This window comes from Aeromonas enterica (assembly GCF_054052465.1).
This window is the reverse complement of sequence record NZ_JBSTYL010000001.1, coordinates 1-115,343: the sequence shown is the minus strand read 5'-3', so window position 1 is coordinate 115,343 and position 115,343 is coordinate 1. Positions and strand designations below refer to the sequence as shown.

Genomic DNA, 115,343 nt, shown 5'->3' with positions numbered 1-115,343 from the left:
TCAGGTGCTGGTGAGCCAGAAGCAGATCGGCGGCCTCAAAGCCGTGCGCGTCCCCTTCTTCCCGGATGACGCCATGCTCATCACCACGCTGGAAAACCTGTCCATCTACTGGCAGGAAGGCGCCCGCCGCCGCCATATCGAGGAAGAGCCCAAGCGCGACCGCATCGTCAACTACGAAAGCTCAAACGATGCCTACGTGGTAGAGGATTACGACTGCGTCGCCCTGATCGAAAACATCGTCATCGGGCCGAAACCGGCCGCTGGCGGTTAAGGGGGCGACATGACACCTGCCCGTCGCAACCGCGAACGCAAACTGGCCGCCCTGCAAGGGGCGGCCAATCCTCAGTTCGACCAACAACGCGCCAACGCCTACGAGCTGCAGTTGATGCAGCTAGCCGAACACCGTCGCACCCTCAAGGGCATCCAGAGCATCGAGCGCAAGATCGACGCCAAGCGCCCCATGCTGGCCGTCTACAAACCCTGGATTGATGGCCTGCTGGCCGCCGACCGGGGCGGACAAGATGACGTCCTGGTGACCGTCATGCTCTGGCACCTCGACACCGGCGATCTCGAAGGGGCTTTCACCATGGCCGACTACGTGATCCGCCACGGCCTGAGCACCCCGGACCGTTACGAGCGCACCGCCGCCACCATGATCGCCGAAGAAGTAGCCGACACAGCCATCAAGCAGCAAGAGGCTGGCACCGGCCCCAGCTGCGGGCTGCTTTATGCCTACCTCGGCCTGCTTGAACCCTGCGACATCTTCGACCAGGTACGCGCCAAGCTGCACAAGGCCGTGGGCCGCGCCTGCTACGCCGAAGGACTCAAGCCGCAAGCCGCCGAGCACTACCGCCGGGCCATCGAACTGCACGACAAGGTCGGCATCAAGAAAGAGCTCGAAGTGCTCGAACGTGAACTGAAAAAAGAACAGCAGCCCGACGCCAAAGGCGGCGGCAGCTAACCGAGCGAACCCCGCACCCTGGGCGGCTCGGGCCTGACGAATGCCAGCGGCATACCAGACGGCCCGACCACCGCCCAACCAGCGGACCGACCCACACAGGAGCACCATGAGCACCGGATTAATTGCCACAGCACCGACCGCGCCAGATGAAGGGGAGATAACCAGCAACCACTTCTGGCCCGCGATCTCGCTGCCTGACCTGCGTGAAACAGTCCGGCTTGATGGCACCGTCACCACCGCCCGCCTGACCCATGCCGTGGTCGACGCCATCACCAGCGTCAACCGGGATCTGGTGGATTGGCGCACCGCCCGTCAGGCAGAAGGCCACGCCACCCTGGCCGCCGTCCCGAGCGAAGTCATCAACAACGAATCGGTGCACCTGCACAGCTACCGGCGCGCCGTTTATGCCATGACCCGCGCCAACCTGCTGGAACGTTACACCGACTACAGCGCCACCGGTGACGGCGTAAAAGGGGCTGATGCCAAGATCGTGAGCTCGGATGACCTCTACCGGGATGCCCGCTTTGCCATTCGCGACATCCTCGGCACCACCCACAACACAGTGGAGCTGATCTGATGCAACTGCGCAGCCAACAGGGCGACACCCTCGATCTCATCCTGTTCCGGCATTACGGCTACACCGCAGGCATCACCGAGCAAGTGCTCAACCTCAACCCCGGTTTGGCCGCGCTCGGCCCCATCATCCCGACCGGAACCCTTATCACAATGCCAGCGGCCCCCACCCAGGCCGAGCAGCCGCTGATCCAGCTATGGAACTGACCATGAGCCGCCTCGACGACGAACTCGAAAGACTGGCCGACATCAGCGATCAGCAAATCGCTGCTCGCATCCATGCCGCCCGCATCAGCGGCACCGGCCCGCACTACTGCATCGACTGCGAAAACCCCATCCCGCAGGCACGCCGTGAAGCGATCCGGGGCTGCGAACGCTGCGCCGAGTGCCAGACCATCACCGAATTCCAAACCGCTCGCCACTACGGCAGCAAACGATAACAACAGGAGAGCACGATGCCAGAACCGATCTCATCCAGTGCAGCAACCAGCACCCTCACCGGTCTGGCGCTGCTATCACTGTTCCCCGGCCTTGATATCGAAGTGGTGCTGGCAGCATTCGCCGGGGCCATGGTGTTCATCGCCACCACCACAGAACTCGGCAACCTGCGCAAAGCAGGGCTGTTTGTCGCGGCTTTCATCATCGGGATCCTCTTTGCCGATCAGGTGGCAGCCATCATGACAACGGTTTTGCCTGTCAAGGCTGCCGGCAGCCCGCGCGCTATCGGTGCCTTGCTGGCATCGGCAATGGCCGTCCATTTGTTGCAATGGGCCTTGCGCAAAGCGCCGGAAGACCTGTTCAAACTCCGTAAAGGGGGCTGACATGCTGACCATCCTCTACGCCATGATCTGCGCCGCCATCGCCCTGCGACTGGCTACCTTCAACCGCAACGGGGGCGACTACCGCCCCCTGCCTGCTCTGTTGGCTTGGGTCATCACAGTGGCCGCCGGCTCCGTGCCACTGCGCGCCATGCTGGGTGTCTTGCCATCACCAGACCCCGCCGCCGTCCTACTAGCAGCCGTGGTGCTGACCGCCCTGCTCGGGTCGCGGGGATCCGTCATGCGCCTGATGCCGCGCCGCCGCCAGCAGCCAACCACCGCCCGCCACCTGAACGGGAGATTTCAGCCATGAGCCTTAAAAAAGGGGATACCGGCACCGCCGTGGCCGATCTGCAACGCCGCCTCACCAAAGCCGGTTATCCGGTGGATCCTGATGGCTGGTTTGGCGATGCCACCGAACAAGCCCTACTCGCCTTCCAGCGAGACTACATGATCGCCGCCATCGGTCAGGCTGGCCCCCGCACCATGGCCGCCTTGCTCGGCAGCGAACGCGGCAACCAGCTGACCATCAACCACATGCAGAGTGGGGCTGACCTGCTGGGCCTGCCGCTCGCCACCATGGCCACCGTCGCCCAGGTTGAGAGCATTGGCGAGGGCTTCACCGACGCTACTCGTCCGGTGGTGCTGTTCGAGCGGCATGTGTTCTACAAGCAGCTCACCAAGCACCTGGGCAAGGCCACCGCCGACCAGATGGCCGCCAATTACCCCAACCTGGTCAACCCCAAGCGCGGCGGCTATGCCGGCGGCGCGGCAGAGTGGGAACGGCTGCAACTGGCCATCAGCCTGCATCGGAATGCCGCCATCGAGTCGGCCAGTTGGGGCATGTTCCAGATCATGGGCTACCACTGGCAGGCGCTGGACTTTGCCTCGGCCAGCGAATGGCAGGCGGCCATGCAGCGCAGCGAGGTCAACCACCTCACCGCCCTGTGCCGCTTCATCCAGCAAGACGCTGCCATGCACAAAGCCCTGCAGGGCCGCAAGTGGGCCGACTTCGCCCGCCGCTACAACGGCCCCGCCTACAAAGAAAACGACTACGACACCAAGCTGGCCAAGGCATACGACCACTTTGCCAAGGTCTACCAGGTACAGGAGGTAGCAGATGCCTAGGCCTAAGTGCGGTCACTTGGCAGGGAAAACCTGTATCAAGCTGGATGCGAAGTGTCTGGAATTGCGCTGGCTTGGTGGCTGCGTGGTCTGCCCGTTCAGAGGATGTAGCCAGAATAAGCCGCAGCCCACACCACCACCGAGGAAACCGTAATGGCATTACTACGATCCCCCCTCACCTGGTTGCTGATCGCCTTGGCCATCGCCTTGGGTGGCTGGGGCTGGTCTGCCACCTCGGCGGCGACCGCCAAGGGTAAGGTCACCACCCTGCAAAGTGACCTCAAGGCCGCCGACGACAAGGCCAAAGAGGCCGAGCGGCGGGAACGGCTCAAAGACACCACCATCACCACCCTCACCGGCGAACTGACCGCCCAGGCAGAAGCCGCCGCACAACTGCAAAGCCAGCTCGGCGAACTGTCGATGACCGCCGCCACCCGTGCCGACACCATCAAGAGGCTCAAACGTGAAAATGCTGAACTTCGGACTTGGGCTGATAGCCCTTTGCCTGTTCCTGTTGTCAGGCTGCTCAAGCGCCCCGCCATCACCGGCGCCGCAGATTATCAGGCTCACCTGTCAGGGCCTGACCCCTTGCCAACTGCCACCGGCCAGCCCGGTCAATAACGGCGACCTGCTCGACCAACTGACCCAGACCGAGGCCGCCTGGGCCAGCTGCGCCGCCAAGGTCGACAGCCTCATCACCTGCCAGCAACGGCAGCAACAACAAGGGAGTGGGGATGGAAAAGCCAAAACAGATCCGTGAGGTGCTGCAGCAGTGCGTCCCGCTGCTGCGCCAGAACCCGGATCACATGATGATATTCGTCGACAAGGGCAAGCTGGTTGCCACCGGCGCCGCCAGCCTGTCGTTTGAATACCAGTACGAACTGACCATCATCGTGGCCGACTTTGCCCAGAATGTGAACACCGTCATGGTGCCACTGCTGGCATGGATTAGGCAGTACCAGCCAGAACTGATGATGAACAGCGACAAGCGCGAAAACGCCATGCGGTTCGAAGTCGAGATCCAGAACAACGAAACCTGCGACATCGAAATCAAACTGCCGCTGACCGAGCGGGTCAAGGTCTGGAAGGATGAGCAGGGCCTGCACTTCGAACACCTGCCAGAACCGCCAGAAGACCCCTACGATGGCATCACCTGGGAACTGTTTATCAACGGGGAATATCAGCCATGGCCGCCGATCTCGACCGACTGACCCACTTTGCCGCTAGGGTAGAACTGATCCGGGCCAACCTGTCACAACGGGAACTGGCCCGCTTTGCCGATCAGATGGCAAAAGAGATGCGCGAGAGCAACGCCAAGCGCATCAAGGCCAACGTCACCCCGGAAGGCGACCAGATGGACCCGCGCAAGCCGCAGCGTGGCAACCGCGAAATAAAATTCATCTACACCACCAGTGACAAGGAAGTACGCCACCTGAAAAGCTGGCGCGGTACCCGCAGCTACATCATCGGCTTTGATATCATGCGGGGCGGGATCCGCACCTTCAAACGCTCCCGCATCAAACGATTCATCAAGGTCGATGCCAGCAAGGGCGACGCCATCAACAAGAGCAAGATCAAGCGCAAGATGTTCTCCCGCCTGATCAAGTCGAAATGGCTCAAGTCCAAGGGCTACAGCGATCGCGCCGAGGTCTACTTTGCCAGCACCGCCGAAAAGGTGGCTCATATCCACCACTACGGCCTGAAAGACAAAGGCAGCAAGGGGCAAGACATCCAATACCCGGAACGGCCCTTGCTGGGCATGGATGCCAAAGACGTCGACAAGGTCGAAGACCTGCTGCTTGCCCAACTCACCAAGGGGCTGTAATCATCGCGGCCAGTGTATCTACCGTGGATACACTGGCCGCCGCTCGCCTTGCCTGCCATTGCCCAAAACAATGGCCCCATGCAACCGACCCTGACCGAACTCCAACGCCTGATCGACAACCTGATCCGCATCGGCACCGTGACCGAAGTGCGATCCAAGGAATGTCGCGTCAAAACCGGCGACATCATCACCAACTGGCGGCCCTACACCACAGAAAGGGCCGGGGCTAACCGCACCCGTCACCGCCTGAGTATCGGCGAACAGGTCATCTTGTTGTCAGTCAGTGGCGATCTGCGCAATGCGTACATCCTCGGCTCGCTCAACGCCACCGCCGCAGACGAGCCACTGGCTGACGATGACAATCCAGATCTCGACCGTACCGAATACAGTGACGGCGCCGTCATTGAATACGACCCGGCCACCGGCGCGCTCAATGCCACCGGCATCAAGTCAGCCAACATCGAGGCATCCGTCACCGTCAAACTGATCACCCCCCTGGTGGAATGCACCCAGGCGCTCAAGGTGGGCACCACCATCACCGCTGGCGGCAAGATCACCGCACTCAGTGCCAAGATTGGCGGCATTGAGGTCACCACCCACAAACACAGCGGCGTCAGCACCGGCAGCGGACAAACAGGGGGCCCGGCATGAACTGGCTCGGCATGAATGCAGCCAATGGCCGCACCATCAGCGCCACCGACCACATCATCCAGTCGGTGCGTGACATCCTCGGCACCCCGGTGGGTACGCGCGTCATGCGCCGCAACTACGGCAGCGAGCATTTTTACCTCATCGACCAACCCCAGCATCCGGCCACCCGCCTGCGCCTGATGGCTGCCACCGTGCAAGCCCTCATCAACTGGGAACCGCGCATCACCATTACCCGAGTTGATGTGCAGGGCGGCGGCATGAATGGCGCCCTCACCGTCGAACTCACCTGGCAGCGCAAAGACGGCGGTGCGCCGGAATCTGCCTCTATTGCCATCCCCACAGGAGCCGCCAATTGAGCAACGTGGATTTAACCCAGCTCCCGCCGCCCTCGGTGGAGGAAACCATCGACTTCGAAATGATCCTGGCCGAACGCAAGGCCACCCTGATCAGCTACTACCCGGCAGACCAGCAAGCAGCCATCGCCGCCACCCTCGAACTCGAATCAGAACCGCTCAACAAGCTGTTGCAAGAGAACGCCTATCGCGAAGTGATCCTGCGGGCTCGCATGAACGATGCCGCCAAGCAAACCCTGCTCGCCTTTGCCAGCGGCACCACCCTCGACCATGCGGTCGGTGAATACAACATCGCCCGCCTGCTGGTCACTCCGGGCGATCCCAGCGCGACACCGCCTATTGAGCCGGTTTACGAATCAGATGATCGCCTGCGCATGCGTGGTCAGATGGCCTTTGAGGGGCTGTCCACTGCCGGCCCCATCAATGCCTACAAGTTTCACGCCTTCTCGGCCAGTGCCGAGGTGGCCGATGTCGCCGTCGACAGCCCCACGCCGGGCACCGTCAGGGTGACCCTGCTGTCACCTGCGGGCCAACCGAGTGCCGACACCATCAATCGGGTCAGTCAGGCCCTCTCGGCAGAAGATGTGCGCCCCCTCTGCGATCTGGTGGCCGTCGAACCGGCCCAGATCAAGCCCTATGCCGTCGACGCCACCCTCAACGCCATCGGCCTGGGCAAAGAGCAAGCCCTTGCCGCCGCCAACGAAGCAATGACCAACACCGCCGCCGCTTACTACCGGGTCGGGGCCACCGTTCCGCTCTCGGCCATCTATGCCGCCTTGCATCAGCCCGGGATCGACAGCGTCACCCTGCGATCACCGCTGGCTGATGTGGCCTGCAGCCCACAACAGGCCGCCAAACTCACCACCCTCAACCTCAATTAAGGAACCAGCCCATGGCAAACGCCCTCTACGACAAAGGCCGCGAGAAGTTTCTCACCGGTGCCATCAATGCCAGTGCCGATACCCTCAAGTGCGCCCTGCTCAAAAACACCTATGCTCCCACCCTGGCCAGCGACGAGTTTTTCAGCACGCTGTCGGCCCACGTGGTCGGCACACCGCAAACCCTGACTGGCAAGACCGTCACCGGTGGCGTGTTCGATGCCGCCGACGTCACCTTCCTCGCCGTCCCCACCGCCACCGTCACGTATTGCGCCATCTACAAAGACACCGGCACAGCCGCGACCAGCCCGCTGATCGCCCTGTTCGACACGGCGGCCGGTCTGCCGGTCAGCACCAATGGCGGCGACATCATCATCGCCTGGGATAGCGGCGCCAATAAGATCTTCAAACTCTGATGGCAACCCTCTATCCCATCTGGCGCGGGTCACTGACCTACCACGACGGCACTCTGTCATTCGACGGGGCGGCTATCTATCGGGGCACCCAGCAGGGTGAAGATGATCCCGCGCCAGATGCCATTGCCGGGGTCAGTGTCGGCCTGACAGTGGCCGGGATAGAAGAAGGTCAAGCAGGGCAGGCGTCGCTCACTCAGCGCGCGAAGCCAACCGGGATCAGCCAGTTTGCAGCCGGGGCCAACAAGCTGACCAGCCGCGCCAAGGCCATCGCTATCAGCGATGGCGCCCAGGGTGATCCAGCAACAACCATCCAGGCCACTGTTGCAACAATGGGCGACCTGCTCGCCATGGGGGCGGCTGACATGTCTACACAGATCACCCTTGCCGGGCTTGATGCGGGGATTGTCGGCACGGCAGGGGTAAGAACCCGGCTAGGTACCGGCGGGTTACAGCCTGACGCCATCGAGGCGCCGACGGTTCAACAACTTCTGGCACCTGCAGGGTTCGATCTCGGTGCCCTGGGCAGCCACAAGGCCAAGGTGCGCCAGACCATCGGCGATCTGTCTGACGGTCAACAAGGTGACCCACGTCTCAAGACCAAACTGGCACAGACTGCCACGGCCTTCACCGGCGCCATGGGGTCGCCGATCGCCAAGTATGCCCAGATCATCTACCCGGCGGCGCCGGCATTGCCAGCCGAAACCTTGCCAGCCCTGACCATCACCCTGGCGCACAGTGCGCTGGCGGCGCCGCTGCTATCTCCGATCTCCGCCCGCGCTTGCCTGGGTGTTCGTGGTATTGACGCGGGGGCATTTGGCTCGACAAAGGTGCATCGCCTGCCCCTGCCATCACCCGCCACTCGCGACCTGCTGCCCCCCTCTGTCACCCGGCTTGAACACTTGGCCGCCGCGACACTGGCCTGCAACCTGACGCCAGAGGTGATCACCTCCACCCGCTTTGCTGATACCTGCCCGGCACCATTGCTGCCATGGCTGGCATGGGCGCGCTCGGTGGACTGGTGGGAACTGGCCGAGTCAGAAGACCAGCAGCGCGCGCTGATCCGTGCCTCGTTCAAGCTGCACCAGCACAAGGGCACCCCGTGGGCCATCAAAGAAGCACTCAACGTGCTGGGATTTGGTGACAGCACCATCATCGAGCGCGCCACCGGTCGCCGCTATGACGGCACCCTCAACTACAACGGCAATGAAACCCACGGCGACCCGACCCGCTGGGCGGTGTATCGGGTCATTCTTGCCCGCCCGGTCACCACCGATCAGGCCAACCGCATCAAACTCCTGCTGGCAGAAATGGCCCCGGCCCGCTGCCACCTTTCAGCACTCGATTACACCAGGGCGCCCGTCACCTACAACGGCGTCGCAACCTACAACGGCAACTACAACCACGGAGCCTCGTGATATGGCGAATTTACAAGAGGTAGTCAGCTGGGATGCTGGCGTCTACCAGCTCGAAACCGGTGACTCGGTGCTTGGCGGCCCCGGCGGAACGTCCAACAAGCAGGCCCAAGCCCTGGCCAACCGCACCGCCTACCTGAAACAACATATGGATGACCTTGAGGACGGCGATACCGCAGCCGGCAAGGCCAACAAACTCGCCACCGCCCGTAACGTGGCGATCGCGGGTGATATCACCGGCCAAGCCTCGTTCGATGGCAGCGCCAACATCACCATCACAGCGACCTATAAAAACTCAGGGGTAGTAGCGGGCACCTATCGATCCGTCACCGTCGATGCCAAGGGCAACATCACTGCCGGTACCAACCCCACCACCCTGGCGGGCTACGGCATCACCGATGCATTACCAGCAACCGGAACGGCAGCCGCAGCCCAGAAGCTGGCTACCGCCCGCGCTATCGCCCTGGCTGGCGATGTGACCGGTCAGGCCAACTTTGATGGCAGCGGCAATATTAGCATCACCACCACCTATAAAAATTCCGGGGTGACCGCTGGCACCTATCGCTCAGTCACGGTCGATGCCAAGGGCAATATCACTGCCGGCACCAACCCAACCAGCTTGGCTGGCTATGGCATCACCGATGCAGCAACCAAAACCGAGTTAGGAACCGTACAAACGGGGCTCAATAACTTGGGGGATGGCACAACCGCGGCTGGGAAAGCCGATAAACTCAGCACCGTCCGCCTGATTGCGCTGGCTGGCGATGTGACAGGTCAAGCGTCATTTGACGGCAGTGGCAATATCAGCATCACCGCCACCTATAAAAACTCGGGGGTTGTGGCGGGCACCTATCGCTCGGTCACTGTCGACGCCAAGGGCAACATCACCGCTGGTTCCAACCCCACCACCTTGGCTGGCTATGGCATCACCGATGCGGCAACCAAGAGCGAGCTGGCCAGCTCGGAATATCCGGTAGGTGCCCCCATTCCCTGGCCACTCGCTGCTCCACCTGTTGGATATTTAATGTTGATGGGACAGTCATTTAACAAAGCAACCTATCCAAAACTGGCCGCAGCATACCCGAGTGGAGTCCTTCCAGACCTGAGAGGAGAGTTTATTCGCGGATGGGATAACAACAGAGGTGTTGATATATCAAGGCCACTTCTTTCATATCAGTCTGATGAAGTAAAAGAACACAAACATTACATCCCATCGAAATATGCAGGTGGCTCAGAAACATCATCATTGAACAGCCTACAAGCAGGGTACGAAACATCACTAGATACGAATTATTCATACGGGACAACAGGTGTTGAAAATCTCGACGGCAGCCCGGCAGGTGGTGGTGAAACCAGAGTAAGAAACGTAGCGTTTAACTACATCGTGAGGGCTGCATAATGGCAACAATAACGTGGGATGAACAAGGTTTTGCTGAACAAGATGGCACTGTTACCGCTTATAAAGCAGACCCAATCAGTAGGGAATGTCTGGGGGCTACAACAGTGTGGGTATCAATGGGTACAGGATTGCCAGCAGATATCTACATGGATGCTCCAACGAGCGAAACCAAAGCAGGATTTGCCATTGTACGCGCATCAACAGGCGATAGATGGCAGCAAGTGGAAGATCATCGCGGCACCACCGTTTACGACACGGTAACAAAGGCAGGCAGTGATATCACGGTGCTAGGGCCCATCCCTGACGGGAAAACTGACCAGCAACCGACCTCTCAATATGACAAATGGAGCGGCTCCGCATGGGTAACGGACGAGGGCGCTGAACAGCAAGCCACTCTGGAGGCTTCAATGGGTGAACAGGCCAAGCGCATAGCCATGGCCACCCAACAAATCGCCATCATCAATCCGGCAGTCGATGGCGGCTACGCCAAGCCGGAGCACACCCAACTACTGGCAGACTGGCAGCGCTACCGTTACGAGCTGACGTCGGTACCGGAGCAACCCGGCTGGCCGGAATCACCGCAATGGCCAGACCAGCCTGAAACAATCATCTAGCCCAACACCCCGCCCTGTGCGGGGTGTCTCGTTACTGCCGCACATCAACCCATTGTCACCGCCGTTCCAGTGTATCCACGCCGGATACACTGGCCGCCGCTCGCCTGTCATCCCCTGCCCCTGCATCCTGACCCTGCTCGCATCACATGCACCAAGCTCCGTCCGGACAACAGGAGAACCTATGGCACTGGACCAATTTCACCACGGCGTGCGCGTCGTGGAAATCAACGAGGGCACCCGCACCATCCGCACCGTCGCCACGGCGGTGATCGGCATGGTCTGCACCAGCGAAGACGCGGACGCCACCTACTTCCCCCTCGACAAACCCGTGCTGATCGCCAACCTGCCGGTGGCCATCGCCAAAGCGGGCAGCGAGGGCAACCTCAAGAAGTCGCTGCAAACCATCTATGACACCGTCAACACCATCGTCATCGTCGTGCGCGTGGCCAAAGGGGCCGATGCCGCAGCCCTGACCAGCAACATCATTGGCACCATCAAGCCAGATGGCAGCTATACCGGCCTCAAGGCGCTGGAACGGGCCGCCCCGGTCACCACCGTCAAGCCGCGCATCCTCTGCGTGCCGGACAACTGCACCCTGCCGGTGGCCACCGCCCTGGCTGGCATGGCCAAGAAGCTACGCGCCTTTGTCTACGTGCCGACCATCGCCGAGACCGTCGAAGCCGCCTTGGCCTATCGTGAAAACTTCGCCAGCCGCGAGCTGATGCTGATCCATGGTGACTGGACGGCGTGGGACGTGGCCGCCAATGCCAGCGTCAAGCTCGATGCCTGCCTCAAGGCCGCAGCCCTGCGGGCGCTCATCGACAAAGAGATCGGCTGGCACAAAACCATCTCGAACGTCGGCGTGACCGGGGTAGACGGCATGACCAAGGCCCTGTTCTGGGATCTGCAAGACCCAGACACCGAGGTCGGCCTGCTCAACGCCAACGAGATCACCGGCCTGATCCAGGCCAATGGTTTCCGCAACTGGGGAAACCGTACCTGTTCGGACGATCCCCTGTTCTGCTTCGAAAACTACACCCGCACCGCCCAGATCCTGGCCGACACCATGGCCGACGCGCACATGTGGGCCAACGACAAGCCCATGACCCCCACCCTGGTGAAAGACATCGTCGAAGGGATCAAGGCCAAGGGGCGCGAACTGGTGACCGGCGGTTATCTGCTCGGCTTTGACTGCTGGTACAACGAGGAGCTCAACGACAAAGACACCCTCAAGGCCGGCAAGCTGCGCATCGATTACAACTACACCCCGGTGCCGCCGCTGGAGGACCTCGGCTTACAACAACGCATCACCGACCACTACCTCATCGACTTCGGCGCCCGCGTCGCGGCTGCAGCATAAGGAGCCACCATGGCACTGCCAAGAAAAGTAAAACAGCTGAACGTGTTCACGGACGGCACCAACTGGATTGGCGAAGTGGAAGACTTCACCTTTGCCAAGCTCTCCCGCAAGTTTGAAGCCTATCGCGGCGGCGGCATGGGCGGCGCCGTCAACATCGACATGGGGCTCGATGACAGCGCCCTCGATACCTCTTTCACCATGGGCGGCTACAGCGCCGAGATCCTGGGCAAGATGGGCAACAGCAAGATCGACGGGATCGCTCTTCGCTTTGCCGGCTCCATCCAGCGTGATGACGTCGTCGGCGTGGAGGCCATAGAAGTGTTCACCCGAGGACGCTTCAAAGAGATCGACTGGGGCACTGCCAAGCTTGGCGACAACAGTCAGGCCAAGGTCAGCATGGTCAACACCTACTACAAGGTGACCATTAACGGGGCAGTCATCCACGAAATCGACCTGCTCAACATGATCGAGATCGGACCAGATGGCGTCGACCGCATGGCCGAACACCGCAAAGCCATCGGCCTCTAATCCACCCAACAACCCAACGGGCGGCCAACAGCCGCCCTCACCACATCAACATCAGGAACAAGCACCATGGAAAACAAGACCGTAACCCTCGACCAGCCAATCCAGCGCGGCGACACCACCATCACCGAGGTGCAACTGCGCAAGCCCAAGGCGGGCGAAATGCGCGGCCTCAACATGGCCGACGTCCTGCAGATGGACGTCAACGCCCTCACCAAACTGCTGCCACGCATCACTACCCCGATCCTGACCGAAGCCGAGATCGGCAACATGGACCCGGCTGACCTGCTGCAGCTGGGCAGTGAGGTGGCCGGTTTTTTGATGCCGAAGAAAATGGGTTACCTGGCTGCGTAGATGACCTGATGGCAGATCTTGCCATCATCGCCCACTGGCCGCCGTCCGACATGGCGGCCATGGAAATCAGCGAGCTGATGGGCTGGCACCAACGCCTCGTTGAGACTCACAACCGCATCAACGGGGCAGAAGAACAATGAACCCTCTCAAACTTCAAATCTTACTCGGGGCGGTCGACAAGCTAACCGCCCCCCTCAAAGCCGTCAGCGGCCAGAGCCGCACCACCGCTCAAGACCTGCTCGCTACCAAAAAGCGCATCAAGGAGCTGGAAACCCAGAGCGGCCAGATTGACGGCTATCGCACCCTGGGCCGCCAGATTGGCGCCACCCGTGCCCAACTCACAGCCGCCCAGCGTGACGCCCAACAGATGGCCCAGCAGTTCGCCAAAGTCGAACAGCCGACCAAAGCCATGACCCGTGCCATGGAGCAGGCCAAGCAGAAGGTGCGCGACCTCTCCCAGCAAGAGCGTGAAATGGTCGCCCGCCACGGCAGCCTGAAACGGGCCATGAACGAAGCCGGCATCAACACCAAACAGCTCGGCGATCACCAGCGCCGCCTCAAGACTGACTTGGCTGCCGCCAACGGCCAGCTCGACCAGCAGCGCGCCAAGCTGGGCCAACTGGCTGACCAGCAAAAGCGCCTCAACCAGGTCAAAGCCAGCTACCGCCAGACCCAGGAGCTGCGTGGCCAGATAGCGGGCCACGGCGCCACCGCCATCGCTGCGGGTACCGCCATAGGCATGCCGGTTTACAGCGCCATCAAAGAGTATTCCGGCTTTGAAGATGCCATGAAGGGGGTAGCCAAGCAGGTGGATGGTGCCAGAACCGATTCCGGCGAGCTGACATCCGTTTACTATGACATGGCCAAAGAGATAAAGGCCATTTCAGAAGAGATCCCACAGCTCAACGGCGCGATCGACATCGCCGCCCTGGTTGAAGGGGGCGCCCGCATGGGCGTGCAGGGCAAAGACAACCTGCTCAACTTCGCCAAAACCACCGCCAAGGCGGCAACCGCCTTTGAGCTGCCGGCCGGTCAGCTCGCCGAAGACATGGGCAAGATTGCCAACCTCTACAAGATCCCCATCAGCAACATCGAACAGCTCGGCGATGCCATCAACTACCTCGACGACAACGCCCAATCCAAGGGGGCAGACATCATCGACGTGCTGCAACGTCTGGGGGGCGTGGCCGACAAGCTCGATTACAAGAAAGCGGCCGCACTGGGCTCCACCTTCCTCAGTCTGGGGGCCGCACCGGAGATCGCCGCCAGCGCATCAAACGCCATGGTGCGTGAGCTGTCCATCGCGACCATGCAAAGCAAGCGCTTCCAGGCTGGGATGCAGGCGGTCGGCCTGAAATCGGCTGACGTCGAAAAAGCCATGGCTACCGATGCCATGGGCACCATCACCAAAGTGCTGGAGAAAATCAAAAAGCTCAAAGCAGAAGACCAGCTCAGGGTCACCACCCAGATATTCGGCAAGGAATACGGCAAAGATGCGGCCAAGCTCTCCAACAACCTGGATGAACTCTATCGCCAGTTGAAACTGGTGAACGCCGAGAAGTCGAGGGGGTCGATGCAACGTGAGTCAGACATCGACAAAGACTCGCTCTCATCCCAATGGCTGATCCTGCAGGCTGGGATAACAAACGTGAAGGCAGACCTTGGCGAACTGCTTCGCGGATCCCTGATGGACATCATCACATTCACCAAAGAGATCGTTGCCGGTACCCGCAACTGGGTTGAAGCAAATCCAGAACTGGCCAACACCCTGGTCAGGATTGCGGCCGTGACATCCATCATCGCCATTGCACTGGGCGGGCTGTCGTTGACAGTTGCCGCCCTGCTCGGCCCCTTGGCCATCATGAAGCTCATCTTCGGGGTGCTGGGGGTCACCTTTGGCGGCATGCTGGGTGCGATAGGGGCACTCCTTGCCCCATTGGCTGCCCTTGTCGCTCTCGGCATTGCCATCATCAAGTTTTGGCAGCCCATCAGTGCATTTTTCAGCGGGCTATGGCAGGGCATCATGACCGGGCTTGCTCCCGTCTTTGAGGCCTTCAAGCCGTTCGCCCCACTGATTGATGGCCTCGGCACCGGGGTTAAAGCGCTATCGGGCTGGTTTGGCGACCTGCTCGAACCACTCAAGTTCTCCAAGGAAACGCTGGAAGGGTTCGGCAGCGCTGGCCAGTTCGTCGGCCGCATCCTGGGAGAAGCCTTCAATCTGGCACTGACCCCGCTCAAGGCCTTCCTGAAAGGGATCGAATGGCTGCTCGAATCGCTGGGGATTTTAGAAGCCAAGAAGCTGCCGAGCTTCCAGATGCCAGCACCGACACCATCAACACCGGGTTACCTGAATGGAAACTTCGGCACACCAGCACTATCTGGCGGGTACAGCTACGGCCCTCGCATCGTGCAGACCGCCAAGCCAGTTGCAGCCAGAGGAGCATCGTCAACCACCCAGATCAACGCCCCGATCAACATTGTTCAGCAACCGGGGCAATCCGCCACTGAGGTGGCTCAAGAAATAAGCCGCGAGCTGGACAAGCGCGAACGGCAGGCCGCCGCCCGTGGCCGTGCCACTCTGGGCGATCGCAACTAAGGAGCAATCACCATGATGATGACCCTGGGCTGGTTCGTGTTTATGCGCTCGACCGTCGCCCCACAATCCCAGCAAGACGAATGGGCATGGCGCCACCCCGGCAATAACCGGATCGGTGCCCGCCCTGCCTATCAGTTCCTCGGCCCTGACGATGAAACCAGCACCCTGAGCGGGGTGCTGTTACCCGAACTGACCGGTGGCGTCCTCTCCCTCGACATGCTGCGCCAGATGGGTGACAGCGGTGAAGCCTTCCCCCTGATCCAGGGCGATGGCGTGATGCGCGGGTCATTCGTGATAGAAGGTATCAGCACCACCCGCACCGAGTTTTTCGATGATGGTGCAGCCCGCAAGATTGAATTCAGCATCAAGCTCAAGCGGGTCGATGACAACGACACCACCTTCGGCAATACCCTGCTCAATCGCACCGCGGGCAACCTGTTTGGCCGCCTCGGTGTGGGCAAGCTGATCGGCAGTATCGGCAACAAACTCGGGGGGATCCTCTGATGGGTGCCTTCGACCAATTCGGTAGTCGCCTGGCCGAGAACCTAGGCATCACCAACCCGCTCGATGCCCTGCGCCAAGGTCACCCGGTACCGGCTTACCAGGTGCTGGTCGATGGCAGTGACATCTCGGCCGCCATCCGCCCACGCCTGATGTCGATGACCATCACCGACAACCGGGGATTCACCGCCGACACCATCGAAATAACCCTCGATGACAGCGACGGTCAGCTCGACATGCCACGCCGTGGGGCTACCCTGCGATCCCTCATCGGCTGGCAGGGCAGCGCCCTGGTTGACAAAGGAACCTTCAAAATTGACGAAGTGGAACACAACGGGGCCCCCGATGTGCTCACCATCCGGGGCAAGTCGGCAGACTTGCGCGGCGGCATGAACAAACTGCGCGAACGCAGCTGGCACTATCAAACCATCAGCGCCATCGTCGAACAGGTCGCCGCCCCCTACCAGCTCACCCCCTGCGTGGGTGACTCACTCAAGGGCCAGATGATCGACCACATCGACCAGACCAACGAAAGCGATCTGGCCTTCCTCACCCGCTTGGCGGGTCAGTGTGATGCCATCGCTACCGTCAAGTCTAGCCGCCTGATGTTCATCAAGGCGGGCCAGGGTACCACCGCCAGTGGCCAGCCCCTGCCGGCCATCACCATCACCCGCCAAGATGGCGACCAGCACCGCTTCTCCGTGGCAGACCGCGACGCCTACACCGGCGTGACGGCCTACTGGCAAGACAACAAGGCCGCCGAGAAAAAGAAAATCGAGGTGAAGCGCAAGAAGAAGACCAAGCCGAAACAGGAACGGCCCCTACCGCCTGGTGTCGTCGTCAACAAGAAGGAACATGAACTGCTGGTCGGCGACAGCGAGAACGTCAAAGAGCTGCGCCATGTTTACGCCAACCAGGCCAACGCCATGCGGGCCGCCCGTGCAGAGTGGGAACGGATCCAGCGCGGGGTGGCCGAGTTCGACATCACCCTGGCCAAGGGCCGCCCCGAGCTCTACCCGGAACAACCAACCACCGTCAGGGGATTCAAACCCGATATCGACGCCGCCCCATGGCTGCTCACCCAGGTAGTGCACGACCTCACCAATCAGGGTTACACCAACCGCGTACAACTCGAAGTGAAGCTGGAAGAACTGCCAGAATGAAAAATGGCGGCAGAGCCTAAGCCCTGCCGCCACTATCGATCATCAAATCCCCTGCCGCCACTTTGCCGCCACAACCGCTTAACCAACCAGCGAACATGAAACCAAGGCATTGTTTTTAAATGACTTTTTCTATGTTAAAAAATCAACACTAAAGAGCGTAGAATTTTTTCGGCATGTTATCGATCTCGAAGAGTTATATAAAACAATTACTTAAAAAATAATCACCTCGCGTTCTCACGCGCGGCTGAGTCAATGCTGGCGCCTCTGCTTCCCGAATTCGGCTTGCATTTTGGCTGCCTCAGGGCGGGTACCTCGGCAGCAAAAACAGATTCAATGAAAGCAGGATGGGCATAGCTGGCGGCCATGTCGTTCGGAGGAAAGACCGCGGACAGGCTGTTGGGCCGGCATGATAGCATCGTTTGCGGATAAATTGACTGGCAAACGTATGCGAAATGCAGGAAAAAGCGGCCCTGCTCCCTGTCATCCCGCCCGGCGTCAGGCATACAGCCCCCTTCACCACATCCGTTTCCGCCCGTAGCAGATAAAAAAATAGCAGGGGGAGGATGGTATCCTCACTCACCTGCTGCTTCACATCTTGCTGCTTGTCCCCGGCGGGGCGCCCCTGGCTTAGCGGTAAGCGAAGGGATTCGGGTAGCTATAGCCCTGGGTGTAGAGCGATTGGGCAAACCAATAGGTTGAATTGCTGCCTGACATAGTAAAACTCCTGATTGCTTAACAAGTTACGTACCTTTATGCGGGCTCAGATCCTTGAACAGACACTCGGTTCCATGGAGGCGCACTTGCTTTGCTTCGGTTCCCTGGAGGCATTCATCGTCATCCTGACGGGTGGCTAACCACGGCCACCAATTTACCAGCCGGCGCCATAAATACAATATTTTTGTGACATGCATCACATAATTTCTTTTGTGCTGGGCATTGTCACCTCAACCTCGGCTGTACGCTGTGAACAATCCGATTACCAGCACAAGCCGCGCGCAATTTGCGCTGATCGCTCACATTTTTGTGTGATTGACTGTATTATCGTTATCCTCTTCCTCGGCCCTCTGGGCCCGGTCAATTTCCGTGCTGGTAAGGAGCCCCGACGTGGCACAGCTTAGCTCTCTCTCTCCCAAACTGATTTGGCACTTCTTCGAACAGATCTGCTCCATCCCCCACCCTTCCAAGCACGAAGCCCGCTTAAGCGCCTGGATAGTCGAGTGGGCCCAGGGGGAAGGCCTGGCGGTCAAGCAAGACGCCGTGGGCAACATCATCATCAAGAAACCGGCCACGCCGGGGATGGAAAACCGCAAGGGTGTGGTACTGCAGGCCCATATCGACATGGTGCCCCAGGCCAATGCCGATACCCACCACGACTTCACCCAGGATCCCATCGATGCCTATATAGACGGTGACTGGGTGACTGCCCGCGGCACCACCCTGGGCGCCGACAACGGCATGGGCATGGCTGGTTGCCTGGCCGTGCTGGCCGACAAGAACCTCAAGCACGGTCCGCTGGAAGTGCTGCTGACCACCGACGAAGAGACCGGCATGACCGGCGCGTTCGGGCTGGAAGCGGGCTGGCTGGAAGGCGAGATCCTGCTCAACACCGACTCCGAAGAGGATGGCGAGGTCTACATGGGCTGCGCCGGTGGGGTGGATGCCAATATCCGCTTCCCGCTGGAGCAGGTCGCCGCCACCGAGGGCGAAGGGTTCGAGCTGCAGGTCAAGGGGCTGCGTGGCGGTCACTCCGGCGTCGACATCCACCGCGGTCGTGGCAATGCCAACAAGCTGCTGGTGCGCCTGCTCAAGGCGGCCGAACCGCTGGGTCTGCGTCTGGCCGAAATCCACGGCGGCACCCTGCGCAACGCCATCCCCCGCGAGGCCCGTGCCAAGCTGCTGGTGCCCGCCGCCAGCGTCAACGAATTCAAGGCTCTGGTCGACCGCTATGCCGGCATCTACCAGAGCGAGCTGGCGGCCACCGAAGCCAACCTGACCGTGCTGCTCACGGCTCAGGAGAAACCCGCCAAGCTGATGAGCGAAACCTTGCAGGCTCGCCTGCTGGACGCCCTGATGGCCTGCCCGAACGGGGTCATGCGCATGAGCGATGCCATTCCGGGCGTCACCGAGACCTCCACCAACCTGGGGGTCATCAAGACCCAGGATGGCGAAGTCTATGTACAGTGCCTGATCCGCTCCCTCATCGACTCCGGTCGCGAGAGCGTCGAGCAGATGACCCGCTCCCTGTTCAATCTGGCCGGTGCCAGCTGCGAATTTACCGGAGCCTATCCTGGTTGGGCGCCGGACGTGGACTCCCCCGTGATGGCGCTGGTACGCAACAGCTACCAGACCCTGTTCGGCGAGATGCCGAACGTCATGGTGATCCACGCAGGTCTCGAGTGCGGCCTGTTCAAAAATGCCTATCCTGACTGGGACATGGTCTCCTTCGGCCCGACCATACGCGGTGCCCACTCGCCGGACGAGAAGGTACACATCCCGGCCGTCGAGCGCTTCTGGCAACTGCTGGTGCACGTGCTGGAGCAGATCCCGGCCAAATAAGGCGCCAGTTCCTCTGTACCCGCAGTCGACCTGATGCATACCCCGCCCAGTGCGGGGTATTTTTTTGCACGCATGTGCCCGTCACCGCCATCCACGCCAGGCTCCTGAGGGTCGCCTTTCTTTCAATACCCCGGCCCTTCATCTGCCCATCAGGGGCTCACTTTCGGCCCGCCATGGTGCCCTGAGTTGCTCTGAAACCGTCTCCATGAACAGAACTGGGTTTGAAAACCCTTTCCATGATTTATGTAAATTTACCACGCAAAAAATTGATCCAGCTCACATAAGACCATAGGATCAAATTGTGACTCATGTCACACACTACAACTAGATAACAGAGCGATGAGGTGAATATATGTTTGAGAACCTGGCAGTACTGTTCCACCTTAAGGGTGCAACCAGCAAGAAAGGCGCCGTAGAGAAAGACACCTACGCCCCGTCAACCCGTGAGTATTACTTCCGTTACGGTGCCTGATGCATCGGAGAAAAAGATCTAACGTAGTAAAATTACACACATCATAATCATTGCAACAGCCATCCCCTCTCGGGGCCGCGGTCCTGCCCTGGCCAGACTTTCCACGGCCAAACCTGAACTCCAACCATGAAGATGGGGCCCACAGGCCCCATTTTTTTATTGCTTGTCTCCCGTGCCACTCTGGTGCGATGCGGGCACCGGCATCATATCGCCTTTCCCAGGGGCACAGTCTCCACCGACGCCAGGGGGAAGTGACAGGCTACCTGATGGGCCGCCCCATCACAGATCCGCAGGCTCGGCGCCGTACGGCGGCACAGGTCCGTGGCATAGGGGCAACGCTGGTGAAAGTGGCAGCCACTCGGCGGCGAGATGGGGGACGGCACATCGCCGGTCAGCAGGATGCGCTGGTTGCGACGACGCGGATCCGGCACCGGAATGGCCGAGATGAGCGCCTGGGTATAGGGGTGGCGCGGCGCCAGATAGAGCGCTTGAGCCTCTGCCAGCTCGACAATCCTTCCCAGGTACATGACCGCAATCCGGTCCGAGATGTGTTTCACCACCGACAGGTCGTGGGCGATGAAGATGATGGCTAGGTTCATCTCCCGCTGCAGGCTGAGCAGCAGGTTGATAATCTGGGACTGCACCGAGACATCGAGGGCCGACACAGCTTCGTCGCACACCAGCAGCTTGGGCTTGAGGGCGATGGCCCGGGCGATGCCGATGCGCTGACGCTGACCGCCGGAAAATTCGTGGGGGTAGCGATCCACCGCACTCTTCGGCAGGCCCACCTTGTCCAGCAGCTCCAGCACCCAGGCTCGCCGCTGTTCTGCATTGCCCTGGCCGTGGATGATGAAGGGCTCCTCCAGGATCTGGCCGACCGTGTGGCGGCTGTTGAGGGATTCTGCAGGATCCTGAAACACGATCTGCATCTCCTGGCGCAGAGAGCGCATCTCCCGGGGCGAGAGATGGGTGATGTCCCGCCCCTCGAAGCTTATCTGGCCTGCGGTCGGCTCGAACAGCTTGAGCAGGGTACGGCCCAGGGTGGACTTGCCACAACCTGACTCCCCTACCAGCCCCAGCGTCTCCCCCTGTTTGAGGTCGAAGCTGATGCCATCCACCGCATAGACACGATACTTCTTGCGCAGAAAACCACCGCCAAGCTGGAAGTGCTGTTTCAAATCCCGCACGGACAACAACGCCGTCATATCGTCAACTCCTTCCAGTGATGGCAGGCCACCCCATGCCGGGCACCGAGCTGCTCGGTCGCCGGAATGACCCTTATGCAGAGGTCGGTGGCGTGGGGGCAGCGATTGGAGAAGCGGCAACCCGCCGGCATCTCGTGCAGAGCCGGCACCTGACCCTTGATGGTCTTGAGCAGGCTCTTGGGCACGTCTTCCAGTCGCGGGATCGAGCTCATCAAACCATGAGTATATGGATGGCGCGGGTGGTCAAACAGCTCGAACACGTCGGCCTGTTCTACCGCCCGGCCGGCATACATCACCACCACCTCGTCGCACAACTCCGCGACTACCCCGAGATCGTGGGTGATGAAGATGATGGCCATGCCGGTCTGGGCCTGCAGCTCCTTCATCAGCTCCAGGATCTGGGCCTGAATGGTGACATCCAGCGCCGTGGTCGGCTCGTCGCAGATGAGCAAATCCGGCTCGCAGGAGAGCGCCATGGCGATCATCACCCGCTGGCGCATGCCGCCGGATAGGTTGTGAGGATAGACGGCAAAGCGCTGGGCAGGCTCCGGGATCCCCACCTTCTGCAGCATGGCGATGGCCGCGGCTTTGCGCTGGGCCCGGTTGTAATCGGGTCTGTGCAGGCCAAACACCTCCATCAACTGCTCGCCCACCGTCTGCACCGGATTGAGGGCCGTCATCGGCTCCTGAAAGATCATGGAGATGCGGTTGCCGCGCACCTTGTACATCTGATCCGGCGCCAGGGTGAGCAGGTCTTCCCCCTGAAAGCGGATAGATCCCGCCACCACCTGACCATGGGGCTTGGGCAACAGCCCCATGATGGCCAGCGAGGTGACGCTCTTGCCGCAGCCGGACTCGCCGACGATGCCCAGCGTCTGGCCTGGGGCGACCTTGAAGCTGACCCCGTCGAGCACCTTGATCTTGCCGTCGTCGACGGCAAACTCCACCTCGAGATCGCTTACCTCGAGGATGGGAGCCTGTATGTTGGGCATAACGGCCGCTCCCTTATCAATGGCATCAATGACGTGCATAGGTCTTGTCGAGCAGGTTGATGGGCGTCAGCGCCTCCCCTGCCTCCTTGGCCTTCAGGGTCTCTTCCTTCACCTTGGGATCGAGCCAGAGCAGGCCGCCGCTGCTGTGAGGGTAGCCATCCATGGGCCAGTAGAGCAGATCCGGCGTGTTCTTGGTGGCGGGCACCTCGGGCAGCATCACGTAGCGCCAGCTGCTGGCCCGCACGTAGTTGAGCTGTACCCCGGGCACGAAGATGGCCAGATCATAGATGCGCTGCTGGATCTGGCGAGAGAGCTCGGCCCGCTTGGTCATGTCGAACTCGACGTTGTAGGCGTCGATCAGCGCGTCGAGCTCTTTGTCGGCCACGTTGAACAGGTTGTTGGTCTGCGGTTTGTTGGCGTTGGCGGAGTGGAACGACTCCCAATATTGCGGGTAGAGACCGCCGCCAGCCCAACCCATCCAGGCTGCTTCGTGTTTCTTCTCCAGCATCACTTTGAAGCCGGTAGCGCCATCCACCAGATTGAGCTCCAGATCCAGACCGGCCTTCTTGGCCTCTTCCTTCAGCACGGTCAGCCGCTTGGAGTGCTCCTGGCTGGTGTAGGTGAGCGCCAGCGTCAGCCGCTCGCCCTTGTCATTTTGCAGGATACCGTCCGGCCCCGGCTTGGCGTAGCCACCCTTGGCAAAGTACTCCCGCGCCTTGCCGATGTCATAGGCCCGCTCCGGCAGCTTGACGTTGGTGAACTCGCCAAAGCCCGAGCCGAAGGTGGTGGCTCTGTCGTAGTCGCCGCGCAGCACGGTTTCGATCATCTTGTCGATGTTGAAGGCGTGCTGGATGCCCATGCGCACGTTGATGTCCGCCAGTTTGGGGTTGGCCACATTGAGGTGAACGCCCTGACCGCCCTGCTTGGTGTCGGTCATGGCCATCACCTTTTGCACGTACCCCTTTTTGTACTCCGGGGTGACCGCTTTTTCATGCCACCAGTTGGGCAGGATCATCTCGAAGGTATCGAGCTCCCCCTTCAGGAAGTGACGGAAGGCGATGTTGTGATCGCGGATCACCTGCACCTTGATGGTGTCGATGTTGAATCTGTGCTGGTTGTAGCGATAGCTCTGGGCCCACCACTCCTTCTGCTTGCTGAAGGTGATGGACTTGCCTTTCTTCACGTCGCTCATCACGTAGGGACCAGTGGTGGGCGCTATAGCCCAGTTGTACTGCTTCACCCAGTTGGGAGTGAGCTTGTAGTAGTGCTTGGGCTGAGGGTACAGCTCGGTGGTGTTGAGCAGGTCCAGCTTGGCCTTGCGGTTGCCCGTCTTGACCAGAATGGTGTGATCGTCAACCTTCTCCACCGCCACCACTTCGGTGGTGTAGTAGTTGTTGTACCAGGGGGCACGGATGTCCTTGGAGCGCATCATCTCGTAGCCAAAGGTGTAGTCATCGGCGACGACAGGCTTGCCGTCGGACCACTTGGCCTGCGGATCCAGCTTGAAGTAGACGGTCTGATTGTCTGGCGCGATGGCCCAGTGGGTCGCCAGCGACGGGATGGGGTTGCCGGTATTGGGATGGAAGCTGATGAGCCGCAGCTGGTTGTCCTGGATGAAGGAGCGGAACGCGCCGTTGGAGTCGGGGCCCACGGTACGAAACGTCAGCGGAAAGCTGTCGATGAAGAGGTTGAGAGTACCACCGGGCAGCGCCTTGGGAGAAGCGAACACAGGGTCGGTATCGTTGGTCTCCCACTTGAGATCCGCAGGCAGGCTGGCCGCCCACCCCCAGGATCCGTTCACCAGCAGAAAGAGAGCACCTATCCATTTGATTTTATTGTTCATGCTTGACTTCCATGTCTAGCCCCTGCACTGGGGGCATCTCAATTAAGGGTTGGATACCCACGACGATGAAGCACGCCGTGAGTCACTGATAACGGGTAAATTTGCGCGGGTCGAATGCCTCGCGGATCGCCTCGCCGATGAAGGAGACCATGATCAGCACCAGACTCACCGCCGCGACGACCGAGCTGACGATCCAGATGGCATCCAGATTGTTGATACCTTGGGAGAGCAGCTCGCCCCAGCTCGGGGTTGGTGGCGCCAGCCCGAAGCCCAGATAGTCCAGCGCCGTCAGGGTCGAGATATTGCCCACCACGGCGAACGGCGCCAGGGTGACGATCATCATCAGGGTGTTGGGCAGTATGTGGTTGAAGATGATCCGTTTGGTGCTCGCCCCTTGCGCCCGCGCCGCCATCACATAGTCCCGCGCCCGCTCCTTGTAGGTGAGAGTGCGCATGTACCAGGTGATCCCCATCCAGCCAAACAGCACGTTGATACCGACAAACAGGCCGAAGTTGGGCTTGGCCAGCGACACCAGGATCATGATGACGTAGAGAAATGGCACCTGGGACCAGATCTCGATAAAGCGCTGCAACACAAGGTCAAACCGCCCGCCGAGAAAACCCATCATGCAGCCGATGCTGACCCCGATGGCATAGCTGGCTGCCAGGGCGATGAAGGCAAAGCCGATGGCGATGCGAAAGCCATACACCAGCCGTGCCAGTACGTCGCGACCGCTGGTGTCGGTGCCGAGGAAATGGCGCTCCTCGGCGCTGGGGGCATAGGGCGGATAGGCATCCTGCTTGAAATCTTGCTCATAGGGGTTCCAGGGCACAGGCGGCAGCAGCACCCAGTCGCCCTTGCCTTCCTCTGCGAATTTGGCCTTGAGCTGGCGGTAGTTGGTCTCGTACTCGTAATCGAGTCCGAAGTAATTGCCCGGGATCACGTCACCATAGGTGGGGAAGTGGAGCTGACCCTGATAGCTCACCATCAGCGCCCGGCTGTTGACCAGCAGCTCTGCCAACAGGGAGAGCAGCACCAGGGTGGTGAAGATAATAAACGAGTAGTAACCACGCTTTATCGACTTGAAACGCTTGAGTTTTTTCAAGGTAACCGGATTGAGCTTCATGCTTGTTCTCCAAACCGCACACGAGGGTCAACGAGGGGGGCACAGATGTCGGAGACGATATGGCGTGATATCAGCATCGGCATGACAAGAGAGATCAAGTTCATATTCACTCTCCAAACCGCACGCGAGGGTCAACGAGGGCAACGCAGATATCGGAGACAATATTGCCCACCAGCATCAACATGGAGGTGATGGCCAGAATGCCCATGACGGTGGGGTAGTCCCGCTCGACGATCGCCTCGTAACCGAGCAGGCCGATGCCGTCGATGTTGAAGATGGTTTCGATGAGGAAGGAGCCGCCGAAGAAGACGGTGAGCACAGATCCCAAGTGACTGGCGATGGGGATCAGACTGTTGCGCATGGCGTGGTCGGTGACCGCCTTGCGAAACGGCAGCCCCTTGGCCACGGCGGTGCGCACATAATCCGCCGACAGGTTCTCCATCAGGCTGTTCTTCATGGTCATGGTGAGGATGGCAAAATCGCCGATGGCGTAGGCGATGAGCGGCAACAGGGCGTGGGCGAAGACGGTACGGATCTGATCCCAGCTGCTCTCCATGGAATCGAAATCGTCCCCCGGGGGGCCTCCCATGGGCAGCCATTCCAGATGGAAGGCGAAGACGGTGATGAGGAAGATCCCCACCACGTAGGCGGGCAGCGCATAGGCCATGTAGATGAGCATGGAACTGAGCGAATCGAAGCGGCTGTTGTGCCTGAGGGCCTTGGCCACCCCGAGTGGAATAGAGACGGCGTAGCTCAGCAGAAAAGTGGCCAGCCCGAAGAACGCGGTCACTGGCAACCTGTCTTTGATGAGGCCCCATACCGGCTCGTAATAGCGGGTCGATTCCCCCAGATCCAGCACGGCCAGCTTCTGCAGCCACTCCCAATAGGCGACCAGCATGGGCTTGTCCAGCCCGTAGAATGCTTTCAACTCCTCGATCTGCTCATCGGAGAGGGCCTGCGCCCCCTTGCTGCCACTGGAGCGCCCGGTCTCGTTTTGTGACACCTGCGCCTGCAACAACATGCGTTCGACCGGGCCGCCCGGCACGAAACGGGTAATGGTGAAGACGAGCAGGGTGATACCGAGAAACGTCGGGATGATCAAAAACATCCGGCGTAAGAAATACGACAGCATGGTGAAACCTCGTCCTTGTTGTTCTTGTGTGGCTAGTCAATTCCTATGACCGGCCTGTCCTTCCTGGCATTACTCACTGGATAGGCTGTTATTGGCAGACAATCCGCTGGGTCACTGTAAAAGCTCTGCAACAAAAATCAAGTAGAACGAAGGGAGTAATATCTACCTTTGGCAAATAGCAGAATTTACTGTGATTTTTTTATGAAAAACCCAACTTCAAGATAAAAAACTACCCACGGACCAACTCAACCATTGTTTAACTTTTAAATTAAAATAATAAAAAAACAACATAAAAACAATAATTCATTACAAAACAAATAGTTAAAATCAAATCAAATCAAATTACCCTATCTATATACACATGTCTTAATTCTGCCAAACGCCAAGACTGAACAGAAATATAACCCACCATAAAAACAGCCGGTAATTCTATAAAAACCATCTTTCACGAGATAAATATCAGTGCGACATACCCGTTATCAATAAGTTCAAAATTAATCAATAAAATGGAAACAAATCGATTTAACACCGATTTCACATCGTGAATGAATGACAAGACAGAATAAAAATCTGGTAATGGCGAACTAATAAAACATAGTCATCTTATTGTCTCCCCCTACCCCATCCGTACCGCCTCAATTGACGTCCACCTCGAAAGCTTGATAAGCCTTACGCATCGCTCCAACGAGGGCGGTATGGAAGCAAACAAAAAAACAACCAGGAAGGATATAAGCGATGCTTAGGAAAAGCAGACTCTCTGCTGCCGTTGCGTTTGCCTTGGCGAGCGCGGCAGTGGTAGTTACCCCCGCTATGGCCGAAGAAGGCCAAAACGTCGAAAAACTGCAGAAAATCAAGGTTACCGGTTCCCGCATCTCTCGTGTCGATGTGGAGGGTGCCACCCCGGTCGTCTCCGTCACCAAGGCCAAGATCGAGCAATCCGGTCAGCAGACAGTGGCTGACTACCTGAAACAAGCCTCATACAACTCCTTCGGCGGCGTCTCCCCTGCCTCCGGCAGCTCCTTCCAGTCCCAATCCACTGTCGGCCTGCGTGGCCTGGGTTCAGAACGTACCCTGGTTCTGCTGAACGGCAAGCGGGTGGCGGGTTCCCCCACCATGGGCGGTACCTCTATCAACCTGAACACCATCCCCATGGCGGCCGTTGAACGGGTCGAAGTCAACCTGGACGGCGGCTCCGCCATCTACGGCTCCGACGCCATCGGTGGTGTCATCAACGTGGTGCTCAAAGAGGGCTACGAAGGGTTGGACTTCCAGGGCCGCATCGGCTCCCCGAGCGAAGAGGGCGGCGACGAAAAGAGCGGCTCCATCGTGGCAGGCGTTGCCGGCGAGAAGGGCTCCCTGATGGCGGTCTACGAGCACGACAAGAAGGACGTCATCTACAGCCGCGATCGGGGCTATCTGGCCAAGCAGGGCAATGATGCCCCCAGCGCCTACGGCCGTAACGTGGAAGGGATCACCGGCCTTGACGCCAACGGCGATCCCATCTGGAAATACGGCCCCCTGGCCGGCGCCACCAATGCGGATGGCACCTGCAAGGAACCCTTCGTCGGATTCGAGGACGGCTGTAACTTCAACTACGGCCAGGTCGCGGCCACCACCGCTTCCCGCAGCCGTGACACCCTGTACGTGAACGGTCGCTACCACATCAACGACAACGTGGACTTCGTGCCGCAGATCATCGGCTCCCGAGTTGAGAGTTTCGGTCGCTTCGCACCGGCCGCCGGTGCCTTCACCATAGACCCGGCCAACCCGAAAAATGCCCAGTTTTTCACCGACAACGGCTTGAACGCTGCCGCCACTCAGGGTCTGGGTGAAGCCGCCTACGCCTACTATCGCTTCAGCAACGTAGGTCCCCGTGATAACTATGTGACCGACGTGACCGGCAGCATGAACCTCGGCTTCGAAGGCACCATCGCCACCGAAAGCGTCGGCGACATGCAGTGGAACGCCGGCTACATGTACTCCAAGACCGACAACAAGGAGAACGGCACCGGTTACGTGCTGAAATCCGCTGCCCAGCAGGCAGTCGCCGACGGCAAGTTCGTCGGGGGCGAGTTCGATTCCAAGAGCACTGCCGCCATGGCCGCTGATACCAGCCGCCGCGCCACCATGGACTTCTACCAGTGGTACGCTGGTGTCCAGTGGGACATGGGCGAACTACCGGCCGGTCCGGTCAGCTGGTACGCGGGGGCCGAGTACAACGACTGGGTCTATAGCGACAAGTACGATGCCCAATCCGAAGCCGGCAACATCATCGGCTCCGCCGGTAACTCCTCCGGCGGTGTTCGGGACGTTACAGCTGCCTACATCGAGTCCCTGGTACCCATCACCGAACAGATCGAACTGAACGTGGCTGGCCGCTTCGACAAGTACAGCGACTTCGGCAGCGCCTTCTCGCCCAAGGCGAGCCTGCGCTACCAGCCGCTGGACAACCTGATGCTGCGCACCTCCTGGTCCCGTTCGTTCCGCGCCCCCAGCCTGAGCGACCTCTATTCGGCAGATTCTGAGTCCGCCGACTGGGCCAAGGACTATGTCTACTGCGAGGCCAACGGCATCTCGGCCGCCGACTGCCCGAACCGCCAGTACACTACCACCCGCACCGCCAACGAAAATCTGAAGGAAGAGACCGCGGATACCTGGAACTTCGGGGTGGCCTACAGCCCGCTGGACGACCTGAACCTCTCCCTGGACTACTACACCATCAAGATCGAGGACGTGATCCAGCTGAACACCCTGCAGTCCGTCATCTATGACGAACTGAACAGCGGCGGCTCCAGCAGCATCACCCGCAACAGCCAGGGCAAGATCAGCAGCGCTATCGCGCCCATGGTCAACCGGGGCACCCTGAACACCAGCGGTCTGGATCTGAAGCTGGATTACCGCTACGACCTGAACGCCGCCACCATCCGCTATGACCTGGGCGGCACCTACATCCTGGATTACAAGGAAGGCCTGTACGCTGGCGGTCCTGTCATCGACAAGATCGGCCAGAACGGCAAGCCACAGATGCGCTTCAGTTCCGGCGTGGGTGTCAACGTTCCCCAATGGTGGAATATGGATACCTACCTGAGCGCCAGCTACATCGACTCCCAGAGCCAGGACTACATCGCCGACACCGGTGAGGAAGTGGGCCACATCGCGTCCCAGACCACCTGGAACCTGAACGTCGGCGTGGATGCCCCCTGGAACGGCAAGATCCAGGTCGGAGTGAAGAACATGTTCAACGTGAGCCCGTCCCTCGAGAGCGATGGCTTCACCTACGACGACGAGCTCTACAGCATCGACGGGCGCATCTACTACCTCGACTACACCCAGAAGTTCTAATCAAGCTCGTTGATATACAACCCAAGCCGGCCCGGTCGGGCCGGCTTTGCCCAAGGTTCCAAGGAAGTTACGGAGATAGGGTAATCCTATGAAGACAAGGACCATTACAATGAAGAAAGCGCTCCTCGGCAGCCTGGTTTCTGCTGCCTTGCTGACCAGCTTCAATCTGAGTGCCGCCTCTGCCGGTCAGGCAGTGGACGCTCAAGCCGCCACCGACAATACATCCAAAGTTTCCCAGCAGAAGATCGACAACTATGCCGAGTCTGCCGAGTCTGCCCTGGCGCAGTACAAGGCCGCCCTGCGCCAGGTCGACAGTTTGCGCACCTACAACGAGCAAGTGGGCAAGATGGTCGACTCCCAGACCACAGAGCTGGCCTCGATGCAGCGCCAGATCGCCCAGATCGACCAGACCAGCACCGAAGTGGTGCCGCTGATGCTCAAGATGATCGACTCCCTCGATCAGTTCGTCTCCCTGGATCTGCCGTTCCAGAAGGTCGAGCGCGAGGACCGCGTGGCGGCCCTGACCGACCTGATGAACCGTGCCGATGTCACCATCTCCGAGAAGTACCGCAAGATCCTGGAGGCCTACCAGATCGAGGAGGGCTTCAGCCGTACCATCGAGTCCTACAAGGCCAGTCTGGACAAGAACGGCACCGAGAAGACCTACGAGTTCCTGCGCGTCGGCCGCATCGCCCTGCTCTACCAATCCCCGGATGGCAATGAGACCGGCATGTGGAACAAGAAGACCCGTCAATGGGAAGAGTTGCCCCAGGAATATCGCAGTGCAGTCGAACAGGGCTTGCGTATCGCCAAGAAGCAGGCGCCCCCCGCGCTCATCAAGCTGCCGGTTCAAACTGCGGAGAAAGCATCATGAAAGGAATCAAACTTGCCATTGCCTCCCTGATTGCGGGAGCCACGCTGATCACCCTGCCGGTGACCGCCGCCGAGAAACCGGTGGATTTGAACGCCTTGCTGAGCCAGGTCAAAGCCTCCAGCCTGAGCGAGTCCCAGCTCAACAAGGAACGGGAAGCCCGCTTCCTGGCCGACAAGAACGAGCAAGGCGCCCTGCTGGCCAAAGCCAAGGCCGAGCTTGCCGCCGAAACCGCCAAGGGGGAGCAGCTCAAGGCCACCTTCGATGCCAACGACAAACAGCTGACCGAGCTGACCGACACCCTGCGCCAGCGTTCCGGCAACATGGGCGAGATGTTTGGCGTGCTGCGCCAGTTTGCCGGTGAGTTCAAGGGGATCTTCAACGCCTCCGCCCGCCGGGTCGAGCACCCGGAGCAGGCGGTGCTGCTGACCCGCCTGGCAGAGAGCAAGGAACTCCCCTCCAGCGATGACCTGACCGCCTTCTGGACCACCACCCTCAGCCGCATGGTCGATGGTGGCAAGGTGAGCCAGATGCCGGCGACCGTGGTGTACGGCGAGGGCAACCAGGCCGAGAAGACAGTCACCCAGATCGGTGAGTTCAATACCGTCTCCGAGGGCAAGTACCTGACCTTCGTACCGGAAACCGGCAAGTTCGAGCAGTTGCCCCGTCAGCCCGACAAAGGGGTGCTGGAGCCCATCGCCGAGTTTGAACAGGGTGGTGGCGGCGTCAAGCCCATCTTCGTCGACCCGTCCCGCGGCGTGATCCTCTCCCTGCTGGTACAGTCGCCCACCTTCAAGGAGCGGGTCGATCAGGGCGGTGAAGTGGGTTACGTCATCATGGTGCTCGGCGTACTCGGTACCCTGCTGGCCCTGTTCTGCGGCGCCCGTCTCTCCCTCATCGGCGGATCCATGCGCAAGCAGCTGAAATCCGATCAGATCATCAAGGGCAACCCCATCGGCGACATGCTGGGGGCTTACCAGAGCCATCGCGGTGACAACATCGAGGATCTGGAATCCAAGCTCGACGAGATCATCCTGCGCAACGTGCCCAAGTTCGAAAAGGGCATCAGCATCATCAAGCTGATCGCCTCGGTCGCACCGCTGCTGGGTCTGCTGGGTACCGTAGTCGGCATGATCGCCACCTTCCAGGCCATTACCCTGTTTGGTACCGGCGATCCCAAGCTGATGGCAGGCGGTATCTCGGAGGCCCTGGTCACCACCATGCAGGGTCTGGTCGTGGCCGTGCCCATGCTGTTCCTCTACACCATAGTGCAGACCCAGAGCCGTCGTCTCATCCAGGTGCTGGAAGAGCAGAGCGCCGGTTTCGTCGCCCGTTATCAGGAACGTCTGCACGCCTCCAAAGCCGCAGCGTAAGGAGTCACCCATGTGGTTCTGGTTGATTGAAGAAGTCGAGTCGGTCCGCCGGTTTCTGGGATTGGGGGGCGACGTACTGGTCGCCCTGTTCTTCCTGACCCTGATGATGTGGGCCCTGCTGCTGGAGCGCTGGTTCTACTTCATGGCGGTCTACCCCAAGCAGGTGAAGCAGACCAAGGCGACCTGGCTGGCCCGCAGCGATCACCTCTCCTGGTCTGCCAAGCAGATCCGCCGCGAGCTGGTCTCCCGGGTGGCCATGGCGGTAGACAAGGGAATGCCGGTCATCAAGGTGCTGATCGCGCTCTGTCCGCTGATGGGGCTGCTGGGAACCGTGGTCGGCATGGTGCAGGTATTTGACACCCTGGCCATCACCGGTACCGGCTCCCCCAGAGCGATGGCCTCGGGTATCTCCAAGGCGACGGTACCGACCATGGCGGGCATGATTGCCGCCCTTTCCGGCCTGTTTTTTGTCAACCAGCTCGATCACAAGGCCAAGCTGGCGGTCGAGAAGCTGGAAGACAACCTGAAACACGGTTGATGCAGGATGCACTCCCCCGCCGGGCGCGAGTCTGGCGGGGGCACAGAACAAGCAAGGAGTTTTTGCCATGAGAAAACGTCACAGCGACAGCAGTGCTGATGAGGCGGCCATCGATTTGACCCCCATGCTGGACATAGTGTTCATCATGCTGATCTTCTTCATCGTCACCACCTCGTTCGTCAAGGAGTCCGGCGTGGAGATCAACCGCCCGAGCGCCAGCACGGCCGAAACGGTGAAGAAGGGGAACATCATGGTCGCGGTTCGCGAAAATGGTCAGGTCTGGGTCGACAAGCGCATCGTCGAAGTGGGTGCCGTGCGCGCCAACATCGAGCGGCTGCGGGCCGAGAACCCGGAGAGCGCAGTGGTGATCCAGGCCGATACAGAATCCCGTTCCGGTCTGGTGGTCCAGGTCATGGATCAGATCCGCATGGCCGGTGTCCAAAGCATCTCCATCGCGGCAGACAAGAGCAGCTGATGCCGGAGCGAGCGCTATGAGATACCTGATATCGTTGGCTGTCTCCTGTGTGGTGGTGTTCTTCCTGTTTCTGGGAATGAACAAGCTCATCACACCGGATCACCGGGAGTTGGTGGAATCCGAAGACGTCAGCATGACCGACTTCATCCGCCTCAAGCCCCAGGAGACGCTGCAAGAGAAACAACGCGAGCTGCCCAAGCCGCCGCCGCCGAACCGGCCGCCTCCCCCTCCCGAGATGGAAGTGGCCAGCACGGAGCGGCCGCAGATGGAGAGCTCGCCGATGGACATGCCCAAACTCGACATTCCGGTCAACATAGGCGGCGGCAACGCCCTCGGAGCCTACAGCACAGGCGGCGGTGGTGGTGGCATGGGTGGCAACAACGGTGCCATTCCGATGGCGACCTTCGAGCCCATGATGCCCCGCAAGGCGGCGCTGGCCGGCCTCGCCTCCGGCAAGGTACTGGTGGAGTTCACCGTCACCGAACGCGGCACCGTCAGCAACGTGCGGATCGTGAAAGAAGAGCCCCGCAGCTATGACCTCGGCAAGGAGGCCCGCAAGACCATCGCCAAATGGACGTTCAAACCGGCCATGGTCGATGGCAAGGCGCAGGCTACCCGCATGCAGCAAGAAATCGAGTTTGCGGTCAACTAAGGAAGGTGGCGATGAAAAAGTTACACACCCTGATCCTCGCCCCGGTTGCCATGGCGGTGCTGCTCAGCACTGCCAGCTGGGCCGCCGAGCAGCCGGCCCTCTCCGACCGCGCCTATCGCGCGGTCAACAAGGCACAGGCACTGATCACCGAGAAGAAATACGGCGAGGCCAATGCCAAGCTGCAGGAGGCGCTGTCCGGCGCCGGCGAGCGGGTCTACGACAAGGGGGTGATACTGCAGACCCTCGGCTTCGTGGCGGCGCAGCAGGAGAAGTACGGTCAGGCGACCAAGTACTTTGCCGATGCCATCGCCACCGGCGGCCTGCCGCAACCGGTGGCCCAGCAGGTACGCTACAACCTGGCCCAGCTCTATATGGCGGAGGGCAACTTCAAGGCCTCCATCAGTACTATGAACCAGTGGTTCGCGAGCCAGGGCAAGGACGAGAAGCCGACCCCGCATGCCTACATCACGCTGGCCAACGCCCACGTACAACTCAAGCAGTATCGGGAGGCCATCCCGGCGGTGGACAACGCGATCAAGCTCTCTGCGGGCAAGGCGCCGGAATCCTGGTATCTGCTGAAAATGGCGGCCCACTACGAGCTGAAACAGTACAAACCTGCCACCGAAGTACTGACGACCCTGGTCGACATGTACCCGGCCAAGAAGAAGTACTGGACCCAGCTCTCAGCCATGCACATGCAGGCGGGCAACGATGCCAAGGCGCTGGCGGCGCTGGAATCGGCCTACAACCTCGGCATGCTCACCGAGGCGGCCGAGTTGCAGCGCCTAGCCAACTACCTGGCCTTCGCCGGCATTCCTCATCGCGCGGCACGCGTGATGGAGAAGGCAATGAAGGAGGGCACCATTGAGAGCAGCGCGACCAACTACAAGGCACTGGCCAACTACTGGCATCAGGCCAAGGAGCTGGATCCCGCCATCGATACCCTGGCGAGATCCTACCAGCTGGCTCCGGATGCCGAACTGCAGCTGAAGATGGCGCGCATGATGATCCAGAGCAAACGCTATCAGGATCTGGTGGCCCTGGCCGCCAAGCCTGCGGCCAATGCCAATGGTGAACAACGCGCCGATCTGAAGTTCCTGACCGGGGTCGCCTATTTTGAGCAGCAAAAACCGAAGGAAGCGCTGAGTGCCTTCACCCAGGCCGCCCAGCATGGCAACGTCAGTGGCCGCGCCTCCCCCTGGATCAACTTCCTCAAGGAGCAACAGGGCGGCGCCGTCACTCAATAAACAAGGTGCGACTTGGCCCCGGCCCCGCACTGCAGCGCGGGGCCCCTCCCCGCCCGCTGCATATGACAAGGGGTTCACCCGCAGGTTGCCTTGGTGGCAATTGGCCGCTCTTCGGAGCGGTCTTTTTTATTCCCCTCTTTATATACTCCGCCATAAAAAATCCGGAGCCTGAGCTCCGGATTGATCATGCTGCTTGCTGGTGCTGCCTTGCCACGAATGGCGTCGGCAGCCCAGACCCCATGCAGGGGTTATCAGTAACTACATACCTGCTTCCAGCTGCCATCGGTAGCCTTGGGTTCACTGCTGGTCCACCAGTTCGCCTGCCACACCACCTTGTTGTTGGTCACGCGATCGCCGCCGTTGGCGTGATCCCCTTGCGGCCAGGTCGGATAGGCCTTGTAGGCCGCCGGATTGACGTTCTGGCTGCTGCAGGTGGCGCCGCCCGGATTCTCGCCGCCACCCGAGCCCAGTACGGCCTCCGGCAGGGTCGGGAACTCGGCCTTGAGCCCTATGGTCTGGCTGCCGCTGATGATGCGCATCCCGCTCGGCACGCCGGCGGCGGGCAGGTAGTAGGTCATGGCGACTTCAACCTCGGCACCCGGTGCCAGGGTCTGCCAGCTCGGCAGGGTCATGGCGACCTTGTGGAAGTCCTTCTCGTTGGCAATGCCTTCCGAGTTGTCGTTGCCACCGCTCTCCACCACTTTCAGCCCCATGCCACTCTGATCCGTGATGGTGTCAGAGGTGGAGGTGGGCACCAGGAACTCGATCTTGGCGCCGCCCGGAATGGTCTGGGTCGACTTGTTGACCAGCTTGAGTTTCGGGTTGATCGGGTAGTTGGAGTCCCCTTCCTTGAAGCCGGAGAGGCTCACCGCGATGTCGAGCTGGGCGCTCGGCGCAGCCAGCTCGTTCTGCTTGGCGTTGTACGGGGTCGCCTTGGCGAACTTCTCGTAGGCAAGAGTAGTCAGAGTGCTGCCCATGCCGTACTCGTTCTTGGCCGGATCGAAGGCGTAGTCGCCCGCCATCTCCCAGAACATGACCCCGCCCAGGCCCCGCTTGATGATGTAGTCCAGCTTGTGACCCATGGACTCTTCATCTTCGGTGGAGAGGAACACCTTCTTCTCTTCGTTCCACAGCCAAGGGGCCTGCGCCTTGTCATCATAGTAACGAACGTACTTGCCCTGCATCACGTGGGCCGGATTGTTGGGATCCAGACCCCAGGCCGTGCCATAGCTTGGCAGAGTCGTGATGCCCAGGCTGGCCGCGTTCTCCAGGTTTTTGGCATGCCACATGGGCACGGCGCCGCCGCCTATCTCCTTGCCGTTCTTGTCCACATCGTGCCAGATGTTGTCGATGCCGACCGCCCCGTTGCCGCACGGAATCGTGCTGCCACCGGTGCCCGGCTGACAATCGCTCTGGCTCGGCAGGGCTGCCTTGCCGCCCAGCCCGTTGCTGCCGCCGCTCACTCCTTGCCAGCCGCGGGTGTAATAGGGCACACCCACGTTGATCTTGCCGGCCGCCAGTGCGCCGCGGAAGTAGTGGGCAGACCAGGCCGCGTTCAGATAGCCGATGCCACCAAACTGGGCCTGGCTATAGACGCCCCAGTGGGAGAGCTCGGGATCGGCATTGTTGTCGAACAGGGCCGCGTTGTGACCGACGAAGTGGTTCCAGGCACCGTGGAAGTCATAGGTCATCAGGTTGACGTAATCCAGGTACTGAGTGACCTGGAAGTTCTCCATGCCGCGCAGCAGGTAGGCCGACGCCGGCGAGGCAATGGTCAGCATGTACTTGCGACCGTCCTCGGTGCCGGCATTGTCGAGCCGCGCCCGCAGGGTCTTCATCAGCACCTCGTAGTTGGCGAACAACTTGGCACGGCACTGGTTGGAGAGCGGGAAGTCGTTGGGGTTGCCCGCATCCTTCATGGAGGTGGGGTACTCGTAGTCCACGTCCACCCCATCGAAACCGTACTGGCGAATGAAGCTCACCGCCGAGTCGGCAAAGGCGCTGATGCCGGCGGTATTGACCGAGCAGTCGCCCTTGGTGGTGGCGGTGTAGAAGCCGCGGGTATCGGCCCAGCCACCCACCGAGATCAGGGTCTTCACGTCCGGATACTGTTTCTTGTACTTCGACAGCAGGTTGAAGTGGCCCTGATAGGCGAATTCGGGATCCATTTCGGCGCCCGGCACCCCGTTCCAGGTCATCTTGGTGGCGGCATCGTCCACCTTGATCAGGTGGCTCTGCTCATCCACCGCCGCGAAGGCGTAGTTGATGTGGGTGATCTTGTCCCAGGGGATGTCGCTCACCAGGTAGGAAGGCAGACCGTTCTTGCCGGTACGCCAGGAGGTGAAGTAGCCGATGACGCGACGGGCGTGGTCATCCCCCATGCACTCGTAACCGTCCGGACGATAGATCTGGCGGATGTCGCAGGAGAGGTTGCCCCCTGTGGGCGGCAGGGCCGCTTCTTCCACCTGCACATCGACCTGGCTCGATTCGCCGATCTGGTTCTCCTTGTCGGTCGCCACCAGCTTGAGGCCGGCAGCCCCCTTGCTCTGGGGCGTCCAGCTCACCTGCCAGGGGGCGCTGACGTCTTCGCCCACCTTCTTGCCATCGACGAACAGCTCGACCTTGGCGACGTCGTTGTTGGCATCGGTGACATTGCCACTGACCGCCACGCTGCGACCCAGGGTCACCTTGGCACCGCTGGCCGGGCTGCTGATGCTCACCCTGGGTGCTTCTGGCGCGACCACGGCGTTGACACTGAAGCTGGCATCCGCCTCGCTCAGCAGCTTGCCATCCTTGTCCAGCCCACGAGATTTGAGTTGATGGGGGCCGACACCGGTAGCAACCCAGCTGGCCGACCAGGGGGATGCACTGCTCAAGGCGACCTGCTTGCCATCGACCAGATACTCGACCTTGACCAGGGCGCTGCTGTTGCCGCTCAGGGTCACAGCGAGCGCCACCGATGCGCCCTCGTTGAAAGCGCTACCAACGGTGGGCGAACTGATTGCCAGTCCGAGCGCCGGTGGTGGTACCTCGCCGCCATAGAGCTTCCAGGCATCGGCCCAGACCGCCCCCACGCCAGGCTCATAGTGATAGGGCGAGGCCCCGCACCAGCCGGAGTAGGGAAACTCTTTGCATTCGTAGAGGTTACCGACATTGCTGACGACATCGCCAGCCTTGTAGGCGGTGCCGGCCTGATAGGCGGGATAAGCGGCTTGTGCCCAGGCGGGCATGGCAGCCAGGGCCACCAGCATGGCAAGCCTGCTGGGCCTAAAGGTCTGTTGCATATTGTTATCTTCCTTGTTTTGTCTTGGCATTGGTCACTAGGACAAAGAACAATCGCAACCTGCGTGATGGGGGGCAGACAACTGGCAATGGACCTGCCACAGACTCCACCATCACCCCGGGAAGCCCCGCTATCTGGATCGACTGATCTGAAGACCGGAAGCATTGCGTCCCGGCCTCTCGGCCGGTTTGCCCTTTACCTGGGTTCCGTGAGGAACAAGCCGAGTATAGGAATCAACCAGCCGAGTCTCAATCTTCATTCTCGAAGAAAAATATGTGGATGCCAGCCAGATCACAGTTTCCCGTCTTGGTTGAATTAATGATTTTGTCATTAATTTCATACTGTTAGCCAAGTCAAAAAAACCGAGATTGCCCTCATTTGCATCCCCGTAATGTGCGTTGGCTCACTGGTATGACATGCCAGAAATGTGACAATGCGCGCCCTTGGCCGATGCGCCAAGGCTATGGAAACACTGGCAAAAAATAAAAAAGGAACCGTTATGAAAGGAACACGTACCCTGCTGTCGCTGGCCGTGGGGCTTGCGCTCGCGTCCCCGTCTCTCCATGCCGCCAGCTTCAGCTGCCCGGCTGACAGTGCCCTCACCCCCATCCCCGTCATTCAGGGCAGTGGCGACAAGAGTCCGCTCATTCCCAGCGACAAGTTCGAGAGCCCCCAGAGCGTCATGGTCAAGGCGGTGGTTTCCGCGCTTGGCGAGAGCCTCAACAAGGGCTTCTACCTGCAGGATGTGCAGGGCGATGGCAACCCCCAGACTTCGGACGGCATCTTCGTCTACCTCAACGACAAGAACTTCGCCAGCAAGTACCCGGACATCAAGCCGGGCGCCGAAGTCTGTCTGGAGGCCAAGGTCGAGGAGTACTACAACCACACCCAGCTCAAGCCGGTCGTTGACAGCGGCACCCCGCGCCTGCAAGTCCTCGCCCAGGGGACGGCCCCTGCCGCCGTGCCGCTGCGGGTACTGGAAAACGAGACCCTGGCCCGGGCACTGGAGCGTCACGAAGGGATGCGGGTACGACTGGATGCCGACAGCGCGCTCAAGATAAGCCGCAACTTCAGCTATGACTACGCCGCCAAACGCAACAACCTGGTGATCTCCCACCAGGCGCCGCTGATGAAGCCAACCCAGCTGCACAATGCAGGCAGCAAAGAGTCCAAGGCACTGGCCAAGGCCAATGCCAACAACCGGGTGTTCCTCGAATCCGACTTCAAGGCCGCCGACGGCAAGCTGCCCTGGCTGCCGGGCTGGGAGCCGGAACAGGGTTACCTGCGCATCGGCGATGCCCCGGTCAATCTGGATGCGCTGGTGAGTTACAGCTACAACGAATACCGGCTGATCGTGCCGCAGGATCAGGTGATCACCGCCGGCGATCTGCTGCGCACCAGCGACAACGATCGCCAGAGCGCCCCGGCCCGTGCCGATGGCACCGACCTGCGCATCGGCAGCTTCAACGTGCTCAACTACTTCACCAGCCACTCCAGCGTGGGCGGAGCACTAAACGTGCTGTGCAAGGATCAGGCAGATGCGGACAGCGCCAAGGGCTGCAACCGCGGAGCCAAGAATCTGGAGGACTTCCAGCTGCAGCGCACCAAGATAGTCAACGCCATCACGGAGATGGATGCCGACCTGCTCGGCCTGATGGAGATGGAGAACAACGGCTTCGACAGCCACTCCGCCATCAGTGATCTGGTGCAAAGCCTCAACGCCCAGCAGAAGGACGCCAGCAAGCAGTACGCCCTCGTGGCCCTGCCCAAGGCGCTGCTTGGCAACGAGCGCTTCTTCGGTGGCGACGCCATCATGGTGGCCATGATCTACCGACCCGCCAAGCTGACGCCACAGGGGGATGCCGGCGTCATCACGCTGCCGGTGCAGAAATACCAGGATGCGAAAGGGGTCGAGAAACAGGCCTCCCAGCGTGACTCTCTGGTGCAGAGCTTCACCATCGAGGGCAGCAAGGAGCCGCTGACCCTGGTGGTCAACCACCTCAAATCCAAGGGATCAGGCTGCCTCGAAAACCTGGACGGCAAGGAGCCCGCCGATCTGCAGGGCAAGTGCACCGAGTTCCGGGTCAGCGCCGCCAAGGTGCTGGGCGAGGCGGTGAACTCGCTGCCGGGCCAGGTGCTGCTGGTGGGGGATTTCAACTCCTACGCCAGGGAAGATGCTATCCGGGTACTGACCGACTATGTGCCGACCGAGGGTCAGCGCAAGATAGTCTCCGCCTCCCAGACCTTCCTCGGCGCTCAGGTCTATGAGCAGACCGGCAGCGAGGTGAGCAAGAGCTACGGCCTGGTGGACATGAACGTCAAGTTCAACAAGGAGAAGGCCATCTCCTACAGCTACGAGGCCGAGCTCGGCACCCTGGACTATGCCCTCGCCAACCCGGCGCTGGCCAGCAAGGTAGTGGCGGTCGCCGACTGGCACATCAACTCGTTCGAGAGCAGCCTGTTCGAGTACGGCCGTGACTTCAGCGGCGACATGATCAAGTCCGGCAACCCGTTCAGCGCCTCCGACCATGATCCCATCATCGTCGATCTCAAGCTGAAGGAAGAGAGCAGCGGCGGTGGCGGAGCCATGGGCGCCCTGCTGCTGGCCCTGCTGCCGCTGGCCTGGCGCCGTCGCCGCAGCTGATGCGGCTTTGCCATCACGCCAAAAGCCCGCTGCGATGCGGGCTTTTTTACGGGCAAGCGATGGGCATGAGCCAAAACAAAAAGGCCACCGCGATAACGGTGGCCTTTCGGCTTCTTGTAACAAGAATTTGGTGGAGCTACGCGGGATCGAACCGCGGACCTCTTGCATGCCATGCAAGCGCTCTCCCAGCTGAGCTATAACCCCAAATTTCGTACTCAACAAATGGTTCTGGCGGCCATCTGTCGCAAATAGTGGTGGAGCTACGCGGGATCGAACCGCGGACCTCTTGCATGCCATGCAAGCGCTCTCCCAGCTGAGCTATAACCCCAAACTTCGTACTCAACAAATGGTTCTGGCGGCCATTTGTCGCAAATAGTGGTGGAGCTACGCGGGATCGAACCGCGGACCTCTTGCATGCCATGCAAGCGCTCTCCCAGCTGAGCTATAACCCCACAAAGGTCGGCCTGGGTGATACACACCGCACTGCCCTGGGTACTGCATTTTACAATCGGAACCTGGTGGAGCTACGCGGGATCGAACCGCGGACCTCTTGCATGCCATGCAAGCGCTCTCCCAGCTGAGCTATAACCCCTTTGATTCCAGATTGTTCGAGGAGAATTTGGTGGAGCTACGCGGGATCGAACCGCGGACCTCTTGCATGCCATGCAAGCGCTCTCCCAGCTGAGCTATAACCCCAACTCACCTCGGCGCTACCAAAGTTATCTCCGGCAACGGAGGCGCATGATAGGCATCACCCGCTTTGCTGTCAACCCAAAAATAACATCGATTCGCGCGTTTAGTCAAAATTCAATCAGTTAGCTGTTTTTACCGGCAACCTTGCCGCTATCTCGCTGTTTTATGTCACAAATCTGGTTAGCCAACAAAAACAAAGGGCCCCCTCGCGGGAGCCCTTTCGCATGCCATAACAGGCGCTTATTCAGCGGCCATGCGCGCTTCGATATACGCCAAAGCGCGGTCGATGCGGGCAAGTACCCGCTCCTTGCCCACCAGCGCCATCACGGCGTCGATGCCGGGGGAGAGATTACCCCAGACCGGTGACGGCAATGTCGACGGCAAGCTTACTCGGCAGCCATACGCGCTTCGATATACGCCAGGGCGCGATCGATGCGGGCGAGTACCCGCTCCTTGCCCACCAGCGCCATCACAGCGTCGATACCTGGGGATTGACCCAGACCTGTCACGGCCACACGCAGCGGCATACCGACCTTGCCCATGCCCTGACCCAACTCGGCGGCGGTCGCTTCGATCAGCTCGTGCAGCGCTTCGGTGGTCCAGGTCTCCAGTGCAGCCAGCTTGGCCTTGGCCAGTGTCAGCGGCTCGGCAGCGACGCCGCGCAGGTGCTTCTTGGCAGCCGCTTCGTCAATCGCTTCGTACTCTTCGAACAGGTAACGGCTCTGGGCGGCCATCTCTACCAGGGTGTTGCAGCGCTCGGCCAGCAGAGTGACAACCTCTGGCAGGGCCGGGCCCTTGCTGGTGTCGATCTGCTGATTTGCCATGTGCCAGACCAGGTGCTTGGCCACATAGGCCGGATCCAGGCTGCGCATGTAGTGGTTGTTCAGCCACAGCAGCTTGTCGGTATTGAAGGCGGAGGCGGACTTGGAGATGGCATCCAGGCTGAACAGCTTGATCATCTCTTCCAGGCTGAAGATCTCCTGATCGCCGTGGGACCAGCCCAGACGCACCAGATAGTTCAGCAGCGCTTCCGGCAGGTAGCCATCGTCGCGATACTGCATCACGGAGACGGCGCCGTGGCGCTTGGAGAGCTTGGCACCGTCGTCGCCCAGGATCATGGAGACGTGGGCAAACTCAGGCACAGGCGCGTTCAGGGCCTTGTAGATGTTGATCTGGCGCGGGGTGTTGTTGATGTGGTCTTCGCCACGCACCACGTGGGTGATCTCCATGTCCCAGTCATCGACCACCACGCAGAAGTTGTAGGTCGGCGCACCATCGGTACGACGGATGATCAGATCGTCGAGCTCGGTGTTGGCGAACTCGATGCGGCCACGCACGTGGTCATCGAATACCACGGCGCCTTCGGTGGGGTTGCGGAAGCGAATGACGTGGGGCGCATCGGCCGGGTGATCGTGGGCCGCATCACGGCACTTGCCGTCATAGCGGGGCTTCTCGCCGCTGGCCATCTGGCCTTCGCGCAGCGCGTCCAGTCGCTCACGGGAGCAGTAGCACTTGTAGGCACGGCCATCGGCCAGCATCTCGTCGATGATGCCGTTGTAGCGATCGAAACGCTTGGTCTGGTAGTAGGGGCCCTCATCCCAGTTCAGCTCCAGCCATTCCATGCCCTCAATGATGGCGTCGATCGCCTCCTGAGTGGAACGTTCCAGGTCGGTATCCTCAATACGCAGCACGAACTCACCGCCCTGGCTCTTTGCAAACAACCAGGAATAGAGTGCGGTACGGGCACCGCCGACATGCAAAAAGCCGGTCGGGCTGGGAGCAAAACGGGTTTTGACTTTCATCTTTAAGCCTTGTGTAGAGGGCCTTGGGCCAATTCGTTAGAAAAAACCGTCGCATTTTAGCACTCAGAATCCCGGATGGGAAAACCATGAGGCGGCGGCGCGCTAAAGTAGGGGGTTAAATTGGCCGGGCGACCGCTTGACACCTGATATTTGAGGGGGATCGCAAAACCGAAGCGCCATTTCCGATTTGCTATGGGAAGTGTTGGAGAGCTGCCTCCTCCGGCCGATATTCAAATAACTCTCACACTACTTCTCACGAACAAGGAAGAGACGATGCAGTTCCGTTCTATCCAGAATCGTATTCTGGTGATGGCCGGGATCGCCATGACCACAGCCCTGGTCATATTGATCCTGCTCAACCAGTATTCCGGTCAACAGACCCAACAACTGACCATCAGTTCCAGCCGTGCCGCCCTGCAGCAGGAGGCCTGGCAGAAGGTCAGTGCCAACGCGCGCGCCGAGGCCGCCACCATCACCCAACTGCTGCAAAAAGGGCTCTCCTATACCCAGCAGATGGCCAGTACCCTCGCACTGCAACAGGAGGGCAAGCTGCAGCTGGATCGCCAGCAGGCCACGGATCTGCTCAAGGCACAGCTCAACCTGGAACCGCAACTGTATGGCGCCTTCGCCGGCTTCGAGCCGAACGGCTTCGACGGCCAGGACGCCGCCTTCGCCGGTCAGACGGCACTGGGCAGTGACAGCCAGGGCCGCTTCGTCCCCTACTTCTACCGTGACAAGGATCAGATAGGCACAGACCTGCTGCTCTCCATCGAGAAGAGCGATACCGACGAATTTGGCAATCCGGCCAACGACTACTACGCCTGCCCGAAACGGGAGGGACGCTCCTGTCTCATAGATCCCTTCAAGGTGGACATCAACGGCCAGCAGGTGCTGGTGAGCACCATCACCACCCCCATCATGGTGGCGGGTCAGTTCAAGGGCGTCGCCGCGCTGGATCTGGCGGTGGACTCCATCAGCCGGCAGGCCCAGTCCCTCAACAGCAACATCTATGACGGCAAGGGCGAGACCCTGATCGTCAGCGCCGCCGGCGTCATCACCGGCACCAGCGGCGACGCCAGCCTGCTGGGCAGCCGGGCCGACAAGCTGCTCGGCAACCAGTGGCAGCAATATCTGAAACCGGAAGTGCAGCGCCAGGAGCTGGACGAGTCGTTTCGTATCTCTGTGCCCATTGCTGTGCCGGGCATGAGCCGCAACTGGGCCATCATAGTCACCCTGCCTTACAAGGTGGTGCTGGCGGGTGCCGACCAGCTGGAGAGCCAGCTGAGCGACATGAACCGGGCCGCCATGACCCAGCAACTGGTGGGCGCCCTCATAGTGCTGGTGCTGGCGCTGGCCACCATGCTGGTGATAGCCCGCAGCATCACGGGCCCCATCCGCCAGATGGTCAGCCTGGTGGATGACATCGCCGATGGCGAGGGAGATCTCACCAAGCGCCTCACCACCCGCTCAGTCGACGAGCTGGGGGATCTCGCCAAGGGCATCAACCGCTTCATCGACAAGTTGCAGGTGCTGCTGGGGGATGTGCTGAAAACCGCCAGCGAGGTGAACCGCCATGCCGGCGATACCGACCGCATCGCCGGCCAGACCGACACCAACCTGCAGCATCACCAGGCGGAGATGGAGCAGATGCTGACCGCGGTGCAGGAGATGTCCTATGTCAGCCAGGAGGTGGCCACCCACGCCAACAACACCGCCGACTCGGCCAAGCAGGCCCAGGGCGCGGCGGATCAGGGCAAGGTACGCTTCCAGCAAGTGATCCAGTCGATGCACAAGGTGGCGGCCGAGGCCGGCAAGGGGGCAGAAGTGGTCGAGGGGCTGGCCCACGACAGCGAGCAGATCACCAGCATACTGACGGTGATCCAGGGCATAGCCGATCAGACCAACCTGCTGGCGCTCAACGCCGCCATCGAGGCGGCCCGCGCCGGTGAGCAGGGCCGCGGCTTTGCGGTGGTGGCCGACGAGGTGCGCAAGCTGGCGGGCAACACCCAGCAGGCGGTGCAGAATACCCAGGAGCTGATCGAGAAGATTCGTCACAGCTCGACCAATGCGGTCAACGCCATCCAGCAGAGCCAGCAGCTGACCCACCAGGCGGTGGGCGAGGCGGACTTGGCGGAAGAGGCGCTGGGCAGCATCTACAAGGCCATCTCCACCATCAACGACATGACCTACCAGATAGCCTCCGCCGCCGAGGAGCAGAGCTCGGTTTCCGAGACTGTCTCGGGCAACCTGTCAAAAACCAACGCACTGGCCAACGACATCGCGCTGGATGCGACCGAAACGGCCAAAGCCAGCCAGGCATTGCGTCAGGCGGCCGAGCGTTTACAGCAATTACTGGGACAATTTCGTCTCAGCTGATAATTTTCCACGTCAGGACTCTCCCCCTCGGGGGCGAGTCCGTTTACCATAGGCACGAATTTGCCTGATGGCAGGCAATGTAGTGAGAGGTAAATGCCGTGCCCACCCCGGACCGTCGCCCACGTGGCCATAACAGACGAGCCCAGCAGCGTCGACAAGACGAATCACAAGGATCCCTGCTCCATCGTATCAATGCCGCTACCCTGCCCCTGCGCCAGCGCATAGGCCAGGGGATGCGTGGCCTTGGCCAGCGCGGCCAGGAGGCCAAAGCAGGCAAATTCAAGCTGACCAGCCCGCTGCCCCGCAAACACACCATAGGCCTGCTGGTCCTGGTGCCCATCTGGCTGCTGTTGCTGGCCTGGGAACCCGCGCCTGCCGCCCCGAAAGTCGCCCCGTCCGGCTCGCTCGAGGTCCCCCTCGCCGTGCCCGCCCAGGCCCTGACGGCCGGCAATGGCAACTCGGCCGCCGCCAAGCCGGTTGAAGAGAAAGTCAACGGCACCTGGCTGCAGCACGACGTGCAGGCCGGCGAGACCCTCTACTCCATCTGGCGCAAGTTCGAGCTGCCGGGGGCCGAGCTCAGCCGCCTGATCGCCATCGAAGGGCCGGATCGCCCGCTGACCCGGCTGCAATCGGGCAAGTCTCTGTTCATCCTGATCGATGACAACCGCCGCATCCAGCGGGTCGAGATCCGCTCCTACGGTCAAGCCATCTATCGCTATGACCGGCAGGGCGAAGGGTTCGCCCTCAAGGAGTAATGAAACGGGAGGCCATGGGCCTCCCTTTTTGACGCTGTCCCAAATACGTTGAAAGGCTGGCCTTGAAACAGGCCATCACACCGAGGGGCGGCAATCGCGAATATTCAGGCTTTCATCTCTCCTTCCCCATTGCTCGCGCCATATTGCCCAGCAGGCTTTCGTGATTGCAGTCGGCATCGCTACCACCGCAGTAAACCGCCTTTGTACCTCATTCAGACTTCACCCAGGCCCCATGTGATAGCCGATCGGAAAGAGTGATCCCCAAGAGCGGTATGCCAAGCTGAGAATGGGGACATATCGCATGCAGATACCCCAAGAGCACTACCACCGTGGGGGATGCAAGGCGTGGCAATCCGTTAATGAAGAATTATCTCGGTTGGCGAAGAGTACTGGATAGCTTGACGGGAAGGGCGCGGATATCAGGCGAGGTTTGCATGAGACGCCGGGGCGCCCCATGCAGCAGGTAAGCGGGATATAACTTCTTTAGGCTGACAGCGGATTGCCGCCCTCAGCGAATGCCACGAGCTTCCCGGATCCACTCCCAGGCCTGCTGGATCTCCTGAGTCTTCTCCTTGGCCATTTCCATCATCTCGGGCGGCAATCCCTTGGCGGCCAGTTTGTCCGGATGATGCTTGCTCATCTCCTTGCGATAGGCACGCTTGATCTCCTGATCGCTGTCGCTCTCGCTTACCCCGAGCAACTGATAGGCATCCTTGAGACGATCCTTGGAGGGCGCCTCCTGTCGATACTGTTGCCCGCCGTGCCCATCGTCCTGGTACTGGCCACCATGAGCCCGGTTGAAGAAATTCATCTGCGCTTCGGCCATCGCCAGGATGCGAGCCAGCTCGATACGGCTGAAGCCCAGCTCATCTGCGATGGTATGCAAAATGGCACGCTCGTTGGCTTCGACCTTGCCGTCGGCAAAAGCAGCCTGCAGTTGCACCTCCAGGAAGAAGCGCAATATGTCGCGCTGCCCCAAGCTGGCACGGCGGAATTCGGCCAGGGTTTCCCGCAGCGGGAAATCAGCCTCCTTGCCCTGCCGGAACGACTCCTGGGCACGGGCACGTTGATCGCCCACCAGTCTCATCCGGTCCATCAGGTTGGAGGCAACCCGGATCTCCTGCTCTGTGACCTGGCCGCTCGCTTTGGCGATATGACCCATGACGGCGAAGGTAGCGTGAAAAAATATCGCCTGTTGTTGCTGGCTGGGGGCACGACGAAAGCTCATACCCATGCCCCGATCGAAACGATGGCCGATCCAGAGGCCAAGCAGGGCACCAACGATATTGCCGAGCAGAAAACCGAAGAAGGCGCCAAGCACCTTACCCCAAATACGCATGGTTCAAGACCTCGTGATGTTAATGAGTGCATCCCTGCGGTTGATCATTCTGCTCGTGCAGAGCATGACGGCTTGCAGGGTATTAAGCGCCATTTGATGTCAATCTTGACGACGATCGGTGCGGGCGCACAACTGATCATCCAGTTCGTGCAGCCGCGCGACTGTGCCGATGTCATGCCACTCGCCGGCCAGCAGGCTGCCGCCCACCCGACCTTGTGCCATCCAGTCGCGCAACAGGGGAGCCAACTTGCGCGCCCCCGGCGTGAGCCCGGCAAAGGCGGCCGGGTGATAAAGCCCGACACCACTGAAAGTGAGAGCCGGCGCATCCAGTACCCGACCAGCCTCCAGAGCGAAGTCTCCGTGCGGATGCTGGGGCGGGTTGGGCACCAACCAGAGATAGGCCAGATCCTCCCCCAACGGCAGGGTCACCAGGGAGCGATAGTCCAGATCGAGCCAGGTATCACCGTTGATCACCAGAAAAGGCGCAGGGCCAAGCAGTGGCAGTGCCTGCACTATGCCACCGGCGGTTTCCAGCGCGATCGCCTCTGCCGACCAGTGAATGTGGACGCCGAGCTGACTGCCGTCACCGAGCGCCTCCACCAGCTTGTGGCCGAGCCAGGCGTGGTTGATGACCAGTTCGGTCACCCCGGCCGCCTTGAGTTTTTCGATATGGTGCACGATAAGCGGCTTGCCCCCCACCGCCAACAGCGGTTTGGGCAGGCTGTCGGTGAGCGGGCGCATGCGCTCGCCACGGCCGGCGGCCAGGATCATCGCTTTCATGGCGTCACCTGCGCGATGCGGCTCATCCCGGGCAGCACCACCTGCTCAAGCCACAGGCCGAAGCGAGCCAGCACCGGATACGCGGCGCCATGCTGGTGGCACGTGTCCACCACATAGCCCAGGGTACGAGGAATGTCCTTGAGATAACCTGATTTTCCGTCGCGATGGTAGAGACGGGTAAAGATGCCCGCCGCCTTCAGGTGACGCTGCATGCCCGTCAGATCGGCATGGCGACGAAACGCGGCGTATTCGAGCCCGTCGAGCAACCCGGCCTGGCTCAGAATGTCGAAACCCTGCCGCATGCCCTGTTCGATCACAGCATCAGGCCAGCGCACGTAACAATCTTTCAGCAGCGAGACCAAGTCATAGCTCAAGGGGCCGATGACCATGTCCTGGAAATCGATGATGGCAAGCTGGCTGCCATCCGGCGTGTCACCACCACAGACCATCAGGTTGCGACTGTGGAAATCCCGGTGCATCACCCCTTGCGGTTGGGCCAGGTTGTTGGTGGTGAGACAGGCAAAGGTCTCATCCAGCAGCCGTTGCTCTTCGGCACTCAGGGTCAGTTGTAGATGGTGACCCAGCAGCCACTCGGGGAATATGCTGTTTTCACGGGCCATGAAGGCGGCATCAAAGGGTTCCAGATCCAGTGTAACCGCCCCCAGAGCCGGCAGCAGCGCGATGGCCTTGCCGTACCAGGCCAGCACGTTGTCTGCGTTCAGGCAACCAATAAGCTGGGTGTCCCCCAGATCCGTCACCACCAGCAGGCCCTGCTCGTAGTCCACCGCCCGTACCTCGGGGGCCAGCAGGCCACCTGCATGCAGGGCCGAGGCATTGCGGACAAACTCATGATTTTTTTCAGTTTTCGGATTGGCGTCCACCCACACCAGGCCGGCGCCACGGTGGTAGCGGCGAAAACTGGCGTCACCGGAAATCAGGGTCAACTGAAGGTTGGCATCACCGGAGATCCGGCGCGCCCATTGCAATAGCAGGGAATCGCGATCGTGCATAAGTCGGGGACCAAATTGGAAAGCAGCACTTGGCTGTTAGCCCTGGCCGCAATAATGCTTTATCATTGCCGGCTAACATAAAGCAATGACATGCAATGTCAACTCGATGAATCCTGTCGTAAAATGCATGTTTTGAATCAGCCGTAGCTACCACGGATTGCGCGAGTCTTTCACATGACAAAATGGACACTGGGGTACGCTTATCCCATCGCCCTGACCATCAGCCTTGTTCCAGCCTTGACCCCTGCCATCGTGCAGGCGGCGGCGCTGACGCCGCCCCCCGCCACCGGGATCCTGGACGGGCTCTGCTATGACTATGTTCCCAAAATAGAGAAGCTGGCCCCCGGCAAAGACGCCAACGCCCAACCGGTCGAGGTGGATGCAGATCGGCTTGAGGCCAAGCAGGGCGGCACTGCCGTCTATCAGGGCGATGTCAAGGTTCGTCAGGGGGTGCGCAAATTTGACTCAGACTATGCTGAACTCGACCAGAAGAGCCGCGATGTCATCGCCATCGGCAACATCTATTACAACGATGGCCAGATCACCGTCACCAGTGACAAAACCCTGAAATCCAACCTGGATACCAAAAATTCCGAGCTGGAAGACGGCAAGTATCAGGTGCATGGTTCGCCGGTACGTGGCTCCGCCGACCGGGTCACCATGACCAACAACAACCAGAACATCACCCTGGAAGGGGCTCAGTACACCACCTGCCCACCGGGGCAGGAAGTGTGGACCTTGAAAGCGGGCAGCATCGACATCGATCAGACCGAGGTGTTCGGGGAGGCCTGGAACGCCAGTCTCTGGCTCTATGACTATCCGGTGTTCTACTTCCCGTACATCAACTTCCCCATCAAGGATGAACGCAAGACCGGCCTGCTCTACCCGGGTTACACCCAGAGCTCCAAGAACGGCATGGACATCACACAGCCGTTCTACTGGAACATAGCCCCCAACTACGACGCCACCATTACCTCCCGTTTCATGGACAGACGGGGCCTGATGGAGCAGGTCGAGTTCCGCTACATGCCGGATCCGGCCCACGTCGGCAGCCTCTATTTCGAGAACCTGGCCAACGACAAGCAGTACGACGAGACCCCGAGCCTCAACGATTACCTCTCCGATGGCCATCGTTATCTGCTGAATGCCCGTCACACATCCATGTTCATGGACAACGCCATGCGGGTATCGGTGGACTACACCAAGGTACGGGACCGGGATTACAACTATTTCAACGACTTCTCCCCCAAGGTGGGCACCCAGGTCGACAACCAGTTGCAGCAATCCCTGATGGCCGGTTACTTCCAGCCCAACTGGAACATCAATACCGAGGTACGGACCTACCAGATCCTGCTGGCCAGCGCCCAGCAGCCCCACGAGCTGATGCCGCGCATCGATCACAACTACTACCAGCAGGGCAGCTGGTACGATCTGGCCTGGAATACCGAGATCACCAAGTTCGGCTACAACAACGCCCAGGCCATCGCCCAGAATCAGGGCAGCGCCTACACCGGCACCCGGGTCTACACAGCCCCCACCCTGACCATACCGCTGATCGATGAGGCAGGTTACTACCTCGACAGCCAGTACAAGCTGATGTACACCCGCTACGATCAGGAAGTGCCGGACGACATGAGTCAGACCTTCGTCAGCCGCTTCACTCCTGCAGGAGCCAACGGGGTCACGCTGGATGAAGGGATCATCACTCGGACTCTGCCATCCTTCCGTCTCAAGGGCGGCATGACTTTCGAGCGCAACCAGAACTGGTTCGGGGGCGATGCCAACCAGACTCTGGAGCCTGAGTTCCAGTACCTCTATGTGCCCTACACGGATCAGGACAACATTGGTGTCTATGACTCCACCACCATGCGCCAGGATTACTACAGCCTGTTCAGCGACCGCCGCTACGCGGGTCTGGATCGCATCAGTGACTCCAACCGTCTCTCGGTTGGTGTCACCAGCCGGGTATATGATGAGGCCGGTGATGAACGAATTCGGTTGGCCGTTGCCCAAGCTTTCGATTTTGTTGCGCCCAGGGTCAAGCTCTACCCCAGCGACTCCCTGACCACCAACACCCGCTCCCCACTCTCCTTCGAGGGGGATGCCAAGATCAACGAACAGTGGTTTGCCCATGCCGGCGCGCAATATGATGTAGACCAAAGCCAGTTCAGCTCCGCCAACAGCGCCATTGAGTATCGCCATGAGAAGCTGGTCAGCCAGCTGAACCATCGTTTCGTACGCGATGCCAACATTGTGCCGAACACCAATAACGAGGTCACCGATCTCAACCAGATCGGCTTGCTGCTGACCACGCCGCTCAATGATCAGTGGCACCTCTACGGGGGTTACTACCAGGAGCTCGATCAGAGTGTGAAATCTGATCGCAAGGTTGGCCTGAAGTACGACTCCTGCTGCTGGAGCATCAACTTCAACCTGGAGTGGGTCAATACGCCCAACAACGTGAACAATACTTCCACAGCCGAACGCAGCTTCGGCATTCAGTTTGAAATGAAAGGATTGGGTAGCGTGGGCACCGGCTCCAAGGGAACCTCCCTGGATACCGAAGCACTGCCCTACATTCGTCCGTTTAACCTGCGAGACCAATAAGCGGTCTGGCAAACGCCTTGAGAGATGGATATGAAGAAGACGTTGATTTCCCTGCTGACTGCAGGTCTGTTCGGAGCCATGAGTCAGGGAGCCTTCGCCGCTCCCGAGCTGATGGACAAGGTGCTTGCCGTGGTCAACAAGGACGTGGTGCTGGCCAGCCAGCAGGAAGCCTTGGTCCAGAAAGTGAAAATGTCTGCCCAGGAGAGCGGTCAGTCCCTGCCCGATGACGCCACCCTGCGCAAACAGGCGCTGGATCGCCTGATCCAGGAGAGCCTGCAGTTGCAGTTGGCGGATCGTCAGGGCCTCAAGATCAGCGACACCCAGCTGGAACAAGCCATTCAGAGCATCGCTGCCGACAACAAGATGACGGTGGAGCAACTGCGTGCCCAGCTGGCCCGCGAAGGCATGACCTACGCTCAGTATCGGGAAGAGGTGCGCCGCGAGATACTGATGAACGAGGTACGCCGCAACCAGGTGCGCCGCCGCATCAATATCTCGGAACAAGAGGTCAAGCAGGTGGTGGATATCCTCGCCAAGCAGGGCCAGCAGCAACAACAATACCATGTCGGCCATATCCAGATTGCCCTGCCTGACAACCCGAGCGCCGAACAGCTCAATGCTGCCAAGAGCAAGATTGAACGCATCCTGGCCGAGCTCAAGAAGGGGGCCGACTTCCGCGAGCTGGCCATTGCCGAGAGCAGTGGACCCAAGGCACTGGAAGGGGGCGACTGGGGCTGGATGAGCCCGCAGGAGATGCCGACCCTGATGGCCGAAGCAGTACAGGGTGCCAAGAAGGGTGACATTGTGGGTCCGCTGCGCTCGGGCGCCGGCCTGCACATCATCAAGGTATTCGATGCCAAGGGCCAGCAGCAGGTCGTGCAGACCGAAGTGCGCGCCCGCCACATCCTGATCAAGCCCTCCATCATCTTGAGTGAAGAGAAGGCCAAGGGCATGCTGGACGGCATACTGCACGACATCAAGAGTGGCAAGGCCAGCTTCGCCAGTCTGGCGGAGAAATATTCCGAAGATCCGGGCTCCGCAGTACAGGGCGGCGAACTGGGTTGGTCCGATCCCAACGTCTATGTGCCGGAATTCCGCGACATGGTCAACCGCCTGCAACCGGGTCAGATCAGCGAGCCCTTCCGTACCACCCACGGCTGGCATATTGTCCAGCTGGAAGAGCGTCGCAGCCAGGATGCCACCAACAAGGCCCAGGAGCAGCGCGCCTATCAGCTGATCTACAACCGTCGCTTCACCGAAGAGTCCCAGGCCTGGCTGGACGAGCTGCGTGACGAGGCCTACATCCAGATTGAAGGCGCCGGCAGCTGATGAGTTGCCGTCGTCTCGCCGTCACGCCGGGTGAACCGGCAGGAATAGGCCCGGATCTGGTGCTGCAGATAGCCCAGCAGGATTGGCCCCACCAGCTGGTGGTGATCGCCGATCCCGCCCTGATGCTCGAACGGGCCGCCCTGCTGGGGCTGCCCATCGAGCTGGAACCCTATGATGCCAAGGCCCCTGCCCAACCGCAGCGGGCGGGCACCCTGACCCTCTGTTCTGTGCCCCTGGGTACCCCCGTGGTGCCGGGTGAACTCGATGAAGGCAATGGCGCCTATGTGCTGGCAACCCTGCAGCGCGCCTGCGACGGCAACCTCAGCGGCGAGTTTGCCGCCGTGGTGACCGGCCCGGTGCACAAGGGGATCATCAACCAGGCGGGTGTCTCGTTCAGTGGTCACACCGAATTCTTCGCCCAGCAGTCGGGCACCGCCGATGTGGTGATGCTGCTGGCGACGGAAGGCTTGCGGGTGGCGCTGGCGACCACTCACATCCCGCTGGCCTACGTGGCGATGGCGATCACCGAAGATCGTCTCGGCAAGGTGATCCGCATCCTGGATGCGGATCTCAAAACCAAGTTTGGCATCGCCAAGCCCCGAATTTACGTCTGCGGCCTCAATCCCCACGCAGGGGAAGGGGGTCATCTCGGCCGTGAAGAGATTGACGTGATCGAACCTGCCCTGGCCGGCTTGCGCCAGGAGGGGATCGATCTGGTCGGCCCGCTGCCGGCCGACACCCTGTTCCAGGACAAATACCTCAAGGATGCGGATGCGGTACTCGCCATGTACCACGACCAGGGGCTGCCCGTGCTCAAATACAAGGGCTTCGGCAGTTCGGTCAATATCACCCTTGGACTTCCTTTCATCCGCACTTCGGTGGATCACGGCACCGCGCTGGATCTCGCAGGCAAAGGCCTGGCGGATCCGGGCAGTCTGATCACCGCGATTAACCACGCCATCAAGATGGTAGAGAAAAAAAGATATGAGCAGTAAGGTGCAGAGCAACAAGGTGCACATGGGCCACACCGCCCGTAAGCGTTTCGGTCAGAACTTTTTGCACGACCGCTATGTAATCGATCAGATAGTGGCCGCCATCAACCCGCAGCCGGGCCAGAACCTGGTGGAGATAGGCCCGGGGCTGGCCGCGCTGACCGAACCGGTCGCCTCCCAGATGGACAAGATGACAGTGGTCGAGCTTGACCGGGATCTGGCCGCGCGCCTGCGTGAGCATCCGACCCTCAAGGACAAGCTGACCGTGATCGAGGCCGACGCCATGCGCTTCGACTTCGGCACCCTGATGGGGGAAGGCAAGGGGCCGCTGCGCATCTTCGGCAACCTGCCCTACAACATCTCCACCCCGCTTATCTTCCACCTGTGCGATTTCGCCGACCGGGTCGAAGACATGCACTTCATGCTGCAAAAGGAAGTGGTCCTGCGGATGTCCGCCGGTCCGGGCAGCAAGGCCTATGGCCGCCTGAGCGTCATGGTTCAATACTACTGTCAGGTGATCCCGGTACTGGAAGTGGGCCCCGGTGCCTTCAAGCCGGCACCGAAAGTGGATTCGGCCGTGGTCCGTCTGGTGCCGCACAAGAATCCGACCATAGTCGCCAAAGACATCCGCTGCCTGAGCCGCGTCTGCACCGAAGGCTTTGGCCAGCGCCGCAAGACCATCCGCAACAGCTTCGCCAATTTCATCACGGACGCCCAGCTGACCGAGCTTGGGATCGATGGCAACCTGCGCCCGGAGAATCTCTCCCTGGAGCAGTTCGTCATGATCGCCAACTGGCTGGCGGATCAGCAACAGGCCTGATCCCGTGGCGCACCCGTACATCGTGATCCGCCCATACCCCCGTTATGTGGCGGATACACAAGACCCTTACCAGTTCCACTATCTGATCGAAATTGAGAATCTGGGACCCGGCCCGGCGCAACTGCTGCACCGGCGCTGGCTCATCACGGATGCCAATGGCAAGATGCTGGAAGTCGAGGGACCCGGCGTGGTCGGGGAACAGCCGGTGATCGCCGAAGGAGAAACCTTCCGCTATCAGAGTGGCGTCCCCCTCGCCACCCCGCTGGGGGTGATGGAAGGAAGCTACACCCTGCAAGATGCGTCAGGACAGCAATTCGAGGCGCCCATAGCGCCTTTTACGCTGGCCATCCCCCACATTATTAATTGAGGTTTCATGGCGAACTGTTTTGTTGGCGATATCCAGGGCTGTTATGACGACTTGCGCCGTCTGCTGGATCTGGCCAAGTTCGATCCCGCTAACGACATGCTCTGGCTCTGTGGTGACCTGGTCGCCCGCGGCCCGGACTCACTCAACACACTGCGCTTCGTCAAATCGCTGGGTCAACGGGCCATCACAGTGCTCGGCAACCACGACCTGCATTTGCTGGCGGTCGCCGATGGCGTCGCGCCGCTCAAGAAGAAAGACAAGCTGCAGGCCCTGATGGAAGCCCCTGATCGGAACGAGTTGCTGGAGTGGCTGCGTCATCGTCCCCTGCTGGCGGAGCACCCCGAACTGCCCATCATGATGGTGCATGCCGGTATATCTCCCGCCTGGGATGCCCGCACGGCACGCAACTGCGCCCGCGAGGTGGAAAGCCTGCTCCGTGGCGACCAGTACCAGTGGCTGCTGCACAACATGTATGGTGATCAGCCCGATGGCTGGCAGGACGATCTGGTGGGCATCGAGCGCTACCGCTATATCATCAACACCTTCACCCGCATGCGTTTCTGCTATTTCGATGGTCGACTTGACTTCAAATGCAAGAAGGGCCCCAAGGAGTCGACCCCCGGCCTGCGCCCCTGGTTCGAGCAGCGCGAGCACCACGTGGATGACCCCATTCTGGTGTTCGGCCACTGGGCAGCTCTGATGGGCAACACCGGCAAACAGGATATCAAGGCGCTGGACACCGGCTGCGTCTGGGGCAACAGCCTCACCCTGTGGCGCTACGAAGATGATGCCCTGATCGCCACCCCCTGTCCGGTTCACGCCAGCTAGAAGCTGCGCAGCAATCAGGCGGTCGCTACCGTACGGATTGCCAAGACCCTCATCAATAACAAAGCCCGGCAACCTACCGGGCTTTATGTCTTTTATATTGATAACGGATGAGTGTCATCAATTAAATAAAGACTCATTTTTCGTACAATGAAATATTTTAAATTATCAAATACCAACCGATAAAAATGACCACGATTATTACACTAAGGTACTTAACTAGGGCATCCGCATGAGTTTTTTGAGCAACAAAGCGTTGTGTGTGACCAAACATCACATAATTATAACTACAGATTTAATCATCTAAAAACGCTTATACCGCAGACCATATTGCTCAATAAACGCCTACCACCTTGTCCTGCTGTGAACCACACCGGGGTGGCCAATCTGGGCCCGCAGGGTAAATCTCCGATCATTGCTTATGTGGAACTGGATTATTCACGACTTGCAGAATATTCTTCGCTGGTTGTGGATAATATAATTCATCTCTTCTAACGTAGGCGTGTATGAACTCCTAATTAACCTTTCAGATGAATTTTCTTGTTACATATAACGTTGCCGGAAGTAGCGCAGGAGACGAGAGTTTGATAGCCTTGCGAGAAATTTCATTTATATGCTCTTTTTTCCAACTCACGAATGAGACCTTTCATTTCATCAACTGCATGACGATTCCAAATAATCTTAGTACCCGTCGCAAATGCTATAATTTGACTAATGCGATTGGAAAATATAATTAGAATCTCCAAACCTAGTTTGGATCCTTTTTCACCCCTTGAAAATGAAAATGTAACATCCGTCCGATTTGTCGTATGAATAATGCCAAGTACTCTCACCTTACTTTTCAGTGAAACCAAATAAATTTTATCGCCAGGGATCAACTCTTTGAGCGCGTAGTGGTGAACTACATCCTGAAAGCCTGCGCTTTCCTTGATCCTTATAAGTCCGCCTTCTTCCCAATTTTTGTCAAGAACGCAAAATTCTTTATGTGCTTTACTTAAGCTAGTATAGAACTCCGGAATTCCAAGATATGCAGCATAAGCTGTTTCCTTATCGAGCGAGCATTGGGCTTCACAATAAATTCTGATACTTGTTCCATTCTCTCGATATGCTGCGATAGCCGATATCAGAAACCAAAAAAAGCAAACATATAGAATCACCATATTTTTTCTCCACATTCAGAACTTACAGTCATAATAGTGACTAGATGGAAGGCTGTACTAATCATATAGTCTAGCCTTCTATATAACGAGGCAGTTTAGGATAGTAGTTAACCGCATGAATTGGCTTGTCGATAGGTAAAATATAAATTCAACGTACGCCCCCAAAGCACACCGCTAATCAGACCACTTAAAACACCAAAATAAATATTGAACCACAATGAAAATTTCAACTCAGGCTCTATATTCAAAAAAACATTTAATGTGTACTTTGTAAAAAAAGTAATTATCACGAAAATGATAACCCACGGAGTTCCTGGCCAGATAATTAAATGAGAGCCCTCTTTGCTCTTCAACTGACGCCCGCCCCTCGAGAGAGACCAACCAGCCCCATAACCAAGCAGCAACCCCACCGACATCGCAGCCAAGCCCCAGAATAAGAAAGCCAGTTCTTCAATCACCGTGATGCCACCCCACAAGAGAAAAAACAGTGGCATGATGAATAATCCTCTAAGATTCATCTCTCTATCACTTAATGCATTTACCCCTATAAGGACGAGAAAGGAAAACAAAATCCAGACCCATAGAGGGGTCTCTGCTAAAATATTTAACAGCAACATATTGCCATCCTTAATAGAAAACAAAATAATGTTATCTAATGATAATTGTCATATATAATTTCGTTCACGAAATGAACCCCCTGCCAGCCAAAACTATCTTGTAGCGCCCATCTCAAAATAAATTTCAGCCATATCGTGGGAATGCCCATATTCAGGGGGGTAGATATGATGCGGTAATATAAATATGGGTAAAGGTATGATCGTGTTGAAATTACAACTTGCGCCCCAGCCGCTTCTCGATCTGGCGCCGCTCCCACTCCGGGCCAAACAGCTTGAAGGGTTGGTACACACTGATACCATGGGATGCCAATCCTAACCCCCACCCCAGCGCAGGCCACCAGACCCAGATATACTCCGGATTGCTCAGGTAGTTAATAACGAACAACCCGCACATAACTAAAAAATAGCTAACAGCATGGTAATAGAAACCTTTGAGCGCCTCCACATACTTCATCGCGGCCTGCTCTTCCATCGATACTTGCAATACATTTTTATCCATCGTGCCACTCCCTCTCATCTCGCGCTCCTGTTGCGCTGACCCATCCAGTTGAGCCACATCGAGTTCAAAGACAGAGGCCAGGGCCTTGAGAGATTCCAGTCCGGGTTGCTGCCCCTGCTCGATCCGCTGGATAGTGCGAACACTTAAACCAGTCATCGTCGCCAACTGATCCTGGGACCAACCCCGTTGCAATCTCAACTTCCTGACGATCATCTCGAACTCCTTGTGGTAATTGACAGGGCCAGCTTACGGGCTCAGATGTGACAAGCGACACGACAGATGCCTGACATAAACCTGACTTTCCTTTTAAATCAATACATTAAGCTCATCATATCTGCCTTTTTCAAGCACAACCGGTGAGCACTGCAGACAGGTGTCGGTCACCCGACAGCAACCCGGTAAACGCTATCTATTCAAGATAGCGTTTACCGAGGCTCAAACCATGGATTAGAGACTCTGCATCAGCTCGGCAGCGATCTCGAAAGAACGCAACCGGGCCTGATGGTCGACGATGGGGCCATTGAACATCAGCTCATCGGCACGGGTCTCGGCCAGCAGCGCCTTGAGGCCGTGACGCACCCGATCCGGATCGCCGACCAGAGAGCGGGCAAGGGTCTGCTCCATCGCCATCAGTTCGCGGGGTGACCACTCTTCCCCCAGCTCGATCACGGGCGCGGGCAGCTTGCCTGCGTCACCGCGGTAGAGACGCAGGAACTGCTGCTGCACAGTGGTGAACTGGAAGCGGGCCTCCCGCTCGCTGTCGGCGGCGATCATGTTGATGCAGACCACGGCATAAGGCTTGGGCCAGCGCGCCGAAGGGCGGTACTGGGTACGGTAGATCTCCAGCGCCTGCAACAGCAGGGCGGGGGCGAAGTGGGAGGCAAAGCCGAATGGCAGCCCCATGGCCGCCGCCAGCTGGGCGCTGTAGAGGCTGGAGCCCAGCAGCCAGATGGGCAGGTGCAACCCCTGACCCGGCACCGCCTGTACCGCTCCCGCCTCGTCCCCAAAGTAGCTCATCAGCTCGCGCACATCCGCCGGGAACTCGTCCACCTCGCCGCTGCGCTGGCGCCGCAGCGCCTGCATGGTGCGCTGGTCTGTGCCGGGCGCCCGACCCAGCCCCAGATCGATGCGATCCGGATAGAGGGAGGCCAAGGTGCCGAATTGCTCGGCGATCACCAGCGGCGAATGGTTAGGCAGCATGATGCCACCGGCGCCGATCCGCAAGGTGTTGGTGGCACCCGCCAGGTGGCCGATCAGCACAGAGGTGGCGGCGCTGGCGATGCCCGGCATGTTGTGGTGTTCGGCCAGCCAATAACGCAGGTAGCCCCAGCGCTCGGCATGTTGCGCCAACTCGCGCGAACGACGAAACGACTCGGCCGGCTGGGATCCTTCGGGGACGGGCACCAGATCGAGCACGGAATAGGGGATGGCAGACATGGGTCACTCCATTGATTTACAGGCCAGTAACAAGGAGGGCAATGTAGCACGAGATACCTGAATGAATCACGCGACAGGGCATCAAGTGACAAGTTACTCTCTCGTCGCAAGGGCCTTTCCCCGGTCATATCCTGATATTTCTGAGTGGGTTATTGTGTTTTTTGTCATCCTGTTGGCACACTGCAGACTGATCGTCTCTGCAATCGCCCGTGTGACAAGGATGCGTCCATGACAACTGCCAGGCCAGGTCGTAAACCCTTTTATGTGCATATCGCCACCCTCTTCATCCTGCTGTTTACCCTGCTGGGCAGCGCCCTTATCGCCTTGCAGTTCCAGCAAGGGGCGCGCCAGGGGCTGGAGCATGAGCGACAGAACTTTCTGCAATACCGGGAACAGTTGTCCCTCGCGCTCCAGCTGAATGAGCGGCCGGCCCGCATGTCGCTCAGCCTGTTGCGCAGCGGCCAGCTGGCGGCCATGACCAGCCTGGATGATCGCCTGGGCTACCTGCCGCAACTGACGGAGGTGCTGGCCAACAGCCCCAGCTATGGCGCCGTCTACGCCGGCTATGAGGATGGCGACTTCTTTCTGGTGCGCAAGCTGACCGAGCGGGCCAAGACCCAACTGGGCGGCGTGCCGGCCACCAGTACCCTGCTGGTGCAAAGCATCAGTCAGGGCAAGGGGGAGTTTCTCTATTTCGATCAGCGGCTGACCCTGATCGAGCGCAGGGCCATGCCCCACTACCGTTACGATCCCCGCAGCCGCGACTGGTACAAGCAGGCACGCTGGCGCGCGGGGATCGCCACCACCAGCCCCTATCTCTTCTTCACCACCAAGGAGCCGGGTATGACGCTGGCGGTGGAGAGTGATGACAGACGGGCGGTGATCGGGCTCGATACCAGTGTCGAGGGGCTGTCAGCCCTGATCGGCAAGTTGCAGCTACCCGCCCAGAGCCAGGTGATCCTGTTCGACGAATACGCCACCCTGCTGGCCGCAGATCCCAGGCATCTCCCCAGCTTCGAGCAGCTGAGCCAGCTGCCCACGCTGGCCAGCCTGCCCCACCCGGCCCTGCCCGACCTGCAACGGCGGATCATCAGCCAGCCCGCCTTGCTGAGCGACCCGGCGGAGCTCAACCTGACCGCCGCCGATGGCAGTGACTGGCTGATCAACCTCTCCCCCCTTGGGACCGATTCCCCCTTCCATATCGCCCTGCTGGTATCGACCGACCTGCTCTATCAACAGGCTCGTGACGAGGCGCTGGTCAATCTCGGCTGGGCACTGACGGGCCTGCTGTTGCTGCTGCCGGTGATCTGGCTGGTCTCCCGCCGTACCGCCACCCCGCTGCTGGCCCTGACCCAGGAGGCGGAGCGGATCCAGCACTTCGACTTTGGGAAGAGTCAAGTGCCGGAGTCTGCCATTCGCGAGATCGACGATCTGGCCCGTACCATGTCCGGCATGCGACTGACTCTGGGCAATTTCATGAACATGGGCCGCGCGCTGGCGGCCGAGCACCGCTTCGACTCTCTGCTCAACCGCATCCTGCATGAGACCATAGCCGCAGTGCAGGCTGAAGGGGGCTGTCTCTACCTGGCTCAGGAGCAGGGCATGGTGGCGGTAGAGGCGAGCTGGCGACAACAAGCCATGCCTGCCGGGCAAGTCCCCTGGCAGGAAGCGCTGCTCGGCAAGCTGGCCCGGAGCGAGCGACTCACCCTTCCCGTCGACGATCATGTCTGGCGGCAGCATCTGGCGAGCTGGGGCCCCTTCCCCGGCCCGTGCCAGCTGGTGGTCGAGCCTCTGCGCAACCATCGCCAGGAGTTGATCGGCTGCCTGTTGCTGATCCTGCCTGACTGTTCGGCGCGCGAGCTGGCCTCGCGCATCAGCCTGATCGAGGCGCTGGCTGGCACCTCGGCTTCTGCCATCGAGAACCAGCGCCTGCTGGAGGAGCAGAAACAGCTGCTGGAGTCCTTCATCGAGCTGATGGCCGGCGCGATCGACGCCAAGAGCCCCTACACCGGCGGGCACTGCCAGCGGGTGCCGGAGCTGACCCGGATGCTGACCGAGGCGGCCTGTGCACAACAGCAAGGTCCGTTTGCCGATTTTCGGCTCAATGAGGAGGAGTGGGAAGCCATCCATATCGCCAGCTGGCTGCACGACTGCGGCAAGGTCACCACGCCGGAATTCGTGGTCGACAAGGCTACCAAGCTGGAGACCCTCTACGATCGGATCCACGAGATCCGCACCCGTTTCGAGGTGCTCAAGCGCGACGGCTACATTGAAGCGCTGGCGGCGCGCCTGCCGGCATCGGAGCGGGAAGCGGCCAGGAACGAGGTGGCACCGCTCTGGAGCACCCTGGACCAGGAGTTTGCCTTCGTCGCCGAGTGCAACCTGGGAGGTGAGTGGATGGCACCGGAGAAGCTGACACGGCTGAATGCCATCGCCGACCGCACCTGGTTGCGCACCCTGGACGATCGGCTCGGCATCAGCCGGGAGGAGCTCAAGCTGCGCCAGAGCGAGCCGGCCACACCGCTGCCATGCGTCGAGCCCCTGCTGGCGGACAAGCCAGCCCACCTCATTCCCCGTCCCGCCCACGATCAGCTGGACGAACGCAACCCCTGGGGTTTCAAGGTCAAGGTGCCTACTCATCTCTACAACCGGGGGGAGCGCTACAACCTAGCCATCGGCCGCGGCACCCTCACCGAAGAGGAGCGCTACAAGATCAACGAACACATCATTCAGACCATCCGCATGCTGGAGCGGCTCCCCTTCCCACGCCATTTGCGCAGCGTGCCCGAGATTGCCGGCGGCCACCACGAGCGGATGGACGGCAAGGGCTATCCACGCCAGCTGCTGGGCAGCCAGATGAGCATCCCGGCCCGCATCATGGCCATCGCCGACATCTTCGAGGCGCTGACTGCGAGCGATCGCCCCTACAAATCGGGCAAGACGGTGTCCGAGTCGCTGGCCATCATGCAGAGCATGGTACGTGAGCAGCACATCGATCCCGCCCTGTTTGCCCTGTTTGTCAGCAGCGGCATCTGGCGCGACTACGCCGTGCGCTTCCTCGCCCCCGAGCAGCTGGACCAGGTGGATGAAACAGCCCTGCTGGCCACACTGGCATAGGGGCGGGTCATATTTTCTTACATTTGCGGACTGGCCTGAGCACACCGCGCTGGTTATAACAGTGCCCCTATAGCGAAGGGGGAGCAATAGACTCCCCCTCACTCTTTGTCACACCACACTGTTCAGGTTATCTATGTCAAAACATCTCATCCTGCTGGGCACACTGACGCTGTCCGGCTGCTCACTGTTGTTGCCTCCCCCACCCACCGTCACCCCGGTACACCTGGCCGACACCAACCAGCGCGGCTTCTACATTGAGTGCGGCAGCATGACGGCCTGCTTCCAGCAGGCCAACCAGACCTGCCCGCAGGGCTACAAGGAGACGGATCGCCGTCAGCAGACGCTCTACTCCACCCAGTACACGGCGGGTAGCTACGACGACGAGAAGAAGGTCTACAAGGCCGGCAAGCCCTATCGCATGACCAACACAGTCCATTCGCTGACCATTCAGTGTCCTACGGACTTGAATATCGCGCCTCGCTAGCAAGAGCCGGCAACGAAAAAGGGGCCTCGGGTCCCTCTTCAATTGCGGCTAAACCGTCTCAACGCGCCGCCTTGGCATACTGGCGGGCAAGCTCGCGGCTCATGGCTTCTCGCATCTTGAACTTCTGCAACTTGCCGGTCACCGTCATGGGGTACTCCTCCACGAAGCGGATGTATCTTGGCACCTTGAAGTAGGCGATACGGGCCGAGAGGAAGTGCTTGATCTCCTCCTCGCTGACCTCATGCTGCGGCCTGAGCTTGACCCAGGCGCATACCTCCTCGCCGTAGCGCTCGCTGTCGACCCCGAACACGGCCGCATCCTGCACCGCCGGATGGTCGTAGAGCAGCTCCTCTATCTCGCGCGGGTAGATGTTCTCGCCACCACGAATGATCAACTCCTTGCTGCGCCCGACGATCTGCACATAGCCCTCTTCGTCCATGATGCCGATATCTCCCGAGTGCAGCCAACCCTCCTGATCTATCGTCTCTGCCGTCTTGGCAGGATCCTGCCAGTAACCCTGCATCACGCCGTTGCTGCGACAACAGATCTCGCCACGTTCACCGATAGCGACAGTCTCACCACTCAGATCGACCAGCTTGATCTCGGTATGATCGAGGGCCCTGCCGACCGTGGTGACCCGCTTGTCCAGCGGCGCATCAATGGCGGTCATATGGTTGATGGGGCTGCACTCGGTCTGGCCGTAAGCGATGGTTACCTCGGTCATGTGCATCAGAGTCTGCACCTTGCGCATCAAGGGCTCGGGGCAGATGGCCCCCGCCATGATGCCGGTACGCAGGGAGGAGAGATCGAACTCACCAAAGCCGGGCAGCTCCAGCTCGGCAATGAACATGGTCGGTACGCCATGCAGGGCTGTGCAACGCTCCTCGCTCACCATCTGCAGGGTCGCCACAGGATCGAATGCCTCCGATGGAAACAGAGCGCAGGCCCCCACACTGATGCAGACCAGATTGCCGAGCACCATGCCGAAACAGTGATAAAGCGGAACCGGAATACAGAGCCTGTCCTGCTCGCAGAACGCCATGCCCCGCGCCACCTGACGGCCGTTGTTGAGTATGTTGCTATGGCTTAACGTTGCCCCCTTGGGATTGCCCGTGGTGCCCGAGGTAAATTGAATGTTGATGGCGTCATCGGGTTTGAGGGTGGCCGCGATCTGCACAAGCCGGGCCGGATCCTGCTGGTCCCCCAACGCCAGCACCTCGGGGAAGTTGAGCATGCCCGGGGTGGTCTCCTCACCAAGCCGGATCACCATTTCCAGACTCGGCAAGCGGGCGCTGACCAGCTGCCCGGGCGATGAACTGAGCAATTCCGGGGCCAGCTCATTAAGCATCGCCAGGTAGTCGCTGCCCTTGAAGACACTGGCACAGATGAGGGCACGACAACCCACATTGTTGATGGAAAATGCCAGCTCATGACTACGGTAGGCAGGGTTGATGCAGACCATGATGGCGCCGATGCGAGCGGTGGCAAACTGCACCAGACACCATTCTATGTTGTTCGGTGACCAGATGCCGACCCTGTCACCCGGTCGAATGCCGAGTGCCAGCAAGCCCAGCGCCAACCTGTCTATCTGGGTCAGGTATTCACGGTAGTTCCAGCGGATCTGCTGGTGACGCACCACAACAGCGGGCCGATCGGGAAAGCGTTCGGCTATCTCTTGCAGATATTCGCCTATGGTCTGATGGAGCAGGGGCTGATCGCAGGGACCGGCCCGGTAGCTGAGCAGTGAGGTCATGGGGTAACTCCTGGTCGCGTTTGATTGGAATTGCCTACTGCTCGGCTGGCACACTTTTCAGATTGTTAAGTTAATGTAAAAACACGTCATTAAAAAGACTCCCTTTGGTCTAATATCCACCATGACAAACGGTCAACCGAGGTTGACCGTTTTTCATCCAAGGCAACAGCCCTAGAACAACAGATGCGCTACACCGGCGATGACCGGCAGAGTGACAAGGGTACGCAGCAGGAAGATCACGAACAGCTCCCACAGCTTGACCGGTATCTTGCTGCCCAGCAGCAAAGCGCCAACTTCTGACATATAGATGAGCTGAGTGACTGACATGGCGGCGATCACGAAACGCGTGATATCGCTCTCTATGGTCGATGCCAGCACAGCAGGGATGAACATGTCGGCAAAGCCCACCATGATCGTCTTGGACGCCGCCTCGGCTTCCGGCAGTTGCAGCAGCTCCAGCAAGGGCACAAATGGCGCCCCCAGCCAGTTGAAGAGGGAGGTGTGCTCGGCCAGCATCAGGGCGCAAGTCCCGATGGCCATCACCACCGGCAACACGCCGAACACCATGTCGAGTGCGTTCTTCACTCCTTCTCGCGCCACTGCGCCCATGTCCGTCATGCTCTCGGCCTTGGTCAGGGCCCGCTCATAGCCATAGCTCAGCACGCTGTGCTGATGAGGAACTGACTCCTGCTGGCGGCATAGGGGGGTTCCATCGGCATAGACGTCCTTCTTCCAGGAGAGCGGCGGCAGGCGCGGCACGACTATGGCAGCCACCACACCCGCCAGGCAGACCGTCAGGTAGAAGGGCACGAACATGTGCTCCAGCCTCACCTGCGAGATCACCACCAGACAGAAGGTGATGGAAACCGCCGAGAAGGTGGTGCCGATGACGGCGGCTTCGCGTTGGGTGTAGAACTTGCCTTCATACTGTTTACTGGTGAGCAGGATGCCGACACTACCATCCCCCAGCCAGGAAGCGAAGCAATCCACCGCGGAGCGACCCGGCAACCGAAACACGGGGCGCATGATGCGAGTCATCATGGTGCCGACGAATTCCAGCAGGCCGAAATCCAGCAACAGAGGCAACAACAGGCCGGCGAAGATGAATACCGAGAACAGCACAGGCAGCAGATCGTGCAGCACCAAGCCGCCGGTCGCATCTGAACGCAGGGCCGCCGGGCCCGCCTCGAAGAAGGTCAGCAACACGAACACGCCACCCAGCACCCGCACGCAGGCCCAGAAGGGAGAGACATTGAACAGGCTGTTGAGGAAGGGGCGTCGCACCAGAATGGCCGGCTTGAACAACCAGGTGATCAGCGTCATCAACATGGTGGTGGTGATGATGGCACTGACCATGGCCACCAGATAATCGGCAAATACCGTCTGCACCAGCTTCGCCAGCACAGCAACAGGTATGGTGACATTACCGTCATAGATGACGGGGGTCATGAACAGCAGGATCCCGACGAGTGACGGGACCAGGAACATCAGCACGTTGCGACGGGTATTGAGCGCAGGTGCTTGCAGAGTCTTTTCCAGCATGGTCTACAGCCTTAATGTTACTTTTCCTTAGCCAGGCCACCTTGCATATTCATGCTCTCGCCCGGCAAAACGGGCGCAAGAATACTCCAATAAAATGCACAAACAAGCCTTTAACGGATCATTTAAAGCATAAATATTTTAACAGGCAAACCTTCCATAAGAATGACCCAAAACAGATATGCATATCAATTCATCAAGAATGGTTAGCATATTGTTTCAATTAGGTTGCATTCAGGTGCGCAGTATAATCAGTTGCGGTTGGCAGGCAATAAGTGACATAAGAAATATATCTATAGGGTGATCAGGCTAGTCTGGATGACCCTCATAGAAAAACCGGAGTCTGTTGCCAGACTCCGGTTTTTCTCATCGATGGGCAGATATGCCACACCGATCAGGCAGGACCGCGTGATCAGTCACGAACATAGATGACTTCAACGCCATCATCTTCGTCATCATCCCAGTCGTCGTCATCGTCGAGGGTCTCATCGAAGGCCAGGGAAGCCGCTGCGGCCTCCGCTTCGGCCTGGGCCAGCTGATTCTTGTGGTAATCATCCCACTTGAACTCCACCTTCTCGATGGCCTCTTTGGCATCTTCGACCAGCGTGCGCGGCATGGTATCCAGCAGATCCAGGATGTCGTAGCACACCTTCTTGGTGCCTTCCTTGCTGATGGCAGTGATCTGGTAGACAGGGCCTTCGTATGCCAGCGCAGCCTTGACGCGCTCCATCACCTCGACCGCTTCTTCTTCCAGGATCAGATCCATCTTGTTGAATACCAGCCAGCGCGGCTTGCTCGCCAGCTCGGGGCTGTATTTTTCCAGCTCCTTGACGATAGTCACGGCATTCACGGCCGGATCGGAGCCATCTACCGGGCAGATATCCACCAGGTGGAGCAGCACGCGGCAACGCTCCAGGTGCTTGAGGAAGCGGATCCCCAGACCTGCGCCTTCGGCGGCACCCTCGATCAGACCCGGAATGTCAGCAATCACGAAGGAGCGGGAGTTCTCGCCACGCACCACGCCCAGGTTAGGTACCAGGGTGGTGAAGGGGTAGTCAGCCACTTTCGGACGGGCCGCAGAGACGGCGCGGATAAAGGTGGACTTGCCCGCGTTGGGCAGACCCAGCATGCCGACGTCGGCCAGCAGCAACAGTTCCAGCTTCAGGGTACGTACTTCACCCGGCGTACCGCTGCTCTTCTGGCGCGGCGCCCGGTTGACGGAGCTCTTGAAGCGGGTGTTGCCCAGACCGTGGAAACCACCCTTGGCAACCATCAACTTCTGACCATGAGTGGTCAAGTCGCCCAGTCGCTCACCGGTATCTTCATCACTGGCGCGAGTTCCGACCGGAACACGCAGCACTTTGTCTTTGCCACGATGACCGGTACAGTTGGCACTGCGGCCGTTCTCACCGCGCTCGGCCGCATGGAAGCGTTCGAAGCGGTAATCGATCAGGGTGTTCAGGTTTTCATCGGCAATCAGATAGACATCGCCGCCATCGCCACCGTCTCCGCCATCCGGACCACCGTTGGGAATATACAACTCCCGGCGAAAACTGACACAACCGTTACCACCGTCACCGGCATCGACTCGAATCTGGACTTCATCAACAAACTTCATAGGTAACCGTCACCTTAATTCGAAAAACCGATACGCAATTATAGTGGTACAGGCCCCTGCGGGCGATACGCATCTTAGCGATGAATGCCTCGCGCAACACCAGGCACATCTGCGTTCCGTTTTTTCGTAAACTGCGTCAGAAAAACAAAAGCCCCGCCTGTTGGCGGGGCTTCGGATCCTTGCGGTCCGTAATTACTCAGCAACGATGCTAACGTACTTACGGTTCAGCGGACCTTTAACTTCGAACAGGATCTTGCCGGTCGCTTTCGCGTACAGGGTGTGATCGGTGCCCAGACCAACGTTGGTGCCAGCGTGGAACTTGGTACCACGTTGACGAACGATGATGCTGCCTGCCAGAACTGTTTCGCCACCGAAACGCTTAACGCCAAGGCGTTTAGCTTCAGAATCGCGACCGTTGCGGGATGAACCGCCAGCTTTTTTGTGTGCCATCTATCGGACTCCTCTAATTAAGCGCTGATGCCAGTGATTTTGACTTCAGTGAACCACTGACGGTGGCCCGCTTGCTTACGATGGTGCTTACGACGACGGAACTTGACGATAGTCACTTTCTCGCCACGGCCGTGAGCCACAACTTCAGCTACAACCTTGCCACCTTCAACGAAAGGAGCACCTACTTTAAAAGTGTCGCCTGCAGCAACCATCAGAACTTCGTTGAAGTCGATGGTAGCGCCAGTCTCAACGTTCAGCTTTTCCAGACGAACGATTTGACCTTCGGCCACACGGTGTTGTTTTCCGCCGCTTTGGAATACCGCGTACATTTGATTAACTCCGTAAAGGCGTGTCATTTGCTCAAGGCCAGACACGCGCAAAAACCTATAACAATGGGCCGGCATTCTACGCAAATCGATTTGCTCAGGCAAGGCCAATTTAGCAAAAAGTTTATTTTGTGCGCATATCTGCCGCCGTGAATAAACGCTTAACTGTAACCCATTGTGAAATCGTGTAGAATCCCCGCCATTGCTAAAACCGCAGTTATTGCTGCCGTCACGTTACGAGACTTATGGACCAACAGACTATCCGTGCGCTCTGTGCCGCCGACATGACGGCGGTCAATGAACTGATCCTGGCGAGACTCCAGTCCGATGTCAGCCTGATCAACCAGCTGGGTTTCTATATTGTCAGTGCAGGCGGGAAACGGATGCGCCCCATGCTGACAGTGATGGCCGCCCGCGCACTGGGATACGAAGGTCAGGATCATCTCAAGCTCGCCGCCATCATAGAATTCATTCACACCTCTACCCTGCTGCACGACGACGTGGTCGACGAATCCGACCTGCGCCGCGGCCGGGAGACAGCCAACGCCCTGTTTGGCAATGCTGCCAGCGTGCTGGTGGGTGACTATCTCTACAGCCGCTCCTTCCAGATGATGAGCGAGCTCTCCAACCTCAAGGTGATGGAGATACTGTCGGATGCCACCAACACCATCGCCGAAGGCGAAGTGTTGCAGCTGATGAACTGCAACGATCCGGACACCACGGAACAGAGCTACATGACGGTCATCTATTGCAAGACCGCCAAGCTGTTCGAGGCCGCGACTCGCCTCGCTGCCGTGCTGACCCATCAGCCTGAACCCGTTGAGCAGGCCATGACCGACTATGGCAAGTATCTGGGTACCGCCTTCCAGATCATCGACGACGTGATGGACTACTGCTCCCAGAGCGATGAGATGGGCAAGAACGTCGGTGACGATCTGGCCGAAGGCAAGCCAACCCTGCCGCTGCTGCGGGCCATGGAAGTGGGTTCGCCCGAAGAGCGTCAGCTGGTGCGCGATGCCATCGAGCACCGCAACGGCATGGAGCATCTCGACCGGATCCTGGCCATTCTGGATCGCACCGGTGCGCTGGAGTACGCCCGCATGCGGGCCCGGGAAGAGGCCGACAAGGCCATCGCTGCGCTCGCCGTCCTGCCGGACTCCCAGCACAAGCAGGCGCTGGAAACCCTGGCCCAGATGGCAGTACAGCGCAACGCCTGAGCCAACGGCTCCTGCTGGATGAAAAAGAGGCCCTTTGGCCTCTTTTTTATTGTCTGCGCTTTAGTGCCAGCAAAATGGCTCAATGGCTCAGCATCCAGAGGATCACTGCGCCCGCCACCACCAGCGAGCCACCGATACGGCGCAACTGCTCGGGTGGCTGATCGCTGAGCAGCCGCAACATCTGCTGCCAGGCCTTCGGCATCAGCAGGGGGCCAAGCCCTTCAAACAGCAATAGCAGCCCCAATCCCATCAACATGGATGTCAGCATTCCAGCTCCTTGCACAAAAAAGCCGCCCGTATCGGCGGGGTCTGGCGCCATAAAGCAAAAGGGCCTGAATCATCAGGCCCTTTGGTCTTATTGCTTGTCTCTTACTGCTTGGTGCCGTGAGGAGACTTGAGGTAGCGGAAGAACTCGCTGTCTGGTTTGAGCACCATCAGGTCGTTGCCACCGGCAAAACTCTTGCGATAGGCCTCCATGCTACGCACGAAGCTGAAAAACTCGGGGTCTTTCTTGTAGCTGTCGGCATAGATCTTGGCGGCTTCGGCATCCCCTTCACCACGCAACTGACGCGCATTACTCTCTGCGTCGGCGATCATGACGGTCACCTTGCGGTCGATATCGGCACGCAGGATTTCTGCCTGCTCGCGACCCTGAGAGCGATGCTCACGAGCTACTGCAGTCCGCTCGGCACGCATCCGCTGATAGATGGAGCTGGAGACTTCCACCGGCAGGTTGATCTGCTTGATCCGCACATCCACCACCTTGATGCCGAGCTCGGAGGAGCGCGCCATCTTCATCAGGGCATCTTCCATCACGGTACTGCGCTCACCAGAGACGATGTCCTTGATGGTGCGGTTACCGATCTCGGAGCGCAGACCGTTGTTGATCTTGCGCTTGAGCAGGTCTTCGGCCTGGATCTTGTTGCCACCACCGGTTGCCAGGTAGTACTTGGAGAAGTCCTCGATCTTCCACTTCACGTAGGAGTCGATGATGAGGTCTTTCTTCTCCGAGGTGACGAAGCGATCCGCCTGGCCTTCCAGGGTCTGGATGCGGGCATCCATCTTACGAACCTGATCGATGAGCGGCACCTTGAAGTGCAGGCCCGGCTCATAGAGCCGTGGCTCGCCGGATTCAATCCGCTTCACCTTGCCAAATTGCACCACTATCCCCTTCTGACCTTCATCAACGATAAAGACAGAAGAGAAGCAGACCATTGCGGCTACAGCGATGACACCAATAGCTATTTTTTTCATCTATTAGTTTCTCCCTGAGCTGAAACGGTCACCGCTACGCAGCGGAGTCGGTGTGGAGTTGGCACCTTCATTGGACGGCGGAGTCTGCTCCACCACAGGTGTACCAGCCGGACGAGCCGGTTGCACCGCATTCGCCTTGCCAGACAGCTTGTCGAGCGGCAGATAGATCATGCTGTTGTTACCAGCCGGCATGTCCACCACTACCTTGTTAGCCTGTTGATAGAGCTCTTCCATGGTTTCCAGGTAGATACGCTCACGAGTCAACTCGGGCGCAGCCTGATACTGGGGCAGCAACTCATTGAAGCGAGCCACTTCACCCTTGGCCTTCAGTACGATCTGGGACTTGTAACCTTCGGCTTCCTGTTCCAGACGCTTGACTTGACCACGGGCCTTTGGCTCCACTTCACGGGCATAGGCTTCCGCTTCACGAATGAAGCGCTGTTCATCTTCCTGAGCGGAGATGGCGTCATCGAAGGCGTCTTTCACCTCTTCCGGCGGACGTGCCGGCAGGAAGTTGACGTCAACGATTTGCAAACCCATCTGATAGGGTTCGATGATGCCATCGATCACCTGCCAGGTTTCCTGACGAACCTTTTCCCGACCCGTGGTCAGGACATCATCCATCTTGGTGTGGCCTACAACATAACGCAGGGCACTGTCGGTGGCCTGACTCAGGCTCTCATCAGCATTGGTGACGCTGAACAGGTACTGCTCGGGATCGACCACGCGATACTGCACGTCCATCTCAACCCGCACCACGTTCTCGTCCTGGGTCAACATGAAGCCGGAGGCCGGCAGGGAACGTACAGATTCGACGTCCACCGGGATAACCCGGTCGATGAAAGTCGGTTTCCAGCGCAGACCCGGATCCACGTTATGGGAATACTCCCCAAAACGCAGCACCACGCCCCGCTCGGCTTCGCGAATGGTATAGAAGCCGCTGACGACCCATACCACCACGGCCACGACCAGCGCGATAGAGAGACCAAAACGGCCCATCTCGCCACCTGACTTGCCACCACCCAGCAAACCACCAAAACGGCGGCTTACCTTGCGCAACATCTCGTCCAGATCAGGGGGTCCCTGATTCTTGCCGTTGTTCCCCCAAGGGTCACGGTCTTTGCCGTTGTTTCCAGGCTCATTCCAAGCCATCAGCATCTCCATTAATACAAGCGGATGGATATCAACTCTATCTGGTCATCAATCGTTGATGAAGTCTAATAAGCATTCATCTTCATCGACGAATCAATGCCTGATAAAGCGTTGTAAATTCTCGCCTTCCTGTTTCACGAGGCGGTTCCAGTCGGCCAGTTGCAGGCGAACTTGCAACACAAAATCCCCCTCCTCGCTGAAACCTTCCTGCTCAATGCCTTTCAGACGATAGAGCGCACTGCGCAATCTGGCGGCCGAAGGGGGCAACTGCAGGGTGTGATGCACCATGGAGCCGGCCAGCAACTCGGTCAGAGCCGCAAACAGGTATTCACAGCCTTCACCTGTCTGGGCAGACAACCAGAGCCGCACCGGGCGTCCCTCATCATCCCGCTCCAGACCCGCCGGACGATCGGCCAGCTTGTCGATCTTGTTGCAGATCATTAGCTGGGGTCGGTCGTCGGCCTCAATCTCGGCCAATACCTGCTGCACCGAATCGATATTTTCCTGCATCTGCTCATCGGCACAATCCACCAGGTGCAGCAGCAAGTCCGCTTCACGGGTCTCTTGCAGCGTCGCCTTGAAGGCCGCGACCAGATCATGGGGCAAGTGTCGAATAAATCCAACTGTATCCGCCAGGATCACATCACCCACATCCCGAATCACCAATTTACGCAGGGTGGGATCCAGTGTTGCGAACAATTGGTCGGCAGCATACACGCTGGCAGCTGTAAGTTGGTTGAACAAAGTAGACTTTCCGGCGTTGGTGTAACCCACCAATGAAACGGTCGGTATCTCATTGCGGTTACGGGCGCGACGACCCTGTTCCCGCTGTTTGGCCACTTTGTCGAGCCTGCGCAAAATCGCCTTGATGCGTTCACGCAACAGGCGGCGGTCGGTTTCCAGCTGAGTTTCACCCGGGCCGCGCAGCCCGATCCCGCCCTTCTGACGTTCAAGGTGGGTCCAGCCTCGCACCAAGCGAGTAGAAAGATGGCGTAACTGGGCCAGTTCGACCTGCAACTTGCCTTCGTGAGTACGGGCGCGCTGGGCAAAGATATCGAGGATAAGGCCGGTTCTGTCCACAACCCGACACTGGAACAGGCGTTCCAGGTTGCGCTCCTGGGCAGGGGTCAGGGCATGGTTGAAGATCACCACGTCTGCGCCCAGCATCTGCACCTGGGACGCGATCTCTTCAGCCTTGCCGCTGCCGACAAAAAATTTGGCGCTGGGTGCACTGCGGTTGGTGGTGACCACCCCCAACGCATAGACCCCAGCCGAGCTCACCAACATTTTGAGCTCTTCCAGATCCTCTCGCTCACCCTCATCGCTGAAGTTGACATGTACCAGAACGGCCTGTTCGCCGGCTTCATAACGGTCAAACAAGCGCTTGCTCCTCGACAGGAATCATGATGAATCTGGGCTGGCGAGTCGTCTCGCCTCGGGATATCACGCCTCGGCTTCACCCTGTTCTTCGCCAGCTGCGCCAGGAACGTGCTGGTGATGGTTGACGGCACGAGCCGGCACCACGGTGGAAATGGCGTGCTTGTAGACCATCTGGCTCACGGTGTTCTTCAGCAAAATGACAAACTGGTCAAACGATTCGATCTGACCCTGCAGTTTGATGCCGTTCACCAAATAGATAGAAACAGGAATCCGCTCACGGCGCAGCGCATTCAAAAACGGGTCTTGGAGAGATTGCCCCTTAGCCATCTTCTTTTCCTTATAGTTTGTTGTTTTTAAACACCGGATATCAATATAACAACCTGATTATACAGGAGTGTCAAGCCACTCCGGCACGGGCCATGACCCTTGCCAGATTGCCAGACTCACCAGATTCCAACCAAGTGACTTCGGGCCAACCGCGCAACCAGGTCATTTGACGCTTGGCCAACTGGCGGGTGGCAACAATTCCGCGATAGCGCATCTCATCATACTCCACTTCCCCTGCCAGGTAGTCCCACATTTGGCGGTAGCCAACGCAGCGAATAGCGGGCAGGTCGGGGGTGAGATCGCCCCGCTCGTAGAGCGCCCTGACCTCTTGTTCGAACCCGCTTTGCAACATCTTGTCAAAGCGCTGTTCGATGCGCTGGTGCAACAGGGCGCGATCGCTCGGGGCGATGGCAAATTGATGCACGCGATAGGGTAATCCTTCCCCCTGTACCTGGGTCAGCTCGGTGAGCGTCTTGCCACTGATGCGATAGACCTCGAGTGCCCGACTCAGACGCTGCGGATCGTTGGGGTGAATGCGCGCACCGGCGACTGGGTCTATGCGCACCAGATCCTCGTGCAACGCCTGCCAGCCGAGGCGAGCCGCCTCTTCCTCAATCCCGGCACGAATGACGGGGTCGGCGGATGGCAGCGGCGAAAGTCCCTCCAGCAGCGCCTTGAAATAAAGCATTGTGCCCCCCACCAGCAGCGGAATGCGGCCACGAGCGACTATGTCGTCCATCTCCCGCAGGGCATCACGGCAAAAATCCGCCGCCGAATAGCTCAAGGCAGGATCGAGTATGTCAATCAGCTTATGGGGTGCCAGGGCCAGCTCGTCGGCACTCGGCTTGGCGGTGCCGATATCCATGCCGCGATAGATGAGCGCAGAATCCACGCTGATGATGTCGCAGGGCAGCGCCTGGCACAGTTCGATGGCGAGATCCGTCTTGCCGGAGGCCGTCGGCCCCATCAGAAAAATTGCAGTCGGCAAGTCAGCCACGTGAAAAACTCCCCTTGCATGGTCGCCACCGGAGCGGGCGCACCTGCAAAAACTTAGCTATTGGTCGAAGAAGCGGTCATCCCGCCCCTCAGTTGCCATCGGCAAACTCGGCCAGCACGCTCGTCAACGACACGGGGCGCACCATGCGCGTGTCTGCCAGTTGGTCACTGAAATCGGTCACAAGTTCCGCCAGCAAACGACTGGCAGTTGAAAAATCATATACTTTTTCGCGGCTTATCCCCTGCTCTACCAGCCATTGGCATAATACTTCAGCCAGCTGGCTCGCATCACTGTCAGATCCGCTCTCGATAATTTGCAACAATTCGGGTAATAACCGCACCAGATCGGTCTGGCGCAGCAAGGCTGGCACCCGAGTCAGGATCATGGTGTCGCGCCCCCCGTTTTTCAACTCCAGCCCCATGCGTTTGAGCAAACGTTCCTGCTCTTCAACCAGCGCTATCAAGTTCTTGGGCAACTTGAAGGAGACCGGCAGCAGCAGCGGTTGCGCCGCCAATCCCTGCCCCCAGGCCTCCAGCAGCCAGTTGCGCAGCAGCAGGCGCTCGGCCCGCACCAGAGAGAGCAGTCCCAGCTGACAGTCTCGCGCCAGCAGCAGATAGGCCTGCTCCACCAGGGTGAGCGCCCGCCAGACGCCGGGCGCGGCCTGAACGACTGCGTTGGTCGCCACCGCCGAGGTCGCGGGTACGACAGATGCGGGCCCCGCACCGGGCAAAGTAGTGAGCAGCGTGCCCATGCCACGCATCGCATCCCGGCTGGGGGGCTCGGGCGGCTGATAGTTGCCGGCGCGAGCCGCTCCCCCTTCTCGCACTTCACCCATCGAAGCCAGTGCCCGATAGTTGTGCTCGGCACCGTACCACTCGGGACGGGGCGCCTGGTCCGGGTATTCAAGCTGTCCGCTGGCCGGCAGTTCGACCAGGGTCTCGGCCAGCGGCTCGCCCTGTTCGGCTCTGGCGGCCGCCTCCCGGTGCAGGGCGGTGAACAGCGCCTGGAAGATGAAATCGTGGATGAGGCGTGCCTGATGGAAGCGCACTTCGTGCTTGGCCGGATGGACATTCACATCAACCTGATGGGGATCCAGCTCGATATAGAGCACATAGGCGGCGAAGCGGTCGGCGGGCAGCAGCTCGTCATAGGCCTGGCGGATGGCGTGATTGATGAGCTTGTCGCGCATCATGCGGCCGTTGACGTAGGTGTATTGCAGATCGTTCTGCGGTCTGGCCCCCTCCGGGGTCGCCAGCCAGCCCCACAGCCGTACGTCGCTGTGCTCGCTTTCCACCGCCAGCGCATGGTGCATGAAGGGGGTGCCACAGACTGCGGCCAGGCGGCGCTCCTGCTCGGGCACCGTATTGGCGGCCTTGTACTGGCGCATCACCTTGCCGTTGTGGCGCAGGATCAGGGTGACATCGAAACGGGAGAGCGCGATGCGGCGCACCAGCTCGTCGATATGGGCAAACTCGGTCTTTTCGCTGCGCATGAACTTGCGTCGCGCGGGGGTATTGAAGAAGAGATCCACCACCTCCACCGTGGTGCCCACCGGATGAGCTGCCGGCTTGACGGTGACCTGCATCTCGCGCCCTTCCGCCTGGGCTTGCCAGGCTTCGGACTGTTCCAGGGTGCGGGAGGTGAAGGTGAGGCGGGAGACAGAGCTGATGGAGGCGAGCGCCTCGCCGCGAAACCCCAGGCTGCAGATCCCTTCCAGATCATCCAGGGTCGCCACCTTGGAGGTGGCATGGCGCGACAACGCCAGCACCAGCTCGTCTTTGGCGACGCCGCAGCCGTTGTCACGGATGCGGATCAGCTTGGCGCCGCCCTTGTCGATGTCGATCTCGACCCGGTCGGCCCCCGCGTCCAGGCTGTTTTCCACCAGCTCCTTGACGACCGAAGAGGGCCGCTCCACCACCTCGCCTGCGGCAATCTGGTTGGCCAGAATGGGCGGTAAAATACGGATCGGCATGGCTTGCTCCTGACCTTTAGTCTTGCGGGATCCAGACATAGTCACCACTGAGCAAGACCGCCCCCCCCTTTTCCTGCGGCAATCTGGCCAGCCAGGAAAGGCGGTAAAACAGGGAGCGGCATGGCTGCCCACGGTCTCTATTGTTGGGGGATATAGAGCACCTGCCCTATCTGGATATCCCGTGATTTGAGTTTGTTGATCTCCACCAGTCGCGCCTGGCTCACCCCGAACTTCTCGGCGAGGCGAGAGAGGCTCTGACCGCGGGTGACCACGTGGCGGATCATCCTGGCTTTGTCGCTGCTCGGCACGCTGGAGACAGGCACGCTCGGCTCCTTGGCGGCCACCACATAGGGCTTGATCACACCGGCGCCGGACGAGCTGCTGACGCTGCTGACCGGGGCGCCGCCATCGCTGCTGCGGTTTGGCTCCGTGGCCGGCATCCGGTTGGTCACCACGGGCTGCGACTGCACCTGCGCCGGTTTGCTCACGACGGCAGGCTTGCTCACCGCCACGGGTCTGCTGACCGCGGCGGGTTTGCTGGCCTGCCCCTTGCCGGTCAACATGGCCCCCTTGGTCGGGTGGGCACGGTAGTAGTTGCGGATGCCTTCGAAGATGGCGCGAGCCAGCTGATCCTGATAGCTGGAGGTAGCCAGCAGTTTCTCTTCGGCGTGGTTGGAGATGAAGCCTGTTTCCACCAGTACCGAGGGGATGTCCGGTGCCTTGAGCACTGCCAGACTGGCATGCTCCGGCGCCTTCTTGTGCAACCTGGCCACCTTGCCCATGGAGCGCAGGATCTGGCGACTGACGTCGTATCCCTCGGCGCGGGACTTGTCCATGGAAAGATCGAGGAAGGTCTGCGCCAGATAGGGATTGGGATCGGACTCGGCCAATACCTTGCCGACGCCGCCCAGCAATTCGCCCTGTTTCTCCTGCTTCTCCAGCCAGCTGCCCATCTCGCGGTTGGCGCGGTTGGTCGACAGCACCCAGACAGAGGCACCGCGTGGGGTGGAGTTGTGGAAGCTGTCCGCATGCACCGACACCAGCAGATCCGCCTTGGCCTTGCGGGCTATTTCGGAGCGCTTGTTCAGGTCGACGAAGTAGTCGCCACGACGGGTCAGCACGGCGCGCATGCCGGGTTCCCTGTCGATGAGTGCCGCCAGCTTCTGGGAAACCGCCAGAGTGACTCGCTTCTCATAAGTACGGCGCGGGCCTATGGAGCCCGGATCTTCCCCACCATGACCCGGGTCTATGGCGATCACCACCCCCCTGCCCTTGCCGCCCACCGGCGTAGCCTGCACGGCGGCGGAGGCTTTTTCTTCATAAGGCAGGTCGATCACCAGCCGGTGACCATAGGGGCCAGCCGGCGCCAGCGGGAACACCACTGGCTTGATGGTGGAGCTCAAGTCCAGCACCAATCGCAGGCCGCCCTTCTCCAGCGGCGAGCTTTCGCGGATCTTGCGCACCAGCTCGCTCTTGTTCTCGATGCGGGCCAGATTGGTGACGTTGTTCGCCCCTTTGAGATCGATCACCAGCCGATCCGGGCCGGTCAGGGTGAAGTAGTTGTAATTGGGGGCGCTGCTCATGTCGAGCACCACCCGGGTGTTATCCGGCGATGGCCACACCCGCACACTCTTGAGCTGATTCGCCCAGGAAGGTAAGGCCATCAAAGAGAGGGCAATAACAAGGATCAAGCGCACGTAGATGACAACCGTTCCAGAATGGCTTCGCCAATCGCAGTGCGAGCCTCTATCAGAGCCTCACGCTGCTCGTTCACATAAGTCAGGGTAATGTCCAGATCGGGAGCCGGCAGCCAGCCGTCACCCTTTTCGGGCCACTCCACCAGACAGAGGGTATTGGCGGCAAAGTAGTCCCGAATGCCCATGAACTCCAGCTCTTCCGGATCGGCCAGGCGGTAGAGATCGAAGTGGTAAACCTGCCACTCGGCCAGTTCATAGGGCTCGACCAGGGTGTAGGTCGGGCTCTTGACCTTGCCCTGATGGCCCAGCCCCTGCACCCAGCCACGGGTCAGGGTGGTTTTTCCGGCCCCGAGGGAGCCGTGCAAGAACACCGTGGTCGCCTGCTGGCAGGCGTGTGCCAGACGGCCACCCAGTGCCACTGTTGCTGCCTCGTCCGGCAGTGTCATCATCAACTGTTTTGCCATGTTCTTCTTTAACTTGTTATGGTGTCGGGATTAACCAGTCGACGGATAAAAGGCAGCAGGTCTGATGCCAGCATGCCCCGCTCTCCGTCTGCGGCGGCCAGATCGGCCGCTTCCCCGTGGATCACTGCGCCCAGCCGGGTTGCCTCGACGGCAGACCAGCCCTGGGCCAAAAGGGCGGCGATTATACCAGATAACAGATCGCCCATGCCGCCACTGGCCATGCCGGGATTGCCCTCGTCGCAGAGCGCTATCCCCTGGCCGTCGCAGATGAGCGTGCCCGCCCCCTTGAGCAGCACGACGCCGCCAAAAGCTTGCTGCAAGCGCTGCACGGCGGCAAAACGATCTGCTGCAATCTCGGCAATGGAGCAGCCCAGCAGGCGGGCCGCCTCACCCGGGTGAGGCGTCAGCACCCAATTATCCTGATGACGGGGACATAGCGCCAGCCAATTCAATCCATCGGCGTCCAATACCAGCTGTGCCCCCTCAATGACCAAGGACTCAAAATGGCGGCGACCCCATTCGTCCTGACCGAGTCCCGGCCCCACCAGCCGTACCGAGGCCCAGCACTCATCCGCATCTGCCTGCGTATTCATCAACTCGGCTTGATAAAGGCTGACGGAACCATGACTCGGGTGCTGACATACCCGTACCAGACCGGCCCCTGCCCGCAGGCAGGCAAGACCCGCCAGCACTATGGCCCCCTGCATGCCCACATTGCCCCCCACCAACAGCACCTTGCCGTGGGAACCCTTGTGGGCCGAGCGCTGGCGCGGTGTCAGCAGGTGTTTGAGGCCGGGGTAATCGATCCGTTCGGCAGCCGCTTGCAGACCAGCCTCCGGCGTGATGCCAAGGGGATCGCAATCGAGCCGGCCGACACCATCCACCCCCTCGCCAGTGAGCATGCCCTGCTTGATACCGATGAAGGTGAGGGTGCGGCTGGCTCGGACCAGGGCCCCCATGGCACGACCCGTGTCGGCATCGAGGCCGGAAGGGAGATCCACCGCCAACACAGGGGCGCCCAAGCCATTGATTGTTGCGACGATCTTTGTCAGAAGCGGCGAGAGAGGGGTATGGACACCCGTACCGAGCAGTGCATCTATCACCAGATCCGGCGGCGGCAATGAATCCAGCTCGCTCGCGCCGGCCATCAGCACACTCCCCCCCAGCGCCAGCCACTCATCCGCGGCCCGCCTGGCATCCCCTTTCAGCTCGGCAGGCTCCCTGGCAGCGATCACCAAAGGCTCGAGACCGATCTGCCTGGCGAGGCGCGCCAGCACATAACCGTCCCCGCCGTTGTTGCCGGGGCCGACGAAGATCCACCAGTTGCAACTCTGCGGCCAATGGTGGGTGGCATAGATGCGCAGCGCCGCACCGGCACGCTCCATCAGGGCGTAGAGCTCCTGCCCTTCGCGCTCGGCCCAGCGCTGCTCCAGCGCGCGGATCTGTTCAGTCCGCCACAGGGATTGTGGTAAACTGCGCACCTCTTTCCCGCTGATAACATCCCCGATGACCTGTACCATGATGGCTCCTGACTTTCATCCATTGGCTCTGGCTGACACACTCCGGGTACCCGATGCGGCATGAGCACGCCTGATTTTCAGCAGTTGGCCCACGATATCAAGCTATGGGCGAGCGAGCTAGGATTTGACCAGGTCGGCATCACGGACACGGATCTCAGCCTCGAAGAGCCCAGGTTGCAGGCCTGGCTGGATGCCGGCCATCACGGCAGCATGGACTACATGGCCCGCCACGGCATGATGCGGGCCAGGCCTCACGAGCTGCTGCCGGGCACCCTGCGGGTGCTGTCAGTGCGGATGAACTACCTCCCCTTCGAAGCCGGTTTCGCCGCCACCCTGCGCGACCCGACCCTCGGCTACATCAGCCGCTACGCCCTCGGCCGCGACTACCACAAGGTGCTGCGCAACCGCCTCAAACAGTTGGGCGATCGCATAGAACAACGCTGCCGGGAACTCTGTCAGGCCACGGGAGAGTGGCGCCCCTTCGTCGACTCGGCCCCCATTCTGGAGCGGCCGCTGGCCGCCAAGGCGGGACTGGGCTGGATCGGCAAGCACTCGCTGCTGCTCAACGAGTCGGCAGGTTCCTTCTTCTTTCTGGGAGAGCTGCTGATCAGCCTGCCGCTACCCCTGGATGCCCCTGTGGAAAAAGAGCAGTGCGGCAAGTGCGTGGCCTGCATCAATATCTGCCCGACCGGCGCCATCATCGCGCCCTATGTGGTGGATGGGCGCCGCTGTATCTCCTATCTCACCATCGAGAACGACGGCCCCATCCCGGAAGAGTTCAGACCGCTGATGGGCAATCGCATCTATGGTTGTGACGACTGCCAGCTCATCTGCCCCTGGAATCGCTATGCGGATGTGAGCCCCGAGTCCGACTTCAGCCCGCGCCCCAACCTGCATCGCCCGCCCCTGCTGACACTGTGGCGCTGGAGCGAAGCCGAGTTCCTCAAACATACCGAGGGAAGCCCGATCCGGCGTATCGGCTATCAGCGCTGGCGCCGCAACCTGGCGGTGGCGCTCGGCAACGGCCCGGCCACCCCGGACGTCATAACCGCGTTGCAGCTGGCGCAGGATGAGGCGGAGCCCATGGTGGCCGAGCACATAGCGTGGGCGCTGGCGACCCTGGCCCGGCGCCAGCAGGATGACAGCAAAAAAACCCGCTTGTTGATCCGTTGCATCGAAAAAGGTCTGCCGGATCACGCATAAGCGATCTGCCCCTTGCCGGATACAAGCCATTTTTTCATGCTCTGCCGACGGTTAACCGTCGGCACTATAAAAGGAACAATCTGATGCAGATGTTGGGAGTGGATATCGGTGGCTCGGGGATCAAGGGATGCCTGGTCGACACTGCTACGGGCGAGCTGATTGGCGAACGCCATCGTCTGGTGACGCCGCAACCGGCCACCCCGGCTGCCGTTGCACATACCCTCAAGGCACTGGTGGAACATTTCCAATGGAAGGGCCCGGTGGGCTGCGGCTTTCCTGCCACCATCCACAACGGCATCGCCAAGAGTGCGGCCAACATCGACAAGAGCTGGATTGAAACCGATGCCGCTCACCTGTTTGCCGATGTGACCGGCCTGCCCTGCCATGTGCTCAACGATGCCGATGCGGCTGGCCTGGCCGAGATGCGCTTCGGTACCGGCAAGGATCGCAGCAAGGGAGTCATCATACTGGTCACGGTCGGCACCGGCATCGGCACAGCCGTGTTCGTCAATGGCCAACTGCTGCCCAACACCGAGCTGGGCCACCTGATGCTGGAGGGCATGGTTGCCGAGCACTACTGTTCGGATGCGGTGCGCAAGCGCGAGGATCTATCCTGGGGGCGCTGGGGTAAACGCTTCAACAAGTACCTGGCCAGACTGGAGTTTCTGTTCTCCCCCGATCTCTTCATTCTGGGGGGCGGCAGCTCCTCCAAGCTCGACAAGTTCATCGACAAGATTGAGACTCGGGCTCCCCTGATAGCGGCCGCCAACCTCAATCAGGCCGGCATCATAGGCGCAGCCCTCCATGCCGCCGAGCTCAGCCTGGAGCAAGCCCCCCGCTGAGCCGGACGCTTGGCAGATGATGAAAGAAGCCCGGTATCTGCCGGGCCTTTTGATTGCCCCGTGTGCTAGATATCATCGAGCCTGTGTACTCCGTGCACCAGCCGGGTCAGGCGGGTCTGCTCCAGCGATGACAGCGCACTCAGCAGTGCGGCCGTCTCTTCCGTCGGACACTCGCGGGCCAGGTGACTGAGCTCACCGATGAGTTTCTCCTCCTGACGGCACACTTGCTGCACTATGTCCTGGGTCTGCGCCATGGCAGGCAGTGACAGCCGCTGGATGTCAGGCAACAGATCCTCGCTGAACCCTCGCTCAAGCCAGGTCTCCCTGATCCCGTCCCCCAGCTGGCCCAGATAGTCGTTTAGATGGACCCTGGCCGCCTCCTCCCGCTCTTGCAGATAGGCCAGCAGCAACCGACTGCGCTCGCCATCCACCTCGGCCATCAGTCGCCCGTAGCAGAGTCCGAGCTGGTGATGAACCTGTTCCAGATACAGCAGCAAGTCCTTGATCTGTTGAAATCGCATTGCTCCGCCCTCCTGCATATCATGCTATTTCAGTATAAAAAACAGGCAATTGCAATCCAAGCCCAAGCGCTGCCCTTGTTGCGCTGCATCAAGACGCAGGCCAAGAAAGCAACGATCAGAACAAAGTGGAATGATTTGTGCCGATCCGGTAGCGATTGCAGCATGACCGGGCAAACCCGAATCGAGACTAATAAAGAAGTAGATAAGAACACATTTACCATTTGATATTCGGCGATATGGCTACACTGCCAAATACAATATTGATGTGAGCCAGATCACCGTCCGCGTTAGTTGGCAAACGGGAATCCTTATCACTTTTTTAGACGTCTAGAAGTATAAACACGCGTTGACACAGCCATCCAGACATCTTAGCATCATCCTCCATGATGACAGAGCAACCCAGTGGAACCTCTGCCCAATTCACCCGCCTGTAGCGCCCTGTGCTTTAAGGCTGTTAGCACGGAAGAATCCATGATTAAGTTGAACGGTCTCAACAAAGTCTACGGTAAAGGCAGTGATGCCGTGCACGCGCTGCGTGACGTGAGCCTGCATGTGCCACAAGGCAAGATTTTCGGGGTGATCGGCGCCTCGGGGGCCGGCAAGAGTACCCTCATTCGCTGTGTCAACCTGCTGGAGCGCCCGACAGAAGGCCAGGTCATCGTCGATGGTCAGGACCTGGTCGCCCTGCCGGAGCGCGAGCTGACCCAGGCCCGCCGCCAGATCGGCATGATTTTTCAGCACTTCAACCTGCTCTCCTCCCGTACCGTGTTCGCCAATATCGCGTTCCCGCTGGAACTGGCAGGCTGGAGCAAGGCCCAAATCCAGGCACGGGTCGATGAATTGCTGGCCCTGGTCGGGCTGGAAGCCCGTGCCCATGCCTATCCGTCCGAGCTGTCAGGCGGTCAGAAGCAGCGTGTCGCCATCGCCCGGGCGCTGGCACCGGCCCCCAAGGTACTGCTGTGTGACGAGGCCACCTCGGCTCTGGATCCGCAGACCACCCGCTCGATCCTGACCCTGCTCAAGGAGATCAACGTCAAGCTGGGGCTCACCATCCTGCTCATCACCCACGAGATGGACGTGGTGAAGGGGATCTGCGACGAAGTGGCCATCATCAGCGACGGCAGCCTGATCGAACAGGGCGAGGTTGCCTGGTTCTTCAGCAACGCCAAGACCCAGCTGGCACGGGACTTCATCCACTCCACCATCCATCTGGAGGTGCCGCAGGAGTATCAGGACAGGATGAGTGCAGAGCGGGTAGCCAACAGTTATCCGCTGGTAAAGCTCGGCTTTACCGGCAGCACGGTCGATACGCCACTGATTTCCGAGGCGAGCCGTCGCTTCAATATCGACATCAGCATCTTGAGCGCCGATATCGAGTATGCCGGGGGCGTCAAGTTCGGCTTCCTGCTGGCAGAGCTGTTCGGGGATGAGGCCCAGTGCGAGGCGACCCAGCAGTTCCTGATAGACAACCATATTCAGCTGGAGGTGATGGGCTATGTCCGAAGCAATGATTAATCTGCTGGTCACAGCGCTCGGCGACACCCTGCTGATGGTGTTTGCCTCCGCCCTGTTTGGCTGTCTGCTCGGCCTGCCGCTGGGTGTGGCACTGCACGTGACCAAGGCGGGCCAGATCCTGACCAACCCGGCCCTGAACAAGTTGCTCGGCATTCTGGTCAACATTGGCCGCTCGGTGCCCTTCATCATTCTGCTGGTTGCCATTATTCCGCTGACCCGGCTTATCGTCGGTACCAGCATAGGCACCATAGCCGCCATAGTGCCGCTGACCATAGGTGCCGTGCCCTTCATCGCCCGTCTGGTGGAAGGGGCCCTGATGGAGGTGCCGGACGGCTTGCTGGAAGCGGCCAAGGCCATGGGTGCCAAACCCCTGCAAATCATTACCAAGGTGCTGCTGCCCGAGGCCCTGCCCGGCATCGTCAACAGCGTCACCATCACCCTGGTCACGCTGGTGAACTACTCCGCCATGGCCGGTGCCATCGGAGGCGGTGGTCTGGGTGATGTGGGTATTCGCTACGGCTATCAGCGCTTTGACCCCACCGTCATGCTGGCAACCGTCGTCATTCTGGTTTTATTGGTTCAACTCATCCAGAGCGCAGGTGAGCGCCTGGTCAACACATGTGATCATCGTTAATCGTCGATTTCTGACAGGAGGTTTTTATGAAATTTGGCATTAAATCCGTTGCGGCTGCCCTGCTGGCTGGCCTGGTTCTGGCCGGTTGTGGCCAGAAAGAAGAGAACAAGACCCTGAAAGTAGGCGCCATCGCCGGGGCGGAATCCCAGCTGGTGGAAGCCGCGGCCAAGGTCGCCAAGGACAAGTTCGGTCTGAACGTCGAAGTCGTTACCTTCTCCGACTTCGCCACCCCGAACGTGGCCCTGAATGATGGCAGCATCGATCTGAACGCCTTCCAGCACAAACCGTATCTGGATAGCCAGGTCAAGGATCGCGGCTTCGATCTGGTGCCGGTCGGCAACACCTTCGTCTACCCCATCGCCGGCTACTCCAAGAAAATCAAGGCTCTGGCCGATCTGAAAGAGGGCGCGCAGATTGCCGTGCCGAACGATCCGACCAACCTGGGTCGCTCCCTGATCCTGTTGCAAAAGCAGGGTCTGCTGACCCTGAAAGAGGGTACCGGTCTGGAAGCAACCGTGCTCGACATCGCCAGCAACCCGAAGAAGCTGAAGATTGTTGAACTGGAAGCGGCCCAGCTGCCCCGTTCCCTGGAAGACGTGGATCTGGCCATCATCAATACCGTCTACGCCTCCCAGATCGATCTGCTGCCAAGCCGTGACGGCCTGTTCGTGGAAGACAAGGACTCCCCCTACGTCAACCTGATCGTCTCCCGTGGCAACAACAAGGATGACGAGAAGGTCAAACAGTTCGTCCAGGCCTTCCAGAGCGACGAAGTGTACAAAACTGCTGACGAACTGTTCAAAGGCGGCATCGTCAAAGGTTGGTGATCACTCACTCTGCAAAAAAGGCCACGCCAAGCGTGGCCTTTTTTATTGCCGCGGTTATCATAACCGGGAGCACGGCAACACGAACGTAACAGAACATGAAAAAATGGTATCTGGCCTACTGCAAGCCAAAGGAAGAGGCCCGCGCCCGCGCCCATCTTGAAGCCCAGGGGATTGAATCCTATTACCCCATGGTAGAAATCGAGAAACTGCGGCGGGGCAAGCGTGTCCCGGTGCGGGAACCCATGTTTCCCAACTATCTGTTTATCTATGTGGATCTGGAAGAGGTCACCCCTGTCACTCTGAAGTCGACCCGTGGCATCAGCCGCATCATTCACTTCGGCAAGGAGTGGACCTCCATCAGCAGTCAGCTGGTCTATCAATTGATGAGCCGCGATGACAGCGACGAGGCGCGAGCCAGCTACGCCAACCTGCCGACCCAGGGTGACAAGGTGTTGATCGAATCTGGCCCGTTGGCCGGATTCGAGGCCATCTATCTGGAACCGGATGGGGAGAAACGCGCCATCCTGCTGGTCAGTCTGCTCAATCAGGAGACCTCCAGCAGTTTCGACAACCAGGCCTTCCGCCGTCTGGACTGACCCTCATCTGGCGTCCATGGCGAGCAACGCCTTACTCTTTCTGGTCAATCTGCTCAATCAGGAGACCTCCAGCAGTGTCGACAACCAGGCCTTCCGCCGTCTGGATTAAAAAAACGGGGCAGGCCCATCAGCCTGCCCCGTTTTTATGCCGCCTCGCTCCGCCTCAGGCCTCCCGTTCAAAGCGGCTGATGACGGACGTCAGCCGTCCCGTGTCCTGCGCCAGTCTGGCCACTATCTCCTCCCCCTGCCGGCTGCGCTGGCTCGACTGTCGGCTCAACCCGGCAATCTCCTCCACCGTACCCGCCACCTCCTGGGCAACCCGGGACTGTTGCTCTGTGGCGGTGGCGATCGCCCCCAGCTGACCGGACAGATCCTGCACCAGCTGCAGCATGGCACTGAGCGTCTCCGTCACCGACGCAACCGCATCCCGGCCCTGCTCCACCAGCTGGGTTCCGCTGCCGACCGTGCTCACCGTCTGGCGAGTCTGTTGCTGGATGCTGGCGATGGTCTGGCTGATCTCGGTCGTCGACTGGCTGGTACGGCTGGCGAGCAGACGCACCTCATCGGCCACCACGGCAAAACCGCGCCCCTGCTCTCCCGCCCGCGCCGCCTCGATGGCAGCATTGAGCGCCAGCAGATTGGTCTGCTCGGCTATGGTGGCGATAACCTCGGTGACGCGTCCTACCTGTTCACTCTGGGTGCTGAGCAGCCCCATGGCCTGATTGGCCTGGGCAATCATGGTCGCTATTTCCTGCATGGTGGCGGTCATGCGGCCGAGGGCGTTGCTCCCTTGCCGCGTCTGCACCTCGGCCTGCTGGGCTGCCCGGGCCGCATCGGCTATGTTGCCTGCCACATCCCGGGTGCTGACCGACATCTGTTCGATCGCCGCCGCCACCGTATCGACCCGCTGATTCTGGCTCGCCAGATCGGTGACGATGGCCCGGGTGGTGTCGCCGACCTCGACGCATGCCCCCTCCACCTGCCCCACAGCTCCCTGGATCTCGCCGACCAGCTGGCGCAGCTGCTGCGACATCTGGTTGATGGAGCCCGTCAGCCCACCCAGTTCATCCTGGCTCTGCACCGGCAGGGGGCGGGATGGCAGCCGGCCGTTGGCTACCAGATCGGCGCGCACCACCAGGCTGGCGATGTCCCGGGTCAAGCGGCGACTGAACAGCAGCGCGACCAGGGTGCCCAGCACTATGACGGTCAAGGTGGCCAGCAGCAGGGTGCGGTTGATGGTTTGTCCGGCGCTGGCCATCTTGTGGCCCATGCTGTCCACCTCGGCACTGGTCTGGGTGACCTGGGCCGCCAGCTGGCCTGCCAGCTGGGTCAGCGCAGGTTCGATATCGGTCGCCATCAGGTAGTTGGCCTGATCCCAGTCCGGGGCCTGACGTTTGCTGATCACCTGCCCCACCAGCTCGGCGAAGGGAGCGGACATCTCTTCAAACAGCGACCAGATCCCCTTCTGCGCCTCGGTAAAGTTGGCCTGCTGCTGTTTCACCTCGGCGACACGCTGCTGGTGGAACTGATAGTAGTCCTGATACTTGGTTCGATACTCGGGATCACCCGAAATGAGGAAGTCACGCAAGGCGGAGAGCGCATTGGAGAGGCCATTGTAGGCATCCCCCACCTGCTTGAGCAGCAATCGGCGATCCCCCGGCAGCTGATCCTGCGGCGTGGCCACCTCTTCATTGGCAAAAGATTGCAGCTGATCGAGAGCGGATTCCGCCAGCGGGCCCGCTTCCAGCAGCATGAGCGTGTGGGCGGGCAGGTTCTCCTCGGTATGGGCGATGGCCCACACCTTCTCCTGATTGCCCTTGAACGCCTTGAGAGATTGCGCGAGGGCCGGCGTGAACGGCTGCTGCTCGATGGCCTGCCAGGCGCCTTCCCACTCCTGTTTGAGGCGGGCGGCCTGGGCCGGGTCCTTGCCGAGGATGAGGTAACCGCGCAAGGAGGAGACGGTCGCCACCAACGCCTTCTGGCGTGCTTCATCCCGCTGCAGGGCAGGCAGTGCCTGCTCCAGCAGATTGGATGCGGCCTGCCCGATCCGACCGAGCTGGTGATAGACCAGAATGGAGGAGAGGATCACCAACAGGTTGATAAAACAGAAGCTTAGCAACAACTTGCTTGAAATTTTCATGAACGTCCTTGTTCGACTGTGGGTATGTTGCCCGACACTCAGTCCCCGATCAGACCCGGTAACCGTTCGCGCCAGGAGTCATGCCACCCCATCAATTCATCGCGCGGCATGGGCCGGGCTGAGAAGAAGCCTTGACACACGTCGCACCCCAATCTGGCCAGCAGTCGCCAGGTCAGTTCATCCTCAACCCCCTCGGCGACCGACTTGAGTCCCAGTTTACGGGCCAGTTCGATACTGGACTCTATTATGGCCAAACGTGAGGGGTCCTCATAGCAGCGATCGACGAAGGAGCGATCCAGCTTGAGCTCGGTGAAGGGCAGCAGGGCCAGCTGCTGCATGGAGGAGTAGCCGGTCCCGAAGTCATCGATGGAGAGCCCGAAGCCGTGCATGCGCAGGCGGGTCAGCACCTCCAGCGACTTGCCCAGATCCTTCACGAACGAGCTCTCCGTCACCTCCAGGGTGATGAGCTCGGGGTTGATGCTCCAGCGCTGGCACTGGTTGATCAGGGTGTTGCAGAGATCCCCCTCGATGAGGGAGGTGGTGGAGAGGTTCATCGACAAGTTGAGGGATAGACCCGTCTGCTCCCACAGGTGGCCATCGCGCAGGGACTTGCTGATGATCACCTCGGTCAGCTGGTCGATGAGCCCGTTGTGCTCCGCCAGCGGAATGAAGCGAGCCGGTGAGATGAGGCCATAGTCCGGGTGCTGCCAGCGGGCGAGCGCCTCCATGCCGACCCACTTCCCCGAGCCAAAGCTCACCTTGGGCTGATACCAGGGCAGTAGCTGATCCTGCTCCAGCGCCTGACTCAGCTCATCCAGGGTCAGACTATGGCCGTCCTCCTCCAGGGCCCGTTCCTGCTGTGGCCGCCAGGCACCGATCAGCTGGCTGATCTGCTGCTGGCTGGAGGGCTTCTCAATGCGCCCCAGCACCTGCAGGCCATAGGCGGCGCTCATTCGCAGCACGGCTTCAACCACGTCATCTTCCAGCGCGCTGGAGAGGATGATGCCGCCACGAAAGCCGCCGAGGGAGAGGCGGCGCAGCAATGCCATGCCATCCATGCCGGGCATGCGCAGATCGCAAAACAGGATGTCTACTTGGTGGCTCTGACACATGGCCAGCGCCTCCAGCCCGTCCTGAGCCTCCAGCAGGGAGGGATAACCGAGCCCACGGATCTGGTGCATCAGAGCCTTGCGTTGGAATGCGTGGTCTTCCACCACCATGATCACCAACTCATGCTGTGTCTTGTTCATCGAGCCATAGTCCAATTTCGCGTGTAATAGAATTCATCAGCGCCTGTACTGTCTGGCTCAACTCGGTGAGTTCTTCCAGCTGCTTCAGACGGGCCGCCGCTTCGAGCCGAGCCGCTTCCTCTGCCAATGCCAACTGCCCCACCATGCGGGCAGCTCCCTTGATGCGGTGCGCCGTCTCCACCAGGGCATGGGTATCCTGGCGAGCCACCGCCAGCATCATGTCATCGCCATCCTGGCGGTTGGAGTCCAGGTATTCCCGCGCCATGCTGCGGGCCACCTCCTCATCTCCAAACAGCGAGATCCAGCGTTCCCCCTGCTTCCTGGCCGATTCAGGAGGTTGTGGAACCGCCTCTTCCACCGGCACGACCACCGGCAGCCAGCGGGCCAGCATCTGGCGAAGGGTATCCAGGGTGTAGGGCTTGAACAGCATGTCGTTCATGCCGGCCTGCTGCATCTGCAGGCCGGCCCCTTCCGACGTATCGGCCGTGACGCCGATAATCGGAACCATTTCACCCTGCGCCCGCAGTGCCCGGGTCAAGGTGTAGCCATCCATCACCGGCATGTGGCAATCGGTCAGCAGCAGGGAAAAGTCCTGCCCCTGCCAGGTACGCAGCGCTTTTTCGCCATCGTCCACCACCTCGGCATCCACCCCGAGAATGGCAAGCTGGCGCGCCAGCAGGGCGCGATTAATGGGATGATCGTCGGCCACCAGCACCCGCCCCTGCAATTGAGCGGCATGGGCCTGCACCGGATGGATCGCTTTTTCCCCCAGCAACTGGTGGCAGGTTTCCAGCAACAGATCGGGGTAAAGCGGCGATTGACCCAAACGCCACCAGGCATCCGAACTCATTCGTCCGCGCAGCGCCTCCAGCGGGGAGAGCACTATGCCCTTGAGGGGGGATTGCTGCAAACGCGTCAACCACTCGCTGCCCAGAGCCTGCTCGAGCCAACCCTCCTCGGCTAATAACAAACCACTCACCGGCTGCTGCCACTGCTGTGGATCCAGACGATGCAATCTGGCCCCCAATCGCTGCATGGCAGACTGCAGGGCGGCATCCTCGCCAAACAGCCACCATTGCTGGCCTGCCAGCGGCGGCGCATCCCATTGGCACTCCGTCAACGGGAAACTGAACGTCAACCGGGTTCCCTGACCCGGTTTGCTCTCGAGAGTCAGGCTGCCCCCCATTTTCTGGGTCAGCTGATGACAGATGGCCAGCCCCAGCCCTGTGCCACCGAAGCGTCGGGTTATGTCGGACTCCACCTGTTCGAATGGGGTAAACAGGCGATTCTGCTTCTCTTCGGCAATGCCGATACCGGTATCGCTGACGGTAATGAGCAGTTGCTCGGCACGATAGCTGACCTGGATGCGGATCTCTCCCCGCTCGGTGAACTTGATCGCATTGTTGAGCAGATTGGAGAGCACCTGCCCTACCCGCACGGCATCGATACGGGCCCGATCTGGCACTTCTGGCGCCCACTCCAGCGTCACCTTCAACCCCTTGCCATGGGCCAGGGTGGCATGGCCGCGGATCACATCGCAGATGACGGAGGCGAGGCGACCATCCTGATAATGCAGTTGCAGCTGGCCCGCCTCTATCTTGGAGAAGTCGAGCACGTCGTTGACCAGATAGAGCAGGTTGTTGGTGGACGTCATGACGTTGCGCAACATGTAGCGCTGATCTTCGTTCAGCTCACTCATCTGCAACAATTCCAGCATGCCGTGCATGCCGGAGATGGGAGTCCTGAGCTCGTGGCTCATGGTGGCCAGGAAGCGGCTGCGCACCTGCATCGCCTGTTCCGCATAGGCGCGCGCCTCTCGCAGCTCGTGCTCCTGGCGCTTGAGCGCCGTGATGTCCTGGATCACCCCGTTGAGGATCAGGTCCCCCTCTTCCTGCGGCACAAAACTGCCGCGCACTTGCAAATAGCGATCCCCTTCGGGACGCGCAACCTTGACTTCCAGATCGAGCCGCGCCAGCGTCTCGGCATGATTGGCCACCTTGCTGACAAAGTCCTGCAGCGCCTCTTCGGTAAAGCCGAACACCTCGCCACCCGATTCGGCCGACAGGATCTCCTGCTGGCTGGTACCCAGAATCTCGCTCGCCCCCTGCGAGGCATACAAGAAACGGCCCTTGCCAGGCCCCTGCCACAGGTATTGATAAACGATGCCCGGCATGCTGTCGGTGATCTGGGTGAGCCGGGTCTCCGCATGACGGGCCCGCGCCTCGGCCTCCTTGATACGGGTCACGTCGGTGAGCACAGTCAGTACGCCGAGCATGTCCCCGTTCGGGGAGCGGTAGGGGCGCTTGACATAGATGACGTGAAACATGGAGCCATCCTGACGACGACTGTAACCCGCCCCTTCCAGTTGTTCGCCGCTCTGCCACACCTCCAGCTCCTCCCTGAGTACCCGTTCCCGCTCCTCGGGCGGCATGCCGTCGAGATCGTAGCAATCATCGTCGACCTTGGCGCCGATGAAGGCATCCCGGTATGCCTGATTGCACAGGCTGATGGATTGCTCCCGGTCACGCAGCGCCACCATGTTGGGCAGGGAATTGAGCAGGGTCTGCACGAAGGTCAGCTGCTCGTTCAACTTGTGCTCGGCCACTTGGCGCTGGGCGATCTGGCGGCGCAAGGTGCGGTTCCAGCCGATGAACAGCAAGGCGCTGAGCAGGAAGGCGCCGATCCCGAAAGAGGACCAGAGCAGCACGGTAGTCGGATTGATACCGGTCTGGATGCTCAAGGAGAGCCATTTGTGTTCCAGCTTCTCCAGTTCCTCCGGCCGGATGGAGAGCAGCACCTTGGTCAGGATCTGCTGCAGCATGGGATCCTGCTGGTGTACAGCCATGGCGATAGGCACCCGCAACTCGTTGCCGGAGAACACCACCTGATAGCGATGGTTGAATCCCTTCTGCAGCGCCTGCTCCAGGGTCGTCATGCTCATCAGCACATAGTCGACCTCATGCTGATCGAGCAGGGGCAGCAGCTTGGTATCGCTGCTGACCGTTACCGGATTGGCCCCTACTTCCTGAAGTATCAGCTCCTCGACCGAACCACCGACTATGCCCACCTTGTGGCCCTTGAGTTCACTGAGATTGTCCAACTGCTCTCCCCCCTGCCTGGCGGCAATCACCCGATGGATGAAGGCGTAATCCGGGGTAAACAGGCTGTACTGACGCCGAACGGCTGTGGGGGTAATGGCCGGAATGAGGTCCAGCTTGCGCGACTTGAACAGCGCCTGAGTCTCGACCCAGCTGCTGGTCGGTACCAGCGTAAATTTGAGGCCGGAGCGCATGCTGAGCAGTTTGAGCAGGTCGGCGAGAAATCCCTTGAGCTGGCCGCTGCCGTCGATCTCGCTCACCGCCGGCCAGTCGGGGGCGACGCCGAATCTCAGGGTCGGGTGCTGGGCCAGCCACTCCAGTTCGCTCTGGTTGAACACGATCTGGCGGGGGCCATTGGCCAGTTCGTAGTCGACTATGCCACCGGTCTCCAGAATGCGGCGTCGCTCATCAAGGGGAATATCGTTGAGTGCCAGTTCCAGCAGGCCCAGCAGGCCCTGATTGTTGGGACCCACCGCCATGGCCAGCGAGGTATCCGTCACCCAGTCAGGGGTGATCACCTTCAGACTCGCCTGCTGTTGCAGGCGCTGCAAGCGAACCAGCGCAGGCAGATCGGACAAGTAGGCATCCGCCAAGCCCTTCTTCACCATGAAAACGGCCTCATCGCTGCTGTCAGCCTCTACCAGTTGCGCCATGCCCAGCTGCTTCAGCTCCTCACAGGAGCTGAAGCCATGTTCACACACCCAACGCAGTTGACGTGCTGCCGGCAGGGTCAGCAGGTCATTCCCCTTCGCCAGCAAAATGCCACGGGGCAGCCCCATGAGATCCGACGTGAAACGCATTTTCTGTTGACGCGTGTGGCTGGGAGTTACCCCGATCAGCATGTCAACTTCACCGTCAAGCAAAGCTTGCTGGGCGCCTGCATAGTAGGGATAGGTCTTGTAGCGCAGAGTCAGCCCCAGCCGAGCGGCAATCTGGGAGGCAAAATCATCCAGCGGGCCACTGAACCCCCCCTGGCTATTGGCATAAACATAGGGAGGCCAGGCTACCGAAGGCATACCGACCACCAAATCGCTGCGCGAAGCGAGCCACAGGCGCTCGGACAGCCCCAGTCTATCCTTGTCCAGGCCAGTTTCTGCCGCTGCGGCAAGGCTCCAACAGGCAAGCCAGAACAGCAAAAAGGCACGATAGCAACGATGAAGCATGGACAACTCCTGAACAGACCGGAGAGCGATCATAGGGATTTTGGCAAAATGTGCGACCAGAAATTCGTAACTAAACTCAACCGGATACGAAAAATGGCAGGCCTAAGCCTGCCATTTTTCTGCAAGAAGGGGGCCAGTCCCCTTCTTGTCAGGTTATTCGATTCCCAAGCCGGAAGCCGGTTTGATACTCCTGCTCACGGATGTGGGCTATCTGCACATTCTGCCCTTCCAGACCTATGTCTTTCAGCAAGGCGGGCGAGAGGTGCAGATAACTGGTGCGGCGCTCCAGCCGGGTGATCCGTTTCTGAACCAGGGATTCGACGGTGCGCAGCAGGGTCAGTTCGATAGACATGATATTCTCCAGTTGAACGTGCGGTTCTCCCGGAGAGAGGTGATCACCCTGCGGGACAACCGCGGGTGATGAAAAAGCAGGTGTTACCTGTTTTCTCCACGCGGTAGAAAAAGAGCACGAGTCTTCGCGCTGCCAATGCAGCGATCGAACGCAACGTTTAGCATTGAATGTTGCATATTCGTCTCCTTACCGAGTGAAAGTTGAACAGGTTGCCACAGTCTAAAAAAAGACCGAATTTTATACAAGAACCTCACCCCCATATGGGGGAGTGAGACATCTATCAATATCCAGACGAGACAGCGCTTTCTCACCCGTCTGCCGCACACACCCGCCCCGGAAGCTACGCACAGGATTTGCCTGTCGCGTGTCAGATCCCGGACAAGAGGCGGAACTCTTCCAGCGCATAGGTATCCGTCATGCCGCTCACATAGTCGAGCAGCAGCCTTACCCGGTAGTACCACTCCTGTTCGGCACCCTTGTCGAAACGGGGATCCCGGCTGGCCACCGCCAGCCGGTATGCCTTGAGATGACGGGCCGACAGGCGGTGAAACAGGCGGCGAGCGAAGAACAGCTCGCTGCCCCCCTGCCCGGCCAGCAGCCGCTCGAACTGGCTGACGGGCAGCGCCAGCAGGCAGGCATAGGTGGAGAGCACGCCACGCAAGGCGGCATAGCCTTCCAGCTCAAGCGCCTCGACCTCGGGACGCATGAACACCTGCTCGCGGGCCACCTGCTTGAGGGTATCGAGCACCATGGCTGCCGGTGCCTGACCATGCAGCAATGCCTGGGGATAGGTGCCACTCAGTATGGTGTCGTGCTCGCTCACATAGGTGTGAGCGGCCAGCGCGATCAAGTCTTGAGTCAGATGCTGACGAAAATGGGGGAAGAAGCCTCTGTCAGAGGCGGTGGCATCCGCCAGCAACCCGGCCATGTAGACGCCCTCATCGGCCAGGCGCAGTGCCTGTTGCAGCTCGCTCAGGTTGAGAATGCGCCGATCCACCGCATCTTCCAGATCGGCGATGCAGTAGGAGATGTCGTCGGCCGCCTCCATGATGTAAACCAGCGGGTGACGGCAACCGGGCGCCAGTCCCAGGCTCTGACTCAGGGAACGGTAGAGGGGTTGTTCACTGAAGAAGATGCCGCGCTTGCTGGCCCAGCCATGATGCTGACCGTCGTGCAGGGGCTGCTGTGGATATTTGCACAAGGCGGCCAGCTGCCCCAGAGTCAGGTTCAGCTCGTGCAGGCTGTGCACCAGCCGCAGGCTCTGGGCGTTGCCATCGAACACCAGCAGATCTTGGCGCAGTTCGGCCCACTGCGGGCTGGGCGCTGTCCCCTGCGCGGCGGCAAACAGCGTATCCAGCTCTTGTGCCAGCCACTGGCTCATCACCTGCTCGCCAAAGTGACCAAACGGCGGGTTACCGACATCGTGCAGCAGGCAGGACATCTCCACCAGATTGATGAAGGCCCCCCCGCACACCGAGCCCGCAGGCAGCGCCGCCAGAATGCGGCGGCTGATCTGGCGACCCGTCTCCTGCACCTCCAGCGAATGGGTGAGACGACTGCGCACCGAGGCCTTCACATCCAGCGGGAAGACCTGGGTCTTCTGCTGCAACCGGCGCACCGGCGCAGCCTGCACGATGCGGGCGCGATCCAGCTCGGTCGCCTCCAGCAGATCTTCCTCACCCCAGGGGTGGCTGCGCAGTGACGGGATCAGACGCTGATACATGTTGTTCATCTCCTTCGGTGCGTAAAGAGGCGGCCACCTGCCTCAGGAGAGCAACCAGCGCTTCAAGCGGGCGATGTCACCCGGGCACTCGTGGCGCAGCGACTCTATCCAGTCTTCAACGTTCTCCCACCAGGCGGGATGATCCGGGCTCTGGATCAGCTGGGCCAGCTGCTGCAGCCGGCGCAGGCCGATGGAGCCGGCCGCCCCCTTGATCTTGTGCGCCTCCTCCACCACGCCGGCCTGATCCCTGGCGATCATGTTGGAGTCGAGCACCGCCATGTAGTCAGGCATCATCTTCTCGAACAGCTCGACGCTGGAAAGCAGCACCGGCTTGCCCACCGTATCGGCGTAGTCAGTGAGGAAGGGCAGATCGAGCAACTCATCCTGGCTGCCCGCATCGGCCTGCTCGTCCGCCTCATCGTCGGCCAGATCTGCGAACAGGTGGCCAATCACCTCCCGCACAGCTCTGGAGCCCAGCGGCTTGTTGATCACATCCTGCATACCGTGATCCCGATAGTACTGGCGATCGCCGGTGGCGTTGGCAGTGAGCGCGACCATGGGCGGCAAACTGTCGCCGTAGCGCTCAAGCAGCTGGGCCGCCACATCAAATCCGGTCATGTCCGGCAGCTGAATGTCCAGCAGGATCAGGTCAAAGTCATCGGGATTGGCCATGGCCAGCGCCTGGGCACCGTCCCGCGCCACCTGCACCTGATGACCGAGCTTGTTGAGCAGGGCGCAAGCGACCGTCACGTTCAGCTCCACGTCCTCCACCAGCAGGATATCGAGGGAGGGCATCTCGGGCTCGGCTTCGGCGGCCTGAGGCTCGACGCAGTCCACCTCCAGCTCGGCGGTGAAGCAGGAACCCTCACCCGGGTCGCTGTCCACGTAGAGCTGGCCGCCCATGGCCTGCACCAGCTGACGGGAGACGGCCAGCCCTATGCCAGTGCCGGTGGCGTGCTTCTTGCCCTGCACCTGATAGTACATGGCGAAGATCTTCTCCTGCTGGACGCGAGGAATGCCGACGCCGGTATCCTCTACCTCGAAGTGCAGGGCCAGCTTGCCCGGCTTATCGGCCGCGTGGGAGAGGCAGCGTACCGTCACCCCGCCCTCATCGGTAAACTTGACCGCATTGCCCACCAGATTCCACAACACTTGGCGCAGCCGGGTGCCATCGGCCATCACGAACTGCGGCATGTCACCATCCCGATCGAAATGCAGATAGAGCCCCTTCTGCTCCGCCTGGATACGCGACAGCGTCTCCAGCTCGTCGAGGAAAGCGGGCAGGTCGATGGGGGTCGGCGCGATTTCCAGCCGACGTCGATCGAGTTTGTCCAGATCGATGATGTCATTGAAGATGTTGCCGAGCGTCACCGCACTCAGGTGGATGGTCTTGAGCTGCTGATGCTGCTTGGGATCGAGGGGAGTATCCATCAGCATGCGACTGAGCCCCACTATGCCGTTGAGCGGGGTACGCAGCTCGTGGCTGATGGTGGAGATGAAGGTAGTCTTGTCGCGGCTCGCCTTCTCCAGCTTGTCCTGATACTGCTTGCGATCCGTGATGTCGCGGCCAAAGCCGAGCAGGCCAAGCCGCTTGCCGAAGCGATCGAAGAAAGGCACCTTGCGCAGCTCGAAGTAGGCCTTGCGGCCATCGGGGTACTCCAGCCACTGCTCATAAGTGAGCGGCTCGTTGCTGGTAAAGACCTGCTTGTCGGTCTCCACCACCTTGCTGGCGATGTCCTGCTTGTAGACGTCGAACGGGGTCAGCCCGATGAGCTCGGCCTCCACCTTGCCGGTGAGCTCCTCCATGGCGCGGTTGCAGCCGGAGAACTGCTCGTCTTCGTTGCGGTAGTAGACCAGGTCGGGGGAGCAGTCGATGAATGAGCGCAGCAGGGCGGTGCGCTCACCCAGATGCAGCTGGGCCTTCTCGCGCTGGAACACTTCGTTCTCCAGATCCTCGATCGCCTGCTGGCGCAGCGTCTCGGCCCGGTTGGTCTCGGCGATCTGGGCGTTGAGGCGGCTGATGTTTTCCTGCAGCTGGCTGTTGAGCTCCAGATCCCGCTCGCGCATGTCTTGCAGCTTGCGCACCATGCGAGTCAGGCGCTGGCGTGAGTCCTCCAGCTGATCCACCACGATGGAGAGAAAATAGACGGCCCAGGGTGTCACCAGCAGGCCGAAGAAGACTGAGCGCACCAGGTCAACTATGTCCACTGTGCCGCGCAGAAACAGGGTCACCCCCATCTGGATGGAGACGGCCAGCACTATGATGCCCGTCGCCAGGAACATGCTGAAGCGCACCAGTCCCAGCTTGGTCATCAGGTCGACGTAGTATTGCGCCCAGGATTTGATTTGTTTCATCTTATTGTTTTCTCCCCCATATTCGCCAAACAGAATACCAGCACGGCGCGCCGAACTCTTGTGCTGTTGCGCGATTAATTATCGATTAACATAGTCACCACGGCGGGAGTGCATGCCGGGGTAAACTCGGTCAGTCAGGGTCAAGCCTGCGGCACCATCATGCCGGCCGTTTAATTCAACATGTTGATCTTTCAGGAGACTTATCGATGCGTAATTTCACCTTGCTGAGTCTTGGCCTGCTGGTAGCCAATGCTGCCCACGCCGATCTGGGCGAGATCCCCAAGCAGTCCGGCTGGTCAGGCTTTCTGCTCGGCGGGGTTACCGCCGCCAGCTACAAGTCCAACTTCTATGCCGGAGATGACAACAACAGTCGTATCAATGATCTCGGCGCACCCAACAGCGAGAGCGGTCTGGCGCCGCTCATCAATGCCGATATCCGCTATACCTTCGCCGATACCCGCACCCAGATATTCCTCGGCAATCTGATCCAGGACGCTATCCGCTTCGACTTCACCCAGCAGCTCGGTCTGCGTCAGGAGATGGGGGACAAGGGCATAGTCGCCACCTCGCTGGTGTTCAACGTCGTCCCCGTCGAGCTATGGAGCGATCCCTTTGCCACCAAGGTGGATCGCGGCGCCACCGACGTGAAGTCGAAAGGGATTCGCGTCGCTTGGGACAAGATCTGGGGCAGCAACTTCTATGGCAACCTGACCACCCGGGAAATGGATCTGGATGAGGAGCGCAGCGGCCAGCAGTATGACCTGACCCACGGTACTCACTACGCCTCCATGCTGGATCGCAACGGCAAGCAGTATGATATGGAACTCTCCTACCAGTGGCATTTTGACGGCAACCAGCTGCTGGAGCCCGCTATCCTCTACAAGCAAGCCGATCTTGATGGCAGCGCCGAGAGTTTCAAGAACACGGGGTTGCAGCTGACCTACGCACAACGCGGCCCGCAATGGTCCATCATCAGCAACGTCTATGCCGGCAAGCGCAAGTATGACGAGTCGAACCCCCTGTTTGGCCAGCGTGCCGATGCGAACGAGTTTGCCATCAACGGCACCTTCTTCTGGCACAGGCTGTTCAGCGTCAAGGATCTCACTGCTACCTTTACTGCAGCCTACTCCACCGCCAACTCCGACATCAGCTTCTACGATACCCAATCCAGCAGCTTCAGTACCGGCCTGCTGTACAACTTCTAAGCCCTTCCCCAGCAACAACAAGGCCACCTCATGGGTGGCCTTGACATGTTCAGCATTGGGCTGACATCAGATACCGAGCGAATCGAGCAAGTCGTCATGCTCGTTGGCAGCGGGGATCGCCGCCGGGGCAGGTTTGGTCGCCGCCAGCTTGGTCTGGGCGATCAGTGCATCCGGATCCAGCTCCTCCTCATCCATGCCATCGCTATGAATGCGGATGAACTCCGTCCTGTCCATCGCCAGCTCCAGATAGAAGATGTTGTTGCGGGCGGTAAAGAAGGTGACCCGGCGCGATTCCGGGTTGTCGAGGTTGGTATCGACGCTCAGCATCACCTGCTTGTTCAGGGCCAGCATCTTGGGCTGGTTCTGGGTGATGTGAGTCTGCAGATCACGGCCCACCTTGACGGTGAAACTGCCGACAATCTGGTTCATCAGTTCACCCATGACGTTGCTAACCTCGTCCGAGGTGTGGGAGATGGCGAGATCTTCCTTGGAGAGGCCCATGCTGAGCATGTAGCTCTCATAGAGCTCCATGGCGGCGGCGGCGGAAAAGTTGATCACTACCAAACCGGAGAAGCCACCATCAAACAGCACGAAACAGCCGATATCCGGCTTGAGACAGGTCTTGCTGATCCGCTGCACCATGCCGGAAAAACGCACCTGACTCTGGGTCGCCGCACTTAATACATCCGTAACCGAATGACACAGGCTCAGCAGCACATCCTCTGTGGTCAATACGGCGTCGTTGTCGGCTCTTGTCACTATCATGGGACCTTCCTGAACATCGAAAATGGGCTTATCTATACCATAACTCTAACAGATAGCGCGGCTTGGGCTTCGAAATAGCGAGCCGCCTCTCACTTGACTCAATTGTCAGTGTCAAGCGGGCTGAATCCGGCCAGATTGCCGAGCTTGAGGCGCCAGCTGGCAGCCTCCTGCTGCAAACTGGCCTCGTCATGAGGCAAGGAGGGATGCGCTCCCCAGATGGGCCCCGGCCATGCCCGATCCGTAGTAAAGCGGGCGACATGATGCAAATGCAGCTGAGGGACCAGATTGCCGAGCGCCGCCACGTTGATCTTGTCCGGCCGCAGCGCCTGCTCCATCAGGGTGGCCAGGGCACAGGACTCCTGCATCAGTTGTTGCTGTAGCTCGGGCGCCATATGGTGAATTTCCCGCAAGTTGGCGATCCGTGGTACCAGAATGAGCCAGGGATACTGGCTGTCTTTGGCAAGCAGGACACGACAAAGCGGCAGATCCCCGAGCAACTGGGTATCCGCCTGCAGGCGCGAATGCAATTCAAACATGAAAACCTCGTTGGGTACGATGAACGGAAAGCCTGAAAAGGAGTGTCCACGTTACTGCAACGGGCGACAAACTTAAAGTCGCGGCACGGCCCAGCCGATAAAGCGCTTGCGAAGCTCGGGGTCGGCCTTGAGGAACAGCTGCTGCAACTGCCGCTCCAGCTCGCTGGTGGCCAAGGCGGGAGCCGTGGCGCCTGCGGTTGCAGTGGTGGCCACGGCGGCTGTCGTCAGCGCCGCCTTGCCGGCGCCGCGATTGTACTCATCGAGCCGGGCACGCCAGTCCATGCCGAGCAGCATGCCGCTGGTCACCAGCGCATCCTGCTGGATGGGGAGCGCCTGGCCATCCGCCTGCAATGCCACCACAGGGGCCTTGGCATAAAGCTGCATTCCCTTTTCAGTGGCCGGTACGCTGGCCACCAGCTGCAGGCGCTGTTGGCTGGCCTGATAGCGCAGCACCTGCGGCTCGGATCGCACCTGTCGATCATTTTCGCTGCTGCTGCGACTCGGGATCACCCCCTCATAGCGCACCAGCAGTTGCTGCTCCCCGTCCGCCAGGGTGGCATGCTGCTCATCCTGCAACTTGCCATTGCTCACCGCCAGGATCTGGAAATCCGTTGGCACCGCTACTTCGACCTCGGCCTGCGCCGTACTCATGCCCACTGCCCCGCACAGCAGTGCCAATCCAACCCAACCCTGATAACCCTTCATGTTCGCTCATCTTCCTGATCGCTGTGATGGGCGCAGGGTAACAGCCGAAGATGACAGAAAAATAACGGCGCAGAGCCCTCATAACAGGTAGTGGGGCCGCTCGGCAAACCACTGGGCCAGCACCTGCTTGAACAACCGGATCTTGCGCGGTACCCGCCGCTGCTGGGCGTGCAGCACGTGCAGCGGGTGCAGACCTGTCTGCCACTGACCCAGCACGGCCACCAGCTCGCCACTCGCCAGCCAGGGCTCCACCAGCATCAACGGGCATTTGGCGTACCCCATGCCCGCGCGGGCCAGTTGCAGTACGGTACTGTAGTGATTGGCCCGCACCTTGCCCTGCACCAGAATGTGAGCCTCCTCCTCCCCCTTGCGAAAGTGCCACTGCTCCCAGGCCGGGTTGTGGCCCTGCAACAGGCAAGGGCGACCGCTCAGCTCATAGGGCGTGGCGGGGAGGCCTTCTCGCGCCAGCAGGGTCGGACTGGCCACCACCACATCCTTGAGCCGACCAAGCGGCAGCGCCACCAGATTGTCGGGGATGCTGCTCATGGCGCGCAGGGCGATGTCGTGCTCTCCCTGGCTCATGTCGATCATGGTGTTGGTGAAGTTGAGCTCGACCTGCACCCCCGGGCAGAGCTCGGCAAAGCGGCCGAGCAGCTCGCTCACCATGCGATCCCCCGTGCTGACCGGGCAGGTGAAGCGCAGCCGGCCACTGTCCTCCTCGGTCAGCGCCTGTATATCCTGCTCCGCCTGGCGGGCCAGTGCAAAGATCTGCCCCGCCTGCAAATAGAGGGTCTTGCCCGCCTCGGTCAGGCTGAGACGGCGGGTGGTGCGCTGCAACAGCTGGGCATTGAGGGCGGCTTCCAGGGCGCTGACATGGCGGCTCAGCATCCCCTTGCTCACCCCCAGAGCATCGGCGGCGGCGGAAAAACTGCCCCGCTGTACCACCTCGTAGAAACTGGTCAGATGGGAGATGTCCATCATTAGCTCCAATATGGAAACAATGCGTTTATTTTACGCGCTTTTTCTCCCTTTTTATCGCGCTAGAATCAACATATCCCAACCAGGAGTGAAACAGATGAAGATTGTGATTGTGGGTGCCTCCGGCACCGTCGGCTCGGCCGTCAGTGAACTGCTTGCCAAAGACCACCAGGTGATCCGGGTCGGTCACAGTCGTGGCGATGCCACTGTCGACATGCGTGACCCCGCCTCCATCAAGGCGCTGTTTGCCAAGCTGGGGACGTTCGATGCACTGGTGGTGGCCAGCGGCAGCGTGGCCTTCAACGGCCTGACCGAGATGACGGACGAGCAGTGGCAGGTGGGACTGGAGAGCAAACTGATGGGCCAGATCAACCTGACCCGTGCCGCCATCCCCTACCTGAATGACAAGGGTTCCATCACCCTGATCAGCGGCATTCTGAGCGAGGAGCCCATCAACTGGGGGGCCAGTGCGACCACCATCAACGGCGCCATAGAGCACTTCGTCAAGGCGGCAGCCTGCGAGCTGCCCAAGGGGCTGCGCATCAACGTGGTAAGCCCAACCGTGCTGACCGAGTCGATGGACAAATACGCCTCCTTCTTCCCGGGCTTCGTGCCGGTGCCGGCCGCTCGGGTGGCCCAGGCTTACCAGAAATCCGTGCTCGGCGTGCAGACCGGCCAGGTGTTCAGGGTCAACGGCTGATGGCCGCCCAGCCGGCACGGCAACAAAAACGGGCCCCGTGATGGGGCCCGTCTGTTTGTCGGCTTGTTCCTTTCCCCACCAGCAAACGTTTGTTTTCTGGCAACAAAAAAAGCTGTGTGCCTCAGTCGATCAGCCCGTACTGCGCGCGCAGCACTTCGATGATCTCCTGCTTGGGATTGGCGCTGCGTACCAGCGGCTGACCGATGATCTTCTCGGCAATCCCCACATAGGTGTTGGAGATGTCCATCATCACCTCGGTCGGCAACTTGTTGTCGCGGGCCAGGGCGAAGCGCTCGGGCATGCGGTGCTTGTTGAGCAGAATGTCCGGATCCGGGAAGTGGTTGAGCAGCCACTGACGGAAACCCTCTTTCGACTTCTCGACGATCTGGCCGTCGCGCAGGGCGGCGCCATCCCAGATGCGGGAGCTGTCGGGGGTGCCCACTTCATCCATGTAGATCAGCTTCTCGTTGCCGGCGGCGTCATTGACGTAGCCAAACTCGAACTTGGTGTCGACGAAGATCTGATCCAGCTCGGCCAGCGCGTCGCTGATGACGTTGAAGCCCTCTTTGAGCAGCACTTCGTAGCGGTCTATGTCGGCCGGTTTGCTGAAGTTGAAGCCTTTATAGTGGCGTTCGATATCAGCACGGGAGACGTTGACATCATCGGCTTCCGGCACGCCGTCCAGCCCCGTCAGCACACCCTTGGTGGAGGGGGTGATGAGGATCTCCGGCAGTTTCTGATCTTTCTTCAGCCCTTCCGGCAAGGTGATGCCGCAGAACTCGCGCTCGCCATCCTTGTAGGCACGCCACATGGAGCCGGTGATGTACTGGCGGGCAATCGCCTCGATCATCACGGGGCGGGCTTTTTGCACGATCCAGACAAAGGGGTGCGGGATATCCAGGATGTGGCTGTCGGCCAATCCCTTCTCCTTGAACAGCTTGAACCAGTGGCTGGAGATGGCGTTGAGTGCCGCCCCTTTGCCCGGTACGCCGTTGAGCCCGTCCACGCCCTGCCAGATGCAGTCGAAGGCCGAGATACGGTCACTGATCACCATGAGGGCAAGCGGCGCATCGGCTGGCACATCATAGCCTTTCTCCTTGATGAGCCGGGCACTGTCTGCCGGGGTCAACCAGTAGACGCTGCGCACTTTGCCGGAATGGACAGGTTTATCGGTACGGATCGGCAAATCGTCATTCACCGCCAATACTTGATCTGCAAGACTCATGGCTAATAACACTTCCTGTTTGTGGGAGGAATAAAACAGGGGCACAGGGCCCCTGTTTCTGGGGGTTAACATATCAAGCGCATCAGACCCTGTATTTACAGGGGGATTAACCTAACAAAACAGGGGCACTAGGCCCCTGTTTCTATTCTGTTTTTGCTGCCTGGTCAGCCAAGCCCTTGGCGAATGCCTCGGACAGGCTGATGTACATCTGGGAGATGACACCGGACGACACAGGCTTCTTGTCCTTGTCGAACAGGGTGATGGAGGTCTTGCCCCCCGCCATCTCGCCAAGCTGGAAGCGGTACTTGTCCTCTTCCAGTTTGAACGGCTCGCTGCCCTTGGCCTTCCAGAACTCGCTGCCCGGCTCGTCATACTCGACGTCGATCCAGCCCAGAGACTGCTGGGTATCCTTGATGCTGAAACCGTAAGCTGGCAACACCTGGTTGAGGCGACGCCACACTTGATCAAACGAACCGTTGGCAATCCAGGCACTCAGCTCGTTGTTGTCCAGCCCCAGTTCCAGCCCCATGCCATCGTTGGCCTTGTGCTGTTCGCGGGACTTGAGTTGCTTGTCGTAGTAGAGCGAGAACTGGTTCAAGGCACGGGTGGCGTAGCGCTGGGCATCGGCCGGCGTCAGCACATTGCTGGTCTCGCCGTCGATGGTCTCTTCGTGATCCAGCACCCGCACCGACATGTTGACGGCGTGACGCTGAGCATCGTTGCGCAGGGTGAACTGGTAACGCTGACGGATGTTGAAGTCGTCATCCTCTTCACTCCAGCCATCGAGCGCCTTGGTGTTGTCAAACCAGCCGGTCTGCAACACGCCGGCCTGCTGATCCAGCTTCTCCGTGGTCACCTTGTACTGGGCAAGGAAGTTCATCAGGAAAGCCCAAGTATCGCGCTCCACGCTCTGGGAGGTGCTCAGGGCATAGAAGGCCACTGTGGGCTCGCTGGCATTGAGCACCACCTGGCTGCCCGGCACCACGGTCAGCAGCTGGGCGGGCGGACGCACATCAATCTTGGCACCGAGGGCACCTTCACGGCTGCTATCGGGCAACGCCGGGATGTCGAAACTGCTGTTAAAGGCGGGGGTACTCAACCCGGTCGGCACCAGGAATGCGCGGCCTTCAAGGCGGGCATCCTCGTACTCGAAACCACGGTTGGCCATCTTGCGCTCTTGGGGTGAGCTACAGGCTGCCAGCACGGCAACGGTCGCCACACTCAGCACCAGGCGCACTGCATTTCCCTTTCCATTTGCTTTAAACACTCGCCATCAACTCCGCAGTGGTCAGTGCTCGCGTCATCGCTTGTTCGCCCTCGGGGGTGAGGTCGGTGAGCGGCAGACGCAAGGTCGCCGTCGCCATCAATCCCAGTCGGGCACAGGCCCACTTCACCGGGATGGGACTCGGTTCGCAGAACAGAGTCTGATGCAACGGCATCAATCGATTGTTGATGTCATGGGCCAGACCGGCATCACCGGCCAGCGCTGCACGACACATGTCGGCCATCTGGGCCGCTGCAATATTGGTGGTGACCGAAATGACTCCGTCGCCACCTTGCAGCATAAAATCACATCCACTGGCATCATCGCCACTATAAAGCGCGAATTCCGCTCCGCACAGCTCACGCAGCAGCGGAGTACGGCTCAGATCCCCGGTGGCCTCTTTCAGACCTATGATGCCGGGCACTCTGGCCAGTCGGGCTACCGTCTCCGGTTTGAGGTCGCAACCGGTGCGACCGGGCACATTATAAAGAATTTGGGGCAGACCACTAGCCTCGGCGATCGCACAATAGTGACGATAGAGGCCTTCTTGAGTGGGTTTGTTGTAATAAGGGGTAACCGAGAGACCCGCTACCACGCCAGTTTCGGCGAATCGTTTGGCCAGGGCGATGGCATGGGCGGTATTGTTGGAACCGCAACCGGCGATGACGGGAATGCGTCCTGCGGCCAGTTCCACGGTTTTTTCCACGACGGCGATATGCTCCTGCTCGCTCAGGGTCACCGATTCCCCCGTGGTGCCAACCGCAACGATGGCGGTGGTGCCTGCGCTGACATGATAATCGACCAAGGCGGCCAGACTGGTCCAATCGACTTCACCTGAAGCCAGCATAGGGGTAACGAGGGCAACGATACTACCGCGTAACATGGATATTTCTCCCGATTTTCAGGGGCGTTATGGTAAAGCTGCCCCCTTGGAAAAACAAGGGAGGCAGGGGGCAAGCCGTGATACCATTCTGCACAAAAAGCGGTGCGCGAGCGCGACGGCCTACGCCAATCTCGGGTCATCTCGACTCGAGACAAGGCTCGCAGCCACGACATTCTCAACAAGGTTGCCATGTACAAGCGCAGGGAATGGCTCAAGGCCGGTCGCCCAGCCAGGGCGACACCCGTGGCGCTCACATTCGCAACAAGCTAATGGACGAGAGAAGATTTATGACTCACTACCTGGTCGTAACGGCCATAGGCACGGACAGGCCTGGCATAGTCAATGAGGTCACCCGCCACGTCAGTGGCTGTGGTTGCAACATTGTCGACAGCCGTCTTGGTATCTTCGGTAATGAATTCACCTTCATCATGCTGCTGTCCGGGGACTGGAACAGCCTGATGCAACTCGAGATCAGCCTGCCACTGCGCAGTCAGGAGTGGGATCTCATCACCATGATGAAGCGCACAGAGCGCCACCAGTCGCTGCAGTACGACATCAGCGCCAACGCCGAGATCCTGATCCGCGACCAGCCCGGCATCGTAAGCCAGTGCACCCAGTTCTTCAGCGACCACGGCTGGGACATCCAGGCCATGCAGACCATTACCCTTGAACAGCAACCCTTCAACCTGCTCAAGGCGAGCTTCCAGCTCAATCTGGCCAAGCAGGGAGAGACTGCCGGCTCGGAAACGGCCTTCGCCGGATTCTGTCGCGAACTGGGCGCAGAATCGTTCGAATTCATCGTCAACAACAAACACGCCTGACGGCGTTCGGAGACCCCATGCAACCACTACAGGCTGGTACCCAGGCCCCCGACTTTTCCCTGCCCGATCAGGACGGCAACCCGGTTCGTCTTGCCGATCTGCGCGGCAAGAAGGTGCTCATCTATTTCTATCCCAAGGCGATGACCCCGGGCTGCACCACGCAGGCCTGCGGTCTGCGTGACATCAATGGCGAGCTGGCGGCCCTCAACGTGGTGGTGCTCGGCATCAGCCCGGATCCGGCCAAGCGCCTGAAGAAGTTCGAGGAGCGCGACAGCCTCAACTTCCGCCTGCTGGCCGATGAAGATCACGCGGTGGCCGATGCCTTTGGCGTCTGGGGCCCGAAGAAGTTCATGGGCAAGGAGTATGACGGCATTCACCGGCTGAGCTTCCTCATCGATGAAGAGGGCAAGGTCGCCCACCGCTTCGACAAGTTCAAGACCAGCGACCACCATCAGGTGGTGCTCGACCTCATCAAGGGTTGAACCCGCCCGGCCTGAAAAACACCCAATACAAAAAGGGCCTGCAACTGCAGGCCCTTCGTTTGTCCGCTCGCCAGTCTCGCTGCGTGATGACGGCATCAGCCAGCGCATCCCGGCGGGGAGCCATCTCGGCCGCCCTTTCCTTGCCCCGTCGGCCAGAACCTGTGGTCACGGCGACTGAGTCCTGGTTGTGATGGTCATGCATGCACCTGTATCGGGGCCTTGGTGAGTCAGTTGGCGCAAGCCAAATGACACCCACATTGTTGCCAGCTCAGGCCGAAACACAAGTGCGCAACCGCTACCATTAATTAACCCGTCGCAGAGCCATTTTGATTTCCCGACCCGGCTTTCTCGCCAACCTCCCCTGCCAGATCAAAAAATTCATCTGAGATATGGGTTAACGTGACCCCAGTTTCATTTTCCAGTGAGAAAAGCCCATGAACATGAGCCACACCGAACGCCTGATCCTGAGCAACCAGTACGAGATCCTGGCCAAACTCAATCCGGAGAAAGCGGCGTCTTACCAGCGGGCCAGCACCATCATAGCGCGCGGCTACTGCCTGCAGATCCTCGAACTGGAGAAGAGTTTCGGTCATCTGGATCTGGCCACCTGTCAGGAGGTGATCGATACCCTGGAGCTGCACCATGCACTGGCCATCTCCTGGGGCAATCTGGATGCAGCCGATCAGGGCGAGATCAACGCCAACCGGCTGGAGTTCAACGGCTACAGCCGCAGTCAGGAGCGGGAGCTGGCCGACTATGTCTGCTTCCTGCTGGAAGTGGACAAGCGCTTCCCCGAACTCAAGTGCCCGTGCGACGAACTCTCCAGCGACATCGCCATGCGTGACAAGTATCAGCGCATGCTGACAGCATGGCGCCAGTGCCCCCGTCAATACAAGCTCTCCATCCAGGAGATCCGCAAGGTATTGGCGGCCTGATCGCGATAGATGGAAAAGGCGCCTCTGGGCGCCTTTATCTGATTGGAAAACCTTGTTCGCCTATTCGTAGAGAAAAGATTTGTCCAGCTGCTTGAAGGCGGCATTGAGGGTATCGGCCAGCTCTTCGTAACGGGGCTGGGCCACCAGTTGGCGATGTCCGCCCTGCTCGTTCATCTTGCCGTTGATCTCGCGATACCAGCTGGCAAGGGAAGGAGGCAGGCGGGTATCGGCGCGCTGACCGAGCCAGTAGTAACCTTGCAGCGGCAAGCTGAGCAGAAACAGCACAGAGGCCATGACCGATGGCCAGTAGTGCAGCTCACCAAGCTGGAACTGCAGCATGACGCTGAGCACCGCCAGTGCCGGGATGATCTTGAGGGCGAATTCGGTGGCCTTGATCACCCGGTTCTCGGGAAACATGGAATTAAGCTCGGGACGGCGGGGCCAAAGGGTCATATAATGACGGCCTTGCTGTAATTTAGTTCCAAAAATGTTCATGCTCATGCTACCTCCGAGCTTTTTTTGAACGTATTAACGGCAAAACCTCGACTATATTTGATGTGCAATAACAAAGGTTGAGGATGACTTTGTTATTTTTCAACAATCGGGTTATCCTTTGTACGCCCAATTTTTGCGCCAACGGCCTGCCGTTGCGCTGTCAGGGACGTCTGGATTTCGGGTCTTGTATCACTATACAAGGGGCAAGCAACAGATTGCCAACCCTCATAAGGATAAGTTGAAAGTTTTTGGACGCAACGCGTCCAACGCATCCTCCTACACAACCCAATCTGCGATAGGATTTATTCATGAGTAAGCTGGTTCTTGTACTTAACTGTGGCAGCTCGTCCCTGAAGTTTGCTGTCATTGACGCAACCACCGGTGATGATCTGTTGTCCGGCCTGGCCGAGTGTTTCAACCTCGACGACGCCCGCATCAAGTGGAAACTGAATGGCGAGAAAGGCAGTGCCGATCTGGGCGCAGGTGCCGCTCACCAGGAAGCGCTGGACTACATCGTCAACAAGATCCTGCCGCTCAATCCGGAACTGTCCAAGAATCTGATCGCCATCGGTCACCGTGTTGTGCACGGTGGTGAGCGCTTCACCTCCTCCGTCGTGATCTGTGATGACGTGATCGCCGGTATCGAAGCCGCCGTACCGTACGCACCGCTGCACAACCCGGCTCACCTGATCGGTATCCGTGAAGCCCGCCGTATCTTCCCGGCCCTGGCCGACAAGAACGTGGCCGTGTTCGACACAGCCTTCCACCAGACCATGCCGGAAGAAGCCTTCCTGTACGCCCTGCCGTACAAGCTCTACAAAGAGAACGGCATCCGTCGCTACGGCGCACACGGCACCAGCCACTACTACATCAGCCTGGAAGCAGCCAAGCAGCTGGACAAGCCGGTAGAAGAGCTGAATATCATCAACTGCCACCTGGGCAACGGCGGTTCCGTCTGTGCCATCAAGAACGGCAAATCCGTTGATACCTCCATGGGTCTGACCCCGCTGGAAGGCCTGGTCATGGGTACCCGCTCCGGCGATCTGGACCCGGCCATCATCTTCTTCCTGCACGACAAACTGGGCATGAGCGTGGCGGATATCAACACCATGCTGACCAAAGAGTCCGGCCTGCAGGGCCTGACCGAAGTCACTTCCGACTGCCGTTTCGTTGAAGACAACTACGACAGCAAAGAAGAAGCCAAGCGTGCCATGGACGTTTACTGCTATCGCCTGGCCAAGTATATCGGTGCCTACGCCGCCGCCATGGACGGTCGTCTGGATGCCGTGGTCTTCACCGGTGGTATCGGTGAAAACTCCGCCCCGATCCGTGAAATCACCCTGAACAAGCTGGGTCTGCTGGGCTTTGACGTCGATCACGACGCCAACCTGGCCGCCCGCTTCGGCAAGGGTGGCGAGATCACCAAGGCTGGTTCCACCAAGGCCCTGGTAATCCCGACCAACGAGGAGTGGGTCATTGCCCACGACGCGCTGGAACTGGTCGGCGCATAATTTAGCTGTAGAGCAAGGCCGCCCCAGGGCGGCCTTTTCCTGATCCCAAAAAATGAACAAGGGGTATTAAGTGGCACGCACTATTATGCTTATCCCGGTCGGCACTGGTGTCGGCGTAACTTCCGTGAGTCTTGGCGTTGTCCGCGCCATGGAACGTCACGGTGTCAATGTCAGCTTCTTCAAACCGGTCGCTCAGCCGCGTCCGGGTGAAACCGGTACCGAGCGCTCCACCGCCGTGATCCGCGCCGCTGCCAACATCAACCCGCCCGAGCCGTTCGCCCTCTCCTACGCCGAGAACATGATCACCTCCAGCAACACAGATATCCTGCTGGAAGAGATAGTGGCCCGCTTCGAAGAGCACGTGAAGGCGAGTGGTGCCGAGGTGCTGGTCATCGAAGGCATGGTCCCGACCGACAAGCAGCCGTTTGCCAACAAGCTGAACTACGACGTCGCCAAGGCGCTGGATGCCGATATGGTGTTCGTAACCCATCCGGGCAACGACTCCAGCCAGAAGCTGAAAGAGCGTATCGAGCTGGCCTGCTCCAACTTCGGTGGAGTCAACAACCCCCGCATCGTGGGTTGCGTCATCAACAAGGTTGGCGCTCCGGTTGACGAGCACGGCGTGACCCGCCCCGACCTGACCGAGATGTTCGAGGCGCACCACCACACCTCTGAAGCGGCTCACAATCTGGAAGTGCTGCAGGTGTTCGGCAAGAGCCCGCTGCGCATCCTGGGTTGCATCCCCTGGAATACCCAGCTGATCGCCCCGCGTGCCAAGGATCTCGCCAAGCATCTGGCAGCCAAGATCCTGCACAAGGGTGAACTGGACAGCCGTCGCCTGCAAACCGTGACCTTCTGTGCCCGTTCCATCCACAACATGGTTGAGCACTTCCGTCCGGGCAGCCTGCTGGTGACCTCCGGCGATCGTTCCGACGTCATCGTCTCCGCCTGCCTGTCCGCCATGAACGGCGTCAAGCTGGGTGCCCTGCTGCTGACCGGCAACTACCATCCGGAACCGCAAGTGCTGGCCCTGTGCCAACAGGCCATGGCCACCGGCCTGCCAATCATGATCACCGGCACCAACACATGGCAGACCGCCGTCAGCCTGCAGAACTTCAACGTCGATATTCCGGAAGATGACCGCGAGCGTATCGAACTGGTGCAGGACTATGTGGCTGGCCACATCGACAAGCACTGGATCGAGTCTCTCTCCGCCAAGTCCACCCGTTCCCGTCGTCTGAGCCCGCCAGCATTCCGTTATCAGCTGACCGAGCTGGCCCGTCAGGCCAACAAGCGCGTCGTGCTGCCGGAAGGCGAAGAGCCGCGCACCATCAAGGCTGCCGCCATCTGTGCCGAACGTGGCATCGCCCGTCCGGTGCTGCTGGGCAACCCGGAAGAGATCCGTCGCGTCGCCGAACAGCAGGGCGTGGTGCTGACCGACCGTGTCGAGATCATTGATCCGCTGGAAGTGCGTGAGCGCTACGTGCCACGTCTGGTCGAGCTGCGCAAGAACAAGGGCATGACCGAAGTGGTTGCCCGCGAACAGCTGGAAGACAACGTGGTGCTGGGCACCATGATGCTGGAGCGTGGCGAAGTGGACGGTCTGGTATCTGGCGCGGTACACACCACAGCCAACACCATCCGTCCGCCGATGCAGATCATCAAGACCGCCCCTGGCTCTTCCCTGATCTCCTCCATCTTCTTCATGCTGCTGCCTGATCAGGTGCTGGTGTACGGCGACTGCGCGATCAACCCGGATCCCACTGCCGAGCAGCTGGCCGAGATCGCCATTCAGTCCGCCGACTCCGCTGCCGCCTTCGGCATTGAGCCGCGCGTCGCCATGATCTCCTACTCTACCGGTACCTCTGGCGCCGGTGCCGATGTAGAGAAAGTGCGTGAAGCGACCGAGCTGGCCAAGGCCAAGCGCCCCGACCTCATCATCGACGGCCCGCTGCAGTACGACGCGGCCATCATGGAGAACGTGGCCAAGTCCAAGGCACCGAACTCACCGGTTGCCGGTAAAGCTACCGTGTTCGTGTTCCCGGACCTGAACACCGGCAATACCACCTACAAGGCGGTACAGCGCTCCGCTGACCTGGTCTCCATCGGCCCCATGCTGCAAGGCATGCGCAAGCCGGTCAACGACCTGTCCCGTGGCGCCCTGGTTGACGACATCGTCTACACCATCGCCCTGACCGGTATCCAGGCAGCTCAGGCCGAGTAATCGACCTTCAGCCGACCCTGTGAAAAACCCGCCGAGAGGCGGGTTTTTTTATGGCGGACGGGCGACATGTTGATCCGCAAGATCAAGTCAGGATCCTGACTGGATCCCAATTCTCATTGCCAGCGCCTGCCTGGCAAGGGAGAGAAGATAAGCAAACACTCACACCCGCCAGAGGAGATTGCACAATTGCACCCCAGCAGAGATCAGATCCAAATACCCCTTTAAGATCAGCTAACTAACGCTAGACACACCGCTAATCTACAGAGTTTTCCACAGCTTTTGTGGATAGTTTACTGATCATTTGAAAGAAAATGACAGACTCGCACTTCCCCCTTGGCTCATCTTGCGCCCATGAAAAAGGCTATGTCCCAATTACGTGTTGCATGGGGTGCCCCAGCGCCTCATGCAAACACGCTTTGATATTTACTCCCCTTCCGTAACGCTC

The 115,343-nt window shown here is 59.8% G+C and carries 104 protein-coding genes, 5 tRNA genes and 1 riboswitch (1 of these 110 running past the window's edge); of the genes, 59 read left to right on the top strand and 50 right to left on the bottom strand.

The annotated features are described in order from the left end of the window. From ACW5XD_RS00545 to ACW5XD_RS00415, 27 genes are all read left to right on the top strand, one after another. Positions 1–271: the 3' portion of a phage major capsid protein, P2 family gene (locus ACW5XD_RS00545; RefSeq protein WP_456493147.1), read on the top strand. Its footprint begins 782 nt before the window's first position; the window shows 271 of its 1,053 coding nt (coding positions 783–1,053); the start codon falls outside the window, past its left edge; the stop codon is at positions 269–271. Between the two features lie 9 nt (positions 272–280). Continuing rightward, positions 281–961 (top strand): phage terminase small subunit, encoded by a 681-nt coding sequence (gpM, locus tag ACW5XD_RS00540; protein ID WP_456493146.1) that lies wholly within the window; start codon positions 281–283, stop codon positions 959–961. 106 nt (positions 962–1,067) lie between these two features. Beyond that, complete coding sequence (locus tag ACW5XD_RS00535; RefSeq protein ID WP_456493145.1) at positions 1,068–1,538, top strand: head completion/stabilization protein; 471 nt, start codon at positions 1,068–1,070, stop codon at positions 1,536–1,538. Next, positions 1,538–1,741, top strand: coding sequence for a tail protein X (locus ACW5XD_RS00530; RefSeq protein ID WP_042654614.1), 204 nt, complete (start codon positions 1,538–1,540; stop codon positions 1,739–1,741). Before ACW5XD_RS00535 ends, ACW5XD_RS00530 begins: the two co-directional genes overlap by 1 nt. A 2-nt stretch (positions 1,742–1,743) precedes the next feature. Then, positions 1,744–1,974: a TraR/DksA C4-type zinc finger protein gene (locus ACW5XD_RS00525; protein WP_290017428.1), complete on the top strand. Its 231-nt coding sequence runs from the start codon at positions 1,744–1,746 to the stop codon at positions 1,972–1,974. 15 nt (positions 1,975–1,989) lie between these two features. Beyond that, the gene (locus ACW5XD_RS00520; RefSeq protein WP_288031597.1) at positions 1,990–2,355 is read left to right on the top strand and encodes a putative holin; all 366 of its coding nucleotides are present in this window, start codon (positions 1,990–1,992) and stop codon (positions 2,353–2,355) included. A 1-nt stretch (position 2,356) separates the two neighbouring features. Next, on the top strand, positions 2,357–2,665 hold the full coding sequence (locus tag ACW5XD_RS00515; protein ID WP_094697344.1) for a phage holin family protein: 309 nt from the start codon (positions 2,357–2,359) through the stop codon (positions 2,663–2,665). Then, the gene (locus ACW5XD_RS00510) at positions 2,662–3,480 is read left to right on the top strand and encodes an N-acetylmuramidase domain-containing protein (RefSeq protein WP_456493144.1); all 819 of its coding nucleotides are present in this window, start codon (positions 2,662–2,664) and stop codon (positions 3,478–3,480) included. The genes ACW5XD_RS00515 and ACW5XD_RS00510 overlap by 4 nt, the downstream gene beginning before the upstream one ends. A gap of 150 nt (positions 3,481–3,630) precedes the next feature. Next, on the top strand, positions 3,631–4,098 hold the full coding sequence (lysB, locus tag ACW5XD_RS00505; RefSeq protein ID WP_456493143.1) for an Rz-like lysis system protein LysB: 468 nt from the start codon (positions 3,631–3,633) through the stop codon (positions 4,096–4,098). Then, complete coding sequence (gene lysC, locus ACW5XD_RS00500) at positions 3,992–4,237, top strand: Rz1-like lysis system protein LysC (RefSeq protein WP_290022589.1); 246 nt, start codon at positions 3,992–3,994, stop codon at positions 4,235–4,237. Before lysB ends, lysC begins: the two co-directional genes overlap by 107 nt. Continuing rightward, positions 4,212–4,688: a phage tail protein gene (locus tag ACW5XD_RS00495; protein WP_048209095.1), complete on the top strand. Its 477-nt coding sequence runs from the start codon at positions 4,212–4,214 to the stop codon at positions 4,686–4,688. Before lysC ends, ACW5XD_RS00495 begins: the two co-directional genes overlap by 26 nt. Next, positions 4,664–5,302: a phage virion morphogenesis protein gene (locus tag ACW5XD_RS00490; RefSeq protein ID WP_456493142.1), complete on the top strand. Its 639-nt coding sequence runs from the start codon at positions 4,664–4,666 to the stop codon at positions 5,300–5,302. Before ACW5XD_RS00495 ends, ACW5XD_RS00490 begins: the two co-directional genes overlap by 25 nt. Before the next feature lie 78 nt (positions 5,303–5,380). Further along, positions 5,381–5,953 carry a phage baseplate assembly protein V gene (locus ACW5XD_RS00485; protein ID WP_456493141.1) on the top strand — a complete coding sequence of 191 codons (573 nt, stop codon included), beginning with the start codon at positions 5,381–5,383 and terminating at the stop codon, positions 5,951–5,953. Then, positions 5,950–6,309, top strand: a complete 360-nt coding sequence (locus ACW5XD_RS00480) for a GPW/gp25 family protein (RefSeq protein WP_456493140.1) — start codon at positions 5,950–5,952, stop codon at positions 6,307–6,309. The genes ACW5XD_RS00485 and ACW5XD_RS00480 overlap by 4 nt, the downstream gene beginning before the upstream one ends. Positions 6,310–6,314: 5 nt before the next feature. After that, entirely contained in the window at positions 6,315–7,187 is an 873-nt protein-coding gene (locus ACW5XD_RS00475) for a baseplate assembly protein (protein WP_456493420.1), read from the top strand. 11 nt (positions 7,188–7,198) lie between these two features. Beyond that, positions 7,199–7,600: a hypothetical protein gene (locus ACW5XD_RS00470; protein WP_456493139.1), complete on the top strand. Its 402-nt coding sequence runs from the start codon at positions 7,199–7,201 to the stop codon at positions 7,598–7,600. After that, positions 7,600–9,015 carry a phage tail protein I gene (locus ACW5XD_RS00465; RefSeq protein ID WP_456493138.1) on the top strand — a complete coding sequence of 472 codons (1,416 nt, stop codon included), beginning with the start codon at positions 7,600–7,602 and terminating at the stop codon, positions 9,013–9,015. The genes ACW5XD_RS00470 and ACW5XD_RS00465 overlap by 1 nt, the downstream gene beginning before the upstream one ends. Position 9,016: 1 nt before the next feature. Then, a complete protein-coding gene (locus tag ACW5XD_RS00460; RefSeq protein WP_456493137.1) occupies positions 9,017–10,411 on the top strand; it encodes a tail fiber protein in 1,395 nt (464 codons plus the stop codon). Continuing rightward, positions 10,411–11,025: a tail fiber assembly protein gene (locus ACW5XD_RS00455; protein WP_456493136.1), complete on the top strand. Its 615-nt coding sequence runs from the start codon at positions 10,411–10,413 to the stop codon at positions 11,023–11,025. Before ACW5XD_RS00460 ends, ACW5XD_RS00455 begins: the two co-directional genes overlap by 1 nt. A gap of 181 nt (positions 11,026–11,206) precedes the next feature. Continuing rightward, the gene (locus ACW5XD_RS00450; RefSeq protein WP_456493135.1) at positions 11,207–12,385 is read left to right on the top strand and encodes a phage tail sheath protein; all 1,179 of its coding nucleotides are present in this window, start codon (positions 11,207–11,209) and stop codon (positions 12,383–12,385) included. A 9-nt stretch (positions 12,386–12,394) separates the two neighbouring features. Further along, complete coding sequence (locus ACW5XD_RS00445) at positions 12,395–12,913, top strand: phage major tail tube protein (RefSeq protein WP_456493134.1); 519 nt, start codon at positions 12,395–12,397, stop codon at positions 12,911–12,913. 66 nt (positions 12,914–12,979) lie between these two features. Next, the gene (locus ACW5XD_RS00440) at positions 12,980–13,264 is read left to right on the top strand and encodes a phage tail assembly protein (protein ID WP_456493133.1); all 285 of its coding nucleotides are present in this window, start codon (positions 12,980–12,982) and stop codon (positions 13,262–13,264) included. Positions 13,265–13,272: 8 nt separating this feature from the next. Then, positions 13,273–13,404 (top strand): GpE family phage tail protein, encoded by a 132-nt coding sequence (locus tag ACW5XD_RS00435; RefSeq protein ID WP_323949864.1) that lies wholly within the window; start codon positions 13,273–13,275, stop codon positions 13,402–13,404. Then, on the top strand, positions 13,401–15,860 hold the full coding sequence (locus ACW5XD_RS00430; protein WP_456493132.1) for a phage tail tape measure protein: 2,460 nt from the start codon (positions 13,401–13,403) through the stop codon (positions 15,858–15,860). Before ACW5XD_RS00435 ends, ACW5XD_RS00430 begins: the two co-directional genes overlap by 4 nt. Before the next feature lie 12 nt (positions 15,861–15,872). Next, positions 15,873–16,364 (top strand): phage tail protein, encoded by a 492-nt coding sequence (locus tag ACW5XD_RS00425; protein WP_456493131.1) that lies wholly within the window; start codon positions 15,873–15,875, stop codon positions 16,362–16,364. After that, positions 16,364–17,524 carry a phage late control D family protein gene (locus tag ACW5XD_RS00420; protein ID WP_456493130.1) on the top strand — a complete coding sequence of 387 codons (1,161 nt, stop codon included), beginning with the start codon at positions 16,364–16,366 and terminating at the stop codon, positions 17,522–17,524. Before ACW5XD_RS00425 ends, ACW5XD_RS00420 begins: the two co-directional genes overlap by 1 nt. Before the next feature lie 1,104 nt (positions 17,525–18,628). Then, the gene (locus tag ACW5XD_RS00415) at positions 18,629–20,080 is read left to right on the top strand and encodes an aminoacyl-histidine dipeptidase (protein ID WP_456493129.1); all 1,452 of its coding nucleotides are present in this window, start codon (positions 18,629–18,631) and stop codon (positions 20,078–20,080) included. Between the two features lie 675 nt (positions 20,081–20,755). Here ACW5XD_RS00415 and ACW5XD_RS00410 read toward each other — a convergent pair. From ACW5XD_RS00410 to ACW5XD_RS00390, 5 genes are all read right to left on the bottom strand, one after another. After that, the gene (locus ACW5XD_RS00410) at positions 20,756–21,757 is read right to left on the bottom strand and encodes an ABC transporter ATP-binding protein (RefSeq protein WP_456493128.1); all 1,002 of its coding nucleotides are present in this window, start codon (positions 21,755–21,757) and stop codon (positions 20,756–20,758) included. Continuing rightward, positions 21,754–22,749 (bottom strand): ABC transporter ATP-binding protein, encoded by a 996-nt coding sequence (locus ACW5XD_RS00405; protein ID WP_456493127.1) that lies wholly within the window; start codon positions 22,747–22,749, stop codon positions 21,754–21,756. Before ACW5XD_RS00405 ends, ACW5XD_RS00410 begins: the two co-directional genes overlap by 4 nt. A 25-nt stretch (positions 22,750–22,774) precedes the next feature. Beyond that, a complete protein-coding gene (locus tag ACW5XD_RS00400; protein WP_456493126.1) occupies positions 22,775–24,592 on the bottom strand; it encodes an extracellular solute-binding protein in 1,818 nt (605 codons plus the stop codon). 82 nt (positions 24,593–24,674) lie between these two features. Then, complete coding sequence (locus tag ACW5XD_RS00395) at positions 24,675–25,718, bottom strand: ABC transporter permease (protein WP_456493125.1); 1,044 nt, start codon at positions 25,716–25,718, stop codon at positions 24,675–24,677. 106 nt (positions 25,719–25,824) lie between these two features. Beyond that, positions 25,825–26,850 carry an ABC transporter permease subunit gene (locus tag ACW5XD_RS00390; protein ID WP_456493124.1) on the bottom strand — a complete coding sequence of 342 codons (1,026 nt, stop codon included), beginning with the start codon at positions 26,848–26,850 and terminating at the stop codon, positions 25,825–25,827. Positions 26,851–27,585: 735 nt separating this feature from the next. Between ACW5XD_RS00390 and ACW5XD_RS00385 the strand changes: the two genes are divergently transcribed. The 7 genes from ACW5XD_RS00385 (at position 27,586) to ACW5XD_RS00355 (ending at position 35,348) form a co-directional block, all read left to right on the top strand. Beyond that, positions 27,586–30,192: a TonB-dependent receptor plug domain-containing protein gene (locus tag ACW5XD_RS00385; protein ID WP_456493123.1), complete on the top strand. Its 2,607-nt coding sequence runs from the start codon at positions 27,586–27,588 to the stop codon at positions 30,190–30,192. Between the two features lie 109 nt (positions 30,193–30,301). Next, positions 30,302–31,066 (top strand): DUF3450 domain-containing protein, encoded by a 765-nt coding sequence (locus tag ACW5XD_RS00380; protein WP_456493122.1) that lies wholly within the window; start codon positions 30,302–30,304, stop codon positions 31,064–31,066. Continuing rightward, on the top strand, positions 31,063–32,436 hold the full coding sequence (locus ACW5XD_RS00375; RefSeq protein WP_456493121.1) for a MotA/TolQ/ExbB proton channel family protein: 1,374 nt from the start codon (positions 31,063–31,065) through the stop codon (positions 32,434–32,436). The genes ACW5XD_RS00380 and ACW5XD_RS00375 overlap by 4 nt, the downstream gene beginning before the upstream one ends. A 10-nt stretch (positions 32,437–32,446) precedes the next feature. After that, entirely contained in the window at positions 32,447–32,974 is a 528-nt protein-coding gene (locus ACW5XD_RS00370) for a MotA/TolQ/ExbB proton channel family protein (protein ID WP_016351823.1), read from the top strand. 67 nt (positions 32,975–33,041) lie between these two features. Then, positions 33,042–33,449 carry an ExbD/TolR family protein gene (locus tag ACW5XD_RS00365; RefSeq protein ID WP_456493120.1) on the top strand — a complete coding sequence of 136 codons (408 nt, stop codon included), beginning with the start codon at positions 33,042–33,044 and terminating at the stop codon, positions 33,447–33,449. A 16-nt stretch (positions 33,450–33,465) separates the two neighbouring features. Further along, complete coding sequence (locus ACW5XD_RS00360) at positions 33,466–34,101, top strand: energy transducer TonB (protein WP_456493119.1); 636 nt, start codon at positions 33,466–33,468, stop codon at positions 34,099–34,101. Positions 34,102–34,112: 11 nt separating this feature from the next. Further along, positions 34,113–35,348, top strand: coding sequence for a tetratricopeptide repeat protein (locus tag ACW5XD_RS00355; protein ID WP_456493118.1), 1,236 nt, complete (start codon positions 34,113–34,115; stop codon positions 35,346–35,348). A 251-nt stretch (positions 35,349–35,599) separates the two neighbouring features. Here ACW5XD_RS00355 and ACW5XD_RS00350 read toward each other — a convergent pair whose 3' ends face one another. Continuing rightward, entirely contained in the window at positions 35,600–38,632 is a 3,033-nt protein-coding gene (locus tag ACW5XD_RS00350) for a glycosyl hydrolase family 18 protein (protein ID WP_456493117.1), read from the bottom strand. Between the two features lie 116 nt (positions 38,633–38,748). Next, positions 38,749–38,834, bottom strand: a riboswitch (cyclic di-GMP riboswitch). Between the two features lie 296 nt (positions 38,835–39,130). Between ACW5XD_RS00350 and ACW5XD_RS00345 the strand changes: the two genes are divergently transcribed. Next, complete coding sequence (locus tag ACW5XD_RS00345) at positions 39,131–41,275, top strand: ExeM/NucH family extracellular endonuclease (protein ID WP_456493116.1); 2,145 nt, start codon at positions 39,131–39,133, stop codon at positions 41,273–41,275. Positions 41,276–41,403: 128 nt separating this feature from the next. Here ACW5XD_RS00345 and ACW5XD_RS00340 read toward each other — a convergent pair. The 7 genes from ACW5XD_RS00340 to gltX form a co-directional block, all read right to left on the bottom strand. After that, a tRNA-Ala gene (locus ACW5XD_RS00340) sits at positions 41,404–41,479 on the bottom strand. A 48-nt stretch (positions 41,480–41,527) separates the two neighbouring features. Next, a tRNA-Ala gene (locus ACW5XD_RS00335) sits at positions 41,528–41,603 on the bottom strand. Positions 41,604–41,651: 48 nt separating this feature from the next. After that, a tRNA-Ala gene (locus ACW5XD_RS00330) sits at positions 41,652–41,727 on the bottom strand. A 64-nt stretch (positions 41,728–41,791) separates the two neighbouring features. Continuing rightward, positions 41,792–41,867, bottom strand: a tRNA-Ala gene (locus ACW5XD_RS00325). A gap of 28 nt (positions 41,868–41,895) precedes the next feature. After that, positions 41,896–41,971: transfer RNA gene (locus ACW5XD_RS00320), tRNA-Ala, on the bottom strand. 237 nt (positions 41,972–42,208) lie between these two features. Further along, positions 42,209–42,340, bottom strand: coding sequence for a glutamyl-tRNA synthetase (locus ACW5XD_RS00315; RefSeq protein ID WP_223955721.1), 132 nt, complete (start codon positions 42,338–42,340; stop codon positions 42,209–42,211). Between the two features lie 14 nt (positions 42,341–42,354). Then, positions 42,355–43,770, bottom strand: coding sequence for a glutamate--tRNA ligase (gene gltX, locus ACW5XD_RS00310; protein WP_456493115.1), 1,416 nt, complete (start codon positions 43,768–43,770; stop codon positions 42,355–42,357). A gap of 273 nt (positions 43,771–44,043) precedes the next feature. Here gltX and ACW5XD_RS00305 point away from each other — a divergent pair, with 273 nt between their 5' ends. Together ACW5XD_RS00305 and ACW5XD_RS00300 are read left to right on the top strand one after the other, a co-directional pair. Further along, entirely contained in the window at positions 44,044–46,146 is a 2,103-nt protein-coding gene (locus ACW5XD_RS00305) for a methyl-accepting chemotaxis protein (protein WP_456493114.1), read from the top strand. 98 nt (positions 46,147–46,244) lie between these two features. Continuing rightward, positions 46,245–46,901 (top strand): LysM-like peptidoglycan-binding domain-containing protein, encoded by a 657-nt coding sequence (locus ACW5XD_RS00300; RefSeq protein WP_456493113.1) that lies wholly within the window; start codon positions 46,245–46,247, stop codon positions 46,899–46,901. A 508-nt stretch (positions 46,902–47,409) separates the two neighbouring features. On the opposite strand, the gene djlA is transcribed toward ACW5XD_RS00300, so the two are convergent. From djlA to ACW5XD_RS00285, 3 genes are all read right to left on the bottom strand, one after another. After that, the gene (gene djlA, locus ACW5XD_RS00295) at positions 47,410–48,240 is read right to left on the bottom strand and encodes a co-chaperone DjlA (RefSeq protein ID WP_456493112.1); all 831 of its coding nucleotides are present in this window, start codon (positions 48,238–48,240) and stop codon (positions 47,410–47,412) included. 99 nt (positions 48,241–48,339) lie between these two features. Next, positions 48,340–49,020, bottom strand: a complete 681-nt coding sequence (gene murU, locus ACW5XD_RS00290; protein WP_456493111.1) for an N-acetylmuramate alpha-1-phosphate uridylyltransferase MurU — start codon at positions 49,018–49,020, stop codon at positions 48,340–48,342. Further along, entirely contained in the window at positions 49,017–50,030 is a 1,014-nt protein-coding gene (locus ACW5XD_RS00285; RefSeq protein ID WP_456493110.1) for an aminoglycoside phosphotransferase family protein, read from the bottom strand. The genes murU and ACW5XD_RS00285 overlap by 4 nt, the downstream gene beginning before the upstream one ends. A gap of 174 nt (positions 50,031–50,204) precedes the next feature. On the opposite strand from ACW5XD_RS00285, the gene lptD reads away from it, so the two are divergent. From lptD to ACW5XD_RS00255, 6 genes are read left to right on the top strand one after another with little or no spacing between them, the layout of a single operon-like run. Continuing rightward, the gene (gene lptD, locus ACW5XD_RS00280) at positions 50,205–52,637 is read left to right on the top strand and encodes an LPS assembly protein LptD (protein WP_456493109.1); all 2,433 of its coding nucleotides are present in this window, start codon (positions 50,205–50,207) and stop codon (positions 52,635–52,637) included. Positions 52,638–52,667: 30 nt separating this feature from the next. Then, positions 52,668–53,966 carry a peptidylprolyl isomerase SurA gene (gene surA, locus ACW5XD_RS00275; RefSeq protein ID WP_456493108.1) on the top strand — a complete coding sequence of 433 codons (1,299 nt, stop codon included), beginning with the start codon at positions 52,668–52,670 and terminating at the stop codon, positions 53,964–53,966. Continuing rightward, positions 53,966–54,961: a 4-hydroxythreonine-4-phosphate dehydrogenase PdxA gene (gene pdxA / locus ACW5XD_RS00270; RefSeq protein WP_456493107.1), complete on the top strand. Its 996-nt coding sequence runs from the start codon at positions 53,966–53,968 to the stop codon at positions 54,959–54,961. Before surA ends, pdxA begins: the two co-directional genes overlap by 1 nt. Beyond that, a complete protein-coding gene (gene rsmA, locus ACW5XD_RS00265; protein ID WP_011899041.1) occupies positions 54,951–55,778 on the top strand; it encodes a 16S rRNA (adenine(1518)-N(6)/adenine(1519)-N(6))-dimethyltransferase RsmA in 828 nt (275 codons plus the stop codon). The genes pdxA and rsmA overlap by 11 nt, the downstream gene beginning before the upstream one ends. Positions 55,779–55,782: 4 nt before the next feature. Continuing rightward, positions 55,783–56,145, top strand: a complete 363-nt coding sequence (apaG, locus tag ACW5XD_RS00260; protein ID WP_456493106.1) for a Co2+/Mg2+ efflux protein ApaG — start codon at positions 55,783–55,785, stop codon at positions 56,143–56,145. 6 nt (positions 56,146–56,151) lie between these two features. After that, on the top strand, positions 56,152–56,973 hold the full coding sequence (locus tag ACW5XD_RS00255) for a symmetrical bis(5'-nucleosyl)-tetraphosphatase (protein WP_456493105.1): 822 nt from the start codon (positions 56,152–56,154) through the stop codon (positions 56,971–56,973). Between the two features lie 602 nt (positions 56,974–57,575). Here ACW5XD_RS00255 and ACW5XD_RS00250 read toward each other — a convergent pair. From ACW5XD_RS00250 to ACW5XD_RS00235, 4 genes are all read right to left on the bottom strand, one after another. Next, positions 57,576–58,130 (bottom strand): hypothetical protein, encoded by a 555-nt coding sequence (locus ACW5XD_RS00250; RefSeq protein ID WP_456493104.1) that lies wholly within the window; start codon positions 58,128–58,130, stop codon positions 57,576–57,578. A 107-nt stretch (positions 58,131–58,237) separates the two neighbouring features. Next, positions 58,238–58,747, bottom strand: coding sequence for a DUF6622 family protein (locus ACW5XD_RS00245; RefSeq protein ID WP_456493103.1), 510 nt, complete (start codon positions 58,745–58,747; stop codon positions 58,238–58,240). A 211-nt stretch (positions 58,748–58,958) separates the two neighbouring features. Further along, entirely contained in the window at positions 58,959–59,459 is a 501-nt protein-coding gene (locus tag ACW5XD_RS00240) for a 2TM domain-containing protein (protein ID WP_058053072.1), read from the bottom strand. A gap of 234 nt (positions 59,460–59,693) precedes the next feature. After that, positions 59,694–60,683, bottom strand: a complete 990-nt coding sequence (locus ACW5XD_RS00235) for a luciferase-like monooxygenase (RefSeq protein ID WP_456493102.1) — start codon at positions 60,681–60,683, stop codon at positions 59,694–59,696. Positions 60,684–60,827: 144 nt separating this feature from the next. On the opposite strand from ACW5XD_RS00235, the gene ACW5XD_RS00230 reads away from it, so the two are divergent. Beyond that, positions 60,828–63,800, top strand: a complete 2,973-nt coding sequence (locus tag ACW5XD_RS00230; protein WP_456493101.1) for an HD domain-containing phosphohydrolase — start codon at positions 60,828–60,830, stop codon at positions 63,798–63,800. Positions 63,801–63,933: 133 nt separating this feature from the next. Then, positions 63,934–64,284, top strand: a complete 351-nt coding sequence (locus ACW5XD_RS00225) for a hypothetical protein (RefSeq protein ID WP_456493100.1) — start codon at positions 63,934–63,936, stop codon at positions 64,282–64,284. Positions 64,285–64,342: 58 nt separating this feature from the next. On the opposite strand, the gene ACW5XD_RS00220 is transcribed toward ACW5XD_RS00225, so the two are convergent. The 5 genes from ACW5XD_RS00220 to rplU all read right to left on the bottom strand — a co-directional run bounded on the left by ACW5XD_RS00220 (position 64,343) and on the right by rplU (position 69,973). Beyond that, positions 64,343–66,037: an AMP-binding protein gene (locus ACW5XD_RS00220; RefSeq protein ID WP_456493099.1), complete on the bottom strand. Its 1,695-nt coding sequence runs from the start codon at positions 66,035–66,037 to the stop codon at positions 64,343–64,345. Between the two features lie 171 nt (positions 66,038–66,208). Next, on the bottom strand, positions 66,209–67,579 hold the full coding sequence (locus ACW5XD_RS00215; protein WP_456493098.1) for a YjiH family protein: 1,371 nt from the start codon (positions 67,577–67,579) through the stop codon (positions 66,209–66,211). 409 nt (positions 67,580–67,988) lie between these two features. Next, the gene (gene cgtA, locus ACW5XD_RS00210; protein WP_456493097.1) at positions 67,989–69,194 is read right to left on the bottom strand and encodes an Obg family GTPase CgtA; all 1,206 of its coding nucleotides are present in this window, start codon (positions 69,192–69,194) and stop codon (positions 67,989–67,991) included. Between the two features lie 192 nt (positions 69,195–69,386). Continuing rightward, positions 69,387–69,644: a 50S ribosomal protein L27 gene (gene rpmA, locus ACW5XD_RS00205; RefSeq protein ID WP_005311678.1), complete on the bottom strand. Its 258-nt coding sequence runs from the start codon at positions 69,642–69,644 to the stop codon at positions 69,387–69,389. Between the two features lie 17 nt (positions 69,645–69,661). Then, positions 69,662–69,973: a 50S ribosomal protein L21 gene (gene rplU / locus ACW5XD_RS00200; protein ID WP_005304210.1), complete on the bottom strand. Its 312-nt coding sequence runs from the start codon at positions 69,971–69,973 to the stop codon at positions 69,662–69,664. Positions 69,974–70,215: 242 nt separating this feature from the next. Between rplU and ispB the strand changes: the two genes are divergently transcribed. Then, positions 70,216–71,187 carry an octaprenyl diphosphate synthase gene (ispB, locus tag ACW5XD_RS00195; RefSeq protein ID WP_456493096.1) on the top strand — a complete coding sequence of 324 codons (972 nt, stop codon included), beginning with the start codon at positions 70,216–70,218 and terminating at the stop codon, positions 71,185–71,187. Positions 71,188–71,266: 79 nt separating this feature from the next. Here the strand turns inward: ispB and ACW5XD_RS00190 are convergent, their stop codons facing one another. The 10 genes from ACW5XD_RS00190 to ACW5XD_RS00145 form a co-directional block, all read right to left on the bottom strand. Beyond that, a complete protein-coding gene (locus ACW5XD_RS00190; RefSeq protein WP_456493095.1) occupies positions 71,267–71,455 on the bottom strand; it encodes a DUF2065 domain-containing protein in 189 nt (62 codons plus the stop codon). Between the two features lie 101 nt (positions 71,456–71,556). After that, positions 71,557–72,441, bottom strand: coding sequence for a protease modulator HflC (gene hflC / locus ACW5XD_RS00185; RefSeq protein WP_456493094.1), 885 nt, complete (start codon positions 72,439–72,441; stop codon positions 71,557–71,559). 3 nt (positions 72,442–72,444) lie between these two features. After that, the gene (gene hflK / locus ACW5XD_RS00180) at positions 72,445–73,593 is read right to left on the bottom strand and encodes an FtsH protease activity modulator HflK (RefSeq protein ID WP_456493093.1); all 1,149 of its coding nucleotides are present in this window, start codon (positions 73,591–73,593) and stop codon (positions 72,445–72,447) included. Between the two features lie 93 nt (positions 73,594–73,686). Next, a complete protein-coding gene (gene hflX / locus ACW5XD_RS00175; protein ID WP_456493092.1) occupies positions 73,687–74,973 on the bottom strand; it encodes a ribosome rescue GTPase HflX in 1,287 nt (428 codons plus the stop codon). A 63-nt stretch (positions 74,974–75,036) separates the two neighbouring features. After that, positions 75,037–75,300, bottom strand: a complete 264-nt coding sequence (hfq, locus tag ACW5XD_RS00170) for an RNA chaperone Hfq (RefSeq protein WP_005311664.1) — start codon at positions 75,298–75,300, stop codon at positions 75,037–75,039. 70 nt (positions 75,301–75,370) lie between these two features. Continuing rightward, on the bottom strand, positions 75,371–76,288 hold the full coding sequence (gene miaA, locus ACW5XD_RS00165) for a tRNA (adenosine(37)-N6)-dimethylallyltransferase MiaA (protein ID WP_456493419.1): 918 nt from the start codon (positions 76,286–76,288) through the stop codon (positions 75,371–75,373). A gap of 97 nt (positions 76,289–76,385) precedes the next feature. Further along, complete coding sequence (gene mutL / locus ACW5XD_RS00160; protein ID WP_456493091.1) at positions 76,386–78,269, bottom strand: DNA mismatch repair endonuclease MutL; 1,884 nt, start codon at positions 78,267–78,269, stop codon at positions 76,386–76,388. 137 nt (positions 78,270–78,406) lie between these two features. Further along, positions 78,407–79,966: an N-acetylmuramoyl-L-alanine amidase gene (locus ACW5XD_RS00155; protein ID WP_456493090.1), complete on the bottom strand. Its 1,560-nt coding sequence runs from the start codon at positions 79,964–79,966 to the stop codon at positions 78,407–78,409. After that, positions 79,957–80,430, bottom strand: coding sequence for a tRNA (adenosine(37)-N6)-threonylcarbamoyltransferase complex ATPase subunit type 1 TsaE (gene tsaE / locus ACW5XD_RS00150; RefSeq protein ID WP_241280033.1), 474 nt, complete (start codon positions 80,428–80,430; stop codon positions 79,957–79,959). The genes ACW5XD_RS00155 and tsaE overlap by 10 nt, the downstream gene beginning before the upstream one ends. Positions 80,431–80,438: 8 nt before the next feature. Further along, positions 80,439–81,950, bottom strand: a complete 1,512-nt coding sequence (locus tag ACW5XD_RS00145) for an NAD(P)H-hydrate dehydratase (protein ID WP_456493089.1) — start codon at positions 81,948–81,950, stop codon at positions 80,439–80,441. Positions 81,951–82,010: 60 nt separating this feature from the next. Here ACW5XD_RS00145 and queG point away from each other — a divergent pair, with 60 nt between their 5' ends. Next, the gene (gene queG / locus ACW5XD_RS00140; RefSeq protein ID WP_456493088.1) at positions 82,011–83,153 is read left to right on the top strand and encodes a tRNA epoxyqueuosine(34) reductase QueG; all 1,143 of its coding nucleotides are present in this window, start codon (positions 82,011–82,013) and stop codon (positions 83,151–83,153) included. A gap of 83 nt (positions 83,154–83,236) precedes the next feature. Beyond that, a complete protein-coding gene (gene ppgK / locus ACW5XD_RS00135; RefSeq protein WP_456493087.1) occupies positions 83,237–83,995 on the top strand; it encodes a polyphosphate--glucose phosphotransferase in 759 nt (252 codons plus the stop codon). Between the two features lie 65 nt (positions 83,996–84,060). Here the strand turns inward: ppgK and ACW5XD_RS00130 are convergent, their stop codons facing one another. Continuing rightward, positions 84,061–84,516 carry a hypothetical protein gene (locus ACW5XD_RS00130; RefSeq protein WP_456493086.1) on the bottom strand — a complete coding sequence of 152 codons (456 nt, stop codon included), beginning with the start codon at positions 84,514–84,516 and terminating at the stop codon, positions 84,061–84,063. Between the two features lie 471 nt (positions 84,517–84,987). Between ACW5XD_RS00130 and metN the strand changes: the two genes are divergently transcribed. From metN to rfaH, 4 genes are all read left to right on the top strand, one after another. After that, positions 84,988–86,031, top strand: coding sequence for a methionine ABC transporter ATP-binding protein MetN (gene metN / locus ACW5XD_RS00125; protein ID WP_456493085.1), 1,044 nt, complete (start codon positions 84,988–84,990; stop codon positions 86,029–86,031). Further along, the gene (locus ACW5XD_RS00120) at positions 86,012–86,665 is read left to right on the top strand and encodes a methionine ABC transporter permease (RefSeq protein ID WP_456493084.1); all 654 of its coding nucleotides are present in this window, start codon (positions 86,012–86,014) and stop codon (positions 86,663–86,665) included. Before metN ends, ACW5XD_RS00120 begins: the two co-directional genes overlap by 20 nt. 26 nt (positions 86,666–86,691) lie before the next feature. After that, positions 86,692–87,492, top strand: coding sequence for a methionine ABC transporter substrate-binding lipoprotein MetQ (gene metQ, locus ACW5XD_RS00115; protein ID WP_456493083.1), 801 nt, complete (start codon positions 86,692–86,694; stop codon positions 87,490–87,492). 95 nt (positions 87,493–87,587) lie between these two features. Beyond that, positions 87,588–88,088 (top strand): transcription/translation regulatory transformer protein RfaH, encoded by a 501-nt coding sequence (rfaH, locus tag ACW5XD_RS00110; RefSeq protein ID WP_456493082.1) that lies wholly within the window; start codon positions 87,588–87,590, stop codon positions 88,086–88,088. Positions 88,089–88,251: 163 nt separating this feature from the next. On the opposite strand, the gene ACW5XD_RS00105 is transcribed toward rfaH, so the two are convergent. The 6 genes from ACW5XD_RS00105 to arcB form a co-directional block, all read right to left on the bottom strand. Then, complete coding sequence (locus ACW5XD_RS00105) at positions 88,252–90,228, bottom strand: HAMP domain-containing methyl-accepting chemotaxis protein (RefSeq protein ID WP_456493081.1); 1,977 nt, start codon at positions 90,226–90,228, stop codon at positions 88,252–88,254. A 38-nt stretch (positions 90,229–90,266) separates the two neighbouring features. Beyond that, entirely contained in the window at positions 90,267–91,478 is a 1,212-nt protein-coding gene (locus ACW5XD_RS00100) for an EAL domain-containing response regulator (protein ID WP_456493080.1), read from the bottom strand. Then, positions 91,459–95,739: an ATP-binding protein gene (locus ACW5XD_RS00095; RefSeq protein ID WP_456493079.1), complete on the bottom strand. Its 4,281-nt coding sequence runs from the start codon at positions 95,737–95,739 to the stop codon at positions 91,459–91,461. Before ACW5XD_RS00095 ends, ACW5XD_RS00100 begins: the two co-directional genes overlap by 20 nt. 148 nt (positions 95,740–95,887) lie before the next feature. Continuing rightward, positions 95,888–96,091 carry a hypothetical protein gene (locus tag ACW5XD_RS00090; RefSeq protein WP_456493078.1) on the bottom strand — a complete coding sequence of 68 codons (204 nt, stop codon included), beginning with the start codon at positions 96,089–96,091 and terminating at the stop codon, positions 95,888–95,890. A gap of 367 nt (positions 96,092–96,458) precedes the next feature. Continuing rightward, entirely contained in the window at positions 96,459–97,814 is a 1,356-nt protein-coding gene (gene dgt, locus ACW5XD_RS00085) for a dGTPase (RefSeq protein ID WP_456493077.1), read from the bottom strand. A 42-nt stretch (positions 97,815–97,856) separates the two neighbouring features. Continuing rightward, positions 97,857–100,169: an aerobic respiration two-component sensor histidine kinase ArcB gene (gene arcB, locus ACW5XD_RS00080; RefSeq protein ID WP_456493076.1), complete on the bottom strand. Its 2,313-nt coding sequence runs from the start codon at positions 100,167–100,169 to the stop codon at positions 97,857–97,859. A gap of 206 nt (positions 100,170–100,375) precedes the next feature. On the opposite strand from arcB, the gene ACW5XD_RS00075 reads away from it, so the two are divergent. Continuing rightward, entirely contained in the window at positions 100,376–101,374 is a 999-nt protein-coding gene (locus ACW5XD_RS00075) for a DUF2860 family protein (RefSeq protein ID WP_456493075.1), read from the top strand. 66 nt (positions 101,375–101,440) lie between these two features. Here ACW5XD_RS00075 and ACW5XD_RS00070 read toward each other — a convergent pair whose 3' ends face one another. From ACW5XD_RS00070 to ACW5XD_RS00055, 4 genes are all read right to left on the bottom strand, one after another. After that, on the bottom strand, positions 101,441–102,139 hold the full coding sequence (locus tag ACW5XD_RS00070; protein ID WP_456493074.1) for a DUF3334 family protein: 699 nt from the start codon (positions 102,137–102,139) through the stop codon (positions 101,441–101,443). 98 nt (positions 102,140–102,237) lie between these two features. Next, complete coding sequence (locus ACW5XD_RS00065) at positions 102,238–102,675, bottom strand: HIT domain-containing protein (protein WP_456493073.1); 438 nt, start codon at positions 102,673–102,675, stop codon at positions 102,238–102,240. 72 nt (positions 102,676–102,747) lie between these two features. Then, the gene (locus ACW5XD_RS00060) at positions 102,748–103,380 is read right to left on the bottom strand and encodes a DUF2057 domain-containing protein (protein WP_456493072.1); all 633 of its coding nucleotides are present in this window, start codon (positions 103,378–103,380) and stop codon (positions 102,748–102,750) included. 78 nt (positions 103,381–103,458) lie between these two features. Then, positions 103,459–104,358, bottom strand: coding sequence for a LysR family transcriptional regulator (locus ACW5XD_RS00055; protein ID WP_456493071.1), 900 nt, complete (start codon positions 104,356–104,358; stop codon positions 103,459–103,461). Positions 104,359–104,455: 97 nt separating this feature from the next. On the opposite strand from ACW5XD_RS00055, the gene ACW5XD_RS00050 reads away from it, so the two are divergent. Continuing rightward, a complete protein-coding gene (locus tag ACW5XD_RS00050; RefSeq protein WP_456493070.1) occupies positions 104,456–105,058 on the top strand; it encodes a short chain dehydrogenase in 603 nt (200 codons plus the stop codon). A gap of 121 nt (positions 105,059–105,179) precedes the next feature. Here the strand turns inward: ACW5XD_RS00050 and ACW5XD_RS00045 are convergent, their stop codons facing one another. The 3 genes from ACW5XD_RS00045 to dapA form a co-directional block, all read right to left on the bottom strand. Then, positions 105,180–106,283 (bottom strand): phosphoribosylaminoimidazolesuccinocarboxamide synthase, encoded by a 1,104-nt coding sequence (locus tag ACW5XD_RS00045; protein WP_456493069.1) that lies wholly within the window; start codon positions 106,281–106,283, stop codon positions 105,180–105,182. Between the two features lie 142 nt (positions 106,284–106,425). Next, the gene (gene bamC, locus ACW5XD_RS00040) at positions 106,426–107,550 is read right to left on the bottom strand and encodes an outer membrane protein assembly factor BamC (protein WP_456493068.1); all 1,125 of its coding nucleotides are present in this window, start codon (positions 107,548–107,550) and stop codon (positions 106,426–106,428) included. Next, on the bottom strand, positions 107,543–108,430 hold the full coding sequence (gene dapA, locus ACW5XD_RS00035) for a 4-hydroxy-tetrahydrodipicolinate synthase (protein WP_456493067.1): 888 nt from the start codon (positions 108,428–108,430) through the stop codon (positions 107,543–107,545). The genes bamC and dapA overlap by 8 nt, the downstream gene beginning before the upstream one ends. A 287-nt stretch (positions 108,431–108,717) precedes the next feature. Here dapA and ACW5XD_RS00030 point away from each other — a divergent pair, with 287 nt between their 5' ends. From ACW5XD_RS00030 to ACW5XD_RS00020, 3 genes are all read left to right on the top strand, one after another. Next, positions 108,718–109,251 carry a glycine cleavage system protein R gene (locus ACW5XD_RS00030; protein WP_456493066.1) on the top strand — a complete coding sequence of 178 codons (534 nt, stop codon included), beginning with the start codon at positions 108,718–108,720 and terminating at the stop codon, positions 109,249–109,251. 17 nt (positions 109,252–109,268) lie between these two features. After that, a complete protein-coding gene (gene bcp, locus ACW5XD_RS00025) occupies positions 109,269–109,733 on the top strand; it encodes a thioredoxin-dependent thiol peroxidase (protein ID WP_456493065.1) in 465 nt (154 codons plus the stop codon). A gap of 434 nt (positions 109,734–110,167) precedes the next feature. Next, complete coding sequence (locus ACW5XD_RS00020) at positions 110,168–110,668, top strand: YfbU family protein (protein ID WP_456493064.1); 501 nt, start codon at positions 110,168–110,170, stop codon at positions 110,666–110,668. Positions 110,669–110,728: 60 nt separating this feature from the next. Here the strand turns inward: ACW5XD_RS00020 and yfbV are convergent, their stop codons facing one another. Then, positions 110,729–111,169, bottom strand: a complete 441-nt coding sequence (gene yfbV, locus ACW5XD_RS00015) for a terminus macrodomain insulation protein YfbV (protein WP_042865674.1) — start codon at positions 111,167–111,169, stop codon at positions 110,729–110,731. Between the two features lie 302 nt (positions 111,170–111,471). Here yfbV and ACW5XD_RS00010 point away from each other — a divergent pair, with 302 nt between their 5' ends. Further along, complete coding sequence (locus ACW5XD_RS00010) at positions 111,472–112,674, top strand: acetate kinase (RefSeq protein WP_456493063.1); 1,203 nt, start codon at positions 111,472–111,474, stop codon at positions 112,672–112,674. Between the two features lie 70 nt (positions 112,675–112,744). Then, positions 112,745–114,898 (top strand): phosphate acetyltransferase, encoded by a 2,154-nt coding sequence (gene pta / locus ACW5XD_RS00005; protein ID WP_456493062.1) that lies wholly within the window; start codon positions 112,745–112,747, stop codon positions 114,896–114,898. Positions 114,899–115,343 lie beyond the last annotated feature (445 nt).

Bases quoted from the DNA above. Each gene is read 5' to 3' on its own strand.
- gpM (WP_456493146.1), top strand. From the start codon at position 281: ATGACACCTGCCCGTCGCAACCGCGAACGCAAACTGGCCGCCCTGCAA.
- ACW5XD_RS00535 (WP_456493145.1), top strand. From the start codon at position 1,068: ATGAGCACCGGATTAATTGCCACAGCACCGACCGCGCCAGATGAAGGG.
- ACW5XD_RS00530 (WP_042654614.1), top strand. From the start codon at position 1,538: ATGCAACTGCGCAGCCAACAGGGCGACACCCTCGATCTCATCCTGTTC.
- ACW5XD_RS00525 (WP_290017428.1), top strand. From the start codon at position 1,744: ATGAGCCGCCTCGACGACGAACTCGAAAGACTGGCCGACATCAGCGAT.
- ACW5XD_RS00520 (WP_288031597.1), top strand. From the start codon at position 1,990: ATGCCAGAACCGATCTCATCCAGTGCAGCAACCAGCACCCTCACCGGT.
- ACW5XD_RS00515 (WP_094697344.1), top strand. From the start codon at position 2,357: ATGCTGACCATCCTCTACGCCATGATCTGCGCCGCCATCGCCCTGCGA.
- ACW5XD_RS00510 (WP_456493144.1), top strand. From the start codon at position 2,662: ATGAGCCTTAAAAAAGGGGATACCGGCACCGCCGTGGCCGATCTGCAA.
- lysB (WP_456493143.1), top strand. From the start codon at position 3,631: ATGGCATTACTACGATCCCCCCTCACCTGGTTGCTGATCGCCTTGGCC.
- ACW5XD_RS00495 (WP_048209095.1), top strand. From the start codon at position 4,212: ATGGAAAAGCCAAAACAGATCCGTGAGGTGCTGCAGCAGTGCGTCCCG.
- ACW5XD_RS00490 (WP_456493142.1), top strand. From the start codon at position 4,664: ATGGCCGCCGATCTCGACCGACTGACCCACTTTGCCGCTAGGGTAGAA.
- ACW5XD_RS00485 (WP_456493141.1), top strand. From the start codon at position 5,381: ATGCAACCGACCCTGACCGAACTCCAACGCCTGATCGACAACCTGATC.
- ACW5XD_RS00480 (WP_456493140.1), top strand. From the start codon at position 5,950: ATGAACTGGCTCGGCATGAATGCAGCCAATGGCCGCACCATCAGCGCC.
- ACW5XD_RS00470 (WP_456493139.1), top strand. From the start codon at position 7,199: ATGGCAAACGCCCTCTACGACAAAGGCCGCGAGAAGTTTCTCACCGGT.
- ACW5XD_RS00465 (WP_456493138.1), top strand. From the start codon at position 7,600: ATGGCAACCCTCTATCCCATCTGGCGCGGGTCACTGACCTACCACGAC.
- ACW5XD_RS00460 (WP_456493137.1), top strand. From the start codon at position 9,017: ATGGCGAATTTACAAGAGGTAGTCAGCTGGGATGCTGGCGTCTACCAG.
- ACW5XD_RS00455 (WP_456493136.1), top strand. From the start codon at position 10,411: ATGGCAACAATAACGTGGGATGAACAAGGTTTTGCTGAACAAGATGGC.
- ACW5XD_RS00450 (WP_456493135.1), top strand. From the start codon at position 11,207: ATGGCACTGGACCAATTTCACCACGGCGTGCGCGTCGTGGAAATCAAC.
- ACW5XD_RS00445 (WP_456493134.1), top strand. From the start codon at position 12,395: ATGGCACTGCCAAGAAAAGTAAAACAGCTGAACGTGTTCACGGACGGC.
- ACW5XD_RS00440 (WP_456493133.1), top strand. From the start codon at position 12,980: ATGGAAAACAAGACCGTAACCCTCGACCAGCCAATCCAGCGCGGCGAC.
- ACW5XD_RS00435 (WP_323949864.1), top strand. From the start codon at position 13,273: ATGGCAGATCTTGCCATCATCGCCCACTGGCCGCCGTCCGACATGGCG.
- ACW5XD_RS00430 (WP_456493132.1), top strand. From the start codon at position 13,401: ATGAACCCTCTCAAACTTCAAATCTTACTCGGGGCGGTCGACAAGCTA.
- ACW5XD_RS00425 (WP_456493131.1), top strand. From the start codon at position 15,873: ATGATGATGACCCTGGGCTGGTTCGTGTTTATGCGCTCGACCGTCGCC.
- ACW5XD_RS00420 (WP_456493130.1), top strand. From the start codon at position 16,364: ATGGGTGCCTTCGACCAATTCGGTAGTCGCCTGGCCGAGAACCTAGGC.
- ACW5XD_RS00410 (WP_456493128.1), bottom strand. From the start codon at position 21,757: ATGACGGCGTTGTTGTCCGTGCGGGATTTGAAACAGCACTTCCAGCTT.
- ACW5XD_RS00405 (WP_456493127.1), bottom strand. From the start codon at position 22,749: ATGCCCAACATACAGGCTCCCATCCTCGAGGTAAGCGATCTCGAGGTG.
- ACW5XD_RS00400 (WP_456493126.1), bottom strand. From the start codon at position 24,592: ATGAACAATAAAATCAAATGGATAGGTGCTCTCTTTCTGCTGGTGAAC.
- ACW5XD_RS00395 (WP_456493125.1), bottom strand. From the start codon at position 25,718: ATGAAGCTCAATCCGGTTACCTTGAAAAAACTCAAGCGTTTCAAGTCG.
- ACW5XD_RS00390 (WP_456493124.1), bottom strand. From the start codon at position 26,850: ATGCTGTCGTATTTCTTACGCCGGATGTTTTTGATCATCCCGACGTTT.
- ACW5XD_RS00385 (WP_456493123.1), top strand. From the start codon at position 27,586: ATGCTTAGGAAAAGCAGACTCTCTGCTGCCGTTGCGTTTGCCTTGGCG.
- ACW5XD_RS00380 (WP_456493122.1), top strand. From the start codon at position 30,302: ATGAAGAAAGCGCTCCTCGGCAGCCTGGTTTCTGCTGCCTTGCTGACC.
- ACW5XD_RS00375 (WP_456493121.1), top strand. From the start codon at position 31,063: ATGAAAGGAATCAAACTTGCCATTGCCTCCCTGATTGCGGGAGCCACG.
- ACW5XD_RS00370 (WP_016351823.1), top strand. From the start codon at position 32,447: ATGTGGTTCTGGTTGATTGAAGAAGTCGAGTCGGTCCGCCGGTTTCTG.
- ACW5XD_RS00365 (WP_456493120.1), top strand. From the start codon at position 33,042: ATGAGAAAACGTCACAGCGACAGCAGTGCTGATGAGGCGGCCATCGAT.
- ACW5XD_RS00360 (WP_456493119.1), top strand. From the start codon at position 33,466: ATGAGATACCTGATATCGTTGGCTGTCTCCTGTGTGGTGGTGTTCTTC.
- ACW5XD_RS00355 (WP_456493118.1), top strand. From the start codon at position 34,113: ATGAAAAAGTTACACACCCTGATCCTCGCCCCGGTTGCCATGGCGGTG.
- ACW5XD_RS00350 (WP_456493117.1), bottom strand. From the start codon at position 38,632: ATGCAACAGACCTTTAGGCCCAGCAGGCTTGCCATGCTGGTGGCCCTG.
- ACW5XD_RS00345 (WP_456493116.1), top strand. From the start codon at position 39,131: ATGAAAGGAACACGTACCCTGCTGTCGCTGGCCGTGGGGCTTGCGCTC.
- gltX (WP_456493115.1), bottom strand. From the start codon at position 43,770: ATGAAAGTCAAAACCCGTTTTGCTCCCAGCCCGACCGGCTTTTTGCAT.
- ACW5XD_RS00305 (WP_456493114.1), top strand. From the start codon at position 44,044: ATGCAGTTCCGTTCTATCCAGAATCGTATTCTGGTGATGGCCGGGATC.
- djlA (WP_456493112.1), bottom strand. From the start codon at position 48,240: ATGCGTATTTGGGGTAAGGTGCTTGGCGCCTTCTTCGGTTTTCTGCTC.
- murU (WP_456493111.1), bottom strand. From the start codon at position 49,020: ATGAAAGCGATGATCCTGGCCGCCGGCCGTGGCGAGCGCATGCGCCCG.
- ACW5XD_RS00285 (WP_456493110.1), bottom strand. From the start codon at position 50,030: ATGCACGATCGCGATTCCCTGCTATTGCAATGGGCGCGCCGGATCTCC.
- lptD (WP_456493109.1), top strand. From the start codon at position 50,205: ATGACAAAATGGACACTGGGGTACGCTTATCCCATCGCCCTGACCATC.
- surA (WP_456493108.1), top strand. From the start codon at position 52,668: ATGAAGAAGACGTTGATTTCCCTGCTGACTGCAGGTCTGTTCGGAGCC.
- pdxA (WP_456493107.1), top strand. From the start codon at position 53,966: ATGAGTTGCCGTCGTCTCGCCGTCACGCCGGGTGAACCGGCAGGAATA.
- rsmA (WP_011899041.1), top strand. From the start codon at position 54,951: ATGAGCAGTAAGGTGCAGAGCAACAAGGTGCACATGGGCCACACCGCC.
- ACW5XD_RS00255 (WP_456493105.1), top strand. From the start codon at position 56,152: ATGGCGAACTGTTTTGTTGGCGATATCCAGGGCTGTTATGACGACTTG.
- ACW5XD_RS00250 (WP_456493104.1), bottom strand. From the start codon at position 58,130: ATGGTGATTCTATATGTTTGCTTTTTTTGGTTTCTGATATCGGCTATC.
- ACW5XD_RS00245 (WP_456493103.1), bottom strand. From the start codon at position 58,747: ATGTTGCTGTTAAATATTTTAGCAGAGACCCCTCTATGGGTCTGGATT.
- ACW5XD_RS00240 (WP_058053072.1), bottom strand. From the start codon at position 59,459: ATGATCGTCAGGAAGTTGAGATTGCAACGGGGTTGGTCCCAGGATCAG.
- ACW5XD_RS00235 (WP_456493102.1), bottom strand. From the start codon at position 60,683: ATGTCTGCCATCCCCTATTCCGTGCTCGATCTGGTGCCCGTCCCCGAA.
- ACW5XD_RS00225 (WP_456493100.1), top strand. From the start codon at position 63,934: ATGTCAAAACATCTCATCCTGCTGGGCACACTGACGCTGTCCGGCTGC.
- ACW5XD_RS00220 (WP_456493099.1), bottom strand. From the start codon at position 66,037: ATGACCTCACTGCTCAGCTACCGGGCCGGTCCCTGCGATCAGCCCCTG.
- ACW5XD_RS00215 (WP_456493098.1), bottom strand. From the start codon at position 67,579: ATGCTGGAAAAGACTCTGCAAGCACCTGCGCTCAATACCCGTCGCAAC.
- cgtA (WP_456493097.1), bottom strand. From the start codon at position 69,194: ATGAAGTTTGTTGATGAAGTCCAGATTCGAGTCGATGCCGGTGACGGT.
- rpmA (WP_005311678.1), bottom strand. From the start codon at position 69,644: ATGGCACACAAAAAAGCTGGCGGTTCATCCCGCAACGGTCGCGATTCT.
- rplU (WP_005304210.1), bottom strand. From the start codon at position 69,973: ATGTACGCGGTATTCCAAAGCGGCGGAAAACAACACCGTGTGGCCGAA.
- ispB (WP_456493096.1), top strand. From the start codon at position 70,216: ATGGACCAACAGACTATCCGTGCGCTCTGTGCCGCCGACATGACGGCG.
- ACW5XD_RS00190 (WP_456493095.1), bottom strand. From the start codon at position 71,455: ATGCTGACATCCATGTTGATGGGATTGGGGCTGCTATTGCTGTTTGAA.
- hflC (WP_456493094.1), bottom strand. From the start codon at position 72,441: ATGAAAAAAATAGCTATTGGTGTCATCGCTGTAGCCGCAATGGTCTGC.
- hflK (WP_456493093.1), bottom strand. From the start codon at position 73,593: ATGGCTTGGAATGAGCCTGGAAACAACGGCAAAGACCGTGACCCTTGG.
- hfq (WP_005311664.1), bottom strand. From the start codon at position 75,300: ATGGCTAAGGGGCAATCTCTCCAAGACCCGTTTTTGAATGCGCTGCGC.
- mutL (WP_456493091.1), bottom strand. From the start codon at position 78,269: ATGCCGATCCGTATTTTACCGCCCATTCTGGCCAACCAGATTGCCGCA.
- tsaE (WP_241280033.1), bottom strand. From the start codon at position 80,430: ATGGCAAAACAGTTGATGATGACACTGCCGGACGAGGCAGCAACAGTG.
- ACW5XD_RS00145 (WP_456493089.1), bottom strand. From the start codon at position 81,950: ATGGTACAGGTCATCGGGGATGTTATCAGCGGGAAAGAGGTGCGCAGT.
- queG (WP_456493088.1), top strand. From the start codon at position 82,011: ATGAGCACGCCTGATTTTCAGCAGTTGGCCCACGATATCAAGCTATGG.
- ppgK (WP_456493087.1), top strand. From the start codon at position 83,237: ATGCAGATGTTGGGAGTGGATATCGGTGGCTCGGGGATCAAGGGATGC.
- ACW5XD_RS00130 (WP_456493086.1), bottom strand. From the start codon at position 84,516: ATGCGATTTCAACAGATCAAGGACTTGCTGCTGTATCTGGAACAGGTT.
- metN (WP_456493085.1), top strand. From the start codon at position 84,988: ATGATTAAGTTGAACGGTCTCAACAAAGTCTACGGTAAAGGCAGTGAT.
- ACW5XD_RS00120 (WP_456493084.1), top strand. From the start codon at position 86,012: ATGTCCGAAGCAATGATTAATCTGCTGGTCACAGCGCTCGGCGACACC.
- metQ (WP_456493083.1), top strand. From the start codon at position 86,692: ATGAAATTTGGCATTAAATCCGTTGCGGCTGCCCTGCTGGCTGGCCTG.
- rfaH (WP_456493082.1), top strand. From the start codon at position 87,588: ATGAAAAAATGGTATCTGGCCTACTGCAAGCCAAAGGAAGAGGCCCGC.
- ACW5XD_RS00105 (WP_456493081.1), bottom strand. From the start codon at position 90,228: ATGAAAATTTCAAGCAAGTTGTTGCTAAGCTTCTGTTTTATCAACCTG.
- ACW5XD_RS00100 (WP_456493080.1), bottom strand. From the start codon at position 91,478: ATGAACAAGACACAGCATGAGTTGGTGATCATGGTGGTGGAAGACCAC.
- ACW5XD_RS00095 (WP_456493079.1), bottom strand. From the start codon at position 95,739: ATGCTTCATCGTTGCTATCGTGCCTTTTTGCTGTTCTGGCTTGCCTGT.
- ACW5XD_RS00090 (WP_456493078.1), bottom strand. From the start codon at position 96,091: ATGTCTATCGAACTGACCCTGCTGCGCACCGTCGAATCCCTGGTTCAG.
- dgt (WP_456493077.1), bottom strand. From the start codon at position 97,814: ATGTATCAGCGTCTGATCCCGTCACTGCGCAGCCACCCCTGGGGTGAG.
- arcB (WP_456493076.1), bottom strand. From the start codon at position 100,169: ATGAAACAAATCAAATCCTGGGCGCAATACTACGTCGACCTGATGACC.
- ACW5XD_RS00075 (WP_456493075.1), top strand. From the start codon at position 100,376: ATGCGTAATTTCACCTTGCTGAGTCTTGGCCTGCTGGTAGCCAATGCT.
- ACW5XD_RS00070 (WP_456493074.1), bottom strand. From the start codon at position 102,139: ATGATAGTGACAAGAGCCGACAACGACGCCGTATTGACCACAGAGGAT.
- ACW5XD_RS00065 (WP_456493073.1), bottom strand. From the start codon at position 102,675: ATGTTTGAATTGCATTCGCGCCTGCAGGCGGATACCCAGTTGCTCGGG.
- ACW5XD_RS00060 (WP_456493072.1), bottom strand. From the start codon at position 103,380: ATGAAGGGTTATCAGGGTTGGGTTGGATTGGCACTGCTGTGCGGGGCA.
- ACW5XD_RS00055 (WP_456493071.1), bottom strand. From the start codon at position 104,358: ATGGACATCTCCCATCTGACCAGTTTCTACGAGGTGGTACAGCGGGGC.
- ACW5XD_RS00050 (WP_456493070.1), top strand. From the start codon at position 104,456: ATGAAGATTGTGATTGTGGGTGCCTCCGGCACCGTCGGCTCGGCCGTC.
- ACW5XD_RS00045 (WP_456493069.1), bottom strand. From the start codon at position 106,283: ATGAGTCTTGCAGATCAAGTATTGGCGGTGAATGACGATTTGCCGATC.
- dapA (WP_456493067.1), bottom strand. From the start codon at position 108,430: ATGTTACGCGGTAGTATCGTTGCCCTCGTTACCCCTATGCTGGCTTCA.
- ACW5XD_RS00030 (WP_456493066.1), top strand. From the start codon at position 108,718: ATGACTCACTACCTGGTCGTAACGGCCATAGGCACGGACAGGCCTGGC.
- bcp (WP_456493065.1), top strand. From the start codon at position 109,269: ATGCAACCACTACAGGCTGGTACCCAGGCCCCCGACTTTTCCCTGCCC.
- ACW5XD_RS00020 (WP_456493064.1), top strand. From the start codon at position 110,168: ATGAACATGAGCCACACCGAACGCCTGATCCTGAGCAACCAGTACGAG.
- yfbV (WP_042865674.1), bottom strand. From the start codon at position 111,169: ATGAGCATGAACATTTTTGGAACTAAATTACAGCAAGGCCGTCATTAT.
- ACW5XD_RS00010 (WP_456493063.1), top strand. From the start codon at position 111,472: ATGAGTAAGCTGGTTCTTGTACTTAACTGTGGCAGCTCGTCCCTGAAG.